We start from the raw sequence: 92,656 nt of genomic DNA on the forward strand, positions 1-92,656 counted from the left end.
CCGCGTCTCCTCGGCGGCATAATGCTCGGCGTCGGAGCGGGCGGCGAGATAGCCGCCGAGCCCCATCGCGATCGCGCCGGCGACGACCTCGGCGAGGCCGGCCGTGACGATCACGTCGGTCTTGGCGACCGCCGCCGAAAGACCGGCGGCGAGCGCGAAGGGCACGGTGAGCCCGTCGGCCATGCCGATCACGACGTCGCGGACGACCTCCGACGAAGTGAAGTGCTTTTCGATGTGCGGCGTTGCCGGCATGGCGGCCTCCGATGGCGTGATCGACGGAGGCCTTTTAGCAGGCCCGGATGACAGGGCCTATCACCGCAGTCCCGGCACCATCCGCCGCAGGGTGCGATCGTGCAGCCAGTAATGGTGCAGCAAGGCAGCGCCTGCGTGCAGGCCGATCAGGATCATCAGGCCATTGGCCAGCGCCTCGTGCATCTCCTTCATGTCGTGGGCGAAGCCGCGGTCGCCGACCCAGGGTGAGGCGATCTCGAACAGGCCGAACACCGGCAAGCCGTAGCCGCGGGCAAACTGGGTGACGATGCCGAGGACCGGAATGGCGAACATGATGCCATAGATCAGCAGATGCGTGATCTCGCCGACATGAACCGTCCACGGGCCGAGTTTGGTCGCTGCAGGCGCCGGCGGCGGATCGGCCAGACGCCAGGCCAGGCGCGCCAGCGCGAAGCCCAGCATCGCCAGCCCGAGCGAGACGTGCATGAACAGGCCCGTGTCATGAGAGGGACGCGGCAGCATGTCGCCGAGATGGCCTGAAATCCAGGCCGCCGGCACCAGCACGGCGACGATCCAGTGCAGTGCGATCGCGACGGAGCCATACGTCTTGGCGGAGTTTCGAATACGCATGATCAGCTTCCTTCGGCCATTTGGCCCCGCTGCCGGCAAGCCGGAGCGCGGGGTGGTAGGACCGGAGGAGATAGCTGACCGGGGGCGTCGCGCCGCTGACGCGGGATGTCAGCCTGCTGTCAGAATGGACGGCGCCGGGGTGGCCTGGGACGTCGCAGGCTGCGGCCAGCGGAGTGCCGAGACGATGGCCGGCGCGATCGTGATCCTGGCGCCGCCGAGCTGGGAACGGCCGATCTGCAGCCGCCAGCCATAGGCTTCGAGCACGTCCTGCACGATCGCGAGCCCCAGCCCGCTGCCCGGCCCCTGCTCGTCGAGGCGGCCGCCGCGCTCGAGCACGCGGCCGATCTTCGCGTCCGGAATGCCCGGACCGTCGTCCTCGACAGTGACGATCAGAGGGGTCGCACTGGCGACGATGCGAACCGTGCTCGCCGCATGACGCGCGGCGTTCTCCAAGAGATTGCCGAGCACCTCGGCGAGATCCGTCCGATCCATGCCGACGCGCAGGCTTGGGGGCACCTGGCCATCGAAGCTGACATGGGCGGCCGCCGGCGTGCGGCCGAGCGTCCCGAGCAGCGCATTCACCAGGGGCGCCAGCTCGGTCGCGGCCTCCGGCCCGCCGCGGGCCTTGCCGCGCAGCCGCGCCAGCGCCAGCTCGCGATCGACCTGCCGGCTCATCGCCTCGGCGACATCCTCGACATTGCGCGCCAGCTCGAGCTGGCCGAGCTCCCTCAACCGCGCGGCGTCGGCCGCGAGTGCGGCGAGCGGCGTCTTGAAGCCGTGGGCGAGATCGGCCGCACGGCTGCGCGAGCGCATGATCTCGCGGCTCTGCGCATCAAGCAGCGCGTTGACCTCGTCGACCAGCGGCGCCACCTCGGTCGGCACGTCCACGGGAAGATGCTGGCGCCGACCGCTGCGGATCTCGGCGACGCCACGGCGCAGCACGCCGAGCGGACGCAGGCCAAGCGTGACCTGAACCGACGTGCCGACGGCGAGGATGACGGCCAGCACGGCGAGCGCGATCGATAGATCCTTGGCGAAGGTCCGCACCGCGCTGGTGGCGCCGTCGAGGTCGTAGGCCACGGCCGCGCGCACGCGGATCTGGCTTTCCGGATTCATCAGGATGCCGCGCTCGGCGACCAGCACGTGTTCGCCATCCGGCCCGGCGAGCTCATGCTGATGCACGTCGCTCGGTCCGGGCTCGTCGATCGGCAGCGGCAGGATGGTGTCCCACAGCGAGCGCGAGCGCAGCAACTGGCCGTGATCGTCCGAGATCTGCCAGTACAGCCCCGACAGCGGGACCACGAAGCGCGGATCGGCTGGCGGCCGCGCGACCACGATGCGCCCTTCCGCATCGACCTCGAGGCCGTTCAGCAATTGGCGCAGGTGAATGTCGAGATCGGAGGCGAGCGTCCGCGCGACGTGGCGCTTGAACAGCACGACCATGCCGAAGCCGGCGACGCCGAGCGCGACCAGCAGCGCGATGGTGCCCGCCGCCACCAGCCGCAGCCGCAGCGAGCCGAGCCTCATTCCGCCGTCTCCGGGATCATGTAGCCGAAGCCGCGGCGGGTCTCGATGATCTCGGCGCCGAGCTTCTTGCGGACGCGCCGGATCAGCACCTCGAGCGCGTTGGAGTCGTGCTCGTGGCCGAGGCCGTAGACGTTCTCCTCCAGCTCATGCTGCGGCACGACGCGGCCGCTCTGCCGCAGCAGATAGGCGATCAGCCGGTATTCGAGCTGCGACAGCGTCACCGGCACGCCGGACAGGCTGACCTTCATCTGGCGCTCGTCGAGCGCCAGATCGCCGGACGAGAGCACCGGCGCCGCATGGCCGGCGGAGCGCCTCACGATCGCGCGCAGCCGCGCCAACAGCTCTTCATTGCGAAACGGCTTCGGCAGGTAGTCATCGGCGCCGGCGTCGATGCCATCGACCCGCTCCGCCCAGCTCGCGCGCGCGGTCAGGATCAGCACCGGCACGTGCCGCCCGGCGCCGCGCCAGCGCTTCAGCACCGACAACCCGTCCATGCCGGGGAGGCCGAGATCGAGGATCACGGCGCCATAGTCCTCGGTGTCGCCGAGAAACCAGGCCTGCTCGCCGTTGTCGGACGTTTCGACCAGATAGCCCGCCGCCTGAAGCGTCCGGGCCAGGTCGGACGCCAGCCGCGGATCATCCTCGACCAGCAGCACTCGCATCTATTTTTCCTCGATCCGTTCGATCTCGCCGCTGCGCGCATCGACATAGACCTCGCGCACGCGGCCATCGCGGCCGATCACCCGAAACTCATAGCGCCAGCGGCCCCGCTGGCGGTCGACATCGATTCCCATCACGTCGCCGGCGACCCGGCCGCGCAATCGCGGCAGGATCTCCGATAGCGGCAGGACGTCGCCCGCCTCGACGGCGCGACGCACGGCGTCACGGCGCTCGCGATCGTCCTCGCGCGCCACCGTCGCCGCGGATGCCGCCGTCGAGATCAGCATCGCAAATACCGTGATGCGCATGAACCGTCCGATTTGAGGCAAATGCATGATCTTCCCGGGGCCTGACGCTCTGATCTTCAAAGCTCGTCGTGATTTGTTGCGCTCTCGCCACTGTGTTCGAATTGCGGAGGTCGACTTGCGGGGGTCGACTTGCGGAGCGTTCGCAAATGCTAAGGAGCTGGTGCGGATTTTAGTTTGAACTTCCGATGTCGGAATTGCGCTCAGGCCGATGCGGGGGTGGGAAATTCCAAGGGATCGGCATCCTGCCCGAGACAAGCTGACGTCTCGCTGACTCAACCTGACAGGATGCTGTCACGCTCGTTGCGACATCATCGCGTCCGGACGGAGCGAGCCGGGGGCGCGGTGAGTTCGGAGACGAGAATGCGTAAGACGATGACATTGGCAGCCGTGCTGGCGGGGCTGGGCGGCCTCTTGGCCATGTCACAAGCCAGCCGGAACGCAGCGCCCACGCTGGTGCCGGTGGCCCGTGCCGTTGACGGCGGTCTTGGAGCTGATCTTGGAGTTGGTCTTGGAGCTGGTCTTGGAGCCTACCCGCATCTTGCGGCGCTGCATGCGCGGGCCGAAGGCGAGCCGCTGAGCTACGAGCCGGCCCGCCGGGAGCGCGAAGGCGACGACGACGATCAGGACGAGTCGCGGCGGTGAGGCAAACCGGCTCTGCCGAAGCACTGACCGGAGCTAAGCCGGCAGTCCCGCTTCGTACCAGCGACGCGTCGCCCTGACGATGCGCACGACCGAGAGCATCACGGGGACTTCGACGAGAACCCCGACGACGGTCGCGAGCGCAGCCCCCGAGTCGAGCCCGAACAGGCTGATCGCGGCGGCAACCGCCAGTTCGAAGAAATTGCTGGCGCCGATCAAGGCGGCCGGAGCCGCGACGCACCAGGCCACGCCGAGCCGGCGGCTCAGCCAATAGGCGATCCCCGCGTTCAGATAGACCTGGATCAGGATCGGCACGGCCAGGATCGCGATGACGACCGGCTGCTTCAGGATCTGCTCGCCCTGGAAGCCGAACAGCAGCACGAGCGTACCGAGCAGCGCCACGAGCGAGACCGGTTGCAGTACCCGCAAGGTGCGCTCCAATGCCCCGTCCGTGCTACGCAGCAACGCCCGGCGCCAGAGTTGCGAGACGATGACCGGCACGACGATATAGAGCAGCACCGACAGCAGCAGGGTGGTCCAGGGCACCGAGATCGAGGCGACGCCGAGCAGCAGGCCCACCAGCGGCGCAAACAGGAACACCATGATGACGTCGTTGAGCGCGACCTGGCTCAGCGTGTAGTGCGGTTCGCCGTCGCACAGATTCGACCAGACGAACACCATCGCCGTGCACGGCGCCGCCGCCAGCAGGATCAGACCGGCCACGTAGGACGACAACTGGCCTGCGGGAAGCATCGGCGCGAACACGTGGCCGATGAAAACGCTGCCGAGCAGAGCCATCGAAAACGGCTTGATCGCCCAGTTCACGACCAGGGTGACGCCGATGCCCCGCCAATGCTCCTTCACGTTGCCGAGCGCCGCGAAATCGATCTTCAGCAGCATCGGAATGATCATCAGCCAGATCAGAGCCGCGACCGGCAGATTGACCCGCGCCACCTCCGCCGACGCGACAGCCGCGAACAGCCCCGGCATCAGATGGCCGAGACCGATGCCGACGATGATGCAGAGCAGGACCCAGACCGTCAGATAGCGCTCGAAGATCGTCATCGGATCAGGCCACGTCGGAGCGGAACGACGTTGCGCCCTCGCCCGTCCCGATCTCGCGCAGCCGCGTGCCCAGCGACATCGAATCGATGCGACCGAGCGGCAGATTGATGAAGGCGTCGATCCGGTTCTTCAGATAGCGGAAGGCGGTCGTGAACGCCGCGAGCTTCGCCAGCTCCGTGCCTTCGGCCGCCGCCGGATCCTCGATGCCCCAATGCGCAGTCATCGGCTGCCCCGGCCAGATCGGACACGCCTCGCCGGCGGCGTTGTCGCAGACCGTGAAGACGAAATCTATCGCCGGCGCGCCGGCGGCGGCGAACTCACTCCAGCTCTTCGAGCGCAGATCGTCGGTCGGATAGTCCATGCGCGCGAGCGTCTCGAGCGCCAACGGATGCACCGCGCCCTTCGGCGTGCTGCCGGCGGAAAAAGCGTGGAAGCGGCCCGCGCCGTCCTTGCGCAGGATCGACTCGGCCAGCACCGAGCGTGCCGAATTTCCGGTGCAGAGGAACAATACATTGTAGATGCGGTCAGACACGGCTCTTCTCCTTGCGCTTCGGCGGACAGCACGGGGTGAGACTTGCGATGACGGGCGCGCAGACCTCCGGCCGGCCGCCGCAGCAGTCCTGCAGCAGAAACAGCGCGACCTTCTGAAACTGCTTGAGATCGGCCCGGTAGACGATCGAGCGGCTGTGCCTGATCGAACTGACGAGGCCGGCGCGCGCCAGCACGGACAGATGCGCCGACAGCGTGTTCTGCGGCACCTCCAGCAGACGTGCGAGCTCGCCGGCCGGCAGACCGTCGGGCTCGTGCTGCACCAGGGTGCGAAAGGCCTGCAGGCGCGTCGGCTGCGCCAGCGCCGCCAAGGCCAGAACGGCTTGCTCGTTTTCCATATATCCAGAACTATCGATATGATGATCCGGCGTCAAGGCTGACGAGTTCGAATGGTCAGTGTCGACGATCGGGAGACGCGGCGCCCGAAGGCTCACCGCAAGCGCAGGCGGGTGCCATCGACGGTGAGCTCGCCGTCCCGTTCCATGCGTGCCAGCGCACGATAGAGCGCCTCATGGGTGACGCCGAGCTCGGCGGCCCAGTCCTTCTTCGACCGGCCGAGCTCGACCTCGACGCCCTCCCCCTCGGTCTCGATGAAATGCACGATCCGCTCGCGCGCCGTCTTCAGGCTGAGCCGCTCCGACTGCGCCCGGACCTTGCGCAACTCGCGGGCGAGATGATCGCACCATCGGTCCCCGATCTCGGGACGACGCAACGCTTCGGCGAAGGCCTTGCGGTCGATCGCGAGCAGCGCTGAGTCCTGTGTCGCGACGGCGTCGCAATGATACGTTGACTGATCGAGGCTGGCCTCGGCGAGAAAGCCCCGGCGGGCCCGCTGCAGGACGATGTCGTCGCCGGCGCGCGAGCGGCGCACCAGCCTCACCTCGCCGGTCAGCACGAAGAACATCGCCCGCGGCCGATCCCCCCGGCAGAACACCGTGCCCTGGCGCGGCACCTGGATGCGCCGGGTCTGCAACCGCGCGGCCGCGGGCAGCGCGGCGAGCAACGGCGACAGCCGTGCAAGAGCGCGCCAGTCGAGCGACGGGCGCGTGCCCTCGGGCGAGAGATGGAAGGTCCTCGGCATATGATCAGGATCATATGCGCCGCCCGGCTGCGCGGTCTAGGGAAGACGCCACCGCGTTCGCCCGAATGGGAGGTCCTCATGCGCCTGCGTCTCGCCGCCATCACGCTGGCCCTTGTTGCGTCCGCCGGCATCGCCACGGCGCAGCACCACGGCCATCACGACCACGGCAGCCATGGGGCGCTTCCGCCAGACCAGCGCGAGCGGGTGGCGTTTCCGCCCGATCTCGCCGAGCACACCCTCGCCAACATGCGCGACCATCTGCTGGCGCTGCAGCAGATCAACGACGCGCTTGCGGCGGGCGAGCCGGACAAGGCCGGCCAGATCGCCGAGCAACGCCTGGGCATGAGCTCGCTGCGGCTGCACGGCGCCGCCGAGGTCGCCGGGTTCATGCCCCAGGGCATGCAGGAGGCCGGCACCGCCATGCACAAAGCGGCGAGCCGCTTCGCCATCGAAGCGCAGAATGCGGGTGTGACCGGCGACCTCAAGCCGGCGCTGAAGGCGCTCGGCCAGACGATGGCGGCCTGCGTCGGCTGCCATGCCGGCTACCGGCTGCGATAGCGCGCCGGACAACCGACCGCGCGCGGCGCGCACTCATGGATATTTCCAATATTCTAGAAATATCGTTTGACTCCGGCGGGCCGCATGCCGCATCCTCCTCACCATGAAGCTCGATGACGCCGCTGCCCGCCTGGAAGCCCTCGGCAACACCACGCGCCTGAAGATCTACCGCGCGCTGGTGCGCGCCGGGCATGCCGGGATGCCGGTCGGCCGGCTGCAGGAGCGGCTGAAGGTCCCGGCCTCCACGCTGTCGCACCACGTCAAGACGCTGGTCGCGGTCGGGCTGATCTCGCAAATGCGCGAGGGCACGACGCTGGTCTGCCATGCCGAATATGACGTGATGCGCTCCCTGCTCGGCTTTCTCGTCTCAGAATGCTGCGTCGAGGAGCGCGACTGCGGCACCGCGAGGCCGGCGGCCTGATGATTTCGCCCTTTAATTCGATTATTCTAGAAGTATAGGAGGACGTACATGACGGACGCCAAGACGGTCGCTATCATCGGCGCCGGCCCGGTCGGGCTGGCGGCAGCGGCCCATGCGCTGGCGCGCGGCCTGACCCCGGTCGTGCTGGAAGCGGGTCCGGAAGCCGCGCACGCGGTGCGGCAATGGCAGCACGTCCAGTTGTTCTCGCCGTGGAAGTACAACATCGATAGCGCGGCGGCGCGGCTGCTCGCTGCGACGGGGTGGAATTCGCCCGAGCCCGAGGTCTATCCGACCGGGCGCGAGCTGATCGAATCCTATCTCGCGCCGCTGGCGACGCGCACTGCGCTGCGCGACGTCGTCAGGACCTCGCATCGCGTCACCGCGATCAGCCGGGCCGGCTTCGACAAGGCCACGTCGAAGGGACGCGCCGATGCGCCGTTCGAGATCCGCATCCACAACGGCAAGGGCGAGGCGGCGCTGCAGGCCGACGCCGTTATCGATGTCTCCGGTGCCTGGTTCTCGCCCAACCCTGCCGGCCATAGCGGACTGCCCGCGCTCGGCGAAGCCGCGCATGCGGCGCGCATCGCCTACGCGATGCCGGACGTCCGAGGCGCGCAGCGCAGCCGTTATGCTGGCAGGACGGTCGCGGTGCTCGGCGCCGGCCACTCGGCGATCGGCACCCTGATCGACCTGGCCGCATTGGCCGAGGTCGCGCCGGGCACGCAGGCGATCTGGCTGTTGCGCGGCGACGATCCCGCGAAGGCGTTCGGCGGCGGCAGCGCCGACCAGCTCGCCGCGCGCGGCGAACTCGGCCTGGCCTTCGCCGCGCTGGTACGTTCGGGCCGCATCCGGCTCGAGCCCGGCTTCGGCGTCACGGGGATCACCGATGAGGACGGCCGGTTGCGGATCGCCGCGGACGGCGACCGCCGCATCACCGCCGACGAGCTTATCGTCGCCACCGGCTTCCGCCCCGATCTGTCGCTGCTCGCGGAGCTGCGCCTGCGGCTCGATCCCGCGATCGAGGCTCCTGTTGCGCTCGCGCCATTGATCGATCCGAACGAGCATTCCTGCGGCACGGTGCGGCCGCATGGCGCGCGCGAGCTGGCGCAGGCCGACGAGCCCGGGTTCTATCTCGCCGGCATGAAGAGCTATGGCCGCGCGCCGAACTTCCTGATGATGACGGGCTATGAGCAGGTCCGTTCGATCACCGCCGACATCGCCGGGGACAAGGCCGCCGCGCATCGTGTCGAGTTGAAACTGCCGGAGACCGGCGTCTGCACCCGCGGCGGAGTGGAGAGCATTGCAGCCCTGCCCGGCTGCTGTGGCGGACCGGCGCCATCGGGCGTAGACAGTTGCTGTGCCGATGACGCCAAAGCCAAGCTGGCTGGCCGCAGCGGCTGCGGCTGCTCATGACGCCGAGCCAAGGAGAGGTCGACGGGAATGCAGGCAAGACGGCTGGGCGTGGTCATCGCTCTCGGCACCGCCCAGACGCTGGCCTGGGGATCGAGCTACTATCTTCCCGCCATCCTCGCCGACCCGATCGCCAGGGATCTCGGCCTGTCCAACAACTGGTTCTTCGCCGCCTTTTCCGCCTCGCTGATCATCTCCGGCCTGTTGGGTCCGCGCATCGGCCGCCAGATCGACCGCGTCGGCGGCCGCCAGGTGCTGTGCGCCTCCAACATCGTGCTGGCGATCGGGCTCGCACTGCTCGGCCTGTCGCATTCGCTGTGGGTGATGGCGCTGGCGTGGCTGTGGCTCGGCGTCGGCATGGGGCTCGGCCTCTATGACGCCGCGTTCGGCGCGCTCGGGCGCATCTACGGCAAGGACGCGCGCGGCGCGATCACCGGCATCACCCTGATCGCGGGCTTCGCCTCCACCGTCGGCTGGCCGCTGAGCACATGGGGGCTCGCGACGATCGGCTGGCGCGAGACCTGCTTCGCCTGGGCGATCGCGCATCTCGTCATCGGCCTGCCGCTCAATTTGTCGCTGCCGCGGGCGACCGTGATGGCGCCCGGCGATATCCCGACGGGCAAGCCCAACATCCCGCTCGACCGCCCGATGGTGCTGATCGCGTTCGCGATGGCGGCGGCCTGGACCGTGACCGCGGCGATGGCGGTGCATCTGCCGCGGCTGATGCAGGCGTTCGGCGCGACGCCCGCGCAAGCCTTGTTCGCCGGCATGATGATCGGGCCGGCGCAGGTCGCGGCGCGCGTGTTCGAGGCCGGCTTCCTCAGCCGCTTCCATCCGCTCGCCTCGGCGCGGCTCGCCTGCATCACCCATCCGATCGGCGCCGTGACGATCGGGCTGTTCGGCGGGGGCGCCGCGGCGGCGTTCGCGCTGCTGCACGGCTCCGGCAACGGCATCCTGACGATCGCTCGCGGCACCCTGCCGCTCGCCATCTTCGGCCCCGTCAACTACGCCTACCGGCTCGGCCTGATCGGGGCCCCGTCGCGGATCTGCCAGGCCTTCGCGCCGCTGCTGTTCGGCCTGCTGATCGATGGGCTCGGCCGCGGCGTACTGATCGTGTCGGCGAGCCTCAGCCTGTCGGCGCTCGCCGCCCTGATGCTGCTGCCGGCCGAGCGCGCCGAGACGGCGGTGCCGCTCGACACCACCGACAAGGCGGCTTGAGCCGGTAGCCCTTTCTTAACCAGCTTTCTGCGCCCACCGCTCACCGTGCCGCTGCGGACGGGCATCCATGAGCGCATATACGGAAAGTTGAAGGTTGGATTGAAGGATACCCGTGGTCATACGGGGGTCATTCACGACACGATGGCATTGCAGCGCAAACACATGCTTCGCGTCGGGGCGGTGGCCGCCTGCGTCGGGATCTTCCTGGCCGGCGCCGATTTCGCCGTGACCGCGCTGATCGGCAACCAGACCGCGCGGCAGCTCAGCGAGCTCAGCAAGGTGGCGCTGCGCCGCTCCGAGGCGGCCATCGACTCGGCCGGATCGATCCTGAACCGCCTGATCGCGAAAGGTCCGATGGACTGCAGCGCCGTCGCGCTGCAGGCGCTGCGCCTTCACGTCTATCAAGGCACCATCATCAAGGACATCCGCACCGTCGACCGCGACGGCGCGGTCGAGTGTGCGGCCTATTCCGAAACGCTCGAATTCGACAATGGCTGGGCGCGGCGCGACGAGATGTTCAAGTCCGCCGACGGCGAGCTGCGGCTGTTCCGCGTCGAGCAGTTCACCGGCGCCGCGTTCGGCGTGATGCGCGACATCGACGCGCAACGGTCTCTGGCTGCGATCCTGCGCATCGATGGCAACCTGCTGGACGTGATGCCGGTCGGCCTGCGCGCCGAGAGCAACGTCACCCTGACCCTGCCCGATGGCGAGCAGGTGGCCGGCTATCATCCCGATGCATCCGCCAAGTCTCCGGCGCAGACCGTCGCGTTCACCACCGTGTCCGACCGCTATCCGCTGCAGGCCACGATCCATGTGCGGCCGCAGAGCCTGAGCACCCGCGGCGACCTCGCTTATCTCCTGACCATGCTCGCCGCCGGCACGCTGGGCGGCATGTTCGGCCTGCTGCTGGCGAGCTATCTCAGCCGGCCGGTGGACCCGGTCGCCGAGCTCGACCGCGCGCTCGCGGCCAACGAGTTCAAGCCCTACGTACAGCCGACCTTCCGACTGAAGACCGGCGACATCGTCGGCTGCGAGATCCTGGCACGCTGGGAGAAGCCGGACGGCCGGCTGATCCCGCCGATGAGCTTCATCCCGCTCGCCGAGACCACCGGCCGCATCGAGAAGCTGACCTGGCAGCTTCTCAAGACCGCCTTGCGCGAACTGCAGCCGGAGATGAAGCAGGACAAGCTGTTCAAGCTGTCCGTCAACATCACCCCGCGCCATCTGCTCGGCGACCGCTTCATCGACGATCTGCGCAAGACGGTCGCGTCGTCGTCGGTCTCTACCCGCCAGGTCGTGCTCGAGGTCACCGAGCGCGAGGAGCTCGCCGATCTCGCCAAGGCGACTGATGTCGTAAGGGAGCTCAGCGAACTCGGCTTCCGCGTCGCGCTCGACGACGTCGGCATCGGCCATAGTGGCCTGTCCTATATCCAGCGGCTCGGCGCGCGCATCCTGAAGATCGACAAGTTCTTCGTTGACGCGATCACCCGCGACCAGTCCGCCATCGTGGTGGTGCAGATGCTGGTGGCGCTGGCGCGCGAGCTCGACATGTCCGTGGTCGCCGAGGGCATCGAGCATCAGGAGCAGGTCGATGCGCTGATCGCCTGCGGCGTCGAGGAAGGCCAGGGCTACCTGGTCGCGCCGCCGCTGTCGCTCGGCCGCTTCAAGCAGTTCCTCGACGTGCGCCGGGCCTCGGCCGTTCCCGGCCAGGCCGGCGAGCCGGAACTGGCCGCGTGACGGCGAGCCCGCGCGCGTCGGGCACGCGCCTCACTGCCGGGTCATCTGTCCGCGGATCTCGCCGCCCGGATTCGCCTGGGTGTGGACGTTGGCGTACCATTTGCCGGCCAGCAGATCGGCCGCCTGCGCATCGGTGATCACGGCGGAGCCCGTGATCGGCGGCTCCGGGCTCTTGAACGGCAGCACGATGCCGGCATTCTTGCCGGGCTCGCTGGGACCGTGGAAATGCGCGCCGATCGGCGGCCCGCTGAGGCCGGAGAAGGTGACCTTCCAGCTCAGCGTCTTGGTTGCGGTGTCGAAGCTCGCTTCGGCCGCGCCCGACGCGGCGGACGCGTTCGGCGGCACCTCGTTGGCGGCCTTGAGCTCGGACTTCAAGACGACGGTTTCGGCGCGAGCCATCGGCGCGGCCGCGACGCAGACGACGGCGAGCAACGCCAAATGAACGAATGTCCGTCCCATGATTTTCCTCCTAATTCGTTATGTGCAGTTTCAGTGTTCGAGACCCCACGGGCAAGCTGATATTCCGTGGAACGCATTAACACCCCAGGCATGAGCAGCGGCCCCGGCCGCGTTGATTGAACAATCCCGACCCCTGTGCCAAACAGGACGGGAACACAAAGGCCTCGAAAGAAAGCCATGGCGGATCGAATGGTTGCTTCCAGGACGGCGCGCGGCAAGGTGGGGCGGCCTCCGCTCGAACGTGCCGGCGAGGTCGAGGAGCGCATTCTCGACGCGGCAAAGACGGTGTTCCTCGCAAACGGCTTCGAAGGCGCGAGCGTCGACGAAATCGCGCAGACCGCGCGCGCCGGCAAGCCGACCATCTACGCGCGATTTCCCAGCAAGGCCGCGCTGTTCGCGGCCGTCATCGGCCGCCAGGCCGCGCGCAACACGCAGTATGAGAACCTGGTGCCGCAGGGCCGCACCTTCCGCGCCCGGCTGATCAGCCTCGGGCTCACCTTGATCGAGCGCGCCTTCGTCGAGGACACGATCGGCCTGATGCGCACCGCGATTGCGGAAAGTCCGCGCTTTCCCGAGCTGACGCTCGAGATCCAGGACACGGCGCGCAAGCGCGCCACCTGCAATGTGAGCCACGCGATCGGCGAGCTCGCGCGCGCCGAAGGTCTCGCCGGCAAGGGCGCGTTCTCGGCCGACCGCATCGAGGACAGCGCACGGATCTTCCTCGATCTCGTCGTGTTCGCCGTGCTGATCCGCAGCCTGCTCGGCGAGGACATGCGCGCCCTGAAGAAGGAAGCCCAGGCGCATGTCGAGAAGCGCGTCGACTTCTTCCTCGCCGCGACGACGTGATCCTAAATCTTTCTGTCCTTGCGCAGCTCCGGAAAGATCGTCTCGTCCTGCAGGATCACGTCCGCGGTGCGCTGATAGTGCGCCGTGAGCAGCGCAACCGCGCGTTCGGTGTCGGCGTCGAGCACGGCGTTCACGATGTCGGCGTGCTCGTCGCCGACGGGGCGTGACGGAAACGCCTTGCGGATCGACAGCCGGCGGTAGCGATAGAGCTGGTCGGCAAGCTGGCCGCAGAACGCGATCAGCGACTGCGAGCCGCAGTTCGAGATCAGGACCCGATGATAGATCCGGTGCAGCCTCTCCCACTCCGGATTGTCCTCGAACGTTGTCGCGCTGAGCGAGCGCGGCGCGCGGCTGAGCCGATGCTGCGCCAGCACCAGTTGCTCTTCCCAATCGGGCGTCGCCGCCGCCATCGACTCGCGCAGCGCCAGCGCCTCGACCCAGCAGCGCGTCTTGGTCAGCTCGGCGAGCTCGGCGCGGCTGATGTCCTTGACGTAGAAGCCGCGCTGCTCGCGCACCTCGACCAGTCCGTCGGCAGTCAGGCGGTTGAGCGCCTCGCGCAGCGGTGTCTGCCCGGTCTGATAGGTCTCGGTCAAAAACCGCATCTGCAGCTTGCGCGACGGCGCCAGCCGGCCGGACAGCAGGTCCTCGCGCAGCCGGTCATACACATGACTCGCCTGCGTCGACGGGCCCTGCCCCTCGGCCTCCAAAACCGCATCCACGCCCGATCTCCTCTGAATCAGACGACATGTATAGAGCGAGGCTGCAGAACATAAAATTTATAAATTCTGATTGATTTCGATTTTTTATGTAATAAAAGGGACGAGCCGGTTTCGCCGGCCAGGGACAGAAACGTCGCGCGTCCTCATCCGGGCATCGCGCAGGAGGACACGCTCATGACCCGGTTTCCGGTCGCGGCTCTGCGCAGCGTCGATCTGGGCACGCCAGATCTCGCGCGTTCGGAAGCGTTCTATCGACAGACCTGGGGGCTGGAGCGCGTCGCGGAGGCCCACGGCATCGTCTACCTCCGCGCGACCGGCAGCGACCATCATGTCGTGGCGCTGCACCAGAGCGAACGCACCGAGCTGCAGGCGGTGACTTTCCGCCTCGCCGAGTCCAGCGATTTCGATGCCGTCAGCCGCAACGCCATCCATGAAGGCGCGACGCTGATCGCAGCGCCAGCGCCGAACCCCGGCCCCGACGGCGGCGTGATCATGAGCCTGCGCGGCCCCGAGGGCGGCGTGCTGCGCTTCGTGCACGGCGACATTAGGCACGACGCCAGGCCGCCGCGGCCCGAGCTCCCGGAGCGGCTCGCCCACGTCAATCTCAACAGCACCGATGTCGATCGTTCGGCGGCCTTCTACGAGAAGGCGCTCGGCTTCCGCCTGACCGACCGCTCCGCGGCGATGGCCTTCGTTCGCTGCAATTCGGACCACCATGCCGTCGTGATCGCTGCGGCGAAGGTCAACGGGCTCAACCATGTCGCCTTCCTGATGCCGACCTGGGAAGGCGTGATGCGCGGTGCGGGCCGCATGATCGATGCCGGCCATCCGATCGCGTGGGGCGTCGGACGCCACGGCCCCGGCGACAATGTCTTCGCCTACTTCATCGATCCCGTCGGGACCGTGATCGAATACACCGCCGAGGTGCTGCAGGTCGACGACGACTACGTCGTGCGCGGGCCGGAGCATTGGGTCTGGCCGCCCGGCCGCACCGATCAATGGGGCATCGCTCCGCCCAAGGCCGAGCACGTCAAGTCCGCGCAGCTCGCGGTCGGCTACGCCGCCTGACTCGTTTTCCAACTCCAGAGTTTCCAGATCCATGTCCGCCACGTCAGATCACAAGCATTTCGAGGCCGTGATCGTCGGCTTCGGTCCGACCGGCGCCATCGCCGCGAGCCTGCTCGGCATGCAGGGCATCAAAACGCTCGCGATCGACCGCGCTGTCGAGATCTACGACAAGCCGCGCGCGATCGCGCTCGATCACGGGATCATGCGGCTGTTCGACAATCTCGGTATCGCCGAACAAGTCAGCCGGTACGTCGCGCCGTTCCCGGCGTCCGAGCATTTCGGCGCCCAAGGGCAGTTGATCCGCCGCATCGACATGGTCGGCGAGCCCTATCCCCTCGGCTACACGCCGAGCATGGTGTTTACCCAGCCGCCGGTCGAGCAGGTGATGCGCGATCGTGCTCGCCGCTGTCCTTCCGTCACGGTCGAGCTCGGCACGACCCTCGTCACGATCCGGCAGGATGCGACGGCGGCGGCCGTCGTGCTGCAGCGGGCGGACGGTACAGTTCGCGAGGTCACCGCCGACTACGTGATCGGCTGTGACGGCGCCTCCAGCACCGTGCGCCAGCAGCTCGACATCAGCTTCGACGATCTCGACTTCGACGAGCCGTGGCTGGTGGTCGATCTTCTCGTAAATGACGGCGGTGTCGGCAAGCTTCCGGCCACCGCGGCCCAATTCTGCGATCCCGCGCGTCCGACCACCTACATCATCGGCCCCGGCAACCATCGCCGCTTCGAGATCATGCTGCGAGCGGGGGAAGACCGCCACGCGATGGAGCAGCCGGAGCAGGTCTGGCGTTTGCTCTCACCCTGGCTCAGGCCCGAGGACGCAACGCTGTGGCGCGCGGCAAGCTATCGCTTCCATGCGCTGGTCGCACGCCGCTGGCGCCAGGGGCGCGTCCTGCTCGCCGGCGACGCCGCGCATCAGCAGCCGCCCTTCATCGGCCAGGGCATGTGCCAGGGCCTGCGCGATGCAGCCAATCTGTGCTGGAAGCTCGCGCGCGTGTTGCGCGGCCAATCGACCGCGGCGCTGCTCGACAGCTACGAGATCGAGCGCAGCACGCATGTGCGCGAGCTGACCACGCGCATCAAGGCGATCGGCCGCGTCATCTGCGAGCAGGATCCGGAGGCCGCAGCGGCACGCGACGCGCGTATCCTTGCCGAAGGCGGCGGCGCGCCGCGCACCATCACCCGGCAGGAGATCGTGCCGCCGCTGACGCAGGGACTGCTCGCGACCAAGGCAAATGCGGCCAACGGCACGCTGTTTCCGCAGCCCTGGATCGCCGGTGATGGCGGGCGTGCCCTGCTCGATACCGTCGCCGGCACCGGATGGCGGCTGGTCCTCGACGGGCGGGGTGCGCTGAACTCGAGCGCGATCGACGCTGCGACCCGCGACGCCGGGATCAGTGTGATCGCCATCGGCGGTCACGGCCTGCACGAGGAGAGCGCCGTCGTCGCACGCTGGTTCGAACGCCACGGCTGCGGCGCCGCGCTGGTGCGACCCGACCATTATGTCTACGGCGTCGCGACGGACGCGCCAGAGCTCGCCGCGCTGCTGAGCGAGCTGAACGAACGACTGCACTCATCATAACAAGAGACTATCAAACGGGGAAACGCCATGACGACAACATCGGACACCGCCAGACCCAATGTGGGAGGACGCGCGATCGCCGTCCTCATCATGCTGTTCCTGTTCCAGACGCTGAACTTCTTCGACAAGCTGGTATTCGGCCTCTCGGCCGTGCCGATGATGAAGGAGCTGGGCTTGAGCCCGAAGGAGTTCGGGCTGATCGGCAGCAGCTTCTTCCTGCTGTTCTCGCTGTCGGGCATGGCGGTCGGCATGTTCGTCGTCGGACGCTTCCCGGTGAAATGGCTGCTCCTGATCATGGCCGGCGTCTGGTCGGCGACGCAGATCCCGATCTTCTTCTCCGGGTCGATCGCCGTGCTGGTGATCTGCCGCATCATCCTCGGCGCCGGCGAAGGGCCTGGGCTGCCGACCGCGCTGCACGCCTGCTACAACTGGTTTCCCGCCGACCGGCGCAGCGTGCCGAGCGCCGTGGTGCTGCAGGGCATCAGCGTCGGCCTCTTGGCCGGCGGTCCGATCCTGACCTATGTCATCGTGAGCTATGGCTGGCGCACCGGCTTCCTGTTCTGCGGCCTGCTCGGGCTGGCCTGGATGCTCGGCTGGTTCTTCATCGGCGGCGAAGGACCCTACTCCGCCCATGCGCCGGAGGCTGCGGCGGCCAAGGACAAGGCGTTGCCGGCGCGCGTGCTGTGGGCCGATCCGACCGTGATCGGCGTCATCATCATGTCGACCGCGTCGTACTGGATCGTCGGCATGTCCGCGACCTGGCTGCCGCCCTATCTGCAGCTCGGGCTCGGCTACAAGCAGGTCGATGTCGGCTGGATCATCTCAGGGATCTATCTGTTCCAGTCGCCGCTGCTGCTCGGCGGCTCCTGGCTGACGCAAGTTCTGCAGCGCAAAGGCTTCAGCTTGCGTGCCTGCCTCGGCCACGCCTCCGGTCTCGCGCTGCTCGCCGCCGGCTGCGCACTGCTGTTGAGCATCGTCACCTCGGGCCCGCTGCAGCTCGCCTGTATCGCGATCGCCTTCGCCGCACCGAGCCTCACCACGATCTTCGGCCCCGTCGCGCTCGGCGCCGTGGCGCCGGCGATCCAGCGCGGCCGGCTCATCGTCGTGATCTATTCCGGCAACGCGGCATCCGCGCTGGTGTCGAATGCGCTCACCGGCTGGATCGTCGGCGAGGCCGGCGGCAACGCGCCGCTTGGTTACGCCCACGCCATGACCTTCACCGCCGGCGTGCTGATCGTTGGCGCCATCTCGGCCTTCGCGCTGATCTTCCCGGAGCGCACCATCGCGCGCTTCGCGAAATCGGCGCAAGAACCGGCTTCTCCCTCCGCCGTAGCGGCGGTTTCGACCTGAGGACATCGGATGAGATTTGCAAGCTTCACCATCGACAATGCGCCGACCTGGGGACTGGTCGAGGGCACTGACATCGCCGATCTCGGTGCTATCCTGCGCGACCGCTTCCCGGATCTGAAATCGGCGATCGCAGCGGACGCGCTGAAGGAAGCGGCTGCAGCGGCCTCGGGCGCAAGGCGGTATCCGCTCTCGGCCATCAGCTTCCTGCCGGTGATTCCGAACCCGGACAAGATCCTCTGCATCGGCCTGAACTACGAGACGCACCGCAAGGAGACCGGCCGCTCCGAGGTCGAGAACCCCACGGTGTTCGGCCGCTTCGCCAACAGCCAGACCGGGCATCTCACCGACATCATCCGCCCGCGCGTCTCGACCGATCTCGATTTCGAGGGCGAACTCGCCATCGTCATCGGCAAGCCCGGCCGCTACATCCCGCGCAGCGAGGCTTGGCAGCACATCGCCGGCTATGCCTGTTACAACGAGGGCAGCGTGCGCGACTTCCAGCGCCACACCCACCAGTTCACGCCGGGGAAGAATTTTCCCGCGACCGGCGCGTTCGGCCCGTGGCTGGTCACGCCGGACGAGATCGACGATCTCGGTCCGCTGCGGCTGCAGACCCGACTGAACGGCGAGGTGGTGCAGGACGCCACGATCAGCCAGATGATCTTCGATATCCCGCGCCAGATCGAATACTGCTCGTCGTTCACCCGGCTCGAGCCGGGCGACGTGATCGCCACGGGGACGCCGGGCGGCGTGGGGTCGCGCCGAACACCGCCGCTGTGGATGAAGCCGGGCGACGTGGTGGAGGTCGAGATCGACCGCATCGGGCTGTTGCGGAACGGCATCGCCGACGAGGCGGTGTAAGCGCCCCTGATGTTCTTGACCGTCATTCCGGGGCAGCCCGTCAGGGCTGAACCCGGAATCTCGAGATTCCGGGTTCGATGCTTGCCATCGCCCCGGAATGACAGCCGAACAACAGTGCCTACTCAATGCGCCATCGCCGGCCCGCCGCCGAGCCTGACCTTGCGGAGCGTCAGCGCCAGCGGAATCGCCGACAGCGAGATCAGCATCAGCGCCCAGTAGACGTCGACATAAGCGAGCAGCGACGACTGCATCTGCACGGTCTGGCCGATCCAGGCGAGCGCCTGCTGCTGCGCCTGGACCAGCGAGCTGCCATGCGCGGTGAAGTAATTGGTCACCTGGTGCAGCGTGTCCTGATAGGCCGGATTGGATGGAATCGCATTCTCCACCAGCCGGCTCTGGTGGAACTGCCCTCGATGCGCCAGGATGTTGGCGGCCAGCGACACGCCGATCGAGCCGCCGGTGTTGCGCGCGGCGTTGATCAGCGCCGAGGCCTGGTCGGTCTTCTCAGGCGGAATGCCGTTGTAGGACGCGGTCGTGATCGACAGGAAGATCAGCGGCAGGCCAATTCCGATCAGCATGCGGGATTCGGCGAAGAACCAGAAATCCACATTGGCGTAGACCCGGGTGAGGTCGTACATCGCGAACGCCACGACGGCCGCGCCCGTCATGATCATGTATTTCGGCTGCACCTTGCCCGAGAGGCGTCCGACGACGAACATCATCGCCATCGTGACGAGGCCGCCCGGCGACAGCACGAGGCCGGCCCAGGTGGCGGTGTAGCCGAAATCCTGCTGCACCATCTGCGGCAGCATCTGCGTGGTGCCGAGCAGGATCGCGCCGGTCGCCAACATCACCAGGAAGCTGGCGCCGAACTGGCGCGACGCCAGCATGCGGACATCGACCGTCGGATTTTTCTGGTTCATCTCCCACGGGATCATGGCGATGAAGGCCGCGACGCAGACCGCGGCGGTCACCATGATGAATCGCGAGTCGAACCAGTCGTCCTCCAGGCCCCGGTCCAGCATCAGTTCGAGCGCGCCGAGAAATGTCGCGACCAGCACGAAGCCGACCACGTCAAAGCCATGCGCCTGCTTGCGCCGCTCGGCCGTGACCTCTTCAGGCTCCTTGAGGATGAGCCCGATCAGGATCATCGCGGCGACGCCGACGGGGCCGTTGATCAGGAAGCACCAGTGCCAGGAGACGTTGTCGGAGAGATAGCCGCCGAGCGTCGGACCGACGACGGGCGCGACCACGACGGCGACGCCGAACAGCGCGAACGCCTGGCCGCGCTTTTCCGGCGGGAAGGAGTCGGCGAGGATCGATTGCGCCACCGGCACCATGCCGCCGCCGCCGAGGCCCTGCATGATCCGGAACAGCAGCAGCACCTGCAAATTCCAGGCGAAGCCGCACAGCACCGAGCTCAAGGTGAACAGGCCGAGGCACAGCAGGAAGAAGGTCTTGCGGCCGAAGCGCTTGGCGAGATAGCTCGAGGCGGTCAGGATGATCGCGTTGGACACGAGATAGGTCGTCACCACCCAGGAGGATTCGTCCTGGCTGACGCCCATGCCGCCGGCGATATAGGGCAGTGCGACGTTGGCGATGGTGGTGTCCAGCACCTCCATGAAGGTCGCGAGCGCCACCAGCACCGCGATGATCCACGGACTGCCTGCGGATCGCGACGCGGCGAGAGGAGCAGCCTCACTCATGGCCGACCTCTCTCACAGCACGGCCTTCAGCCGCTCATAGAGCGACGGCTTGGGATCGACGCGAACGGTCGGCACCACCGACATGCCCGGGCCGAGCGCGACGTCCGTCGGCGGATCGTCCATGTCGATCTTGACCGGCACGCGCTGCACGATCTTGACGTAGTTGCCGGTCGCATTCTGCGGCGGCAGCAGCGAGAATGCCGGGCCCGAGCCGGACTGCACGCTCGCGACGTGGCCGCGGATCTCGCGCTCCGGATAGGCATCGATCTCGAGGGTCACGGGCTGGCCGGGTCGCATCTCGTCGAGCTGGGTTTCCTTGAAATTGGCGGTCACCCAGACGTCATCGGGCACGAACATCGAAAGCGCCGTCCCTTGTGCCGCGAACTGACCATCGGCGGCGCTGAGATTGACAATGCGGCCGGACTGCGCCGCGGTCACGGTCGTGTACGACAGATTGAGCTGGGCCTGGTCGCGCTGGGCCTGCGCCTGAGCGAGATTGGCGTCGGCGCTCTCGTGCTGCGCCTTCAGCGACTCCAACTGGCGTTGCGCGACCGAGAGGTTGGCCTGCGCCGAGGTCAGCGCCGCCTTCTGCTGCTGGAGCTGCGATGTGTATTGCTGCTCGCTCTGCACCGTGCCGGAGCCGGTGCGGGCGAGGTCCTGATAGCGCTTGGCCTGCTGCTCTGCGAAGGTCAGCCCGGCCTGGGCCTGCTCGACCTGGGCCTGGCCCGCGGTGATCTGCGCCTGCTGCACGTCGATCTGCGCATCGATGTTGCGGATCGCCGCCTGCGCCGACTTCACCTGCGCATCGGCCTGCGCCAGCGCGGTCTTGTAGTCGCGATCGTCGATGCGCGCGATCACGTCGCCGGCCTTGACGTGCTGGTTGTCGGTGACCGGAACGGCGGTGATGTAGCCGGAGACTTTCGGCGCAATAGAGAACTGGCGGGCCGCGATGAAGGCGTCGTCGGTGGTCTCATAGTGACCGGCCGCATCGTAGTAGACGTAGCCGCCGGCGCCGACGGCGAGCAGCAGCACGAGACCCAGCGCTGCCCCAAGCGGATGCCGCCGGATCAGGCTCCTCCGGGACCTCTCCTGGCGCTGCCCGTGCTCCGTCGGCGACGGGCCGGGCTCCGCCGCCGGCATCTTGGCCTCGACCTGCTGCCGAGGCTCGCCGGAGGCCCGCCCGCGCCATTGCTGCACGGCCCGATCGCGGGCCGAGACCGCCGGATCGTCGTTGGCCGCCGATGGGACCTCGGCCGATGACAGAGCTTGCTGTGTCATCACGTCTCCTTGAATAGAACGGAACCGTTTCGTTTCTAGAATTGGGGGTGAGGCAGGTGGGACGCAATGGCGAGCCGCGATGCGGACGGCTAAACTTTTCGTCATTGAAGGCCGCCGGCGCGCGTTCCGCTGCGCCTTCACCGCGGTCCGCCGTCAGCAACGTCAACTGCGTTCCGCCGCCGCGGTTGCAGTCTCACGTCATCGCGATGGCTCGATGAACTCGGGCAAATACAACACGCGCACACGGCTGCCGCCGACGGCGCCGGCACCGCACGTCCGGCCGGCGCGGCACCGGCCCCTGACGGCGTTCTCAGCGCGCCGGCTCCGGCCCGGCGAGACTCACGCCAAGCGCCAGCGCGGCAATGACCGGCGGCACGACGAAGCACCAGCTGCCCAGCCGCACGAACAGCAGCGCGGCGGCGCCGCAGCCGAGCGCAAAGGCGAGCACGTTGATGGCCATCTGCATGAGCCGCGCCGGCGGCGGCGCCTGGCCCTTGTCACCGACATAGATCCTGTCGGCGAGATCGATCATCACCTGCGTCGTGGTGCCGGTCATCAGGGTCGAAGGCGGCGAACTCGGCAGATGGATCCGGTGCACGGCATTCTGGATCGCCATCGCCGCGACCAGCACCATGCCGGTGATGATCGCCTCGCGGCTGTCGCCGTCATGGAACGGGCCGAAATGGATGGCGAGCACGGCGCCGAGGACGAGCAGCACCAGCTTGACGCCGATCAGGATCTCGAAAGCGCGTGACCACCGCCGGGACAGCAAGGTCCCGGTCAGCCGCGTCGCGATCACGACCACGCAGAACACCGGCAGCGCCAGCAGCTTGGCGGTCGCGCCCGAGGTCCCGAGCGCCAGCGCCGCGCCAAACGTCACGAAGTTGCCGGTGACATGCGCCGTGAACAGGCCCTGCAGCGCCAGGAAGCCGGCGGTGTCGACATAGCCGGCATTGACGCTGAGCAGCAGCGGCACCACGTTGCGGGACTCGAATTGCGACATGTCGTCCTACTTTCATTGCTCAGAGCGCGTATTTCAATTCGATGCCGATGTAGTCGGAGTCATGGCCGCCGGCGCGGCGCAGCGTCTCGCCGATCTCATAGTGCACGGCTTCCAACGCTCCGGTGAGGTTGGCGTTGAAGCGATAGTCGGCGCGCAACTGCGCATAGACGCCGGACCACGAGCTGCCCTGCCCCGCGGTGCCGGCGACCGCGACATTGGGCTGGACGTAGATCGCGTCCGCATCGGTCACGCGCCATTGCAGGCCGATCGCGGCCATGAATGACAGCGCGGCGGTCGGCTTCACCGTCAGCGACGGCTTGAGATGGATCAGGTTGGTGTAGCCGGTGAAGCCGGCCAGCGTGAAGTAATAGCCGTTCGGGAACAGCGGATTGAACGTCTCGACCCTGTTGTCGCCGGGATGGCGGTCGCCGGAGGCGCCGTCGAGCTGAAGGCCGATGCGCGGCTGCCAGGCGAGGTCGGCGAAGGTGTAGCCGGCGCGGGCGCCGGCGCCCCAGGCGCGGATCTGCTTCGCCCCGACCGAGCCCGCCTGCCCCATCGCCTCGAGATCCCAGTCGAAGCCCGCGAGCTTGCCGGCGAAGCGGATGTCCAGCACGTGGCGCTGCTCGAGGCCGGCTGCGTCGAGGAAACGCGCATTGTCGCGCTGATAGTAGGAATAATACGACGACAACTCGTTGGTGCCGAGCACCTGGCGCTCGACGCGGAAGGTGTGGAACAGGAACGATCCGTTCGACGTGTCGTCGAACGGACGCACCAGATTATATTGCACCGGCTGGCTGACGAAGCCGATGAAGCGCCATGGGCCGCTTTCCCAGTCGGCCCACAGCGCATCGAAGGACTGGCGCACGTTCGGTCCGTCGCGCGACGACACGAAGCGCTGCAGGTCGAAGTCGAAATCCTGCCGCCCGACCCGGGCCTTGAACGTGCCGCTGTCCGTCGTATTGACATAGGCGAGGAAGGCGAGCCGGAGGTCGAGCGGGTCCTGGTCGACGGACGTGATCTTGGCCTTGCCGAAGGCACGGTCGTCCTCCAGCTGGACGAACAACTGCCAGTTCTCGTTGAGATGTGCGTCGGCATGGATCTGCAGCCGTTGCAGGACATGCTGATCGGGTCGCGTTCCACCGATGCCGAAGCTCGCGGCATCCAGGCTCTCGAACCGCTCGCGCAGGTTCATGCCGAACGAGACGTAGCTCTGCGGATGGTCCTGCTGCAGCGGGATGTACTTGATCGGATCTGATGGCGCCGCGCGCAGCGCCGGATCGGCCAGCACCGACCAGTCCTCCTGCCAGCGGTTGGTGCGGATCGCCGGACGCGAGGCGTTGTCCTCGGCGAAAGCTGGCGTGGCTGCACACAGCGCGCTGAGCAGCGTACTCGCGACCAGGGTCTTTCTCAGGAGCCACGCCATCCATGACCTCTCAGGAATCGCCGCAGCATCCTACTTCAATGGCGCATGAATCTCCGCGACATAGCCGCCGGGAAACTGCACCACCGCCTGCTCGCGCCTGTCCGAGTTGAACGGCTCGACCAGCACAGTGGCGCCCGCTGCTTTTGCCTTGTCCAGGGTCGCCTTGAGATCAGTCACCTCGTAGCCGGTCGTCTCGCGTCCGAACGGATACGGCAGATGGCCGTCGGTGACGAGCACGGTCATGCCGCCGAACACCGACGCGATGCGGATGCGCCGATAGTGATCATTCGGACGGCCGATCTCGACGCCCGGCGCCCTGGTGTCATCGGAGATGACCTTGCCCTTGGAGAAGCGCAGGAAGGCGCGCGTGAAGGTCTCGGCGCGGTCGGCTGACACATAGACGCGATTCTCCGGAACGGTGTCGAACGCCGGATAGGACGGCTTGGTCGTGTGCCAGTACAGCTGCATGTTGACGCCGCCCGGCCATTGGATCACGGCATCACGTCCGATCGGATCGGGGAATGGCGCGACCAGCACGTCGGCGCCGGCGGCCTTGGCCGCCTCGATCGCCGCGTCCAGATCGGTGACCAGATAGCCGGTGCGTTCGGCCCCGAACGGATACGGAATTCCGGTCTTGAAGCCGAACAGCGAGACCGTGCCGACTGGCGTCTGCAACAGCTGCGAGGTCGTGCTGCTCGGAGCAGGCGTCACCGTCGCAACCACCTGCTTGGTGCTCTGGCCGCCGAAGGTGGCGAGGAAGCTGGTGGCGAACTTCTCGACGTCGTCCGGCGCGACATAGACATGCGTGGTGTCGTATTGCGCGCCCACGCCGATCAGCGGCGCCGCGTCCTTGGCGAACGCGGGCGCGGCGAGCAGCGTGGTGGCGATGACGGCGCCGAGCAGATGACAGGAACGGACCATGACGACCTCGAATGAGCAGATGTGGATCAAGCGCGGTGCGTGCGCCAGGAGATGATCGAGACGAGCACGAGGCCGGCGATCAGGCCGAGATGCTCGAAGAAGGCGTTCAGCGCCATGAACCGGTCATGGCCGGACATGTGCCAGAAATCATTGGCGGCGAGCATCGCAACGAGCGTGAGCACGCCGAGCGCGCCGGCGCCGAGCCAGACGAACCGGTTCGCGATGACGAGCACCGAGCCGATCAGCTCGACGGCGATCGCGGCCGCCGCCCACGGCTCCGCTGGCTGCAGGCCGAAATGCGCCTGCTCGGCAATCGCGCTTGGGAAGTCCATGAACTTCTGGACGCCGCCGATCAGATAGGCTGAAACCAGCGCGACCCGCGCCGCGTGCCACAGCCAGCGCCAGTCGAGCACCGCGGCGATCGGCCGTGGCGTGTCGGACATCCCCGCCATCTCAGACCGCCCAGCAGGCGCAGCCGAGCGCACCCCAGAAGCTCTTGAGATCGGAGACCGGCAGGCTGGAGGACCATGCCCGCGCGTGGTCATGGCCATGCACGCCGCATGCGCTGGCGCAGCCGCACATCTGCATCGCCTGGGCGCGGACGCCGCCGTGATCGTCCTTCTCCAGCCAGGCGCCGTAGCCGCCGAAGCGGCGCACCGGCGACCACTCCGGCATGGCCGGCGGCGGAGCGGCGTCGTCCAGCGGCTTGAACGCGGCGGCGGCGTAGACGATGCGGCCGCCGACCATGGTGAGGTCGCTGGTGATATCGGCGATCTCAGCCTCCGCACAGGAGAAGAAGTCGCGATCCGGCACGATCAAATCGGCGAACTGCCCGACCGCAATGCGGCCCTTCCTGCCTTCTTCGTTGGAGAACCAGGTGACGTTCTCGGTCCACATCCTGAGCGCGGTCTCGCGATCGAGGCAGTTGCGCTGCGGATACAGCCGCAGGCCACCGACGGTGCGGCCGGTCACCAGCCACGACAGCGACACCCAGGGGTTATAGGAAGCGACGCGGGTCGCGTCGGTGCCGGCGGAGATCTTGACGCCCTTGTCGAGGATCTTCTTCACCGGCGGCGTCGCCTCGGCCGCGCCGAAGCCGTAGCGCTCGACGAAGTACTCGCCCTGATAGGCCATGCGGTGCTGCACGGCGATGCCGCCGCCGAGCGCCGCGATGCGGTCGATCGATTGGTCCGAGATCGTTTCGGCATGGTCGAAGAACCAGTGCAGACCCTCGAGCGGCGTATCCTGGTTGACCGTCTCGAACACGTCGAGCGCGCGCGAGATGGTCTCGTCATAGGTCGCGTGCAGCCGCCACGGCCACTTGTTCTGGACCAGGATGCGCACGACCTCCTCGAGCTCGCCTTCCATCTCGGCCGGCATGTCCGGCCGCGGTACGCGAAAATCCTCGAAATCGGCGGCAGAGAACACCAGCATCTCGCCGGCGCCGTTGTGGCGGAAATAGTCGTTGCCCTGCTTGTAGGTCGAGCTCTGCGTCCAGCGCAGGAAGTCGTCTCTCTCGCCCTTTGGCTTCTGGGTAAACAGATTGTAGGCGAGCCGGATCGTGAGCTGGCCGTCATCGGCCAGCTTCTGGATCACGGCGTAGTCGTCCGGATAGTTCTGGAAGCCGCCGCCGGCATCGATCGCACCGGTGACGCCGAGCCGGTTCAGCTCGCGCATGAAGTGCCGCGTCGAGTTGAGCTGATAGTCGAACGGCAGCTTTGGACCCTTGGCCAGCGTCGCGTAGAGAATCGCCGCATTCGGCTTGGCGAGCAGCAAGCCGGTCGGATTGCCCTGTGCGTCACGCGCGATCTCGCCGCCCGGCGGCTGCGGCGTATCCTTGTCGTAGCCGACGGCACGCAGCGCGGCGCCGTTCAGGATGGCGCGGTCGTACAGATGCAGCAGGAACACGGGCGTGTCGGGCGCGACGGCGTTGAGCTCGTCAATCGTCGGCAGGCGCTTTTCGGTGAACTGATGCTCGGTGAAGCCGCCGACCACGCGCACCCATTGCGGCGGCGGTGTGATGGCGACCTGGGCCTTGAGCATCGCCATCGCGTCCGCGAGCGAGCGCACGCCGTCCCAGCGCAGCTCCATGTTGAAGTTGAGCCCGCCGCGGATGATGTGCAGGTGATTGTCGATCAGCCCCGGCAGCACGCGACGGCCCTTGAGATCGATGATCTTCGTTCGGGGACCGGCGAGCTTCATCACGTCCTGCTCGTGGCCGACCGCGGTGAAGGCGCCGTCCTTGATCGCCACCGCGCTCGCCGTGGGATTGGACCGATCGAGCGTCGTGAACAGGCCGTGATGGAGGATGAGATCGGGGTAATCGCTCATGAGGCCTTCTCATTCTGCACAGTAGAATTGGTCGTCTCTGCCCGGCCGTGGTGGCCAGGCAGCAGGCCGAAGATGTGCGTGGCGCAGGCCGCCTTCTGCCACGCGGCAGCAAGCGTGGTCCCGTTCAGGAGCTGCCTGCCCACGGGGATCACCTGCTCTCCGATGAGGATGCCGAGAAGGCCGACCAGCGCCACCAATGGCGGCGCCGGCGAGCGGACCTGAAGCAGGCTGTAGATCACGCCGACCAGCAGCCCTGCCCCGAGCGAAAACAGATAGATCTTCATCGTTCGTCCCGGGACTACTTGGCCCCGCCCTCCGAGGCGTGCTCTCCAAGCGCCCATTTGGAGAAGCGGATCTGGATGCCGTAGGGCGAATGCGCCTTCAGGATCTCCATCATGCCGTCATAGGTCTCGGCACGCGCCCAGTCCTGCTGCAGCTCGAAGGCGAACTGGCACGAGGTGATCGGCACCGCGCCGGCCTGCACCGCGCGGTCCATCGCCCTGTTGTGCGCCTCGAGCGACAGGTCGCCGCAGGCATCGGCCGGGATGTAGATCTCATAGCCTTCGCGCAGCATGTCGAGCGTCGGGAACAGCACACAGGCCTCGGTCCAGAGTCCCGCGATGATGAACTTCTTGCGACCGGTGGCAGCGACCTGCTTGCGGAAGCCGGCATCGAGCCAGGAGTTCATCGCCGTGCGGTCGACGATGTCGTGCTCTGGAAACAGCTCGGTCACCTCTGGCATGAAGGGACCGGAGAACGAGTCCTTGGCGACCGTGGTGAGCACGGTCGGAATCTTGAACAGCTTGGCCGCCTTGGCGACGATCTGGATGTTGTTGAACACGCCGAGGCGGTCATGAGACTGCACGCCCTGATACATCGCGGGCTGATAGTCGATCAGCGCCACGGCGCAGTTCTGCGGGGTCAGCATTTCGAGCTTGGACACGAGGTTCTCCTTGAAGGGTCGAATCGATCAGGTGAGAGAAGCTCGCGGCGCCAGCGTGGTTGGCGCGAAACGCCGCCACGAGAAGACACCGAAAGCAATGAACAGAGCGAGCGTGACGAGCTGAGCTGCGGCGAACGGCGGCTCGCTCTGCGTCGGCGCCAGGACATTGAGCACGCCGATCTTCTGGAACGACTGCACGATCGCGACGAAGACGTTGAGATAGAGCGAGAGCAGCGCGGTGACGACGTAGACCCGTCGCCACCATCCCGACAGCGCGAACGCATAGAGTGCGGCGCTGGCCGCAATCAACAGCGCGAGCACGATGATGCCGATGATGCGCGGCGGGTCGAGACCGAACGGCGGCAACGGAAAGCCGGTCACGCCGGTGAGGAAGGTCGTGACCAGGAACAGCGCCGCCCAGGCCGCCAGATGGCGGCCTGCCATCATGCCGGCGAGCATGACGAGCCCGGTCGCGATTCCGATCAGGCTCAGCACCACGTGGATCTGAAGAAACAGGGCCGTCGGAATTCCCCAGGTCATGCAAGCCTCCTCTGATCAGCCCTTGATGAAGGACAGCAGGTCGGCGTTGATGGTCTCCGCCTCCGTGGTCGGCATGCCGTGCGGAAAGCCCTTGTAGGTCTTCAGCACGCCGTTCTTCAGTAGCCTGGCCGACAGCGGCGCGGAATCCGCGTAAGGCACGATCTGGTCGTCCTCGCTATGCATGACCAGCACCGGCAAGGTGATCTTCTTGAGATCCTCGGTGAAGTCGGTCTGCGAGAAGGCGACGACGCCGTCGTAGTGCGCCTTGGCGCTGCCCATCATGCCCTGCCGCCACCAGTTCTGGATCACGGCCTCGGACGGCTTGGCGCCGGGCTTGTTGTAGCCGTAGAACGGCCCAGCGGCGACGTCGCGATAGAATTCCGCGCGGCGCGTGGCGACCTGGGTCTGAAAGTCGTCGAACACCGACTTCGGCAGCCCGCCCGGATTGGCCGCGGTCTGCAGCATCAGCGGCGGCACCGCGGCGATGATGGCAGCCTTGGCCGCGCGGCTCTCGCCATGGCGCGCGAGGTAATGCACCACCTCGCCGCCGCCCGTGGAATGGCCGACATGGATCGCGCGCTTGAGATCGAGATGCGCGGTCAAGGCCGCGAGATCGTCGGCATAGTGGTCCATGTCGTGACCGTCGGCGACCTGGGCCGAACGACCATGGCCGCGGCGATCATGGGCGATGACGCGAAAGCCGTGATTGAGGAAAAACAGCATCTGCGCATCCCAATCATCCGCTGACAGCGGCCAGCCATGGCTGAACACGATCGGCTGGCCGGAGCCCCAATCCTTGTAGTAAATCTCTGTGCCGTCATTGGTTTTCAGAACGGGCATGATTTTCTCCTGCGCGCCAGCCATGCGGTCGCACCAACGAATTTCGTGTCGCGATCGCCAATACCCGGTGCTATGCAATCTCATGTGCATCTGCACAATGACCCGAGGAGGCCAAAGCACTGGCCCCAGAAGGCCAAGGGATGGCTCAGCAGATTCGAACCACATCGTCGTCCTGGATGCGCGGCGTCGCGACGACGCTGAACGAGCAAGGTCTGGATGCGGCTGCGCTGTTCGCCGACGTAGGCCTCTCGATCGACGATCTCGACGATTGCGATCGCCGCTGGCCGACCGAGGCGCTGAGCCGGTTGTGGATGCTGGCGGCCGAGCGTTCGGGCAATCCGGACATCGGGCTGGCAAAGCTCGATGCGCCGCGACCTGACAACTATGGCGTCGCCGGCTATGCCATGATGTCGAGCCCCACGCTCCTCGCCGGGCTGACGCGACTGATCCGCTACATGTGCCTGGTGAGCGACGCGGTGACCATCACGCTCGAGCAGGGCAATGGCGGCCGTTGGGTGCGGACCGACGTGTTCGGCGGTGAATGCCCGATTCCGCGGCAGCGCTATGACTACGGCGTCGTCAATCTGCTCAATCTATGCCGGTGGATGCTGGATCGTCCGCTGACGCCGCTCGCCACGCGTTTCTCGCATGCGGTGCCGCTGTCGATCGCGTGCTACAACAGGGCGTTCCAATCCCCACTCGAATTCGATGCGCCATTCAACGGCTTCCTGGTGTCGGATCAGGATCTCGCCTGCAAGCTGACGACCTCGGCGCCCGAGCTTTCGGCAATCCACGATCGGATCGCCGACGAGGCGCTGGAGCGTCTGGTCAAGGCCGACACTGCGTATCGCGCCCGCGCAGCGATCGTCAGGCTGCTGCCCGACGGCAGCCCGCTGCGCTCGGCCATCGCAGCCGAGCTGGGCTTGAGCGACCGAACCTTCCAGCGCCGGCTGGCGGACGAAGGCCTCTCCTTCAGCGATCTCGTCGACGATGTCAGGCGCGAGCTCGCCCAGCGCCATCTCGCCGATTTCCGCATGACGCTCACCGACATCGGCTATCTGCTCGGCTATGCCGACCAGAGCACCTTCTTCCGCGCATCCAATCGGTGGTTCGGCGAATCACCGGGCGAATACCGCTCGCGGCTGATGGAGGGCGTGCGGCGGGAAGTCGCTGTCGCGCGCGGACCATGATCCGCCGGCGGGAGACGCCTTCAGGCGCGTTCTTCAGAACATCCCGTTGGGATTGGCCGACTGCTCGGGAACGGGCTGAACCGAATCCCAATGCTCCTCGATCTTGCCGTCCTTGAGACGGAAGATGTCGACGATGGCGTTGCCGCGTGTGCCGGGCTCGCGGACGGCGTGAACGCGCAGCACGACGAAGTCGCCGTCGACATGCACCTGCGTGATCCTGCTGTGCGACTGTGGAAATTTGGCCTTCAGAAATTCGATGAACTTGCGAAATCCCTCCGGGCCGTCCTCGGCATTCGGATTGTGCTGGATGTAGGTGCCGAGATATTTCGACGCCGCCTCGAAATCCTTGCGATTGAGGCCCTGCTCATAGAAGTCGAGCACGATCTCCTTGTTGCGCTCCTCCTGGGCCGAATAGGCCCGCTGAGCCAGCACCGGTGTTACGACCGTGGCGAACAGCACCGCGGCCACCGCGGCGAAACGCGTCATCATTCCGTCATCTCCCCCGGGGCGCAGACATGATGCCCACTCCAGCTATTTCGGCTGTCGCCAGCTAAGCGGACTTCCCACGGGAAGTGACCTCAAAGATGAGTGACCTCAATAATAGCGGTGGAGATGATGCACCGGGCCGTGGCCGTGTCCGACCGTGAAGCGATCGGCAGCCGCGATCGCGCCGGAGATGAAGGCCTTGGCGTTGCCTACGGCCGCCTCGAGGCTCTCCCCCTTCGCCAGCCCTGCGGCCACGGCCGACGACAGCGAACACCCCGTGCCGTGGGTGTTCTTCGTGTCGATGCGCGGCGACGGCAATGGGATGCTGGTTGCTGATGTGATCAGGTAATCGGTGCTGTCGGCGCCCTGCCCGTGGCCGCCCTTGATCAGCACGGCCGGACAGCCGAGCGCGAGCAGCCGGCGGCCTTGCGCCGCGATCGCCTCGTCCGAGGTCGCGACCGGCTCGTCCAGCAGCGCGGCCGCCTCGGGCAGGTTCGGCGTGATCAGCGACGCCCGCGGGATCAGCCCGCGGCGCAACGCGTCGATCGCATCCTCCGGCAACAGCCGCGCGCCCGAGGTTGCGACCATCACCGGATCGAGCACCACGTGCCGCGGCCGCCAGCGCGCGAGGCTTGCCGCAATGGCGTCGGCAATCGGCGCCTGCGCCACCATGCCGATCTTGACCGCGCCGACGGCGAGGTCATCGAACACCGCATCGATCTGCGCGGCGACGAAATCGGGCGGCACCAGATGCACGCCGGTCACGCCCCTGGTGTTCTGGGCGGTCAGCGCCGTCAGCACCGAGGCGCCATAGACGCCGAGCGCCGCGAAGGTCTTGAGGTCGGCCTGGATACCGGCTCCCCCGGAGGAATCCGAACCGGCGATGGTGAGTGCGACGGGGGTGCTCATGCCCCCTTCCTAGCGCGGGCCGGCCGCGCCCGGCAAGCAGGCCGGCCCACCGGAGAAAGCGTATCGACTTCGTCGGAAAACGCTATATTGAGGCGAAAGATGCCTTCCGGAGACAGCCCGCAATGGTTCCCTTCTTCGTCCAGATCAAGTGCAAGCTTGGCCAGTCCTACACGGTCGCCAATGCGCTGGCGGAAGCCGAGATCGCCTCCGAGATCTACTCGACGGCGGGAAATTACGACCTGCTGGTGAAGTTCTACGTCGACAATGCCACCGACATCGGCCACTTCGTGAATGAGAAGGTCCAGATCCTGCCCGGCATTCAGGACACCCACACCATCATCACGTTCAAGGCCTTCGGCGCCACCTGACGAGGCGCTTTCTCACCCGGCGCGGCCTGCCCGTCGGGCGCCTGCCTCAACACCTGCCTCACGACAAAGGCGCCCGTCGTGACCGACGGGCGCCGAGGTCCTGAAAATGGGTCAAGCATGGTTTCGTCATGAAAGACGGTGGCGGCCGGAGACCGTTGTCCGCCAATTCGCACCAGTGGGCCGGAAAGCCGGACCTTTCGATCGTGAGGGGCAATGGGGGGACCGTCGAACGGCCCGGCTTTCCCTTCGGCAACTTGGCGACAGGCGTTCTATAGCGGGTACGCGGAGCACCGGGTCAAGGCGGGCGGCCGATCCGATACGGTCGATCAAGAAGTTGAGACGAAAACTCAAGAATGACTGCGGCGCCGCGTGAAGAGTGAGATCAAAGCCGTTTCGTCCCTGCTGCCGAGCTACGGCTTTTGCGCCGAGCAGATGGACACCGAGGCGAACATTGCGGCGTGGCGCGAGGCCACGTCGACGTTCTTCGAGGTCGACCAGCTCGCGGCCGGCGAGGCCGCTCCGTTCAGCGCGGACGTGCTGTCCTATGCGCTCGGCTCCGTGCTGCTGGGATCGGCCCGTGCGAGCGGCCAGCGGTTCCGGCGATCGGCCGAAACCGTCGCCCGCAGCGGCGTGGATCACATCATCCTGCAGCTCTACGTGAACGGCAGCTATGAGGGCGTCGCGGGCGCCTCGCCGATCCGGGTCGAGGCCGGCGACCTCTGCGTGCTCGATCTCGCCCAGACACTCGAAACGCGCGCGACACCGTTCGAGAACGTCACGTTGGTGGTGCCGCGTCCGATGTTCGATGCGCGCCTGCTGCAGGTCGACGACCTGCACGGCCTGGTGCTGCCGCGCAGCGGCGCGCTGGCGCCGCTGTTGGCGCGGCATTTCGGCGCGCTGCTCGACTGTGCGCCGCGCATGAGTTTCGACGAGTGCCAGGCCGCGGTCGAGGGCACGATCGCGCTGATCTCGGCGTGCCTGCGCGGCGAGCTCGAACGCCGCGATGCCGACCGCAGCGTGACGCCGGACGCCTCGCTGCTCCGCGTCCGCCAATATATCGAAGCGCGGCTGTCGAGCCCTGAACTCAGCGCCGACGCGGTGGCGCTGCATTTCGGGATGTCTCGCGCGTCGCTCTATCGCCTGTTCGCGCCGATCGGCGGCATCGCCGACTACATCCGCAGCCGCCGCCTGCACCGCGCATTCTTCGATCTCGCCGGGACGGGATCGCGGACGCAGCGCATCAGCGAGGTCGCGCGGCGCTGGCAGCTCGGGACCGATGCGCATTTCACGCGGCTGTTCAAGGCCGCCTACGGCATCACGCCGAGCGCCGCGCGCGAGGCCGCCATGCTGGGCTCGCCACGCCTGCCGGTCGACGCGGACGCCGAAACCGCCTCGCCGCTCAGCCGTTGGATGCGAGGGATAGCAGCGCCCCGGACCGGGGAATGAGCGCGACGACGGCCGCCGAGTGCGGGTCGTCGTCCTCGGATGCGTCGTCCTCAGATGCGTCTTCGGCCGGCTGCGGCTCGTCGGCATCGGACGCAGCGCGCGCGATCTCCAGATGCTGCTCGAGCTGCTCGACCGGCATCGGCCGGCCCAGCAGATAGCCCTGCGCAAAGTTGACGCCGAGCGCGCGAAGTTGCACCAGCTGCTCTTCGGTCTCGACGCCTTCGGCGGTGATCTGGATGCCAAGCCCCCGCGCCAGCGTCACGACCGAGGAGATGACGGCGGCACTTTCGTCGCGCACGCTCAGATTGGCGACGAAGGACTTGTCGATCTTGATCTTGTTGAACGGGAACGCCGTCAGCGAACGCAGCGACGAATAGCCGGTGCCGAAATCGTCGAGCGCCAGCGAGATGCCGAGGCCCTTCAGCCGGTCGATGAAGCTCTCGTTCTCGGCCGCGCGCTCCAGCAGCACCGACTCCGTGATCTCGATCTCGAGACGCTTCGGATCGAGGCCGGACCTCGCGAGCGCCGACTGGATGACGTCGAACAGTTCGGCCTGCTTGAACTGGACGGGCGACAGGTTCACGGCGATCTTGACGTCGTCCGGCCATGCGGTGGCGTCGTCGCAGGCGCGCCCGATGATCCATTCGCCGAGCGGCACGATCAGGCCGGTCGACTCCGCAAGCGGGATGAACTTGTCCGGCGGCACCAGCCCCTTGACCGGATGACGCCAGCGCACCAGCGCCTCGACGCCGCGGCGCTCGCGTGTCTCGGCGTCGTAGAACGGCTGATAGTGCACCTCGAACTGGCACTGCGCGATGGCGTCGCGCAGATCACCCTCGAGCGTGTTGCGCGCCTCGAGCTCGGCCGACATCGCATCGTCATAGAGCGTGTAGCAGCTGCGGCCGGCGGATTTCGAGCGATAGAGCGCGAGGTCGGCCTTCTTGAGCAGGTGCTCCTGGTCGCGGCCGTGCTGGGGCGCGAGCGAGATGCCGATGCTGGTGCCGATCTCGACCCGTTGCCCGCCGAGCTGGAACGGCTCGGCGATCAGCTTGGTGATGCGCTGCGCAAGCTCGATCGCGGCGGCGCGCTGGTCGGCGGATCCGGCCTGGATCAGGGCGAACTCGTCGCCGCCGAGCCGGGCCAGCACGTCCTCGTCGCGCAGCTGCGATCTCAGCCGCTGAGCGACCTGCACCAGCAGTTCGTCGCCGGCGCCATGGCCGAGCGAGTCGTTGACGTTCTTGAAGCGGTCGAGGTCGAGCAGGAAGACGGTGAAGCGGCCGCTCTTCTCGTCGTTGATGCGCTCCATTTCCTCGAGGAAGAAGGCGCGGTTCGCAAGGCCCGTCAGCGCGTCGGTCTGCGCCAGCTCGAGCACGCGGCGATTGGCGAGCGCGAGCTGCAGGGCGTTGCGGCTCGACAGCGCGAGATACACGGCGAGGAAGATCGTCGTCGCCATACCGGCCGCGTACAGCGCCAGCGCGCGGTTGTGGCTCGCCATCAGGCTGCCACCGGCGGGCGCCGCCTGGAACACCCAGTCGGCGTCGCCGATGCGCAAGGTCGTCGACCAGATGCTGGGGTCCGCGGGCCAGCGCTGCGGGTCCACGCCGGAGGCGTTGATCACGCGCTCGGGCGGCAGAAGGTTGATCGCGAGCGCCGGGCTGTTGGGATTGTTCGCGCGCACCGACTGCAACAGCGTCGGCAGGTCGAACACGCCGATGATGAAGCCGCTGAGATTGCGGCGGCGGTCGGCGACCGTCGTGCGCGACGTCCCCTTGGCGTAGACGGGGATGCCGATCATCACGGCGTTGTTGCGCTCGTTCTGATTGATCAGGTTCTGACGCGTGCGCAATGCGCCGATCACGTCGTAGTCGCGCGACTGCTCCAGCACGGCGCGATGGTCGGGAATGCTCCAATAATCGAGACCGTAGACCGGCGAGGTCTTCGCCTCGGTGGAGAAGTAGACCGGATAATATTCGTCGCTCTCCGGCGCGACCGTGCCGTCGGGATAGGACTTGATGCGAAAGGCGGGAACACCATCGGTGATCGCCGCCGCCTCGTATTCGCCGCGCTCCTTGCGCTTGATCCGCGGCAGCCACGCCAAGCGCAGCATGCCGCGATGCGCCTCGAACAGGCGCGCGCTGAAGGTCTGGTACTCGCTGCGGGTGATGTCGTCGTTGGCGGATTCGAAGCGGGTGCGCAGCGCGGTCAGCCGGCTGACATATTCGTTGACACCGTTCTGGACCAGGATCGCCTGAGCTTCGGCCACGCCTTCGAAATCTGTCCGCGCCAGCCGGTTTTCCCAGCGTCCCACGGCAACCGTCCCGACGACCGACAGCACGACGCCGACGCATGCCGCGATGATCGCAGGACGATAAAGCCGGTATCGCGATAGCGACGCGCGCAGCCTCTCGCGCCCGCTACCGCTGCGAGCATCATCCTTTTCCTGCAGCGTCGGTGCGCTGTACTCTTCAACCTGCAATATGGCCCCCGCCAAACGGCTGCCCCTCACCACGATGCGGCCGATGCTGGCCGCGGTAAGTTAAGGACGGTCAAAGATGATCCGTCGTGGCGTACCAGAAACCGGGCTTGGTTAACGGCTGACTGTTGAGGGCCGCCCAAAACGCGATCAAGCGCGGGCCACGTCTTTAGCGAGGTCTTCATTCAACACGCCTAGACTGAGTTGTCATCAAGCGTACTCGTGCATCGAAGATCGCAATGAACTGGTTTTCAAGCCTTCGGATCTCCATCGTTCTCATCCTGATCGCCGGCGTGCTCCCGCCCGGGTCTGCGCGCGCCGACGAGCTCGGCGTCACCAACGACTCCATCATGTTCGGCCAGGTGGCGGCGCTGGAGGGCCCGTCGGCCGCGCTGGGCCAGGCGGCGCGCCAGGGACTGCTGGCGGCCTTCAACGAGCTCAACGCCAAGGGCGGTGTCTACGGCCGCAGGCTCAAGCTGGCGAGCCGCAATGACGGCTACGACCCCGATCGTTCGGTCGTCGAGACCATCAAGCTGATCTACGAGGACAAGGTGTTCGCGCTGATCGGCGCCGTCGGCACCCCGACCGCGATGGCCACCGCGCCGATCGCGGCGTCGAACGACGTCCCCTTCATCGGGCCGATCTCGGGCGCCGAATTCCTGCGGGCGCCCGAATTCCAGAACGTCGTGAACATCCGCGCAAGCTACGCGGCCGAGGCCGAAGCCACGATCAAGCATCTCACCGAAGAGCTTCACCTCACCCGCATCGCCATCTTCTATCAGGATGACTCGTTCGGCCGCGACGTGCTGGCCGGCGTGAAGACGCATCTCGATCGCCGCGGCCTCGAGCTCGCGGCCGAAGGCACGTTCGAGCGCAACACGCGCGCGGTCGGCGCGGCGCTCAAGGTCATCCGGCGCGCGGAGCCGGAAGCGGTGATCCTGGTCGGCACCTACGGCCCGTGCGCCGAGTTCATCAAGATGGCGCATCGCAGCGGCTTCAACCCGACGTTCTCGGCGGTGTCCTTTGTCGGCGGCAATGCCCTTGCAAAGGAGCTCGGTCCGGAGGGACGCGGCGTCATCGTCTCCGAGGTGGTCCCGTTTCCGTGGGACACCGACCTCCGCGTCGTCGCCGACTACCAGGCCGCGATGAAGACGCTCGATCCGAGCCAGACGCCGGATTTCATCGGGCTCGAGGGCTACATCACCGGCCGCCTGGTGGCCCGCGCCCTGGCGATGACCGGGCCGAACCCGACACGCGCCGAGCTGCTCCGCATCATCAACGAGGTCGGCCAGTTCGACATCGGCGGACTGGTGGTCAGCTTCGGCAACGCGCGCAAGGAGAATCCACCGCCGGTATCGCTGACGGTGATCCAGAGCGACGGCAGCTTCAAGCCGATCTGACCTGCGTGCGCGCGCTCGCCGAACTGATCAGCTTGCCGGCTTCTTCGGCTTCGGCGGGCCTTCCACCGGCGGCAGCGATTTCAGATAGACCGCCATCGCCTTGCGATCCTCGGGCGTGAGCTGCGAGGTGTTGCGGATCACCCGCGCCATCGAGCCGCCGGCGCTGTCGCCGTCGGGCAGCTGTCCGGTCTCGAGGAAATAGCTGATGTCGCTCTCGCTCCAGTCCGCCAGGCCCTTCTGGGTGATGTTCGGCACGAAGCCCTGACCTTCCGGATCCGGCCCACCCGCCAGACGCTGCGCCGAAACGATGCCGCCGAGCGCGTTGCGCGGGCTGTGGCACTCGGCGCAATGGCCGAGCGTATTGACCAGATAGGCGCCGCGATTCCACTCCGCCGGGCGCGCGGCGTTGGCGGCAAACGGCCTGTCGTCGAAGAACAGCAGCTTCCAGACCCCAACGGTGCGACGGACGTTGAACGGGAATGGCATGTCGTGCGCGCGCGAGGCGCCGGCGACCGGCGGCAGCGTCTTCATGTAGGCGAAGAGATCGCGGACGTCGTCGATCTTCGCCGCCGCGTAGGAGGGATAGGGAAACGCCGGGTAGTAGTGGCTGCCGTCCGGCGACACGCCCCTCACCACCGCATTGACGAACTCGGCCTCGCTCCAGCGCCCGATACCGTCAGTGGGGTCGGGCGAGATGTTGGGCGCATAGAAGGTGCCGAACGGCGAGCTCAGCGGCAGACCGCCGCCGAGCTTCAGTCGATCCGGCTGGTTCGGCACCGCGTGACAGGACGCGCAGCCACCGATGTTGAACATTTCCTGCCCGTTGGCGAGATCCGGCGCGCGCGTCGCCGCTGCGAGCGTGATCGTCGACGGTTGGGTCAGCCACCAGAACACCGCCAGGCCGGCGGCGCCGAGCACGCAGAGAGCAAGCAGGAGGCGGCGTAGCATGGTGGCTCCGTCACAGCAGGAGGATATCGTCGGCCCGGCGATCATCACCGGAGCTCGGCGGCGCCGTGATACGTCAGGACGCCCGCGCGGCGCAAACAAACGGGGGCGGACGCCATGTCGCGTCCGCCCCCGTTGATGGCTGGTCAGATCAACTGTTCTTGAGACGGAAGGTCTCGTGACAACCGCCACATTCCTTGCCGATGCCCGGCGCGGTCGCCTTCAGGCTGTCGAGATCCTTGATCTTGGCCTTGGCCTCGGTGACGACCTTGCCGAAGCTCTCGATCCTGGCCTTGAAGCCGGCCTGGTCTTCCCAGATCTTCGGCGACGGACCGTAATCGCCTTCGAACTTGGCGCCCTTCAGGCTCGCCGGATACATCGTCGGCAGCTTCTTGGCGGTCTCCTCGAGCTGCGCCAGAGCGGCATTGACGGCGGCCTGATCATACGGCTTCTCGCCCTTGACCATCGCGATCAGGACACCGCCGAGGTTCTTGGCGTTGGCCTTCATCGTGTCCTGGCTATGCTTGACCAGATCCTGCTGTGCCATCACGGCGCCGGCCCCTAGCAGCAAAGCTGCGACAGCCACGACAGTCCGCTTCATCAATTCGCTCCTTTGTTGTCACAATCCCGTCCAGCCCACCTGGACGGGTCGCTTGGGTGGTCAACCCCTCAGCCGGCGGGTTATTCCGGAATTGAGGCGGATATCGGAGGAGATCCGGGGGGGAGAGTACTCAGAGACTATGACGGCGATGCTGCTCCCGGATCGCGATCCAGACGCGCTCCGGGGTCGCAGGCATGTCGATGTGATCGATCTTGTACTCGCGCCAGAGGGCTTCGACGATCGCGTTGACGACGGCCGGACAGGAGCCGATCGCGCCCGCTTCGCCGGCGCCCTTGACGCCCATCGGGTTGGTCTTGCAGGGCACGTTGTGGGTCTCGAAGGTAAAGGACGGCGCGTCGGCGGCGCGCGGCAGTGCGTAGTCCATGAAGCTGCCGGTGACGAGCTGAGCGTCGGAGTTGCTGTAGACCACCTGCTCCATCAGTGCCTGACCGATGCCCTGCACCGCACCGCCATGCACCTGGCCGGCCAGCAGCAGCGGATTCAGCGTCACGCCGAAATCGTCGACGATGACGTAGTTGACGATCTTGATGATGCCGGTCGCCGGATCGATCTCGACCTCGGCCACATGCGTGCCGTTCGGATAGGTGCCATCGGCGCTGGCGAAGGCGGCGCTGCCGTTGAGCTTGGCGGGATCTGTGCCCGGACGCTTGGCGAGATCGGCGAACGAGATCGCGCGGTCGGTGCCGGCGACGCGGATCACGCCGTCGGCGATCTCGAGATCGCCGAGGCCGGCTTCGAGTGCTTCCGCCGCGATCTGCTTGAGCTTGTCGCCGAGCTCATGGGTGGCCCGCTGCACGCTGACGCCGCCGGAGGGAATCGAGGCCGAGCCGCCGGTGCCGAGGCCGGTCGCGATTTGGGCCGTGTCGCCCTGATGGATGTGGACGCGCTCCGGCGGCAGGCCGAACTGCTCGGCGACGATCTGGGCATAGGCGGTCTGGTGGCCCTGCCCGCTCGACTGCGTGCCGATCAGGATCGTCACGTCGCCGTTGGGATCGAGCCGCACATTCGCGGTCTCCTCGCCCATGGTGCCGCAGACCTCGACATAGCTCGCGAGCCCAATGCCGCGGATCAGCCCGTGCTTCTTCGCAGCCTTGGCGCGCTTCGGAAACTCCTTCCACTGCGCGATCTCCATCGCGCGCTTGAGGTGCGCGTTGAAGTCGCCGGAATCATAGACCTTGCCGGTCGCGGTCTTGTAGGGCAGCGCGCGCGGCGGAATGAAGTTCTTGCGCCTGATCGCATCGACGCTCATGTCGAGCTTGCGCGCGCAGGCATCGACCAGGCGCTCGATGACGTACGCTGCCTCGGGGCGGCCCGCGCCGCGATAGGCGTCGACCGGAACGGTGTGGGTGAAGATCGTGCGCACCCGGCAGTGGAACGCCTGGATGTCGTAGAGGCCCGGCAGCATGCCGGCGCCGCCGTGCGGGATGTAGGGCGCGAAGGTCGAGAGATAGGCGCCCATGTCGCCCATCAGGTCGACGTCCATGGCGAGGAACTTGCCGTCCTCGGCCAGCGCCATCTTTGCCGTGGTGACGTTGTCGCGCCCCTGCGCGTCGCCCATGAAATGCTCGGAGCGGTCGGCGGCCCAGCGCACCGACTTGCGCAGCCGCTGCGCGGCGACCGCGAGCAGCGCATACTCCCGGTAGGGAAACAATTTTGTGCCGAAGCCGCCGCCGACGTCGGGGCAGATCACCCGCATCTTCTCGGTCGGGATCTTCAGCACGTTCTGGCAGAGGATGTCGCGCAGCCGGTGGCTGCCCTGGCTGCCCGCCGTCAGGGTCAGATGATCGCGCTTGGTGTCGTATTCGCAGACCGCGGCGCGCGTCTCCATGAAGCTCGCCACCACGCGCGGATTGACGATGCGGATCTCGGCCACCGCATGCGCTTTCGCGAAGGCCGCCTCGGTCGCGGACTTGTCACCGATCGAAACGTCGAACAGCACGTTGCCCTTGTGTTCGGCCCACACCTGCGGCGCATCCGGCTTGATCGCGTTCACGACGCCGGTCACGGCCGGCAGCGTCGTCCACTCGACCTTGATCGCCTCCAGCGCGTCGCGCGCGTGATCCAGCGTATCGGCGACGACGAAGGCGATGGCATCGCCGACGTGGCGCACCTCGTTCTTGGCGAGGATCGGATAAGGCGGCGCGGTGAACGGATCGGTCTCGAGATTGAACAGGCAGGGCAGTCCACCGAGCTCCGCGGTGTCGGCGGCGGTCAGGATCAGCGCCACGCCCGGCAAGAGCCGCGCCTGGGTGACATCGAGGGTGAATTTGGCATGGGCATGCGGCGAGCGCAGCACCAGCGCATGCAAGGCGGCAGCCGGCGCCAGATCATCGGTATAGCGGCCCTTGCCGCGAATCAGCGCGTCGTCCTCTTTCCGGAGAACGCTTTGTCCGACGCCGAACTTGATAGGAGCTGCCATCTGGTTTCACTTCCCGCTTGCATTGTCGCGACTATTGGACGGCATATTGCAGCGGAACGAAGACTCGCGCAAACGCCATATGGCCGCCCCTGGACCACGCGCGGTCAACTCTCCGCAGGCATGCCACCAGCTCGATGCTGCAGCGCAAACGTCAGCGCCGCACCAGCGCCTTGAGCCAGCGCGGGCCGAACAGCACCAGAATGGCGCCGGCATAAATGACGGCCCCCACCACGATCAACAGGCCGAGAACGACTTCGTCCTGCAAGCGGCCGAGCGAAGCGAGATGGGCCGATGCCACCAACGCCGTCGCCCACAGCGCCGCCGCGAGCACCACGCCGGTTCCGGCAAATTTCAGCAGCGACATGGTGAGCCGCCGATCGAACCGCAGATAGCCCTCGTGCACGGCGAAGCCGAGCACGAGCAGCAGGTTGATCCAGGCGCCGACGGCCGTCGCCAGCGCGAGGCCGACCTGGGCGAGCGAGCCCATCAGCAGCACCTTCAGCACGACGTTGGCGGTCAGCCCGGTGAGCGAGGCCTTCACCGGCGTGGCGGTGTCCTTGCGCGCGTAGAAGGTCGAGACCGCGCTGCGGATCATCACGAACGGAATGAGGCCGACGGCATAGGCGGCGAGCGTCGCCCCCGCCGCCGCCGCATCGCCCTTGGTGAAGGCGCCGCGGGCGAACATCGCCCGCGTGATGACGTCGGGCACCGCGAGGAAGGCGGCGACGAACGGCGCCGAGAACAGCAAGGTGAACTCGAAGGCGCGGCGCTGCTGCTCCATGGCCCCTTCATGATCGTTCGCCGTCAGCCGCCGCGACATTTCCGGCAGCAGCACGGTGCCGATGGCGATGCCAATCACGCCGATCGGCAACTGGTTGAGACGGTCGGCATAATACAGCGCCGAGATCGCGCCGGCGGGGAGGAAGGTCGCGATGATGGTGTCGGCGAACATCGCGACCTGCGTGCCCATCGAGCCGAGCGTCGCCGGCCCCAGCGCCTTGAAGAAGGCGCGGATGTCGTCGTCGAGCTTGAGCGGCGCAAAGCGCGGCAGGCCACCGTGGCGGGCGAGGTCCCCGGCGAGCAGGAAATATTGCAGGAAGCCAGAGATCAGCACGCCCCAGGCCGCGGCATGACCGACGCCGGGGAAGAACGCCGCCAGCGCCAGGGTCGCCATCATCGCAAGATTGAGGAAGATCGACGCCGCCGCCGCGCTGGCGAAACGCTGCATCACGTTGAGCATGCCGCCATACAGCGTCACCAGCGTGATCAACAGCAGATACGGAAAGGTGATGCGGGTCAGCGTGATCGCAAGCTCGCGCTGCGCAGGATCGTCGGTGAAGCCGGGCGCCAGGATTGTCATCGCCTGCGGCATGAACACCCACGCGAGGACCAGCAGCACGATTTGCGAGGCCAGCAGCAGGGTGAAGATGCGGTCGGCAAACAGGCTCGCCGAGGCCGGCCCCTTCTCGCCATGGACATGCGCATAGGCCGGCACGAAGGCCGCGTTGAACGCCCCCTCGGCGAAGATCGCCCGGAAATGATTCGGCAGCCGGAACGCGATGAAGAACGCGTCGGCGACGGGCCCGGCGCCGAGGATCGCCGCCAGCATGATGTCGCGGGCAAAGCCGGTGAGGCGCGACAGCAGCGTATAGCCGCCGACGGTGAAGATACGTCCGAGCATGGGGGCTTCTAGAGCATTGGGGGGCGGGTTTGAAGCGGAGAACGCGGGCGATGCCTGCTTGGGGCTAAAATGTGGCGACAGGCTCGCTGTCACCTCGCCCTGCTTGCGGGGAGAGGTCGGATGGCATCGAAGATGACATCGGGGTGAGGGGGACTCTCGACGGGCGCGGTCTGCGAAGCAGCCCTCACCCTATCCCCTCCAGCCGTTCCGAGTGGTATTCACAGAGATGAACGACACGGCCAACGTCCTCGGTGCCGGCTGAGAGAGCACCATGCCCCACGTCAGAGCCAAAGCCCCCAACGGCGACGGCATCGTGATCGTGCCGGAGGCCGACTACGACCGGATGATCGAGGAGCTCGAAAACCTCCGCGACAGCCTGATGGCCCGGTGCACGCTCCGCGAGAGCGAGAGCGGCGAGGAGGAGATGCTGACCTCGGCCGAGGCCGACGAACTCCTGGCCGCAAAAACTCCCCTCGCCTTCTGGCGCAAGAAACGCGATCTGACCCAGGCCGCCCTCGCCGATGCCGCCGGCATCTCCCAGGCGTTCCTGTCCGAGATCGAGAGCGGCCAGAAGCCCGGCACTGCCGCAACATTGAAGAAGATCGCCAAGGCGGATCACAGTCGATGATTTGATCTAGGTCATGTACTCATAAATGGATTCCGTTAGCTGGCGAACGGTGATTCACTCCCCTTAAGTGATTTTTTTTGGGGGGGGGGTGGACATGGCGCGGTTTGACCTGAGCGATCGAGAATGGTCTTTGATCAAGCCCTTGCTGCCGAATAAGCCATGCGGTGGCGGTCGGGTCGACGACCGGCGGGTTCTCCACGGCATCTTCTATGTGCTGCGGACAGGCTCGCCCTGGCGAGATCTTCCGGAACGCTATGGTCCTTACACGACGGTCTATAACCGCTTTAACCGCTAGGCCAAGGCAGGCGTTTGGGTCCAGATTTTCGAGGTGCTGGCAGCTCGCTCGCCGCAGTCGATGGCGCTGATCGACAGTTCCATCGTCCGCGCCCATCAGCACGCCGCTGGGGGTAAAAAGGGGGCGAGGATCACGCCATTGGCCGCTCTCGTGGAGGACTGAGCACCAAGATCAATGCGGTCGTCGACGAGAACGGATTGCTGGTCCGGCTGACGCTAACCTCGGGGCAGGCCCACGATCTGCGTGCCGCGCCATTTCTGCTCCAAGGGCTAAAATGTCGTGATGTCGTGGCCGACCGCGGTTACGACGCCGACGCCCTCCTGCACATGATCAGAGCTGGCGGAGCTAGGGCTTATATTCCTTCCACCAGCCAGCGAGTAGTCCAACGTTCCGTCAGCCGACGCATCTATGGCCAGCGCAATCTCGTTGAGCGGTTCTTCTGCAAGCTTAAGCATTTCAGGCGCATCGCTACCCGCTTCGATAAGCTCGCACGCAACTTCCTCGCCGCGGTAGCTCTTGCCTCAGCACGCCTCTGGACAAGTGTTTATGAGTCCACGCCCTAGCCCGTAGGGCGGGATTAGCGCAGCGTAATCCGCCGCGCCCAGCGCAAAACTTCCAACGACATTGCATGTTCGTCCAGATCGTCTGGCGAGAGTATATGGACGTTGCCCATGCAAGCATTTGGCGAGCGAAATCGAGCCCAGCATGACGGCGGATTACGCTCCGCTAATTCGTGACGCAGTCGTACTGATACTACTGAGTACCGCCCCACGCTCGCGAAAGCATCGGGGACGGAGTTTAAAGCGGCGAACGCGCAGAAATTCCGCTTAGGGCCGAAGTGCGGCGGTTCGAGTTGCACTCTTGTGTCTTCGAAATCTGCCAGGATGTGCGAACGGGCGGTTCTGACCAACCGCCCGTCGCTGGATCTGAGCCCGATTGTGCTCAAAGGCCCTTTTGGAGCCTGTCGGGGAGCGTGGGACAGGTCCGGTGTCTTCCTTCAACCCGAACAGTTGCACGGGCTTCGAGTCCGCACCTTGCAAGGAAGGGAGCCGGATGATGGCACAGAATGATCTCGTTGTCGCGGTATCGATGTCGCCAAGGATAAGGTCGATGCTGGTACCCGAGCGCTTGGGTCCAAGCAGATGTTCGAAAGGACGGATGAAGGCCGGCGCGACTTCGTGGCGTGGCTGCGCCGGAACAAGATCGGCAAAGTCGTGATGGCGGCCAGCGGCGGCTATGGGAGTGGGCCAAGCTGGCGCGGGGCCGCCAAAGTCGACGTTCGTATCGTCGACCCAAAGCGGGTGCGGAGCTTCGCTCGATCGGCCGGGCGCCTGGCCAAGAACGACAGCATCGATGCGGACACGATCGCCTGGTTCGCCGAGACCTTCAATGAAGCTGCGGGTCAGGCCTACGATGCGGCCCGAGAAAAGCTTCAGCAGATGGTCAATACGCGCCAGGCAACGAAGGACATACTGGTTGGACTGACGAACCAGGGCGAGCATGAATTGCCTGTGGAAGTGCAGCGTCTGCACACGCGATTAGCCAAGGTGATCAGCACCGAGTTGAGCAAGCTCGAGGCCGAGATATCCGCCTTGATCGACAACACTGGCCTCCCGAAGCTGAGGTCAAGTTTACGCTGCTGCGGATAGCACGGCGTGGACGACGGTGGCTCCTCCACTGGTGTGGAGGGCGGGACGCAACGCACAGCTCCGGCACAACGCGCCGCGAGACCGTGACCGCGCGTCTGAGATTGGGCGTCCTGTGATGCGCCTGATGGGATGAGTGACCGATCGATGCAGCGCCCGTTGCTGGCATTCGCCGTCTCCCCCCTCCCCACCGCATTAACCAGCTGCTAACCATGTCGCGGGCAAGATCTGCCGCGCCGCGCTACGCAGCTGCGGCCGCTCGAATCGTCGCCGTCTTTGGCCGCACGGAGAAACAGCCTTGAGCACCGTAGGTTCGCGCGCCTTCCAGAAAGCCCGACAGGAGAAAAAGCAGAAGAAGCTCGCCGAGACGCTGGCACTGGCGTACAGGGCCTTCCAGGCCGGACGCCAGGCGGAGGCGCAGGCGCTGTGTGCGAAGCTACTGCAAGAGCTTCCGGACTATTTCGACGCCATACATCTGCTCGGCGTCTCACTGGTATCCTCGTCCCGATTCGCCGAAGCGACCGTGTTCCTAACCCAGGCCGTCGCGCTTGAGCCCAACTCGGCGGATGCGCACTCCAATCTCGGCTGGGCGCTGGTCAATTGCGAACGCTATGAAGAAGCGCGCGCCGCGCTGGAGCGATCGCTGGCGCTGAGGCCGAATGCGCCGATCACCCTGCGCAATCTCGCGATCGCCCTGCTGCGTCTGGGGCAGGGCGAGGCGTCGCTCGCCGCCGCGGCGCGTGCCCTCGCGCTCAAGCCGGACGACGTCGACGCCTGGTGCAATCGCAGCGTCGCTGAGCTGATGCTGCGGCGCTGGGACGCCGCCGCCGCCAGCGCCGAGCGCGCGCTGACGTTCAACCCCAGCCATTTCGAAGCCACCGTCAATAGAGGGCTCGCCCATCTCGAGCTGCATCATTTCGAGCTGGCGGAAGCGAGCTTCAATGCAGCGCTTGCCGCTCGACCCGCCCATGCCGAGTTGCTAGCGCATCGCGGCCGATTATACATGATCTCCGGGCGCACGGCCGAGGCCGAAGCCGACTTCGATCGCGCGATCTCGCTCGATCCGGACCTGCAGGTAGGCTGGCAGGGTAAGGCGCAGATCTGGCTGCTCAACGGCAACGTCGCCCAGGCGATGGCGGCCTGCAAGCGTGTGCTCGACACAAATCAGACAGCCCAGGCCGCGCTGACCCTACTCGGCGCCTGCCATGGACGGCTCGGGGACGTCACGAGTGCGATCGCACTGTTCGATCAGGCGCTGGCGGTGCAACCGGACTACGAAGAGGCGATCACAAAGAAGATCTTTTATCTCGATTTCCTGCCCGGCGCCGATTTCGCCGCGCATCAGGCCGCGCGCCGCTATTGGTGGGACATGGTGGGGTCCAGGCTGCCGCGTCGTCAGCTTGCGGCCCGCTCGCTTGACCCCGACCGACGTCTCGTCATCGGCTACGTCTCAGGCGACTTCCGCACCCATTCGGCCGCCTTCGCCTTCTTTCCGGTGCTGCGCGCCCACGAAAAGACGCAGGTCCAAATCAACTGCTATTCCACCTCGCGGTCGCGCGACCGCCTGACCGATGCGTTCCAAGACATCGCCGACGTCTGGGTCGATGCCGCCACTCTGTCCGACGACGAGTTCGCCGATCGCATCCAGGCCGATGACGTTGACATCCTGGTCGATCTCTCCGGCTATACGTTGGGCAACCGGCTGACGGTGTTTGCGCGCAAGCCGGCGCCGATCCAGGCCACCGGCTGGGGCAACGGAACCGGGACGGGCATGCAGACGATGGACGTGCTGTTCGCCGATCCGGTCACAATCCCTCCCGAGGTCCGCCCCCTTTTCGCCGAGCGCATCTACGACCTGCCCTCGCTCAACACGACCGATCCGATCACCGACATTCCGCTGTCGCCGGCGCCGCTGCTGCAAAACGGCCACGTGACGTTCGGCGTATTCAACCGCATCGACAAGATCTCCGACGCCGCGATCACACTGTGGTCGCGACTGCTGCGCGAGATCGAAGGCGCGAAGATGGTGGTAAAGCATCTGGCTCTCGACGATGCGCTGGTGCGCAACGGTCTAATGGCTCGGTTCGCGGCCCAGGGCATGCCGGAGGAGCGCGTAGTCTGCATGGGCGCGAGCGACCGGCGCAGCCACCTCGGCGCCTTTTCCGGGATCGACATCTCGCTCGATCCGTTTCCGCAGAACGGCGGCGCGAGCACCTGGGAGTCACTCTACATGGGCGTCCCGGTGGTCGCCAAGCTTGGCACCAGCGCCTCATCGCGGCTCGCCGCTGGCATCATCCATGCCGTCGGCCTCGACGACTGGATCGCCGCAGATGACAACGACTACGTCCGCATTGCCAAGACCTACGCAGCCCAGCCGGAGCGGATGGCCAGACTGCGTGCCGAGCTGCCAAATCGGATCGCGCGCTCGCCGGCCGGTAACGTCGCTAACTATACACGGTGCGTCGAGGCCGCGTATCGGCAGCTCTGGCGGGACTATTGCGCGAGGTCCGGCGGATGACGCTCACGGCCTCCCAGAGGACGGACGCACATCGAGCTGCGCCTGTGAGGCACACAATCTGTGCAATGACGAGCGGTATAACTACTTACCATGCCGGTTTGACACTGCCGAGCGCGGTGATGCCGCGGTCCTGCTATTTGCACGTGCGGCCCGCCGCAATCTAGCAGTCCGCTGAAATACCCGCATGAGGCCGACGGTTTGACTTTTGAAGTCTGAGCCGACGGGGGCGTTGCGAGGATCGCAAGACCGTCCGCCCGCGAGGGACGGTGTTATGCGGCGATCAGCTTGGGTATCCGAACGAGGTTATAGCCGATCAGGTTGAGCAGGAAGTCGCCAAGCACGCGTTCGCGACCACGGTGCTTGGTTTTGCGCATGGTTCCGTGCTGCTTGCCCCATTCGAAGATGCATTCGACCATGGCCCGGCATGTCTGAGACATGCCGTAACCGGCGTACCGGGTGGCGCGATCGTCGATGGCACTCTGGCGCCCAGTTGGGATTGCCACAGTTGTATTGGGCGACGTGCGGTGTGACATTCATCTTCCGCAGCCTGGCGACGTGCTCGGCGGTGTCATAGGCCTTGTTCTCGCCCACGGTGATGCGTCGGCCATCCTTGTTGGCTTTGGATTTGAGCATGGCTTCCGACGCGGAGCGTTCGGCGGTTCCGTTGGCATGGGTGACACGCCCATCGACCGCCAGGCCGTTCCGGTTCTCCATGGTGACGTGGCCCATGTAGCAGAGTCGGGCTTCCTTGCCCTGCGCCTTCCGATACAGTCGGCTGTCGGGATCGGTCACGCTGGCATGGGTGTCGTTCTTGCGCTTCTGGCCGTGGAAGTTCGTACCATCGTCGCCGTCGTCCGAGCCATCCTTCGGCCGGAAACTCTTATGCGAGGCCCAGGCCTCGATCAGCGTGCCGTCCACCGAGAAGTGCTCGCCGACAACAGCGGCTTCACCTCGGGATGGTTCAGCAGCTTCGCCATGAACTTGGCGAACACCTCGCCGTTTTCAAGCCGGGTACGGTTCTTCGTGAATGTCGTCGGGTCCCACACCCGATCGTCCGGCGCCAACCCCACGAACCAGCGGTAGAGCAGATTGTAATCCAACTGCTCCATGAGCTGACGCTCAGAGCGGATGCCGTAGAAAACTTGCAGCAGCAGAGCGCTGAGCAATTGCTCGGGCGGGATCGAGGGGCGGCCTTCCTTCGAGTAGAGCGCGCCCAATGCACGGTTCAGGTCGCGAAGAACGTCTCGCACCAGCTCCCGGATCTTGCGCAGCGGATGATCCTTTGGAACACGCGCCTCCGGCGAAATGTACGAAAACAGCCCGCCCTGATGCTCGAACTTGCCTCGCATCCGCGCCTCCGAGACTCGCTAAGATCGGTGAATCACAAAAATCCGACAAAAACGATAGTTTTTCAGCGGACTGCTAGTACCCACTTTCCCTGGCACGTTAGTCATGATTCAACATCGGCATGGTACCCGAAGCAAGAGAAGATAGACCGCCCATTCACGCCCCATAGGGACAGGATTGTCGTTTCGGACCATCAGCGGGGCAGATCAGCTGCCTGCGAGCCCGCAAGCTAGCGAAGACCTCAGCCCGCCACAGCGCCGCGGACGACGTCGATGATGCGAACCTGCGTCGGCTCGTCGAGATAGGCGTGCATCGGCAGGCTGATGACGTCGGCGGAGAGCTGCTCGCTGACCGGCAGGCCGCCATCGACGCTCGGGAAGATGCGGTACGCCGTCTGCTGATGCATCGACTTCGGATAGTAGATCGCGGTCGGAATGCCCTGCGCCTTCAGCGCGGCGGCGAAGGTGTCGCGGTCGACGCCCTTGGGCAGGCGGATGGTGTATTGCGCCCAGACCGAGGTGCAGCCGTCAACGAGGCGCGGCACCTTCACGACGTCGGCCAGCGCCGCCGTGTAGCGCTCAGCGACAACATTGCGCGCGGCGATCTCGTCGTCGAAGATCCTGAGCTTCTCGAGCAGCACCGCGGCCTGGATGGTGTCGAGCCGCGCGGTGAGGCCGAGGCGGACGTTGTCGTATTTGTCGCTGCCGCCGCCATGGGCGCGCACGCTGCGCAGCCGCTCCAAGAGGCCAGCATCGTCGGTGAGGATGGCGCCGCCGTCGCCGAAGCAGCCGAGCGGCTTGGCCGGATAGAAGCTGGTGGCGGTCGCGAGCCCGAAGGTGCCGATGCGGCGGCCCTTGTAGCTGGCGCCAAAACCTTGGGCGGCGTCGTCGAGCACGAACAGCCCTTCGTCCCCAGCGATCGCGGCGACCGCATCATGGTCCGCGCTCTGCCCGAACAGATCGACCGGAATCACAGCCTTCGGCTTGAGGCCGAGCCGCTTCGCGGTGGCGATGCCGCGGCGGAGCGAGGCCGGATCGATGTTGAAGGTGTCCTCCAGCACGTCGACGAACACAGGCGTGGCGCCGGTCAGCGCCACCGCTTCGCCGGTGGCGCAGAAGGTGAAGGACGGACACAGCACCGCGTCGCCCGGGCCGATACCCTGGGCCATCAGCACCATCAGCAGCGCATCGGTGCCGCTGGAGCAGCTCACGGCGTATTTGGCGCCGCAGAATTCAGCCAGCTCCTTCTCGAGCTGGATGATTTCGGGGCCGCCGAGAAACTGGCAATGCGCGAGCACGCGGGCGACGGCGTCATCGAGCGACTTGCCGAGCCGCTGGCGCTGCGCGGCGGTGTCGATGAACGGAATGGGCTGATGACGCAGGTGCTGGTTCATGAGCTCTGACACATGTTCGCAAACGTAAATGAGGATGAAGCGAAGGCCGGGCCGGCTAGCCGGCCGCGCGCAGCTTGGTGGCGGCGGCCTCGGCCGGACGATGGCTCGAGGTTTCCAGGCACTGCGTGGCGATCGCCAGACTCGCGACGCCCTCGTCGCCGGTGACGGCGGGCGACGTGCCCGAGCGCACCGCATGCAGGAATGCAATCAGCTCGGCGCGCAGCGGCTCGTCATGGCCGACCGGGAGATGCCGCATCGAGTAGCTGCCGTCCGGCTTGAAGCCGAAGCATTCGGTGACCTGGCGCGTCAGCAGGTCGCCCATGATGTACTTGCCGCGCGTCGCCACGGTGACGTTGCGCGCCTTGAACGGCGTCAGCCAGTTGGTGTTGATGTGGGCCAGCACGCCCGAGGCGGTGCGGAACTGCAGAAGCGCGATGTCCTCGCGCTCGGCCACCGCGCTGGAGAGTTGCGGCTGCACCTCGATGATGTCGGACTCGGTGAACCAGCGGATGAGATCGATGTCATGCACGGCGAGGTCGATGACGACGCCGACATTGGACATGCGCGGCGGGAACGGGCCGACGCGGGTGATCGCGATCGACAGGATGTCCTCGCCCGCGATCGCCTTCTTGATCGCGGCAACCGCCGGATTGAAGCGCTCGACATGGCCGATCATCAGGGTGACGCCGGCGCGGTGCGCGGCCGAGACGATCTCCTTGCCTTCCTCGACCGTGGAGGCGATCGGCTTCTCGACGAGCAGATGCACCTTGCGGGCGATGCAGGCGAGCGCGAGCTCGTGATGCAGATGGGTCGGCGCGGCGATCGTCACGGCGTCGACGCCCTCGGCGACGAGCTCATCGAGCGTCTCGAAGGTCGGGCAGCTCGCAAGCTCGGTGACGCGGCTGCGATGCGCCGGCAGCGGATCGACGACGCCGACGAGGTGCACGTCGGGCAGACCGGCGAGCACGCGGGCATGATTGCTGCCCATCACGCCGGCTCCAATCACGCCGACTCGCAGCGCCTGCCTCAGCTCGGCCTTGTGGCCCGCCCCCTTGGAACTCATGTCATCGACCCCATCAATGTCCCCGGATTGCGACGTCACGGATTGGCCGCAACGGTTAACGAACGGCAAATCACCGGTCGAAGCTCTCCTAGCATGCCGCTTGAAGCGAGGCGAATGCGGAAACCTTTTTCAGGACACGATTTGATTCAGAAAGTTACATCGGGTGCGGACGAAAAGCGCTGTCTTTTGAACGGCGTGCACGATGCCCTTCACGTGTGGCGAGCGCCCTGCTCACGCGTCACGACAGGCCGCGAAGGTAACCGTCGATGCGTCTTCACGCCTGCGTGTTGGCTACGGCAGGAGGTAACACGGTGGATCCCGCCGGCGAAGGAGATCACGTCACATCGCGGGAGAACACCCATGACCCTCAGCCTCGCTTCGCTCCGCTACGCCTCATCCTTCGCCGTGCTGCTCGCCTCGCTTGCCCCGTGGTCGCCGTCGGCGGCCGCGGTGGATCGCCTTGTCGTCATCGAGCTCTTCACCTCGCAGGGCTGCTCCTCCTGCCCGCCTGCAAATGCCTATCTGAACGAGCTGGTGCGGCAGCGCCGCGACGTGCTGCCGCTCGCCTTTCACGTCACCTATTGGGACCGGCTGGGCTGGAAGGATCCATTCTCGTTGCCGGCCGCCACCGACCGCCAGGCCCGCTACGGCAGCCGCTTCGGCGACGGCTCCTACACGCCGGAGATCGTCGTCGACGGGGTGACGGGTCATGTCGGCTCGAACAGGGCCGAGGTGGGAGCCGCGATCGATCGCGCCAGGGGCGCGAGCGCGACGGCGGCGCGGCTCAAGCTCGCGCGCAATGGCGACAGGCTCACGGTCGAGGTCGGCGGCGGTGAAGGACGCGGACGCCTCCTCCTGGTCGGCTTCGATCATCGGCACGAAACGGCGATCCGCCGCGGCGAGAATGGCGGCCGCACGCTGGAGGAGCTCAACGTGGTGCGCTCGGTGCGTCCGCTCGGGGATTGGAGCGGCACCGCGCTGCGCCTCACCGAGCCGATGCCGGAGGGCGAGGATGCCGCCGTGATTCTCGAAGCGGCGGACGGGCGCATCGTCGGCGCGGCGCGCTGGTAGTTGCGGAACGGTCAGGCGGAGGTGCAGTACCGGCGCCAGAACTGACGGTACCCCTCCTCGACCTTGCGCGTGTAGGTCTCGACATTGCCGGCGGCGGAGCTCAGGATCATCTGTGGGAGCTCCGCACGCAGCTTCGCCAGGCCCTCCGGATCGCCGGCATGACGGTGTGCGATGGCGAGGTAGCCTTCATCGTCCTCGGCGGCCCAGTCGCCGAGGCCGACCGCGGTCACGACCGCACCGCCGGCGCGCGCCGACGGCGTCGACCCGAGCTTGGTGATGACGGGCACGCCCATGTGCAGCGACTCCCAGGTGCTGGCACCACCGTTCTGCGGGAAGGGGTCCAGCGACATGTCGATCGCAGCGAATTCCGCCAGATGCTCGTTGCGCGCGCTGGAGCCGAGACAACGGACGCGCTCCGCGGCGATGCCATGGCTGACGAAGCGACCGATCAAGGTGTCCCGCAGATAGGCGTCATCGAGCGCACCGTTCTTGATGATGATCCTCGCGCTCGGCATCTCCTGCAACAGCCTCGACCACACGGCCAGCGCGGCGTCGGAGATCTTGTCGATGCGGTTGAAGACGCCAAAGGTCACGTAACCGTTCCGCAGCATCGGCAGCGGCGTTTGGGCGACGCCGACGATCGCATCCATCGTCACCATGCACGGCAGATCGTAGATCTGCTCGGCGAAGAGGTGCCGGACCGCCGGCGGAATCGAGACAGGGTCGGCCAGCACGTAGTCCATCGTTGGCAGTCCAGTGCCGGTCGGATGCCCCCAGGCGCTCGCCTGGATCGGAGCCGGGCGCCGCGCAAAAACCGCAAGACGATTGCCGGCCGAGTGGCCGGAGAGATCGACCAGAATATCGACATTGTCGGCCTCGATCCGGTCGGCCAGTTCGTCGTCCGCCAGCTGGCAGGCATCGACCCAGCCGTCGGCGAAGGACATGAACTGCTCCGTCACGCCATCGCGCAGCGGCGAGCTGGAATAGCAGATGACCCGAAAGGCCTTGTGGTCATGCAGGCGGAGCACCGGCATGAACGAGAGCGCCGCCGAATGGCTCCGGAAGTCTGACGACACGTAACCGACGATGATCAGCCGCTCGGGATCGAGGTTGCGGTCCTTGAGATGACGGCGGGGCAGCGCGGCGCCGATCCGGTCCCACCATTCGCGTCGGGCCGCCTGCTGCATGGCGAAGTCAGCCTCGGCAATGAAATCGAGCGCGAAGATCTTCTTGAGGATAGCGTCCTCGAATGTCGGATTGATCTCGAGCGCGCGGTCGAAATGCTGCATGGCGCCGGCCGTGTCGCCCTGCTTCGCCAAGCACGTGCCGAGCCAGATCAGCGCCACCTCCGACGCCGGATTCTGCTCCAGCACCCGCTTGCAGGCGAGCATCGCCGGAGCGATCCGCTCGGTGAGCACGCAGACATGCGCCTTGCCGAGCAGCGCCGCCTCGAGCCCGGGGTCGGTCGCCAGCGCGGCATCGAAATCGGCCTCGGCCTCGGCGAACCGTCCCATCTGCACATAGAGGCGGCCACGCTGCGCGATGACGGCCGCCGTGCCCGGCTTCATGGCAAGCGCGACGTTGAAGGCGGCGAGCGCCTGCTCGAGGTGCCGCAGATTGATGCTGACCAATCCCTTGCCGAAGGTCGCCTGCATGTGCCGCGGCGCCAGCGCCAAGGCGCGGTCGAAGCTCTGTCTGGCCTCCTCGTTGCGCAGCAGGAGCAGTTGCGCCATGCCGCGATTGCAGTAGGCGTCGGCGAAGTCGGGCTTCAGCGCGATGGCGCGGTCATGCACCTCGATCGCCTGCGCGAACAGCTGCATGTTCATCAGGGTGTTGCCGAGGCTCGTCAGCGCGGTGGCGAAATTGGGCTTGAGCGCGACGGCGCGCTCCTGCACCGCGCGCGCCTCCTCGTAGCGCTTCATGCTGAACAGCACGAGGCCGAGATTGGCCAGGGCCTCGGCATTGCGCGGCTCCACCGCGACGGCGCGGGTCAGGGCCTGCTCGGCGAGGTCGAGCCGACCGCTATCGAGCGCCGAGGCGCCGAGAAGGTGAAGAGCGTCGAAATGATCGGGCACGAGGGCCAGCGCCTGACCGCAGATGGCCTGGGCATCGGCATGCCGGCCCGCCCTGTAGGCCTCGACGGCCTTCGGCAGCAGGCCGTCGGCCTGCTTGCGGTTCTTCTTCTGCAGGCGCGCGTTCTGGAACGCGCGCGATCCGATCGTGCTTTGCAAGGAAGCTCTCCGGCGTACGACGTCCGGGGCTATCTAGCACGGCTCGCGTGATTCGCGGCGAGACCCCGCCCTACTCGCGACGGTAATCGTCCTCGATGCGGATGATGTCGTCCTCGCCGAGATAGGACCCGGTCTGGACCTCGATCAGTTCCAGCAGGATCTTGCCCGGGTTCTCCAGCCGGTGCACCGCGCCCATCGGAATGTAGATCGATTCGTTCTCGTGCACGGTCTTGACCGTCTCGTTGATGGTGACCCGCGCCGCGCCGCGCACTACGATCCAGTGCTCGGAGCGGTGATAGTGCTTCTGCAGCGACAGCCGCTGGCCGGGCTTGACGATGATGCGCTTGACCTGGTGACGCTCGCCATTGTCGACCGACTGATAGCTGCCCCAGGGCCGATGCACCTTGATGTGCGCCTCGGTCACTTCGGGCGCGACGGTCTTGAGCTTGGCGACCAGCCGCTTCAACCCGTTGGCATCGCGCTGGCGCGACACCAGCACGGCATCCTGCGCCGCCACCACGACGAGATCGTCGACGCCCTCGAGCGCGACCAGCGCCTTGTCGGTGACCACGTTGCAGTTGCGGGAATCCTCGAACACGGCGGTGCCGCGCGCGGCATTGCCCTGCCCGTCCTTGTCGGACAGTTCCCAGACCGCATGCCAGGAGCCGACATCGGACCAACCGCACGACACCGCCACCACGGCGGCACGTTCGGTCTTTTCCATCACGGCATAGTCGATCGAGATCGGCTTGGCCGCCGCGAAGGCATCGGAGTCCAGGATGATGAAGCTGAGGTCGCGGCCGGCCTTGGAGACAGCGTCGATCACCGTCTGCACGCTGCCCGCATCGAACTTGCGGTATTCATCGAGCAGGACCGATGCGCGGAACATGAAGTTGCCGCTGTTCCAGAGATAGCCTTCGCGAATGTAGCGCTCGGCGGTCGGCTGATCCGGCTTCTCGACGAACTTCGCGACGGCCCGCACTTCCCCGGATACCGATGCACCCGGGCTGATATAGCCATATTCGGTGGCCGCGCGCTCCGGATTGACGCCGAAGGTGACGATGCGGCCGGCCTCGGCGGCAGCGAGCCCCTGCCGGCACGCCGCGAGGAAGGCCGCAGTGTCGCGGACGACGTGATCGGCCGCGAGTGCCAGCACGACAGCGTCCTGATGGCGCGACTGGGCGAACGCAGCTCCGGCTGCGATGGCCGGGCCAGAATCACGCCGCAGCGGCTCCAGCAGGACGTCGGCCTCGATGCCGATCTCGGCCAGTTGCTCGAGCACCATGAAGCGATAGGCCAGGTTGGTGATGATGATCGGCCGTTCGAACAAGTCGGCATCGGAGACGCGCAGCAGCGTGTCCTGGAACGTGGAACGGGCGCCGAACAGCGGCAGGAACTGCTTTGGGCGAACCTCCCGCGAGGCCGGCCACAGCCGAGTCCCGGCGCCGCCGCACATGATGAGAGGAATGATGCGTCCGGTCATGAATCAACCCGTTAAATTCGGTGATAGTCGCGGTACCATTTCGCAAAACGTCCGATGCCGTCGGCGGTCGACGTCGCCGGCCGGAAGCCGATGTCGCGTTCGAGGTCGCTGACATCAGCATAGGTCGCCTCGACGTCGCCGGGCTGCATCGGCAGCATTTCCCTGATGGCCGGCCGCCCAAATTCCTTCTCCAACAACGTTATCACGTCCATCAGCTGTTCGGGATGATTGTTGCCGATATTGTAAATCCGCCATGGCGCCCGGCTGCTCGACGGATCGGGCCTGTTTCCATCCCAATCCGGGTTTCCCTGGGGCGGGCGGCCGATCAGGCGGACGATGGCCTGCACGATGTCATCGACATAGGTAAAATCACGCCGCATCCGGCCATGATTGAACAGCTTGACCGGCCGTCCGGCGAGGATGGCCGTGGCGAAGATGAACATCGCCATGTCGGGCCGGCCCCAGGGACCGTAGACGGTGAAGAAGCGCAGACCGGTCGCCGGCAGCCGGTACAGATGGCTGTAGGAATGCGCCATCAGCTCGTTCGCCTTCTTGCTCGCCGCATAGAGGCTGATCGGATGATCGACATTGTCCTTGACCGAGAACGGCAACTTGGTGTTGGCGCCATAGACCGACGAGGACGAGGCAAACAGCAGGTGCTCGCAGCCGTGATGGCGGCAGCCTTCGAGGACGTTGATGAAGCCTTCGAGATTGGCGTCGACATAGGCGTGCGGATTTTCCAGCGAGTAGCGCACGCCGGCCTGAGCGGCGAGATGCACCACGATGGGAAAGCGATGCTGGGCGAACAGCGCCTTGATGCCGGCGCGGTCGACGAGATCGAGCTTGTGGAAGGTGAAGCCGGGCTGCCTCTTGAGAATGTCGAGGCGCGCTTCCTTCAGCTTCGGATCGTAATAGGCGTTGATGTTGTCGATGCCGACCACCTGCCGTCCCTCGGCGAGCAGCCGCTGCGATAGGTGAAATCCGATGAAGCCGGCGGCGCCGGTCACGAGGATGGGATGATCTGCCATGGTCGCTCCGTCAGGGTCGCCACAGTTCGATGGCGGCGGGTTTGCTCGCGCGGTCGAGCTTCATCTTCACGTCGAGCACGAGGCCGCTCTCCTCGCGCAGCAGGCCCTGCACGAGAGCCCAGCCTCCGGCGAGATACTGATCGTGCGACACGGCCAACACCACCGCGTCGGCTGGGCGCAGCGCCTCGATCGCCGTCAGGCCGATGCCATACTCCTCGTGCACCGCCGCTGCATCGGCGAGGGGATCGGCGATCTGCACCTCGACGCCGAACGACTGCAATTCGCTGATGATGTCGATCACCCGCGAATTGCGGATGTCCGGCACGTTCTCCTTGAACGTCATGCCGAGAATGGTGACTACGCCCCCCCGGCCCTTCCGCCGCAGCAATCCGCGGATGCATTCGCGCGCGATGCGCCGGCCCATCTCGTCATTGATGCGGCGGCCCGCCAGGATCACCTCGGGATGGTAGCCCGCCTTCTCGGCGCGGTAGGTGAGGTAATAGGGATCGACGCCGATGCAGTGGCCGCCGACCAGGCCGGGGGTGAACGGCAGGAAGTTCCACTTGGTCGCGGCAGCCGCGAGCACGTCGCCGGTATCGATCTCCAGTGCCTGGAAGATCAGCGACAGCTCGTTCATGAAGGCGATGTTGAGATCGCGCTGGGTGTTCTCGATCACCTTGGCCGCCTCGGCGACCTTGATCGAGGGCGCGCGATGGATGCCGGCGGTGACGACCGAGCCGTAGACGGCGGCGACGATCGCGAGCGTCTGCGGATTCTGTGCCGAGACCACCTTGGTGATGGTCTCGAAGCGATGCGTCTTGTCGCCGGGATTGATGCGCTCCGGCGAATAGCCGACGTTGAAATCCGTCCCCGCCTTCAGCCCCGAGCAGCTCTCCAGTAACGGGACGCAGTCTTCTTCCACGGCACCCGGGTACACGGTCGACTCATAGACGACGATGTCACCGCGTTTCAGAACGGCTCCCACCGTGCGCGTCGCGGCCAACATGGCGCCGAGATCGGGCCGCCGCGCGTTGTCGATCGGGGTCGGAACGGTGACGATGAAAAAATCGGCAGTCGCGATATCGTCCGGCTCGCTGGTGAAGCGCAGGCCCGGCCGGCGCAGATCGGCCGCATCGACCTCGCAGGTCCGGTCCCTTGCGTCCTTCAGCTCCGCGACCCGGACCGCATCGATATCGAATCCGATCGTGGGCCAGCCTGTCCGCGCGAACGCAGCCGCGACCGGCAGGCCGACATAGCCAAGGCCTATCACCGCAATCTTCCGGCCATGAGACATAAATTGATATTCCGGTCGTTTCGGAGGCCATTGACGCCACCCCTGCGACTGTTTAGCCACCGGGGCATCAGGACCGCAAGGGGCGGCTAAGGCTCCCCTCGACCGGGGTCCGGCCTTGCCAGGACGGGAGTTGCGCGTATCGCACTCGGCTTGGACCGTTTCAACCAAGAGCGAAGCCAGCCTGGCATGCGTGCGTTTTTGATTCTTCTCCTCCGGATCGTGGTGTCGCTGGCCCTGCTGTATCTCGCTTTGCGCGGGATCAACTTTGCGGCGATCCGCGAGCGGCTCAGCCAGATCAACATCGGCTGGATCGGGCTGGCGGTAGCCATCACGCTGGTGCAGATCTTCATCGGCGCCCTGCGGTGGCGCGAGATCTCCGCGCTGTGCGGCGCGCCGCTGACGGACATGCAGGCGTTCCGCTACAACATGATCGGCGCCTTCTTCAATCAGACCCTGCCGTCCTCGATCGGCGGCGATGCCGTGCGTCTCTGGCTGATCGGGCGCACCGGCGCCGGCTGGCGCGCGGCCAGCTACTCGATCCTGACCGACCGCGCCGTCGGCTTCATTGCGCTGGCGCTGATCATCGTCGCGAGCCTGCCGTGGAGCTATGGCATGATCGCTGACGAGCACGGGCGGCTGGCCCTGGTGCTGGTCGACGCCGCCGCGCTGGCGGCCGGCGTCGGCTTCCTCACCATCGGCCATCTGCCGGCCAAATGGATGAAGGCGTGGTGGCCGACGCGCCACGTCTATGCCTGCTCGGTGATCGCGAACAAGGTGATCTTCGGCCGGAGCACGGCTGCAAAGATTGCCGCGCTGTCGCTGTCGATTCACGTGCTCGCCGTCGTCATCGCCTGGTGCGCGGTGCGCTCCATCGCGGCGCCCGCGGCGTTCGAACAACTGTTCCTGCTGACTCCGCCGATCATGCTGATCACGATGCTGCCGATCTCGATCGCCGGCTGGGGCGTTCGCGAGGCGACGATGATGGTCGCGTTCGGCTATGCCGGGCTCGCTCCGGCCGACGGCACGGTGGTCTCGATCCTGTTTGGTACGGTCTATTTCATCATCGGAGGCATGGGCGGCGTGGTGTGGATTTTCAGCGCCGAGAAGGGCGCAGGCCGACTGGCCGTGCCGGCAATCGCGGAAGACTGAACTATTAGGGACGGGCCCACGCGTCGTACCACGCCTCGGCCATCAGGACGTTCCACAGCCAGTAGGAATGGTTGTGGCGCCGGCTGAGATGCTCGTCGAACATGCGTGTCACCCGGATCGGATCGAACAGGCCCTGCCGCTTGAGGCGAGCCGGTGACAGCAGGTCTGCGGCCCATGATTTCAGCGGGCCGCGCAGCCACGTATCGAGCGGAATGCTGAATCCGGTTTTCGGCCGATCGATCATCTCCGCCGGCACGTGCCGGTACAGCACCTGACGCACCAGCCATTTGCCGCGCCCATCACGGACCTTCATCCGAGGAGGAACCCTCGTTGAGAACTCAACGACGTCCTTGTCGAGGAAAGGCACGCGTGTCTCCAGCGCCACCGCCATCGCCGCACGATCCAACTTCTGCAGGATGTCATCGCTTAGATAGCTCAGGGCATCGGCGAGCGTCATGCGATCGAGCGGATCGAGCTGAGCAGTCAGCTGCATCTCATTCTCTGCCCAGCTCGGACGCTCCGCGCCTCCCATCACCGTTGCGGCCGGATCCTGGTCGATCGAGCTCAGCGTCCGATACAGCGCATCAAGGCCATCGGCGGCAATGATGCGCCCGAGCTTGGCGACCTGGTCGCCGGCATGGCGGACCTTCCATCGGGCCGGCAACACGGGCTGTAGGGCGTTGAGAATCGTATCGGCCGGCTCCGGCGCTAATGCACCAAGCGCGGCACCGATCGCACGCCGCAACGGCATCGGCAGGAGGCCGAGACGCGCCTGCAGCCCCCCGCCCCAGACATGGCGGTTATAGCCACCGAACAATTCGTCACCTGCATCGCCCGACAGCGCGACGGTGACATGCTGGCGCGCCAGCTGCGCCACCAGATGGGTCGGAATCTGTGAGGAGTCGGCGAACGGCTCGTCATAGATGCGCGGCAGCTTGGGTACGACGTCCATGGCGGTGCGGGCATCGACATAGAGCTCGGTATGATCAGTGCCAAGATGTTGGGCGACCCTACGCGCGTCCTCGGCCTCGTTGTATCCGCCCTCGGCAAAGCCGATGCTGAAGGTGCGGACCGGCCGGCTGGCCTGCGCCTGCATCAGCGCGACGATGGTCGAGGAATCCACGCCGCCGGACAGGAACGCACCGAGCGGCACGTCGGACAGGCACTGCCGTTTCACGGCTTTGGATAGAAGCTGCTCCAGCCGTTCGATGGCCTCGCTCTCACCGCTGATCCGGTCGCCCTGCGCAGCAACGACATGGTGGCGCAGCGACCAGTAAAGCTGCGGCTCGAACCAGGTCCCGGGCGCAGCATCGGCAGGGAAGCCGACGTACGAGGCCGGCGGCAGCTTGCGTATCCCCGTCCAGATCGTGGCCGGCGCGGGCACGCAGGAGAAGCGCATGAATGCCGTCAGCGCCGCGCGATCTAGCGCTGGTGCCCATGACGGATGCGCCGCCAGCGCCTTCAGTTCCGACCCGAACACCAGATCGGCGCCGCTCCAGCCATAGAACAGCGGCTTCTCGCCAAAGCGATCGCGCGCCAGGATCAGGCATCGTGCCCCGGCGTCCCACAGCGCAAAGGCGAACATGCCGACCAGGCGCTCGAGCGCGGGCTGGACGCCCCATTGCCGGATGGCGGCAAGCAGCGTTTCGGTGTCGGAATGGCCGCGCCAGTTCGGCGCAACGCCGCACGCCTCCAAGTCGTCCCGAATCTCGAGATGGTTGTAGATCTCGCCGTTGAAGGTGATGGTGTAGCGCCCGCACGAGCTGCGCATGGGCTGGGCGCCGGCCTCGGAGAGATCGAGGATCGATAGCCGCCGATGACCGAAGGCGATGCCGGCCTCCGCAAGGATAGATAGTCCCCACGCGTCCGGCCCCCGATGAGCCAGCGCTTCGGTCATCCGCCCGGCACAACCACCAAGTACACTTTCATTGGCGCCGCGAGGGCGAAAAAGGCCCACTATGCCGCACATAAATCGGCTCTTTCGGGCACGCGCAAGCCGCGGATCCTCGATAAGGACTTCTTTAATAGCCCCGATCCGCCGACAAATCCGACGGCTGCGCTGAGCGGGCAGGACTTCACACTACAGACCCTTCTTGCCGGTGCAGAGCGCGGCAATGTAATTGGCCATCTTATGAAAACCAGTGTGGATGACCTCGTCGTTCATACTAAACATGAACACGTTGTGGAAGTAATCCTCCAGCAGACGCCGCAGATCCGGACCGGTCTTGCAATTAATGTGACCGATCCTTGACTGAGCGGATGCATAGGGCTGGCTCTCAATGGACGGCATGCCGATAATCGCCGCTCCGTTGGAATCCAACGAAGCGAAGGCATTAGATAGGAATAGGCGCTCCTTGGCGGGCTCGATATGTTCGAGCACGTCGAGCGCGTAAACGGCATCGTAGTCCCCAGGAACGGGCCCATCGAGCATGTCGTGAACGAAAGCTTCGAACTGCCAGCGCGGCGCCATGCGCTTCTTTGCGTCCTCGATAAACACCGGATCGAAATCGATCGCGGTCATCTTGCCGACCTCGGCCTGCACGATGCGGGTCCCAAAGGCGTCGCCGCAACCGATTTCCAGCACCTTCTCGCGTCCCGAGAACATCTTGGACACGAACTTATAGCGGGACAACCGAAACACGAGGTGCTTCGGGTCCTCGTGCCAGCTCTGGCTGCCACGTAGCCCGAGCGTCTCGTATCCCCGCTCGGACGCAGCTTCGACCATGACCTGATACTGGGTTTCCTTGGTCCTCTTGTCCTCCATGAGCGTACCCTTCCCCAACGCTGATCCGATCATTGCCATCTTAGATCCTCACATCCCCGTCCTCGCCTACGACCCGGGTCTCGGGACACAACACAATGAAATGGCCACCCTTGCTGAGGTATTCCTGGTTGGTCTCAATGATCTTCTTCGAGTGCACCCAGGCCAGGATGATCGTGTAGTCCGGCATCCGCTTCACGAGCTCCGCCGTGGGCACAACCAGATTGCCGTCCCCGGAGGCGTAGCGTCCAACCTTCTGCGGATGATCATCCACGATGTAGTCGATCTTACCGGAAAGCCCCATCTGGATGATCAATGTCGGGCCGCTACGCGCCGCGCCATAGCCGGCGATGGTGGCGCCCTGCGCTTTTAGCTTGGCAACGAGCTCGGCTGTGCGGGTCCGCAGTTCCTTCACCTTTGCACCGAAGGCGTGCAGCGTTTCGAGCTTGTCCAGCCTGCGCTCGGTCTCAAGGGCGACGAGCTCGCGGACGGAGTCCTGAACTGGGCGTGCGCTGCCCTTTAGCTGAACGGTGCCGATCAGCGAACCGTGCTGAATGGCTGCACGCTCCACCGCGATCAACTGCAGCCCGTGACGGTCGAGGAACGAGATCAGGGGCTTGACCGAATGATGGCTCAGATGTTCGTGGAACAAGGTCGCGATCAGCATGCCGTCGACGATATCGAGCAAATACTGAGCCTCGAAGAAGAACAGACCGTCGGGCGCCAGCATTTCCCGCACGCAGTCGACCATCTCGCCCAAATCGTCGGCATGTGCGAAGACGTTGAACGCACAGATGATGTGGGCGGGACCGTGCTCCTCGCGGATCTTCCTGGCGAGATCCCTGGTCATCAGCGAGGTGATGGTCGGAATACCGGCATCATTGGCGCGTTTGGACGCATCTGTCGCCGGATCAATGCCGAGCACACGGTAGCCGGCGGCCTTGAACGGCTTCAATAGCGAGCCGTCATTGCTGCCGATGTCGACGACCAAGGCACCGACCGGCGCGGCCGCCGCCCTCACGGCTCTGGCAGCGACGTTCTGGAAGTGCTCCGGCATGCCTTTGGCATCGCCCGAGAAATAGGTGTAAGAATCCCACAGGGTCTTGGGATCGATGATGTCGACCTGTTGGACGTGGCCGCAATCCCCGCACATGAAGACATCGACGGGGTAGCGCGGCGCGCTGGCCGCCATAGCCCGATCGTAGGAGTAGTTCTCCGACAGCGGGATCGGCGAGAGCTCGACCACCCGCTCCACATTGCGGGACCCACACAGCCGGCATGTCTGGCGTCTTGTCACGGTCATCGCATTCAAGCCTTCTGTGCCCGGTAGTCAGTGATGAGGTCCTCGACCAGTGCGTCGAGCGGTTGCGGCGTGACGCCGCACAACTTGGTTGTGCGCTGCATGCCAAGCCCGCTATAGGTCGGCTTGAATGCAATATGGATGCCTTTTGCGGTCGCCGTCGTCGGCCGGATCATGTCGGGGTCGACACCGAGCCGTCGGGCGAGCTTAGCAGCAAAATCGACGTAGTTCACGTTCTCCGCGCCGGAGAGATGCAGGTTCCCGGCGACGCGCTGTTGGCCGATTTGCGCCAAGGCCTCACCCACGAATCGCACCGACATCGGCGCAAAGACCAGATCGGAAAAAGGCTCGATTGGCTGGCCCTTTTCCCAAGCCGAGAACCACGCTGGCAGAGGCGACACGCCCGCATTCATGATCTTGGTGAGACGAATGATATTGAGGCGATCCAGCGCACCCAGCCGCTCCGCGGCACGACGCACGACGATCTCGCTGTCGGACTTCTGCTTCGCGTAGGCGATGCCCGGTTGATGCGGGTCATCCTCCTTCGGCCATGGCAGCTCGCCACCGAAGACGGAATTGGTCGAGATGTAGGTCACGAACAGGCCTTGCTCCAACAGCGAAGCCACCGTGCGCGGGATCAGCTCGACGTTGATGATCCGAGCCATCGGATCCTTTTCGCAGCGACCATAGTTGGTCGCGGCCGCGATCAGGAAGGCATATTGCACACCAGGCGGAGCGATGAACGGCGCCTCGCTCTCGAAATCGAGCAGCACACGCTCCGGACCGACCGTATCCGGCCGCCGTGTGGTCTCAAGGGCGGTGTGCCCGCGCTGGCGCAACGTTCTGACAACACTGCCGCCGACGAGACTGTCGCCCCCGACAACCAGAAATGCTTGCTGATTGCTCATTATATCGCCTCGCCGCGGCTTTTCCCAGCAGCTGTCGAAAGATCGTGCTTCATCTCCGGCAAAATCCCTTTTCTCATCGGGCCTGTCACTTAGACGCGATCAGCGTTCCGGCTCCGCCTGGATAGCGACAACATCGCGCTACTGCAATAATCTGGGCAACGAGCCGACGCCGCCCCTCGCATCAAAATGTTGTATAACATCATCACAGTGGCCCACACACACCAGCAGTTCACGGCGACAACGACCATAGGCAACTTCTGAATGGATGAGGGCCGAAGAAAACGAAAAAAGAGCCTTTCGATTAATCTCAGCTTCCGTTTGAAACGACCGCCGACGAAACGTCCTTCCACTCGGTAGCCGATCCAGTTCGCAGGTAGGACCTCCTGAGTGTATCGCGAAAGCTCGCTAGAGAAATTGCTTCGTTCGAGCTCGGAGTTCTGGTGCTCGATGAATACTGCCAATTGGCCCCCGTGTGCCAAATGTCTATCGGCGATTTCGAGCCACTTCCTGAGCTGACGGATGTTCGCTCGATAGATGTGAATCAGGATACGGTCGTAGGCCTTGTGCGGACCTTCCTCGCCCACCGAGTTCGGCATCTGCTGGATGTCAATCGGGAGCCGCCCCGGAAGATAACGCGCCAGTGAGCTGTCAGCAGGACAGATCAGCAGGACTCGCCGCGGCTTCACCTGGATGACGTTCGCTACCCAATCGAGCACCAGGCACGAATCGAGCCAGAGGTGATTCCAGATACGAACATCCGGAAGTCGTCCGGTATATACCTGCGCCACGCGCAGCATCGCGTGATAACGTCCGACCAGATCCGTTCTCTTCCGAACCTGCACATTCCGCTTTTCGGGATCGAGAACCTCCGGAGGCCACGTCCATTTGCCAGACAGCGAGAACTTCAGGGAAGCCCAGGCCTCCAGGCCAGACGACCAGTACTCATGCCCCTCATGTGGCACAGCATTCGGCGTCATCCTCGACGCGACATCGGCCATGAACTCTCGAGCAAGCGCCTTGACTTCCGGCAACGCTTCCCCACCGGGGCCGCTGCGGAAAACGAGATCGACCTGCGCACAACGCCGATGTTCGCTGGTAGTCCAACGCGACAGTTCGGTTGCGATGCTGCCGACGCTCTTAATGCCGCAGCGAAGCAGCGCCTGCTCCTGCGCTTGCGGCTGCAGCTCCAACATGAAGAAATCGTCCGAATCGTCCATGAAGCCGATCTTGCCCGACGGAACCAGCTCCGGGACAAAGCCATAGTCGCAATAGGAATTCACGGGCGGCATCGGCACCTCGGGCTTGATAGCCAGCATAAAGATGAGGTGGTACCGAGCCAGCAGGGTCGCCTCATCAACCTGCCAATACATCTGGTTGTGGGTTTCGCAACTGACGAACTGCTGGGTCACGGTCTTCGCTACAGCCGTCGGATGCAAGTTCTCGAACGCGAGTCGCACCATCGAGCGCGGTGGGACGGCCAGGCAGTGCCCTTCGTCAGAAAGCGAGCTCGCCAGAATTGGCAGTGTCGGCTCCGCGGACGCACGTAAGGACGGCGCCATGATGCACGGATACCCCTCTCCTAGCTTGGATATGGTCGCGCGCAACGAACCGTCGGCCAGCACGAAGTCGGAGTTCATGAAAATAAAGTGCGTATTAGTTTGTTCTGGCCCGCTATCCATGATGCCGCGCGCGTAAGCGAGTGTCAGGGTCACACCATAGATACCGGTCGTGATCAGATCATCGATGAGAATGAACCGAACTGGACATAGAGCCCGCACCCTTTCCATGATCGCGAGTTCGAAGAAATGAGCCTGCCCCTCGGTTGAAGTCAGAATCAACATTTCAAGCTCGGTCTGGCCGGCAACATAGGGCAGATTTCCCGGCGCAAGATAGGACGGCAGTGAAAGCCTGACGAACTCGTCAATGTACCGAGTTCCCCAGATCACCGTCAGAAACTTGACTTTCATCGCTGCCCTTCAGTCCGGTCGCGTACCAACAGATCGTCACAATTAGCCGATGTGGGCGCCAAAGACTCCACTTTGCGAGATCGAAGGCAATTCCAGCCCACCCGCCGCGGTTGTAGTCCAAGCAGAAATCCGCAGCAAACTCTAGCCAGAAAGTGGCACAAATCTACCCGAATCAACATGCCGCAAAATTGGGCCGTGCGGAAGTAGCGCCGGAGCTGGTTAGCCTATGTTATGATACCCGCGATAGCAAATCCCGATGCCGGCAGCGGTTCTAACTCCGCAGCGACCGCGATCCAGAACTGGTGCGGTCAGCCGACTGCGCAGTGAGAATCCGTTTGGACAAGGACAGCAGCAAACTGCTACAGTGCGCGGGAAACCTCGCTTGGTGGCGGCGCATCCGAAAATTGTTCAGCGTCGTCATGACTGCAAGCAGGCCCCAGGCAAGCGCGGCTCCCGCCGTCATCGGCAGCCGCCGCAGGGAAACCGGCCATAAAAAGCGGTAAACTCCACGTTCGGCGCAGCGAAGGACGTATTTTATTTCACCGCCTGCGAATCGGGCGCGACAGTGGTAGTTGATCCAGTCCTTCGGCAATAACTGGTCGGCAAAGTACGGCAGTTCGCCAGAAAGATTCCCTCCATCGAGTTCCGGATAGCGATGCTCGACGAAGACCGACAGAACACCGTCCGGACCCAACCGTTTTTCAGCCGCCCGCAAGGTGTTCGCCATTCCGGCGACTCCCTCGCGGAGAACATGAATGAGAATGTCGTCGTATATAGCCTGCAGCTCGGGCACGGACGGTGTTGCGTCGCGAGTAACTCCGGAAATTAGCGCGGCCTCAGAGCAAACATCGATCGGGAAGTATAGTGGCAGCGCAGCGGCCAAAGGGCTGGCCGTACTACAGACGAGGAGCGTACGCGATCTCGATCGCGCCTGGACCTCGGCAATCCAAACCCGCAGCAAACACGAATCCAGCCACTGATAATGCCAAATCGGGACGTCAGGGAGACTGCGGCTCTGTCTCCTCATCCAGCCAATAAATTGGCTGTAGAGCCGAAGGATGGCGGATTTCAGGTCTCCCGCCTTGCCTACCGAGCTGTCTCGGCTGTCCAATTCCGGCGGCATTACGACAGTCTGGTGAGCAACGGCGAATCTCAACGATGCCCAATACTGAACGCCGGCGAGCCAATACGGATGGTTAACGTGGTCGATTGGTTCACGCGTCATCTTCGATTTCAGCTCGGTCATGAACTGCTCTGCGCGTGCGCGAGCCCGATCCAGTTCCGGGCCGGGATCTCCGGAATGAAAGACAACATCTACTTCGGCGAAGCGCCGGTGTTCGGCTGTGGTCCACTGACAGAGCTCGGCCGCGATTGTGTCCACGCTGGCTTGACCGCCCTTAACAAGGTTACGCTCGGAACTCGATGATTGCAGCTCGGCAACGAAGAATTCGTCGGAGTTACCGAGCAACGTGAATCTCCGCGACGGGACCAGTTCAGGCATGAAGCCATAGTCGCTGTACGAGTTCAGCGGCGTCAGCGGTACCTCGGGCTTGACCGCCATCATGAAGATCAGGTGATGGCGACAAAGCAATGTCTCGTCGTCCACCTGCCAGTAGATCTGGGTATGGCTGGTACAGGTGATGAGGCCCTGGGTGATGGTCTTGGCTGTCACGGTCAGATGCAGGTTGTCGAGGACGATGCGGACCAGATCGCGCGGTTTGAGCGTCAGCTCAAATCCGTCCGGCGAGAGCGCCTTTACTAGAGATGGCAGAGCGGTCTCCGCGACTGCGCGCAAGGATGGCGTCTTCACGCAAGGATGCCCCTCGGCGATCTTGCTAACGAGTGTTCGCAGCGATCCGTCTGCCAGCACGAAGTCCGAGTTCATGAACACGAAGCAGGTGTTGGTCTGTTCGCTGCCGCTGTCCATGATGCCGCGCGCATAGGCTGCCGTCAGAGTCACGCCGTACGCGCCGCCGGCGATCAGATCATCGATCGGAATGTAGCGAACAGAGCAAAGCGCCTTCAGCCGGGCCATGATCGGCTGCTTCTCGAAATGCGCCCGCCCTTCGGCAGACGTTAGAACGACGACTTCCAACTCGTTCGCCTCGGCCACCCAAGGCAGATTTTGGGGCGACAAATAGGAAGGGAGCGAGACGCGGGCGAACTCGTCGATATACCGAGCCCCCCATATCACCGTCAGAAATTTGACTTTCATTCCGTAAAAGCGCCTCGAAAAGCCTTCGTGCGACGGACTTGACACGCCTTCCGCTTGGCACGCGCAGCGAACGCCCGCCCTCGCTCGGTCACGGCAGCCAGGACCAACGCTCCATTTTCCAGGCAAGGTAAAGCAGAAACGCCGGTCAAACTCTAGCAAAACTCCGCATCGCGACGTTGCAGTGGACCCAAAAGTCCTTTATGCGGGCGGGCTAAAGCTCCGACCACCGCACGGCCCGGGTATCCTTCCGGGACCGCGCCATCGCCGGGGAGCTGTGGACAAGTCAGCGCATTTCTGGACGAATGCATGGACCAGCCGGACCACCGATTGCGCGAAGTTTCGCCCGAGGTGCTGTACTCGGATGGCGGTTTCCTCGGTGTCGACGACAGAATCGTGCAGCTATTGAAGAACAAGGCGGCGAAATCGCCCCGGCGGCGCTGCCGCCTTTGTTTTCACGCATCGTCGGACGATCTGCAACAGGAGATGCTGATCGTCATGCACCGCTCCTCCTATGTGCGCCCTCACCGTCACCTGCGCCGTTCCGAAACGTTGGCGGTCATTGAAGGAAACTGCGAGACGCTCCTGTTCGACGAAGATGGACAGCTGACGGAACGCCTGCCGATGTCGGCCGCGGCCGAGGGCGGCCGCTTCTTCTACAAGATGCCGCCGGGCATCTTCCACACCTTGATATTCCGCTCGGAATGGCTGGTGTTCCTGGAAACCACGATCGGTCCATTCGATCCGACCTCCAGCGAAGCGGCGAGCTGGGCTCCGCCGGAAACCGACCCGGCGGCCGGGCATTCGTACCTCGCCGGTCTTGAATCGGCTGGTGCCAGCCGGTAGTGGCCGCTGTTTACTCATGCCGCCAAGTCGGGCATCTAGCTACGGTCGTTAGAAGTCTCTGAAGAGGAATCGCGCACATGGCGTGTTTGGTTTGCGGTGCTCAGGAGGTCAAGCAGGCGCTGGACCTGGGAAGCCACCCGGTGGCGTCGTTCTTCCTGCCGGAGAGGGAGACGCCGGAACATGCCGTCGAACTGGTGCTCGGCCAATGTGCCACCTGCGGCACCATCCAGCTGATGAAACCTGTGTCGCATGAGGCGCTGATTCCGCCGTACGACTGGCTGTTCGCGCGCGAGCCGGAAGAGCATCTTGACCAGGCGGTCGAGCAGATCGTGGCGCTTCCCGGGGTGGCAACGGACAGCGTGATCGGGGCGCTGACATCGAAGGATGACACCACGATCGACCGGTTTCGCCGCAACGGGTTCGAACGAACCTGGCGGGTCACGCTCGACGGCGATCTTGGCCTCACCAACCCCGCCTGCGGCATCGAGACGGTCCAGAAACTGACCACACCTGAGCGCATGGCCGCGATCGCAGACAGGCGCGGTGCTGCCGATGTCTTGATCGTCCGCCACATTCTCGAACATGCCGAAAACCTGCATGATTTCGTCGGCGGCATCGCGGCGCTGGTCAAGCCCGGCGGCATCGTCATGGTGGAAATTCCGGACTGTACCAACAGCCTGCGGCTGCACGACTACTGCATGCCCTGGGAGGAGCATTCGCTCTACTTCACGCCCGAGACCTTCGCGCCGGTCCTGACCATGGGTGGCTTTGAGCCCATCCGCATGGATGTGTTCCCCCTGCCCTTCGAGAATTCTATCGTGCAGTTGGCGCGCAAGGTCGGCCTCCCCGGCCCGGTCAAGCGAGATCAACCGCCCGATGCGAGCCAGTTGCAGCTGCTCGAAAGCTACGCCGCCGATTTCGAGCCCACGCGTCGCGAACTGCGCGCGAAGCTCGCCAAGTTCCGCGCCGAGCAAGGCCCGATCGCCTTGTTCGGTGCCGGCCATCTCGTCTGCGCCTTCGCCAACTTCCTGGGCGTTGCCGACCTGATCGACTTCGTGGCCGACGACACGCCGCAGAAGATCGGCAAATATCTGCCCGGCGCGCGCCTGCCGATCCTCCCCTCCGCGGCGCTGGCTGAACGCGGCATCAAGCTGTGCCTGCTGGCTCTCTCGGTCAGCAGCGAGGACCGGGTGATCGAGCGCAACAGCGCTGTGAGCGCGGCCGGCGGCAAGTTCGCCTCGATCTTGCGGGCGAGCCCGCGCTCAATCTTCTCGCTGGCGCTCTGATCCGCTTGAAGCGACGTTCGTGTCAGCGCCGCGCGTGCCGCGCGCGGCGGAACCAGGCCGTCATGGCGAGCGCCCACAGCGACATCGGCCGCTCCTGCAGGACGAACCAGGCGAGAGCGATCATGCGTCCGGCGGCTCCGTCCAAAGCTGCGGCGAAATTGAGCGCGATCGGGCCGAGCGGCCCGCGCGCCAGTTGCAGGAGCGTGGCTTTCCGCATCGGCTGCGCGGAAATGGCGATGCGCGCTAATCCGAAGCGCCAGCGCCGCTCGAACAGCTTCGGATACCAGATTGGGAACGCCGGATCGGCCTTCATTCGCGCGATCGACTGGTTCATCACCTCGAAGCTGCGCGAGAGATCCGCCGCTTCCGAGCGCGAATAGCCCGACGGACTGATTTTCCAGGTCATGCCGACCGTTGGGCTAAAGCAGAAGCCATGCCGCAGGGCCAATTGCTTGAATAGAAGGCCGTCCGCAAATGACCGCAGCACGGGATCGAACCCGCCGGCATCGATGATGGCCGCACGTCGCACCACTGCCGTCCCGGCAAGCAGCCAATTGTCGGCGTAGCGCAGCAAGGCCGCGACCTCGCCCGGCCCGAGATAGGCCGCCTCGTAAGCCGGCACGATCGGCGGCCTGGGCTGCGCGCTGTCGGGGCGCGTCACGTCGACGGCGAGCCCTTCGGTACAGGCCAGCACCGCATCGGGATGGCGCTCCAGAGCGGACAGAGTGGCCTTGAACAGCCCCGGATGCGTGAAATCGTCGGCAGCGCCAAAATTGATGAAGATGCCGCGAGCAGCCTGCAAGCCGCGGTTCAGCGCCGCGACCGTGCCCTGGTTCTTCTCCTGCGCCAGAACCCGCAGGGTCGGAAACTCCGACGCCAGCGCGGACAGCCTCGCCAGGCTGTCATCGGTCGAGCCGTCGTCGATGACGATGATCTCGTCCGGCGCCGGCTCCTGTTGCGCAAAGGCGCGGATAGCATCGCCGACCAGCGAACCATGATTATAGTTCGGAATGACGACCGAGAGCCGCACCGAATCCGTTGACGGACGCTCGATGGCGGTGATCGGTGGTTCTGCCTGCGGCGAGTTGGTGGCGCTCATTCGAAGAAGATGAACTCGTGGTCGCCGGTGTAGCCGGAGCGCTTGAATTCGAAGGCCCATTCCTCGGGGGTGTGGAAGATGCGGCAGGTGAGCTGCCAGTACATCAGGTTCACCTTCTCGCGCTCGTTGCGATAGCCCTCGACGCAGAGATACTTGGCGCCGCGGCTGACGCGCTCCATCTCGCGCAGGGCGGCATCGAGATCGTAGTTGTAGAGGTTGTGCAGCGTGTTGATCGAGATGACCAGATCGAAGTGCTTGTCGGGGTAGGGCAGCTTGGCCGCGGTGCCGACCTGGCAGAACGGCTTCACGCTCTCCATCGTGTGCTCGATGCCGTAGGAGGAGACGTCGATGCCGGCGACCTCGAGATCCGGGATGGCTTCGCGGAAATCGTGTAGGATGAAGCCCTTGCCGGAACCGACGTCGAGCACGCGCATGCCGGGCTTGATGCCGTAAGTCGCGATCATCGCATCGGCGACCTTGCGCCAGCGGCCGTCATATTTGTAGCCGCCATAGCCGGTCTCGCGGCTGCCGTCCCAGTAGTCGTAGTCGTACTTGATCGCCATCTCCGCGACATCGGCCTTGTCGCGCTGGGTGACGCGCGCGAGATAGTCGCGCTTGGTCGATTTGTGGACGAGACTGACGAACTCGCGATAGGCCATGAAGATCTCCGGGCGTTACGATGTCGGTTAGTCGGATGTGGCGCCGATCAGGTCGAGCTTGGCGTCGGCCTTGGCGAGCTGCGCGGCGCAGCACTGCGCCCAGGCGCCGGTGTCGGCAAAGGCGCGCCGGGTGGCGCCGAGCGGCAGGAAGTCGTTCAGGATGATGCAGGTCCACTTGACCTGGTAGGCGTCGATCAGCAGCCGGCAGCGCGCGACGCTGGCCGCGTCCAGTCCGAGGCCATCCGTGAGCCGGTCGATGAAATGCTCGTGCACCGCCAGCGGCACCGGCACCTCCGGCTGGCAGAAGAAGTCGGAGACGAGCTTGGCCGGGTCGTCGCGGCCGGCATATTCGAAATCGAGGAAGGTGAGCTTATCAGCGTCGTCGATCAGCGCGTTGTGGAAGCCAAAATCCGACGGCGACAGGCAGACCTGGTCGGCGGGGATGGCGGCCTCCAAGGCAAGCCCTTCGGCCGCGGCGCCGCGCAGAATGGTCGCCTTCACCTCGGCCCAGGCCGGCTGCAGCCGTGCGGTCACGAACTGTCGGGCGTCGGCCACATGGGGCACGTCGCCATCAAGCGTCGCCAGCCGCGCCACCCGGCGCTCGACGGTGGCGAGGTGCTCGGCGAGGGAGAAGCAGGCCTCGGATCCGGCCGCCAGCGCCGGGCGGGGCGGAGCATTCACGGCGAGCACGAAGTCGATCGCGGCATCGACGTGAACTGGCGCCAGCTCCGCGACCGTCAGCTTGCGTCCCTCGACGAAGCTGTACAGTCCAGCCTGTTCGGCGCGGTCGCAGGCCAGGGGCTCCGGCACGACACGGACCCCGTGCGACCAGGCATGGCTGACAAAACTCCATTCGGCGCCGAGCCGGTCGCGGGTGTCGCGAGCGTCGGTGAAGTAGCGCTTGAGGACCAGCGGGCCGTCGGCCGTGTCGAGACGGAAGACCTGGTTGTTGCGGCCGCCGGCCAGCCGCGTCAGTCCCGTAGGGCTGGCCTTGCCGGCCTGCGCGGCGAGGCGCTGGGCGAGCGCCAGCAGGGCGGCGTCGGCGTTGGCCTCAGCCGCGGTCACGGACGACATCCGCCGCGATCTCGGCCCACGAGGCGCGGCGCTCGTAAGGGACGGCCGTGGTCGCGAACTGGTTCTCCGGGTCGAACAGCACCTTGCGCATCCCTTGCGGGAATCCGGTCATGCCCAGGATCTCCGGCAGGTCGTCGACAAAGACCTCGCAGGCCAGCGCATGCGCACGGGCGACCTTCTCGTCCTTGGTCAGCTCGAAGAACACCCGGTCCGGCGCGATCTGGCCGGGGGCTGACCCCATCAGTCCGCGGTCGGTCAGGAAGCCGCGCGCCGCGGCATGCATGTCGTGCTTCGGGCCGAGAATCGGATGCCTGGTCTTATGACTGACGATGAACAGGTCATGTCCGGCGCGGCGGGCCGCGGCGACGAACTCCGCGAAGCCAGGGTAGGGCGACACCAGGTCCATCCGGGCACCGTAGACATAGCCCTGGAGCTCGGTGAAGTCGTCCTTGCGCCCGGAGCCGTTGAGATGGTCGCGGACGCTGTTCTTGTCGCGGCCGAGGTCGGCCGGGATCAGGCCGCGCTCGAGCGCGGCCGCATGAAACACGCCGTCATAGCAGGCGATCGTGTTGTCGAAGTCGATCCCGATCCGCATGGCCTGGACTTAACGCAGCGACATGTCGATCAGCGGACGGCCGACCTTGCCGGCGGCCAGATCCTGCAGCGCCTGGTCGGCCTGGGCGAGGCTGTAGGGCTTCGACAAGAGATCCCGCACCGGGAAGCGGCCGGAGCTCAGCAGCCGGCCGTAGCGGCCGTAGTCGCGATCCGGAACGCTGTCGCCGCCCCAGGTGCCGAGCAGGCTCTTGCCCTGGTTGAAGACGCCGGGATTCAGCGTGAGCGCCGCGCCATGCTTGGCGTTGCCGATCACGACCGCGCGGCCGCCCTGCTGACGGGTGGAATTGATCGCCTGCTCCATCACGGCCGGAATGCCGGAGGATTCGACCGCGAGATCAACGCCCTGCGGCACGATCTTCTTGATCTCGGCCAGCACGTCGCCGGATGCATCGATGACATGAGTTGCGCCGTAGATCTGGGCAAGCGCACGGCGGGTCGGGTTCGGGTCGATGCCGATCACCGGCATCGCGCCGGCCAGCGCGGCGGCCATCAGCGCGTTCAGGCCGATGCCACCGGTGCCGAACACGGCGACGGCGTCGCCGGGCTGCACCTTGAGCACGTTGTAGACCGCGCCCATGCCGGTCGGCGCAGCGCAGCCGAGCAGCACCGCGACATCCATCGGCAGGTCCGGCGGCAGCAGGGTCAGGCGGTTCTCGCTGACGACAGCGTGGCGCTGGAAGGTGGTGACGCCGCCGGCGTTGACCTTCTTGCCATCCCAGTCATACACGGCGCCGCCAGCCTCGATGCCCGTGCCTTTGATCCAGGACAGCACGACCTTGTCGCCGACCTTGACCTTGGTGACGGCGCTGCCGGCCTCGATCACCGTGCCGGTGCCCTCGTGGCCGAGGCAATGCGGCACCCATTTGTCCTCGCCCTTGTCGCCGCGCCACTCCATCACCTGGGTGCCGCAGGCGCCGGAATAGGCGATCTCGACCAGCACCTGGCCCGGCTTGAGGGCGGGGGTCTCGATCTCGGCCAGCACGAGCGGCTGGCCGGTCTGGACCAGGAGGGCAGCTTGGGTCTTCATGTGATGTCTCAGCTCAACGCGTGGATGATCTTGTCCGCGATCTGGTGGCCGGTCAGTCCCAGCACCTCGCGGGCATATTCCTGCTCACCGGACTTCTTGAAGAAGGCGTCCGGCGTGCCGAAGCGCAGGAATTTCTGGTGCTTCGTCTCGGTATCGGCGAGCCATTCGGAGACGGCGGAGCCGAAGCCGCCGATCAACGAATGCTCCTCGATGGTCGCGACCAGCTTGAAGCGGCTGAAAGCCTGCTTGAGCTTGTCCTCATCCAGCGGCTTCACGGTGTGGAAGCTGACGACCTCGGCGGAGATGCCCTTCTCCTTCAATCTGTGTGCGGCTTCAATGACTTCCGGCAGCATGTTGCCGGTCGAGAGCAGGCAGACGTCGGAGCCTTCCTCGATCGTGATCGCCTTGCCGATCTTGAAATCCGCGAGGGGGCCCTTGTGAACGACGGGCTCACCCTTCTTGCCCATGCGGATGTAGACCGGGCGGTCCTGCTGCATCGCCGCGCGCAAGGCGCCGCGCACCTCGAAGGCATCGCCCGGGCAGATCACGACCATGTTCGGGATCGAGCGCAGGAACGAGATGTCCTCGCAGGCGTGGTGGGTCGGGCCGAGGCCGGAATAGGCGAGGCCGGCGCCGACCGCGACGATCGTCACGGGGGCTTCGTGATAGCAGACGTCGGTGCGGATCTGCTCCAGGCAGCGCGTCGTCACGAACGGGGTGATCGTATAGGCGACCGGGCGCAGGCCGTTCATGGCCATGCCGGCGGCGACGCCCATCATGTTGGCTTCCGCAACGCCGCAGTTGAAGAAGCGGCTCGGATGCTTGTCCTTGAACTTGTCGAACAGGCGGTTGCCGATGTCGCCCGAGAGCATGACGACGCGGCTGTCCTCGTTACCGAGCTTGGTCAGTTCGTCAGCGAACGCGTTTCTCATGACAGGCCGAGCTCCTTGAACGCCTTCGTCACTTCGTCTGCGGTGGGGGCGCGATAATGCCAGTTGTTGTCGTCTTCCATGAACGACACGCCCTTGCCCTTTACGGTGTGTGCGATCAGCGCCACCGGCTTGCCCGAGCCGTTCGGGATGTTCTGCATCGCTTCCGCCAGCGCGCCGACGTCATGGCCGTCGATCTCGTGCGCGTCCCAGCCGAAGGCGGCCCATTTGTCGCGCAGCGGTGCCAGCATCAGGGTTTCGTTGGAGCGCGCGGTCGCCTGCCACTTGTTGTAGTCGACGACGACGCAGACGTTCTCCAGCTTCTGGGCGGCGGCGAACATCGCGGCCTCCCAAACCGAGCCCTCATTGTTCTCGCCGTCCGAGAGAAGGGCGAACACGCGAAAACTCTCGCCTTTGATTCGACCGGCGAGCGCCATGCCGCAGCCGAGCGGCAGCCCGTGGCCGAGCGAGCCGGTGGCCGCCTCGACGCCGGGCAGCAGGTTCGCCGGCGGATGCTCGGCGAGCCGGCCGCCGTCCTGGCAGTAGGTGTCGAGCTCCTCGATCGGGAAGTAGCCCTTCATCGCCAGCGTGGCGAACAGCGCTGCGGCGGCGTGGCCCTTGGAGAGGATGAAGCGGTCGCGCAGCGGATCGGTCGGGTTCTTCGGGTCGATGTTGAGCACATGCCAATAGGCCGCGGTCATCGCATCGGCGCAGGACAGCGACGAGGCCAGGTGTGCGGCCTGGGCCTTGTGCGACATCTCGATGATCTTGCCGCGCAGCTTCGCCGCCTGCGCCTTCAGGGCGGCTGCGTCAGGCTTGGCCGCTGTGCTCCGGACTGCCACGTTCATCGTGCTCTCCAGTCGCGCTTCACCGGGAAGCGCAGGGGTCGATCAGGGTTTATGTTCGTACTTGGTCGGCAGTTTGGCCATGACATCCTCGAAGCGTCGCGCCCAGGCGATGACGTCGTCGATGCCCTGTTCCAGCGAGAACGTGTCGCGCCAGCCGAGCTCGGTGCGCAGCTTGAAGCTGTCGAGCGTGTAGGCGGTGTCCTTGCCCGGCCGCTCAGGGCCGATCTCGACGCAATCCTCGAACGACTTGCCGAGACGGGCCAGGATCATCTCGACCAAAGTGCGGATCGAGACCAGCTCGTAGCCGGAGATGTGATAGGTTTCGCCGAGCCTGCCGCTGCGGCCGATCTTCACGGTCGCATCCGACACGTCGGTCATGTGGATGAAGACGCGGACCGATTTGCCGCCGCCGTCGAGCCGCAGCTTCTGCCCGGTCATCGCGGCCACGATGGTGCGCGGCACGATGCGGTACAGCTGCTGACCCGGACCGTACACGTTGGCGGCGCGCGTGAAGACTACCGGGAACTGGTAGTTGGCGAAATAGGTCCGCAAGCTCATGTCGCCGGCGGCGCGCGACACCGCGTAGGGCGTCGACGGGTTGAAGGCTGCGTCCTCGCGCACCCAGCCCTCGGTCGAACCGTAGACCTCCGGCGTCGTGACGTGGACGTAGCGGTCGAGGCCGTCATAGTTGCGCAGGATATCGTGCAGGCGGACGGCGGAGACGACGTTGGTCATCATCCAGTGGTCCGGGTACAGCCAGCTCTCGCCGACCATGCTCTGCGCAGCGAAGTTCACGACGTGGGTCGGCCGCTCGGCCGCCAGCAGCGCCTTCAGCGCATCAAGATCGTGGTTGAGGTCGACGCGCTGGAAGCGGACCTTGCCGGCCCGCTTCTGCCATTTGTACGGCAGGAAGGCGTCATGCGGCTCGTCCGAGCGGCTGGTCGCGATCACGTCGTGACCGGCCGCAGCCAGGAAGTCGACGAAGGTTGCGCCCGAAAACGAGTTCGAGCCGAGGATCAGGTACTTTTCGTTCGCAGCCATCGTCCTTGCCCGTCAGACCTCGCGCGTCGTGATGATGTCGCCGCGCTGGGCGTACAGCCACTGCATGATCATGTGGCCGATCACCATCTGCGCGTCCTCGGCGATCTGCATGTCGTCGACCGCGAAGTGGATCGGCACGTCGGCGAGCGCCTTGGCCTTGCCGCCGGTGAAGCCGAGCACGGCATAGCTGGTCATGCCGATCTTCTTGCCCTCTTCGAGCGCCTTCAGGATGTTCGGCGAGTTGCCGGAGCCGGAGAAGGTGATCAGCACGTCGCCCTTGCGCGCAAGCACCGCGAGTTGCAGCGAGAACACCTGGTCATAGCCTTCGTCGTTGGCGAGGCAGGTGATCACGGACGGGTTCGACGACAGCGAGTGCACGCGCAGGCCTGAGCCCGGCGTCTTCGACAGCGCGTAGAGGAAATCGTTGGCGAGGTGGTTGGCGTTGCCGCCACTGCCGCCATTGCCGCAGAAGAACACCTGCCGTCCGGTCTGCCAGCAGTCGCGCAGATCATAGGCGAGCTTCTCGACCGGGCTCCAGTCGAAATCCTTCAGCACGGTGCTGAAGCGGCTGGTGTAGTCGGCGAACAGGCTGCCGGGGGTCTTGAAGGCCAGGACGTTCATTTCACGACCTCCTTCTCCATCCATTTCAGATTGTACCAGCGGTCGTCGTTCTTGAGCTGGCCTTGCGAGTACATGCCGATGATTTCCTTGATCGCGTCCTCCACCGTCTTCTTCGGCCGGAAGCCGGTCGCGAGCAGGCGATCGGAGTTGACGCGATAGCTGCGCGGGTCGTTCGAGGGCGTCACGATGACCTCGGCCGGCACGTGCTTGGTGACGAGCCTGGCGATGTCGAGGATCGAGATGTTCTCGAAGCCGGCATTGTAGATCCCGGTGTGCTCAGGATGATCGAGCAGGAAGAGATAGAGATCGGTGATGTCGTCGATGTGAATGTTCGGGCGAGTCTGGTCGCCGCCGAACACGGTGATGCGGCCGTTCATCAGCGCCTGCATCGTCAGCATGTTGACGGAGACGTCGAGCCGCTGGCGCGGAGAGTAGCCGCAGACGGTCGCGGGGCGCACGATCTGCACCACCATGTCGTCCTTGTAGGACAGCACGATGCGCTCGCCGCACATCTTAGTCTTGTTGTACTCGGAGATCGGCAGCAGCTCGAGATCCTCGGTGACCTGCTCCTCTTCCTTGACGCCGTAGACGCTGCCGGAGGAGGCGTAGATGAATCGCTTGATGCCGTGGCGATAGGCGCGATCGGCGAGCTGCATCGTGGCGAGGCAGGAGATCTCCCAGGTCAGCTTCGGGTCGAGATCGCCGCAGGGATCATTGGCGACGCTGGAGAGATGAATGATGGCGTCGACCCCGGTCAGGTCGATGGCGTCGGGATTGCGGACGTCGCCCTGGACGACGGTGAGATCCGGATGCGGCTCGAGGAAGTTGCCGAACCACATGATGTCGAATGCAACGACCTTGTGGCCGGCCTTCAAGAGCTTCGGCACGAGCACGCTGCCCTTGTAGCCGCACGCTCCAGTCACGAATATCTTCATCTGAGCAATCCCCGTGGCTCGCCTGTTGCTCACCCGATCTGGCCTTGGGCGCATCTGTCGACTATGGCAGGAAAACGCGATCGGCCCCAGCGACGACAGCCGCCCTCAACCGCCCCCACTATGGCGCGGCTTGTGCTTAAACTCCAAATGCGCCCGGCGCAAGCTTTCCGGGTTGCCGATATCCCGGTGATAACCTGCAGTTTCCACGCATAAAATTCGTCCCAAATAGTTCGGGATGATCTCGGTGGAGAGATCGACGACGGCTTTTCCGAGTGCTGCAATATCGTCGATCACCTCGGGTTCGAAAATATAGACCGCGCCATTGGCGAGGTTCCCAGGCGGGTTCGGGACTTTTTCGTGAAAGGCGATCACCCTGTTCTGGCAGTCCAATTCCAGAATGCCGCAAGAGCTCGGGTCGTCGGTCCGGAACGCGAGCATCGACATGATGCAGCCGGCCGGCCGTTTGTCGTGCGCCGCGATCAGGCCTGCCACGTCAAAGTCGGTCAGGTTGTCGGCGTGGGCGACCAGAAACGGACGGCTCCCGAACCATTCCCGGTTGGCAATCACGGTGCCGCCGGTCCCGAGCAACTTATCCTCGTGAACAAGATCGATGCGGGAGCGCCAGGGCGACTGCGCCACGTGGGCGCGGACCTGATCCGCAAGCCAATGGGTATTGAGCAACGCGCGTTCGATGCCGCCCTCGAAGACCAGATCGAGCCAATAGTCGAGCAGCGGACGATCGTGCACCGTAACCAGGCATTTTGGCGTGGTGTTCGTCAAAGGTCGCAACCGGCTGCCGATTCCGGCCGCAAGAAGGAGCGCGCGCATCAGAGCATCCGTCACTCGTGGCTGAAGCCAGCCTCGTCGATTTCGCGCACCAGCTCTGCCGTCGTCAACGGCAGGTTGCCGACGCGGGAAACCTGGAGGGCGGCCGCCAGCGATCCGAGATAGGAGGCCTGCCAGATATCGGCGCCCGCGCGCAGGCCCATCGAGCAGGCCATGAAGAAGCTGTCGCCGGCACCGGACACGTCCTTCGGGGATGGATTGAACGCCGGCAGGCGGTCCGAGGTGAAGGTGCCGTCCGCCATGGTGTTGATCAGCGCGCCCTCGGCGCCGAGCGTGATCACGAGGTTCTTGGTGCGGGCCCGTTCGACCAGCCGCTCGCTGATGACGGCGAGACCCGAAATGAAGTCGTTCAGTGCGACGCGCGCCTCGCGCTCGGTCGGCGTCAGCAGGGTCATGCCCTTGAAGCGGGAGACGTCGCCGGTCTGCGACGACACCTGGCTGTCGGCCGCCATCATCACGCCCTGGGCGCGGGCGCGATCGGCGATCGCGTCGACCAGATCCTGCGGCAGGCAGCCGTAGTTGAAGCAGGAGAACAGCAGCAGATCGCAGGTCTTCAAGGCGCGCTCGACCGAGGTCAGCATCTGCCGCTGCAGGTCGGCATCCGACGCGTGCTGGCGCAGGTGATTGACCCGCAGCAGCGTCTTGTTGAGCGCGCGAAAACGCTGCTTGCGCGTGGTCGGCCGGCTCTGGTCGGTGAAGGCGTTGAAGTTGACGCCATGCTGTTCGAGCGTGTTGCGGGCGAACCGCGCCGCTTCGTCGTCGCCGACCAGGGTGAAGAATTTCACATCGGCGCCAAGCCCGTGCGCATGCGCCGCAACCGCACCCGCGCCGCCGACGAAGGTGCGGGTCATCAGCGGCGTCACGACGATGGTCGGGTCCTCCTGGGACATGCCGACCGCATCGCAGGTGACATATTCGTCGACGATCAGGTCGCCGATGACGGCGACCCGCATGCCGGAGAGCTTGCGGAGCAGATCCTTCAGATTCGCGATCTCGAAGCCGTGGCGCCTGGGAAATTCCTGCGGCTTGCGGACCGTGGAGATGTCGATGTTGGCGTCGCGTTCCAGCAGCGACAGCGACGCAAAGCGCAATTCACCGGACGAGAAGATCAGCCGCCCGCCATAGGCGTCCACGGCCTCCTGCTCGGGATTGGCGCGATCCTCGAACTCCTTGCCCTTTACGACAACGGACGGCTGGAGCTGGCGGATGAATGTCATCGCCTCGGTCGTCAAGCGCACGACATGATGCACAAACGAGATCGAGCGCACGTTTTCAAGGCGCATTTCCTGCGCCAACGTCACGCCGGGTGCAGAATCGGGATTGACCCCCACAATGAGAACATCGGCCTGCTCGGCAGCGAACTTCAAAAGCCGCAAATGTCCTGGGTGCACGACGTTGAAGTTACCGGACACAAAGGCAAGGGTCTGCCCAGACTCACAGGCCGCCCGAATCGCCTGGCTAGCCTGTTCAACCTGGTCCGTATCAATCAACTGAGTCAAGAAACCGTCTCCACCGGCCGACGCAACCCGCACGGCGCCAAGTCCCTGCGGCGCCAGCGCGCTGCTGTCAACATCGCATAGCCCAACTCAGCAGCAGATAGAAGCACCAAACACCACTGCTCGCCATACGAGCGTCCGAATTTCTCGTAGGGCAGCGAAAGATTTGGAGTTAATGAGCTGAAAGCGAGATCTTTTCTTGCCTCAACTCGACGGAACAGGAGCCCGCCCGATCCAAGCGTCACCGGATCCACAAAGATCAAAGCGGTGCCCGTCCAATACGGGTCAGTGATCCAACCGCCGAGTCGGTGCGCCCGGCAGCATGACCTAACCGATCACGGGACAGCCTGTAGACGCCTCGTGGCAATGCGACCTTGCACCTGAATCCCCTTCCGTGAGTGCGCACTTTTGTTGCACCGAACCGCCGGCAGAACTGCAAGTCGCCCCCGCATCGACTGTCAACTTCGCCGATCCATTGGGCGAGGTTTCGATGTCGGGCTCAACCCGATTCTCCCCGCTGCCCTTCGATTTAGATCAGCGCTCGAAAGACAAAAGAAATCAGTCTTTTCAAGGCTCCTGAACCCTGGTTGCCCCTCCATGAGAAATGGCCTATAGACCCCCCGCACGATAAAGGGCAAAAAGCGCGGTGGGCATGACGACGGCAGGTTTGGACCGACCAATTGACAAGCCCATTGCGGAACGCGATATTCGTCGGGTGACTTATTTCGGCGCTGGGCGATCGCAGAGTTCGGCAGCGCTCGATGATCTGCTGGCCGGATTTCGACTCTGGCATCTGTGGATTTCGCTGGCCTCGTTGGACGTCAAGCAACGCTATCGCCGCGCTGTTCTCGGGCCGTTTTGGATCACGATCAGTATGTCCATCCTGGTGCTGACGCTCGGCACTGTTTACGCGGGGCTGTTCAAGCAGGATGTTCGCTCATTTCTTCCGTACGTGGCGGCCGGCTTCATCGTTTGGAACTTCTGCACCGGCGTTATTAACGACAGTACGACGGCGTTCGTACAGGCCGAAGGGCTGATCAAACAAGGGGGCCTGCCGATCTCCCTACACATCTTCCGCACGATCTTCCGGAACTTCATCATCAATGCGCACAATATTGTGGTAATGTTGTTTCTTTACGTCTGGCAGCCGTCGCTGTTGAACTGGCATCTGCTGTTGATCATTCCCGGACTTGCCCTGATGCTATTGAACTTCGCCTGGGGAGCGATCGTGATCGCGGTGTTGTGCACCCGCTTCCGCGATTTGCCGCCGATCATCGGAAACATCTTGCAGATCCTGTTCTTTGTCACGCCGGTCATGTACCGGCCCGAAACGTTGCCGTCGCATCTAAGTCTGTTCGTTCAGCTCAACCCATTCTACTACTTGATGGAGGCGGTGCGGTCACCGCTGCTCGGGAGCTTTCCTCCCGGTCATGCCTACCTCGCTCTCATCCTGATTTTCGTCATGGGATCACTGCTGACGTTCCGTTTCTATGCGCGGACGCGAGGCCGTATCGCTTACTGGCTCTAGGACAGTTTCATGTTGAGACCCGGCAGTTCTGCGCGCTTTCCGAGTTCTGTGACGTTCGAGCACGTCTCCATCGAGTTTCCGATCTATTCGGCGCATGGGCGTTCGGTCAAGCGCTCCATGTTGCAATACACGACCGGCGGCCGGATTGGCGTTGGGTCCGATCAGCGCATCGTCGTGTCATCGGTCAATGATGTGTCGCTGATGGCCGAGCACGGCGAACGGATCGGGTTGATTGGTCACAACGGCGCGGGAAAGTCGACCATGCTGCGCGCCGTATCGGGCGTTTACGAGCCGGTCCGCGGTTCTATCACTGTCTGCGGCCGGGTTGCCTCGCTGATCGATCTAACGTTGGGAATGGATTTGGAAGCCAGCGGCTACGAAAACATTCGGATCCGGTGCATGCTGCTCGGGTTGAGTTCCGAGGAAATCGCCCATCAGATCGACGGCATTGCCGAAGTGACCGAGCTAGGTGATTTCCTGGAAATGCCCATCCGCACCTACTCCAGCGGCATGATGCTACGACTCGCCTTCGCGATATCGACTTCGATTACCCCCGACATTCTGCTGATGGACGAATGGATCGGAGCCGGCGACGCCTCGTTCATGAAGAAGGCTCAGGCACGCCTGCAGGACCTGCTAGGCCGAACTGGTATTCTGTTTATTGCGTCGCATTCCGAAGAGATTGTGAAGAACAATTGCACCCGGGCGATCTGGCTGGAGAAGGGCGCGATTCGCGTGGACGGTACTCCGGCCGAAGTGTGGCGCGAATATCAAGAGTGGAGTACACGATGAATTGTTGCTCGCATTCGGCTGCAGCAGCTATCGTCAAAAAAAAGCAGCCGTAGCAAGAAGCTTCAGAAATTCGCCCTGATCTCGCGGCGACGCACCAACAGCAGAAGTTCTGAACCATCCGCATTTTTAGTATTCCGATCCCGAAACTTGCAACAAGTCTGGCGCAAAGCGGGAATTCGGAATCTGAGCATCAGGCTCAATTGGCCCCAAGGGCATTATGACGACCGCCTCTCCTCGCAGCATATCAACCGATGCGGGTAGCGTCTCTTGGTCCAATTAACCACTTGTTGTGACAGGATCGCATTTTGAAGTCCCCAGGTCCCGCCTCATCCTTCACAACTCCGGGGCTCGGTTTGCCGGTCGTTCCCCGCCATGTGGCTGCCCTTGACGGCGTCCGTTTCGTCGCGGCCTGTGCCGTGATGGTTTCGCACGCCACTTACCAGATCCATCCGCCGGGCGATTGGGACAACATGACGCTTGCCGTTTGGATGCTGACGCATCTGGCAAATGTCGGGATGACATTGTTCTTTGTCCTCAGCGGCTTCGTTATTCACTGGAACTACCGGCATAGCGTGCAGCGGCCAGGTGGCTTACGAGATTTTTTCGTTGCGCGCTGGTCCAGACTGTATCCGCTGTTCCTGATCGTCTTCGTGGTCGGATTTCTGTATGAGCTTGCAGCAAAGCAAGACACCACGCCGCTGGCGAGATCGACACCTTTTTTCCTGACCTTCACCACCACCTGGTGGTTTTGGCGAGTCGATGACACACGGTATATCTTTAGTGCGCTCTCCAATCCGCTTCTGGGGGTGATGTGGTCCCTCGCGACCGAGGCGCTCTTCTATGTTGCCTATCCATTCATTGCGCCTGCCGCAAACAGGCTGAGCAGATGGGGTGCCGTGACGGCGCTACTCGGAATCGGTGCCATCGGCGCGGTTATGGCGCTGGGATTCGTGAAATATAGCGATCTGATCCTCAATTTGGGCGTCACCTACGCGAAGGTCGATCAGTCAAGCGGATCATCCTTCCTGTTCTGGCTGGGTTATCATTCGCCCCTGATGAGGCTGCCGTCCTTCCTTATCGGCGTCGCGGCAGCTCAGTTGGTTCTTCTGGGAGGGCGCCCGCCTCGGGTATGGGCGGATGTTATTTTTGCGCTATGCGTGATCGGGATCGTGGCTCTTGAACAGATTCGATCGCTGTTCGCCATGGTCGACACATCGGCATGCGTGATCCTGTTCGCGGGCATATGTCTCGCGGCCTCGACCGACAAATCTTGGGCCGCGCGACTCATGAGCCTACCGCTCATGGTTTGGGGCGGGCAGGCAAGCTATTCGCTTTACCTGCTGCATGACCCGGTCATTTGGGCGATCTCGCGATCGACGGCGCATTTGGGATTTCCGCTGCCCGTCCTCTGGGTGATCGTGGGTGTAGCCTCTGCCGTCCTGGTATCGAGAGCTTGCTTCGTTTGGTTCGAAAGGCCCGCTCAGTCTCTGTTCAGGTCGTTCGGACGTATGCTGTTGCGAGTCCCGGACCCGAAGTTCTCGTAAGCGACCGGAAATCGTTGGCTGCGTTCGCCAGGTGAATGCTCTGCTCGTCTCGCGCTTGTGCGGCTACCTTAAGGAGGTCGACCGGCGATCCTCGTCGACGTTGGGCCTAAGCTGGGCACGGTGATAAATGCCGATTGACACCTTTTTGTCGGACTGCCAGGGAAATGCAGGATGGCGATCCACATCAGCCCACCGTCTTCTCAACCATGCGCTGTTCACCTTCCGTTTCGCTCGGAAAACCGGAAAACCTGGTGATCTTGACCGTTAGGCGGATAGGAAAAGCTACCAGCGATTAGCCATGAATCGCGATCGGATCCGGTTGATGCGCAACGTGCCGAGAATAGCTATTGGCCTCCGTATTTTGCCAGAGTCGGAGACTTACCTTGAAAGATATCTCTGAAATCACATCTGGTACGGCTGGACATGACTGGCTCGAGATCAAGGCAGCCGTCCTTAGGCTCGAACTTGAGAGACGTCAGGATCTAACTTTCGTCAAATCCGCCCTGTTCCTGAACACCGTATTATTCTGCCTGAATGTGATGTTTTTGGCGTTTTGGTGGCCGATCATCCTTTGGATAGTGGCAATCGTTGTCGGACTGGCTTGGACGATTTTCTTGACGACATTCGCTGTTGATGCGGCTTGGCGGTTCTGCCGAAAGAGCAGCTCCTAGGTGCTGTACTCAAACCCCTTGCGGGTGACGGGGCGGAGTGATTCGAGGCTTCCCCAAAGAGGAGGTCCCGATGGCTCGCTTCGACCTTTCAGACACGGAGTGGACAATCATTGCGCCGCTGTTGCCTGGAGCGGAGGGCAAGAAGAACGGCCGGCCGCGGCCGGATGACCGCAAGGTGCTCAACGGCATCTTCTTCGTCTTGCGCACTGGCACGCCGTGGCGCGATCTGCCTGAGCGCTATGGCCCTTACACAACAGCCTACAATCAATCGCTTTAATCGATGGGCCAAGAAGGGCATCTGGCTGCAGATATTTGAGGCCTTGGCAGCGAAGTCTCCACAGTCATTGCAGTTAATCGACTCCTCGATCATCCGCGCTCACCAGCACGCCGCCGGTGGTAAAAAGGGGGCCCGGATAACGCCATCGGCCGTTCTCGTGGAGGACTGAGCACCAAAATCAACGCCATCGTCGATCAGGCCGGCATGCCGGTGCGCATTATGCTGTCGCAGGGCCAGTCATCGGACAAGACCGTGGCGCCGCCCCTCATCGAAGCGGTCGAGCCAGGGCGCGATCTGGTCGCCGATCGCGGTTACGATGCCCGAGCCGTCATCGATCTGGTCGAAAGCCGTGGCGGGCGCGCTCACATCCGCACGCATCCGGTGAAGACCACAGGCGGAGCGGCCCGCGCGGATGGACGATTGATCGGAGCGATCAGGGAGCGGCAGGGATAGCGGTGTGCTTCCAGCTCCAGGGCAGCAGGTCGGTGATCCTGCTGGCCGGATGATCGGGCAGCCTGGCGAGGACGTCGGCAAGCCATGCTTGCGGGTCGACGTCGTTGAGCCTGGCGGTCTGGACCAGGGTGTAGATGGCAGCGGCACGGCGGCCGCCATCGTCGGAGCCGGCGAAGGTCCAGTTCTTGCGGCCGACAGCCACGGCGCGCAGCTCGCGTTCGGCCGCGTTGTTGGTCATGCACAGCCGGCCATCGTCGATGAATCGCGTGAACACCTCCCAGCGCTTGAGGCTGTAGTCGATCGCCTTGGCGGTCTCGCTCTTGCCGGAGAGCTTGGCGCGGCGCTCGCGCAGGAAGGTGTGAAGCTCATCGACGAGCGAGCGACTGCGCGCATGGCGCGCGGCTTTGCGCTCGTGCTGCGGCAGGCCATTGATCTCGCGCTCGATCGCAAACAGCGCATCGATCTGCTTGATGGCCTCGATCGCGATCGGCGCCTTCTTCAGCCGCGCGATCTCGAACAGCTTGCGCCGTGCATGCGCCCAGCAGCCGACCTCGGTGATCGGCCCCGGCTTGCGCGAGGCCTCGTAGAGCCGATTGAAGCCGGCATAGGCATCGGCCTGCATGGGTCCGGCATAGGTCGCAAGATGCGCCTCTGGATGGGTGCCGGAGCGGTCGGGCGAATAAAAGAACACGGCGGCCGGCGGCGCGTGGCCGGCGAAAGGACGATCGTCGCGGACATAGATCCACACGCGCCCGGTGCGCGTCTTGCCCTTGGCCAGAACCGGCACGGTGGTGTCGTCGGCATGGATGCGCTCGGCAGCGAGGACATGCGCCTTGATCGCCTCGACCAGCGGCATCAAGGTCGCAGCCGCCGCGCCGACCCAGTCCGCGAGTGTGGAGACATCGAGCGCGATGCCCTCATGCGCATACGTCGTGCTCTGCCGGTTGAGCGGCAAATGCAGCCCGTATTTGGCGAACAGGATGTGCGCCAACAGGCGCGGCCCGGCACGTCCCCGAGAGATCGGATGGAACGGCGCTGGCGGCTGGCTGATCGCCTCGCAGGCGCGGCACGAGAACTTCTCGCGCACATGCTGGATCACCTTCCACTGCCGCGGCACGAGCTCCAGCGTCTCCGTCATGTCCTCGCCGATCTTGCACAACCTGTCGCCACCGCAGCAGGCGCAATTGGTCGGGGCCGGATGAACGATGCGCTCCCGCGGCAGGTGCTCGGGCAACGGCCGCCGTGCCGGGCGCCGGCGCTCGAAAGGACGGACATCGACCTTGGCAGCCTTGGCCCGCTCGGCTGCCAGATGCGCCTCGGCTTCGGCCTCCGACGCATCCTCCTCGAGATCGGCGAGTTCAAGCTCGAGCTGTTCGAGCCCCGAGGCGCGCTCCGACGACGGCCCATATTGCTCGTGCTTGAGCTTGGCGATCGTGAACTTCATCTGCTCGATCAGCAGCGTGCGGGCTCGGACTTCGGCTTCGAGATTGCGCGCCTTGGCTTCCGCCGCGAGCTGCGCCGCCTGGCCGGCGAGCACCAACGCCTTCAGCGTCGCGACATCATCGGGGAGCGAATCGGCTGTGATCATCGACAGGGATGGAATCACAGCTCCGCCCGGCACGCATCAGTGCCGTGACGTTCGAGCGCTCAACCAACAGCTTCCGGGCGCCACGTCCGCTGCGGATGCCGCCAGTCGATGCCTTCGAGCAGATAGCCGAGCTGGGCCGGCGTGATCGTCACCGCGCCGTCCACCGCCTGTGGCCAGATGAAGCGGCCGCGCTCCAGCCGCTTGGCGAACAGGCACATGCCCTGGCCGTCGTGCCACAGCACCTTGATCAGCCCGCCGCTGCGGCCGCGGAACACGAACAGGTGAATCCAGCAAGGTGGCTGAACAGCCGCTCGGCTTTGCGGTCGGGTGCGTAGACGTAGGCGATGCCGGGGGGATCGAGCCCACCCCAGGGCCTGTCGTCCGCGGCATAGGCCCAGAGCTGACCGGTCTTGGTGCGGCCCCGACCGGGATCGAGCACCGGCACCGTCGTCTCGTCGGCGAACAGCTTGGACCTTGATCGAAGCCCCGCGAGAAGACGCTCATGCAGCGGGCGAAGATGGAAGGCCGCGTGCCCGACCCAGTCCGCGAGCGTCGAGCGGTCGAGATGGATGCCCTGGCGGGCATGGATCTGGGCCTGTCGGTAGAGCGGCAGGTGATCCGCATATTTGGACACCAGCACATGGGCGACGGTTGCTTCGGTCGGCAGCCCGCCCTCGATCAATCGGGCCGGAGCCTCGGCCTGCATGACGCCATCTTCGCAGGCTCGGCAGGCGTATCTGGGACGGCGGGTGATGATCACGCGGAACTGCGCCGGCACCAAGTCCAGCCGCTCGCTCTTGTCCTCACCGATCTGGTGCAGGTCACCCTTGCAGCACGGACAGCTCTTGTCGTCGAGGTCGACAACGATCTCGACCCGCGGCAAATGTGCCGGCAGTGCGCCGCGATTGTTGCGGCGCTTACGTGCGCGCACCGCTCGGCCTTCCGCCGCGGTCTCGTCCAGGCCAGCCTCTCTGAAGGCCTCGTCCTGCTGGACATCCTCAAGACCCAGCAGCATCTGCTCTTCAGGAAGCGTCTCGGCCTTCCGGCCAAAACGATGGCGTTGCAGCTCCTTGATGATCTGACGCAGCCGCTGGCTCTCGTGCCGCTCGGCCAGCAGCATTGCCTTCAACGTCTCGGGATCATCAGGAAGGTTATCCCTCACCGGTAAATCAGAGCATATTCGCCCCCGCCTGGCGACGTGCTCGATGCCCCTGATTCACTTCGCCGCAGCGATGCCAACGATTATCCGGCTTGGGTCGGCGCTACGGTCTGCCGCGCCTCGTGGACCAGCCGCCAGTCCAGGCCTTCGAGCAGTGCCGACAACTGCGCCGCGGACAGGCGCATCACGCCGTCCTCGATCTTCGGCCAGCGGAACGCTCCTTGCTCCAGGCGCTTTGCGAACAGGCACAAACCCGTTCCATCCCAGAAGATCAGCTTGATCCGATCCGCCCGCTTGGCGCGGAACACATAGACAGTGCCTGTGAACGGATCTGCGTTCATGTGCTCGCGCACCAACGCAGCAAGCCCTCCATTCCCTTGCGGAAGTCGACCGGCCTCGTCGCCACCACCACCCGGATTGTTCCGGACGGGCCGATCACCGGTTCGCCTTCAGCGCACGGACGATGGCCGCAATCATCGCCGCATCCGCACCGCGGCCGGCCCTGATCGTGACCCCGTCGACCTCGAGCGTGATCCCTCCGACATCAAAATCGGCTCAGGACGCCGCGCTCCGTTGTCGGTCAGATGCCGACGTTCCAGCGGCGATCACTGCAGGCACGAACTCAACTTCGCTCCCCCGGCTGTCAGCCGCATCTCTCAATTGCCGGCGCCAGCCAAATACCTGCTGTGGCAACAATCCATGGCGCCGCGCCACCGCGCAGACCGGCTCGCCCACTGTCTCTGCAACAAATCCGGGCCTTGTCTTCGTCGCTCCAGCGACGGCGCCGACCTCTGCCCGTGAACACTTCGAGCCGACGCACCGGCTCCGTGATAGCATTACGCTCAGTATCCATTCTAAGCTTTACGATCCAAAACGGACCGCAGACCTGGCAGACCAAGCCGTCAGCTGAAAGGTGGGGGCAGAACGACGCTTACCGTGAAGATCGGGATTGGCTGCAATCGTCACAGCGGCGAAGCCGGGCACGGCAGTCTCCTTTCCGCACAGCTGCTGGCGCCAGCGAAACACCTGGCTGGAATGCACGCCAAACGCGCGCGCCACGCCCAGGATCGTCGCACCCGGCTGCAACGCTGCAGCGACGATGCGCTCCTTGTCGGCCCGCGACCAATGCCGCCGTCGCCGCTCCGACGTGATCACTTCCACTTCCGCTTTGGCCATAGG

At 65.0% G+C, this 92,656-nt stretch carries 86 protein-coding genes and 3 pseudogenes (1 of these 89 only partly in view); 29 read left to right on the top strand and 60 right to left on the bottom strand.

The window, feature by feature from the left end; all coding sequences use genetic code 11:
- The 5 genes from QX041_RS27145 to QX041_RS27165 all read right to left on the bottom strand — a co-directional run.
- Positions 1–252: the 5' end (the start) of a VIT1/CCC1 transporter family protein gene (locus tag QX041_RS27145; RefSeq protein WP_316167140.1), read on the bottom strand. Its footprint begins 444 nt before the window's first position; only the first 252 of its 696 coding nucleotides appear in the window; the start codon lies at positions 250–252; its stop codon lies off the left edge, out of view.
- 60 nt (positions 253–312) lie between these two features.
- Positions 313–861 carry a cytochrome b gene (locus tag QX041_RS27150; RefSeq protein ID WP_316167141.1) on the bottom strand — a complete coding sequence of 183 codons (549 nt, stop codon included), beginning with the start codon at positions 859–861 and terminating at the stop codon, positions 313–315.
- A 108-nt stretch (positions 862–969) separates the two neighbouring features.
- The gene (locus QX041_RS27155) at positions 970–2,388 is read right to left on the bottom strand and encodes a sensor histidine kinase (RefSeq protein WP_315712714.1); all 1,419 of its coding nucleotides are present in this window, start codon (positions 2,386–2,388) and stop codon (positions 970–972) included.
- Positions 2,385–3,050, bottom strand: a complete 666-nt coding sequence (locus QX041_RS27160; protein WP_315712715.1) for a response regulator transcription factor — start codon at positions 3,048–3,050, stop codon at positions 2,385–2,387. The genes QX041_RS27155 and QX041_RS27160 overlap by 4 nt, the downstream gene beginning before the upstream one ends.
- Positions 3,051–3,356, bottom strand: coding sequence for a PepSY domain-containing protein (locus QX041_RS27165; protein ID WP_315712717.1), 306 nt, complete (start codon positions 3,354–3,356; stop codon positions 3,051–3,053).
- A gap of 360 nt (positions 3,357–3,716) precedes the next feature.
- Between QX041_RS27165 and QX041_RS27170 the strand changes: the two genes are divergently transcribed.
- Positions 3,717–3,998 carry a hypothetical protein gene (locus QX041_RS27170; protein ID WP_316167143.1) on the top strand — a complete coding sequence of 94 codons (282 nt, stop codon included), beginning with the start codon at positions 3,717–3,719 and terminating at the stop codon, positions 3,996–3,998.
- Positions 3,999–4,031: 33 nt separating this feature from the next.
- Here QX041_RS27170 and arsB read toward each other — a convergent pair whose 3' ends face one another.
- From arsB to QX041_RS27190, 4 genes are all read right to left on the bottom strand, one after another.
- Positions 4,032–5,060 carry an ACR3 family arsenite efflux transporter gene (gene arsB, locus QX041_RS27175; protein ID WP_315712719.1) on the bottom strand — a complete coding sequence of 343 codons (1,029 nt, stop codon included), beginning with the start codon at positions 5,058–5,060 and terminating at the stop codon, positions 4,032–4,034.
- Between the two features lie 4 nt (positions 5,061–5,064).
- The gene (locus QX041_RS27180; protein ID WP_315753184.1) at positions 5,065–5,592 is read right to left on the bottom strand and encodes an arsenate reductase ArsC; all 528 of its coding nucleotides are present in this window, start codon (positions 5,590–5,592) and stop codon (positions 5,065–5,067) included.
- Complete coding sequence (locus tag QX041_RS27185) at positions 5,585–5,947, bottom strand: metalloregulator ArsR/SmtB family transcription factor (protein WP_316167144.1); 363 nt, start codon at positions 5,945–5,947, stop codon at positions 5,585–5,587. Before QX041_RS27185 ends, QX041_RS27180 begins: the two co-directional genes overlap by 8 nt.
- Positions 5,948–6,039: 92 nt before the next feature.
- Positions 6,040–6,690, bottom strand: a complete 651-nt coding sequence (locus QX041_RS27190) for a Crp/Fnr family transcriptional regulator (RefSeq protein WP_316167145.1) — start codon at positions 6,688–6,690, stop codon at positions 6,040–6,042.
- 78 nt (positions 6,691–6,768) lie between these two features.
- On the opposite strand from QX041_RS27190, the gene QX041_RS27195 reads away from it, so the two are divergent.
- The 5 genes from QX041_RS27195 to QX041_RS27215 all read left to right on the top strand — a co-directional run bounded on the left by QX041_RS27195 (position 6,769) and on the right by QX041_RS27215 (position 12,034).
- Positions 6,769–7,248 (top strand): hypothetical protein, encoded by a 480-nt coding sequence (locus QX041_RS27195; protein WP_316167147.1) that lies wholly within the window; start codon positions 6,769–6,771, stop codon positions 7,246–7,248.
- Between the two features lie 103 nt (positions 7,249–7,351).
- On the top strand, positions 7,352–7,669 hold the full coding sequence (locus QX041_RS27200; RefSeq protein ID WP_315712726.1) for a metalloregulator ArsR/SmtB family transcription factor: 318 nt from the start codon (positions 7,352–7,354) through the stop codon (positions 7,667–7,669).
- Positions 7,670–7,717: 48 nt separating this feature from the next.
- Complete coding sequence (locus tag QX041_RS27205) at positions 7,718–9,082, top strand: NAD(P)-binding domain-containing protein (protein WP_315753187.1); 1,365 nt, start codon at positions 7,718–7,720, stop codon at positions 9,080–9,082.
- 27 nt (positions 9,083–9,109) lie between these two features.
- Positions 9,110–10,297: an MFS transporter gene (locus QX041_RS27210; protein WP_316167148.1), complete on the top strand. Its 1,188-nt coding sequence runs from the start codon at positions 9,110–9,112 to the stop codon at positions 10,295–10,297.
- Between the two features lie 162 nt (positions 10,298–10,459).
- Complete coding sequence (locus QX041_RS27215) at positions 10,460–12,034, top strand: EAL domain-containing protein (RefSeq protein ID WP_315828182.1); 1,575 nt, start codon at positions 10,460–10,462, stop codon at positions 12,032–12,034.
- Positions 12,035–12,064: 30 nt separating this feature from the next.
- Here the strand turns inward: QX041_RS27215 and QX041_RS27220 are convergent, their stop codons facing one another.
- The gene (locus QX041_RS27220; protein WP_315828183.1) at positions 12,065–12,493 is read right to left on the bottom strand and encodes a CHRD domain-containing protein; all 429 of its coding nucleotides are present in this window, start codon (positions 12,491–12,493) and stop codon (positions 12,065–12,067) included.
- Positions 12,494–12,682: 189 nt separating this feature from the next.
- Between QX041_RS27220 and QX041_RS27225 the strand changes: the two genes are divergently transcribed.
- Positions 12,683–13,339 (top strand): TetR/AcrR family transcriptional regulator, encoded by a 657-nt coding sequence (locus QX041_RS27225; RefSeq protein ID WP_315753189.1) that lies wholly within the window; start codon positions 12,683–12,685, stop codon positions 13,337–13,339.
- A 2-nt stretch (positions 13,340–13,341) separates the two neighbouring features.
- Here QX041_RS27225 and QX041_RS27230 read toward each other — a convergent pair whose 3' ends face one another.
- On the bottom strand, positions 13,342–14,058 hold the full coding sequence (locus QX041_RS27230) for a GntR family transcriptional regulator (protein ID WP_315828184.1): 717 nt from the start codon (positions 14,056–14,058) through the stop codon (positions 13,342–13,344).
- Between the two features lie 174 nt (positions 14,059–14,232).
- On the opposite strand from QX041_RS27230, the gene QX041_RS27235 reads away from it, so the two are divergent.
- Genes QX041_RS27235 through QX041_RS27250 form a run of 4 tightly spaced genes read left to right on the top strand, consistent with a single transcriptional unit; the run spans position 14,233 to position 18,925 of the window.
- On the top strand, positions 14,233–15,126 hold the full coding sequence (locus QX041_RS27235) for a VOC family protein (RefSeq protein WP_316167149.1): 894 nt from the start codon (positions 14,233–14,235) through the stop codon (positions 15,124–15,126).
- Between the two features lie 31 nt (positions 15,127–15,157).
- Positions 15,158–16,714 carry a bifunctional 3-(3-hydroxy-phenyl)propionate/3-hydroxycinnamic acid hydroxylase gene (locus QX041_RS27240; RefSeq protein ID WP_316167150.1) on the top strand — a complete coding sequence of 519 codons (1,557 nt, stop codon included), beginning with the start codon at positions 15,158–15,160 and terminating at the stop codon, positions 16,712–16,714.
- 27 nt (positions 16,715–16,741) lie between these two features.
- The gene (locus QX041_RS27245) at positions 16,742–18,064 is read left to right on the top strand and encodes an MFS transporter (protein WP_316167151.1); all 1,323 of its coding nucleotides are present in this window, start codon (positions 16,742–16,744) and stop codon (positions 18,062–18,064) included.
- A gap of 9 nt (positions 18,065–18,073) precedes the next feature.
- Complete coding sequence (locus QX041_RS27250) at positions 18,074–18,925, top strand: fumarylacetoacetate hydrolase family protein (protein ID WP_316167153.1); 852 nt, start codon at positions 18,074–18,076, stop codon at positions 18,923–18,925.
- A 122-nt stretch (positions 18,926–19,047) separates the two neighbouring features.
- On the opposite strand, the gene QX041_RS27255 is transcribed toward QX041_RS27250, so the two are convergent.
- The 11 genes from QX041_RS27255 to QX041_RS27305 form a co-directional block, all read right to left on the bottom strand.
- Complete coding sequence (locus QX041_RS27255) at positions 19,048–20,631, bottom strand: DHA2 family efflux MFS transporter permease subunit (RefSeq protein ID WP_316167155.1); 1,584 nt, start codon at positions 20,629–20,631, stop codon at positions 19,048–19,050.
- Between the two features lie 12 nt (positions 20,632–20,643).
- Positions 20,644–21,771, bottom strand: coding sequence for an HlyD family secretion protein (locus QX041_RS27260; protein WP_410051893.1), 1,128 nt, complete (start codon positions 21,769–21,771; stop codon positions 20,644–20,646).
- A 448-nt stretch (positions 21,772–22,219) separates the two neighbouring features.
- Positions 22,220–22,912 (bottom strand): YoaK family protein, encoded by a 693-nt coding sequence (locus tag QX041_RS27265; protein WP_316167159.1) that lies wholly within the window; start codon positions 22,910–22,912, stop codon positions 22,220–22,222.
- A 19-nt stretch (positions 22,913–22,931) separates the two neighbouring features.
- A complete protein-coding gene (locus QX041_RS27270; RefSeq protein ID WP_316167160.1) occupies positions 22,932–24,335 on the bottom strand; it encodes an alginate export family protein in 1,404 nt (467 codons plus the stop codon).
- 30 nt (positions 24,336–24,365) lie between these two features.
- Positions 24,366–25,256, bottom strand: coding sequence for a glyoxalase (locus QX041_RS27275; protein ID WP_316167162.1), 891 nt, complete (start codon positions 25,254–25,256; stop codon positions 24,366–24,368).
- 26 nt (positions 25,257–25,282) lie between these two features.
- Complete coding sequence (locus QX041_RS27280; protein WP_316167163.1) at positions 25,283–25,708, bottom strand: DoxX family protein; 426 nt, start codon at positions 25,706–25,708, stop codon at positions 25,283–25,285.
- Position 25,709: 1 nt separating this feature from the next.
- Entirely contained in the window at positions 25,710–27,587 is a 1,878-nt protein-coding gene (locus QX041_RS27285) for an amidohydrolase (RefSeq protein WP_316167164.1), read from the bottom strand.
- Positions 27,584–27,871 (bottom strand): XapX domain-containing protein, encoded by a 288-nt coding sequence (locus QX041_RS27290; protein ID WP_316167166.1) that lies wholly within the window; start codon positions 27,869–27,871, stop codon positions 27,584–27,586. Before QX041_RS27290 ends, QX041_RS27285 begins: the two co-directional genes overlap by 4 nt.
- A 14-nt stretch (positions 27,872–27,885) precedes the next feature.
- Positions 27,886–28,530 (bottom strand): hydrolase, encoded by a 645-nt coding sequence (locus QX041_RS27295; RefSeq protein ID WP_315712755.1) that lies wholly within the window; start codon positions 28,528–28,530, stop codon positions 27,886–27,888.
- 27 nt (positions 28,531–28,557) lie between these two features.
- Positions 28,558–29,070 (bottom strand): hypothetical protein, encoded by a 513-nt coding sequence (locus QX041_RS27300; RefSeq protein WP_316167167.1) that lies wholly within the window; start codon positions 29,068–29,070, stop codon positions 28,558–28,560.
- A 15-nt stretch (positions 29,071–29,085) separates the two neighbouring features.
- The gene (locus QX041_RS27305) at positions 29,086–29,910 is read right to left on the bottom strand and encodes an alpha/beta hydrolase (protein WP_316167168.1); all 825 of its coding nucleotides are present in this window, start codon (positions 29,908–29,910) and stop codon (positions 29,086–29,088) included.
- Positions 29,911–30,050: 140 nt separating this feature from the next.
- Here QX041_RS27305 and QX041_RS27310 point away from each other — a divergent pair, with 140 nt between their 5' ends.
- Positions 30,051–31,100 (top strand): AraC family transcriptional regulator, encoded by a 1,050-nt coding sequence (locus tag QX041_RS27310; protein ID WP_315753204.1) that lies wholly within the window; start codon positions 30,051–30,053, stop codon positions 31,098–31,100.
- Between the two features lie 33 nt (positions 31,101–31,133).
- Here the strand turns inward: QX041_RS27310 and QX041_RS27315 are convergent, their stop codons facing one another.
- On the bottom strand, positions 31,134–31,589 hold the full coding sequence (locus QX041_RS27315; protein ID WP_410051888.1) for an ester cyclase: 456 nt from the start codon (positions 31,587–31,589) through the stop codon (positions 31,134–31,136).
- 105 nt (positions 31,590–31,694) lie between these two features.
- A complete protein-coding gene (gene thiD, locus QX041_RS27320) occupies positions 31,695–32,495 on the bottom strand; it encodes a bifunctional hydroxymethylpyrimidine kinase/phosphomethylpyrimidine kinase (protein WP_315753205.1) in 801 nt (266 codons plus the stop codon).
- A gap of 122 nt (positions 32,496–32,617) precedes the next feature.
- On the opposite strand from thiD, the gene QX041_RS27325 reads away from it, so the two are divergent.
- Together QX041_RS27325 and QX041_RS27330 are read left to right on the top strand one after the other, a co-directional pair.
- A complete protein-coding gene (locus tag QX041_RS27325) occupies positions 32,618–32,863 on the top strand; it encodes an Lrp/AsnC ligand binding domain-containing protein (protein WP_315712762.1) in 246 nt (81 codons plus the stop codon).
- 381 nt (positions 32,864–33,244) lie between these two features.
- Positions 33,245–34,309 carry a helix-turn-helix domain-containing protein gene (locus QX041_RS27330; protein WP_316167244.1) on the top strand — a complete coding sequence of 355 codons (1,065 nt, stop codon included), beginning with the start codon at positions 33,245–33,247 and terminating at the stop codon, positions 34,307–34,309.
- Here QX041_RS27330 and QX041_RS27335 read toward each other — a convergent pair.
- The gene (locus QX041_RS27335) at positions 34,263–36,785 is read right to left on the bottom strand and encodes an EAL domain-containing protein (RefSeq protein WP_315712764.1); all 2,523 of its coding nucleotides are present in this window, start codon (positions 36,783–36,785) and stop codon (positions 34,263–34,265) included. The genes QX041_RS27330 and QX041_RS27335 overlap by 47 nt on opposite strands.
- A 236-nt stretch (positions 36,786–37,021) precedes the next feature.
- Here QX041_RS27335 and QX041_RS27340 point away from each other — a divergent pair, with 236 nt between their 5' ends.
- Complete coding sequence (locus QX041_RS27340) at positions 37,022–38,182, top strand: ABC transporter substrate-binding protein (RefSeq protein WP_316167169.1); 1,161 nt, start codon at positions 37,022–37,024, stop codon at positions 38,180–38,182.
- Between the two features lie 27 nt (positions 38,183–38,209).
- Here QX041_RS27340 and QX041_RS27345 read toward each other — a convergent pair whose 3' ends face one another.
- The 4 genes from QX041_RS27345 to murJ all read right to left on the bottom strand — a co-directional run bounded on the left by QX041_RS27345 (position 38,210) and on the right by murJ (position 43,849).
- The gene (locus QX041_RS27345; protein ID WP_316167170.1) at positions 38,210–39,130 is read right to left on the bottom strand and encodes a cytochrome c; all 921 of its coding nucleotides are present in this window, start codon (positions 39,128–39,130) and stop codon (positions 38,210–38,212) included.
- Between the two features lie 148 nt (positions 39,131–39,278).
- On the bottom strand, positions 39,279–39,728 hold the full coding sequence (locus QX041_RS27350; protein WP_316167171.1) for a cytochrome c: 450 nt from the start codon (positions 39,726–39,728) through the stop codon (positions 39,279–39,281).
- Between the two features lie 130 nt (positions 39,729–39,858).
- A complete protein-coding gene (locus tag QX041_RS27355) occupies positions 39,859–42,168 on the bottom strand; it encodes a xanthine dehydrogenase family protein molybdopterin-binding subunit (RefSeq protein ID WP_316167172.1) in 2,310 nt (769 codons plus the stop codon).
- Between the two features lie 151 nt (positions 42,169–42,319).
- Positions 42,320–43,849, bottom strand: coding sequence for a murein biosynthesis integral membrane protein MurJ (murJ, locus tag QX041_RS27360; protein ID WP_316167174.1), 1,530 nt, complete (start codon positions 43,847–43,849; stop codon positions 42,320–42,322).
- A 271-nt stretch (positions 43,850–44,120) separates the two neighbouring features.
- On the opposite strand from murJ, the gene QX041_RS27365 reads away from it, so the two are divergent.
- The 4 genes and pseudogenes from QX041_RS27365 to QX041_RS27380 all read left to right on the top strand — a co-directional run bounded on the left by QX041_RS27365 (position 44,121) and on the right by QX041_RS27380 (position 48,936).
- On the top strand, positions 44,121–44,477 hold the full coding sequence (locus tag QX041_RS27365) for a helix-turn-helix transcriptional regulator (RefSeq protein ID WP_316167175.1): 357 nt from the start codon (positions 44,121–44,123) through the stop codon (positions 44,475–44,477).
- Between the two features lie 94 nt (positions 44,478–44,571).
- Positions 44,572–45,335, top strand: a pseudogene (locus QX041_RS27370) (IS5 family transposase).
- A 522-nt stretch (positions 45,336–45,857) separates the two neighbouring features.
- Positions 45,858–46,421: a transposase gene (locus QX041_RS27375; RefSeq protein WP_410051894.1), complete on the top strand. Its 564-nt coding sequence runs from the start codon at positions 45,858–45,860 to the stop codon at positions 46,419–46,421.
- Positions 46,422–46,716: 295 nt separating this feature from the next.
- Entirely contained in the window at positions 46,717–48,936 is a 2,220-nt protein-coding gene (locus QX041_RS27380; RefSeq protein ID WP_316167179.1) for a tetratricopeptide repeat protein, read from the top strand.
- A 269-nt stretch (positions 48,937–49,205) separates the two neighbouring features.
- On the opposite strand, the pseudogene QX041_RS27385 reads toward QX041_RS27380, so the two are convergent.
- The 3 genes and pseudogenes from QX041_RS27385 to QX041_RS27395 form a co-directional block, all read right to left on the bottom strand.
- Positions 49,206–50,285 (bottom strand): annotated as a pseudogene (locus QX041_RS27385) (IS5 family transposase).
- Between the two features lie 239 nt (positions 50,286–50,524).
- Positions 50,525–51,676, bottom strand: coding sequence for a DegT/DnrJ/EryC1/StrS family aminotransferase (locus tag QX041_RS27390; RefSeq protein ID WP_316167181.1), 1,152 nt, complete (start codon positions 51,674–51,676; stop codon positions 50,525–50,527).
- Between the two features lie 55 nt (positions 51,677–51,731).
- On the bottom strand, positions 51,732–52,739 hold the full coding sequence (locus QX041_RS27395) for a Gfo/Idh/MocA family oxidoreductase (protein WP_316167183.1): 1,008 nt from the start codon (positions 52,737–52,739) through the stop codon (positions 51,732–51,734).
- Between the two features lie 360 nt (positions 52,740–53,099).
- Here QX041_RS27395 and QX041_RS27400 point away from each other — a divergent pair, with 360 nt between their 5' ends.
- Positions 53,100–53,810: a DUF1223 domain-containing protein gene (locus QX041_RS27400; protein WP_316167184.1), complete on the top strand. Its 711-nt coding sequence runs from the start codon at positions 53,100–53,102 to the stop codon at positions 53,808–53,810.
- An 11-nt stretch (positions 53,811–53,821) separates the two neighbouring features.
- On the opposite strand, the gene QX041_RS27405 is transcribed toward QX041_RS27400, so the two are convergent.
- The 4 genes from QX041_RS27405 to QX041_RS27420 form a co-directional block, all read right to left on the bottom strand.
- Positions 53,822–56,041 carry a tetratricopeptide repeat protein gene (locus tag QX041_RS27405; RefSeq protein ID WP_316167186.1) on the bottom strand — a complete coding sequence of 740 codons (2,220 nt, stop codon included), beginning with the start codon at positions 56,039–56,041 and terminating at the stop codon, positions 53,822–53,824.
- A 70-nt stretch (positions 56,042–56,111) separates the two neighbouring features.
- Positions 56,112–57,524 carry a mannose-1-phosphate guanylyltransferase/mannose-6-phosphate isomerase gene (locus QX041_RS27410; RefSeq protein WP_316167188.1) on the bottom strand — a complete coding sequence of 471 codons (1,413 nt, stop codon included), beginning with the start codon at positions 57,522–57,524 and terminating at the stop codon, positions 56,112–56,114.
- An 11-nt stretch (positions 57,525–57,535) separates the two neighbouring features.
- Entirely contained in the window at positions 57,536–58,552 is a 1,017-nt protein-coding gene (locus QX041_RS27415; protein WP_316167190.1) for an NAD-dependent epimerase, read from the bottom strand.
- A gap of 10 nt (positions 58,553–58,562) precedes the next feature.
- Entirely contained in the window at positions 58,563–59,846 is a 1,284-nt protein-coding gene (locus tag QX041_RS27420; RefSeq protein ID WP_316167192.1) for a nucleotide sugar dehydrogenase, read from the bottom strand.
- 186 nt (positions 59,847–60,032) lie between these two features.
- Between QX041_RS27420 and QX041_RS27425 the strand changes: the two genes are divergently transcribed.
- The gene (locus QX041_RS27425) at positions 60,033–60,995 is read left to right on the top strand and encodes a lysylphosphatidylglycerol synthase transmembrane domain-containing protein (RefSeq protein WP_316167194.1); all 963 of its coding nucleotides are present in this window, start codon (positions 60,033–60,035) and stop codon (positions 60,993–60,995) included.
- A 4-nt stretch (positions 60,996–60,999) separates the two neighbouring features.
- Here the strand turns inward: QX041_RS27425 and asnB are convergent, their stop codons facing one another.
- The 6 genes from asnB to QX041_RS27455 form a co-directional block, all read right to left on the bottom strand.
- Positions 61,000–62,964 (bottom strand): asparagine synthase (glutamine-hydrolyzing), encoded by a 1,965-nt coding sequence (gene asnB / locus QX041_RS27430; RefSeq protein ID WP_316167196.1) that lies wholly within the window; start codon positions 62,962–62,964, stop codon positions 61,000–61,002.
- A 111-nt stretch (positions 62,965–63,075) separates the two neighbouring features.
- Positions 63,076–63,798, bottom strand: coding sequence for a class I SAM-dependent methyltransferase (locus QX041_RS27435; RefSeq protein ID WP_315758401.1), 723 nt, complete (start codon positions 63,796–63,798; stop codon positions 63,076–63,078).
- Position 63,799: 1 nt separating this feature from the next.
- Positions 63,800–65,059: a class I SAM-dependent methyltransferase gene (locus QX041_RS27440; protein ID WP_316167245.1), complete on the bottom strand. Its 1,260-nt coding sequence runs from the start codon at positions 65,057–65,059 to the stop codon at positions 63,800–63,802.
- 5 nt (positions 65,060–65,064) lie between these two features.
- Positions 65,065–65,964, bottom strand: coding sequence for a sugar nucleotide-binding protein (locus tag QX041_RS27445; protein ID WP_315758402.1), 900 nt, complete (start codon positions 65,962–65,964; stop codon positions 65,065–65,067).
- 89 nt (positions 65,965–66,053) lie between these two features.
- A complete protein-coding gene (locus QX041_RS27450; protein ID WP_316167197.1) occupies positions 66,054–67,931 on the bottom strand; it encodes a hypothetical protein in 1,878 nt (625 codons plus the stop codon).
- Positions 67,932–68,202: 271 nt separating this feature from the next.
- Positions 68,203–70,146, bottom strand: coding sequence for a hypothetical protein (locus QX041_RS27455; protein WP_316167200.1), 1,944 nt, complete (start codon positions 70,144–70,146; stop codon positions 68,203–68,205).
- Between the two features lie 306 nt (positions 70,147–70,452).
- Here QX041_RS27455 and QX041_RS27460 point away from each other — a divergent pair, with 306 nt between their 5' ends.
- Positions 70,453–70,989 carry a WbuC family cupin fold metalloprotein gene (locus QX041_RS27460; protein WP_316167201.1) on the top strand — a complete coding sequence of 179 codons (537 nt, stop codon included), beginning with the start codon at positions 70,453–70,455 and terminating at the stop codon, positions 70,987–70,989.
- A 77-nt stretch (positions 70,990–71,066) separates the two neighbouring features.
- Positions 71,067–72,275 carry a methyltransferase domain-containing protein gene (locus tag QX041_RS27465; protein WP_316167203.1) on the top strand — a complete coding sequence of 403 codons (1,209 nt, stop codon included), beginning with the start codon at positions 71,067–71,069 and terminating at the stop codon, positions 72,273–72,275.
- 22 nt (positions 72,276–72,297) lie between these two features.
- Here QX041_RS27465 and QX041_RS27470 read toward each other — a convergent pair whose 3' ends face one another.
- From QX041_RS27470 to QX041_RS27525, 12 genes are all read right to left on the bottom strand, one after another.
- Positions 72,298–73,374, bottom strand: coding sequence for a glycosyltransferase family A protein (locus QX041_RS27470; protein WP_316167204.1), 1,077 nt, complete (start codon positions 73,372–73,374; stop codon positions 72,298–72,300).
- Positions 73,371–74,033: a class I SAM-dependent methyltransferase gene (locus tag QX041_RS27475; RefSeq protein ID WP_315712807.1), complete on the bottom strand. Its 663-nt coding sequence runs from the start codon at positions 74,031–74,033 to the stop codon at positions 73,371–73,373. Before QX041_RS27475 ends, QX041_RS27470 begins: the two co-directional genes overlap by 4 nt.
- Positions 74,034–74,060: 27 nt before the next feature.
- Positions 74,061–75,098: an aminoglycoside phosphotransferase family protein gene (locus QX041_RS27480; RefSeq protein ID WP_316167205.1), complete on the bottom strand. Its 1,038-nt coding sequence runs from the start codon at positions 75,096–75,098 to the stop codon at positions 74,061–74,063.
- Positions 75,085–75,702 (bottom strand): hypothetical protein, encoded by a 618-nt coding sequence (locus QX041_RS27485; protein ID WP_316167207.1) that lies wholly within the window; start codon positions 75,700–75,702, stop codon positions 75,085–75,087. Before QX041_RS27485 ends, QX041_RS27480 begins: the two co-directional genes overlap by 14 nt.
- Before the next feature lie 9 nt (positions 75,703–75,711).
- On the bottom strand, positions 75,712–76,749 hold the full coding sequence (locus QX041_RS27490) for a zinc-binding dehydrogenase (RefSeq protein WP_315753230.1): 1,038 nt from the start codon (positions 76,747–76,749) through the stop codon (positions 75,712–75,714).
- Between the two features lie 8 nt (positions 76,750–76,757).
- A complete protein-coding gene (locus QX041_RS27495; RefSeq protein WP_316167208.1) occupies positions 76,758–77,681 on the bottom strand; it encodes a transketolase family protein in 924 nt (307 codons plus the stop codon).
- Positions 77,678–78,526 (bottom strand): transketolase, encoded by an 849-nt coding sequence (locus tag QX041_RS27500; RefSeq protein WP_315712801.1) that lies wholly within the window; start codon positions 78,524–78,526, stop codon positions 77,678–77,680. Before QX041_RS27500 ends, QX041_RS27495 begins: the two co-directional genes overlap by 4 nt.
- A 42-nt stretch (positions 78,527–78,568) precedes the next feature.
- On the bottom strand, positions 78,569–79,567 hold the full coding sequence (locus QX041_RS27505; RefSeq protein ID WP_316167210.1) for an NAD-dependent epimerase/dehydratase family protein: 999 nt from the start codon (positions 79,565–79,567) through the stop codon (positions 78,569–78,571).
- 12 nt (positions 79,568–79,579) lie between these two features.
- On the bottom strand, positions 79,580–80,188 hold the full coding sequence (locus tag QX041_RS27510; protein WP_006608947.1) for an SIS domain-containing protein: 609 nt from the start codon (positions 80,186–80,188) through the stop codon (positions 79,580–79,582).
- Positions 80,185–81,123 carry an SDR family oxidoreductase gene (locus tag QX041_RS27515; RefSeq protein ID WP_315712796.1) on the bottom strand — a complete coding sequence of 313 codons (939 nt, stop codon included), beginning with the start codon at positions 81,121–81,123 and terminating at the stop codon, positions 80,185–80,187. The genes QX041_RS27510 and QX041_RS27515 overlap by 4 nt, the downstream gene beginning before the upstream one ends.
- A gap of 105 nt (positions 81,124–81,228) precedes the next feature.
- Positions 81,229–81,951 carry a nucleotidyltransferase family protein gene (locus QX041_RS27520; protein ID WP_316167213.1) on the bottom strand — a complete coding sequence of 241 codons (723 nt, stop codon included), beginning with the start codon at positions 81,949–81,951 and terminating at the stop codon, positions 81,229–81,231.
- An 11-nt stretch (positions 81,952–81,962) separates the two neighbouring features.
- The gene (locus tag QX041_RS27525; RefSeq protein ID WP_316167214.1) at positions 81,963–83,468 is read right to left on the bottom strand and encodes a PfkB family carbohydrate kinase; all 1,506 of its coding nucleotides are present in this window, start codon (positions 83,466–83,468) and stop codon (positions 81,963–81,965) included.
- 649 nt (positions 83,469–84,117) lie between these two features.
- Here QX041_RS27525 and QX041_RS27530 point away from each other — a divergent pair.
- The 6 genes from QX041_RS27530 (at position 84,118) to QX041_RS27555 (ending at position 88,730) form a co-directional block, all read left to right on the top strand.
- Complete coding sequence (locus tag QX041_RS27530; protein ID WP_316167215.1) at positions 84,118–84,993, top strand: ABC transporter permease; 876 nt, start codon at positions 84,118–84,120, stop codon at positions 84,991–84,993.
- A 9-nt stretch (positions 84,994–85,002) separates the two neighbouring features.
- Positions 85,003–85,785: an ABC transporter ATP-binding protein gene (locus tag QX041_RS27535; protein ID WP_316167216.1), complete on the top strand. Its 783-nt coding sequence runs from the start codon at positions 85,003–85,005 to the stop codon at positions 85,783–85,785.
- 353 nt (positions 85,786–86,138) lie between these two features.
- Positions 86,139–87,329 (top strand): acyltransferase, encoded by a 1,191-nt coding sequence (locus tag QX041_RS27540; protein WP_316167217.1) that lies wholly within the window; start codon positions 86,139–86,141, stop codon positions 87,327–87,329.
- A gap of 383 nt (positions 87,330–87,712) precedes the next feature.
- A complete protein-coding gene (locus QX041_RS27545) occupies positions 87,713–88,000 on the top strand; it encodes a hypothetical protein (protein ID WP_316167218.1) in 288 nt (95 codons plus the stop codon).
- 70 nt (positions 88,001–88,070) lie between these two features.
- Positions 88,071–88,277 (top strand): transposase, encoded by a 207-nt coding sequence (locus QX041_RS27550; RefSeq protein ID WP_316167219.1) that lies wholly within the window; start codon positions 88,071–88,073, stop codon positions 88,275–88,277.
- Positions 88,278–88,421: 144 nt separating this feature from the next.
- The gene (locus QX041_RS27555; protein WP_316167246.1) at positions 88,422–88,730 is read left to right on the top strand and encodes a transposase; all 309 of its coding nucleotides are present in this window, start codon (positions 88,422–88,424) and stop codon (positions 88,728–88,730) included.
- Here QX041_RS27555 and tnpC (QX041_RS27560) read toward each other — a convergent pair.
- From tnpC (QX041_RS27560) to QX041_RS27585, 6 genes and pseudogenes are all read right to left on the bottom strand, one after another.
- Complete coding sequence (gene tnpC, locus QX041_RS27560) at positions 88,711–90,318, bottom strand: IS66 family transposase (RefSeq protein WP_316167220.1); 1,608 nt, start codon at positions 90,316–90,318, stop codon at positions 88,711–88,713. The two genes, QX041_RS27555 and tnpC (QX041_RS27560), sit on opposite strands and share 20 nt — an antisense overlap.
- Before the next feature lie 59 nt (positions 90,319–90,377).
- Positions 90,378–90,593, bottom strand: a complete 216-nt coding sequence (gene tnpB, locus QX041_RS27565; RefSeq protein ID WP_410051889.1) for an IS66 family insertion sequence element accessory protein TnpB — start codon at positions 90,591–90,593, stop codon at positions 90,378–90,380.
- A gap of 5 nt (positions 90,594–90,598) precedes the next feature.
- Positions 90,599–91,438, bottom strand: a pseudogene (gene tnpC, locus QX041_RS27570) (IS66 family transposase); the annotation flags it as partial.
- Between the two features lie 122 nt (positions 91,439–91,560).
- Complete coding sequence (tnpB, locus tag QX041_RS27575; protein ID WP_410051895.1) at positions 91,561–91,830, bottom strand: IS66 family insertion sequence element accessory protein TnpB; 270 nt, start codon at positions 91,828–91,830, stop codon at positions 91,561–91,563.
- 202 nt (positions 91,831–92,032) lie between these two features.
- Positions 92,033–92,314, bottom strand: coding sequence for a transposase (locus QX041_RS34420; RefSeq protein ID WP_410051890.1), 282 nt, complete (start codon positions 92,312–92,314; stop codon positions 92,033–92,035).
- A 24-nt stretch (positions 92,315–92,338) separates the two neighbouring features.
- Positions 92,339–92,656 (bottom strand): transposase (locus QX041_RS27585; protein WP_316167221.1); only part of this gene is annotated, 318 nt, incomplete at its 5' end.

The sequence above is a fragment of the Bradyrhizobium sp. SZCCHNRI2009 genome (assembly GCF_032485115.1).
GTDB lineage: Bacteria > Pseudomonadota > Alphaproteobacteria > Rhizobiales > Xanthobacteraceae > Bradyrhizobium.

Bases quoted from the DNA above. Each gene is read 5' to 3' on its own strand.
- QX041_RS27340 (WP_316167169.1), top strand. From the start codon at position 37,022: ATGAACTGGTTTTCAAGCCTTCGGATCTCCATCGTTCTCATCCTGATC.
- QX041_RS27240 (WP_316167150.1), top strand. From the start codon at position 15,158: ATGTCCGCCACGTCAGATCACAAGCATTTCGAGGCCGTGATCGTCGGC.
- asnB (WP_316167196.1), bottom strand. From the start codon at position 62,964: ATGTGCGGCATAGTGGGCCTTTTTCGCCCTCGCGGCGCCAATGAAAGT.
- QX041_RS27300 (WP_316167167.1), bottom strand. From the start codon at position 29,070: ATGACCTGGGGAATTCCGACGGCCCTGTTTCTTCAGATCCACGTGGTG.
- QX041_RS27485 (WP_316167207.1), bottom strand. From the start codon at position 75,702: ATGCGGATCGGGATCGACTTCGACAACACGATCGCCTGCTATGACGGC.
- QX041_RS27420 (WP_316167192.1), bottom strand. From the start codon at position 59,846: ATGTCTCATGGCCGGAAGATTGCGGTGATAGGCCTTGGCTATGTCGGC.
- QX041_RS27195 (WP_316167147.1), top strand. From the start codon at position 6,769: ATGCGCCTGCGTCTCGCCGCCATCACGCTGGCCCTTGTTGCGTCCGCC.
- QX041_RS27265 (WP_316167159.1), bottom strand. From the start codon at position 22,912: ATGTCGCAATTCGAGTCCCGCAACGTGGTGCCGCTGCTGCTCAGCGTC.
- QX041_RS27345 (WP_316167170.1), bottom strand. From the start codon at position 39,130: ATGCTACGCCGCCTCCTGCTTGCTCTCTGCGTGCTCGGCGCCGCCGGC.
- QX041_RS27410 (WP_316167188.1), bottom strand. From the start codon at position 57,524: ATGACCGGACGCATCATTCCTCTCATCATGTGCGGCGGCGCCGGGACT.
- QX041_RS27455 (WP_316167200.1), bottom strand. From the start codon at position 70,146: ATGAAAGTCAAATTTCTGACGGTGATATGGGGGGCTCGGTATATCGAC.
- QX041_RS27215 (WP_315828182.1), top strand. From the start codon at position 10,460: ATGCTTCGCGTCGGGGCGGTGGCCGCCTGCGTCGGGATCTTCCTGGCC.
- QX041_RS27155 (WP_315712714.1), bottom strand. From the start codon at position 2,388: ATGAGGCTCGGCTCGCTGCGGCTGCGGCTGGTGGCGGCGGGCACCATC.
- QX041_RS27350 (WP_316167171.1), bottom strand. From the start codon at position 39,728: ATGAAGCGGACTGTCGTGGCTGTCGCAGCTTTGCTGCTAGGGGCCGGC.
- arsB (WP_315712719.1), bottom strand. From the start codon at position 5,060: ATGACGATCTTCGAGCGCTATCTGACGGTCTGGGTCCTGCTCTGCATC.
- thiD (WP_315753205.1), bottom strand. From the start codon at position 32,495: ATGAGCACCCCCGTCGCACTCACCATCGCCGGTTCGGATTCCTCCGGG.
- QX041_RS27520 (WP_316167213.1), bottom strand. From the start codon at position 81,951: ATGCGCGCGCTCCTTCTTGCGGCCGGAATCGGCAGCCGGTTGCGACCT.
- QX041_RS27170 (WP_316167143.1), top strand. From the start codon at position 3,717: ATGCGTAAGACGATGACATTGGCAGCCGTGCTGGCGGGGCTGGGCGGC.
- QX041_RS27200 (WP_315712726.1), top strand. From the start codon at position 7,352: ATGAAGCTCGATGACGCCGCTGCCCGCCTGGAAGCCCTCGGCAACACC.
- QX041_RS27270 (WP_316167160.1), bottom strand. From the start codon at position 24,335: ATGGCGTGGCTCCTGAGAAAGACCCTGGTCGCGAGTACGCTGCTCAGC.
- QX041_RS27280 (WP_316167163.1), bottom strand. From the start codon at position 25,708: ATGGCGGGGATGTCCGACACGCCACGGCCGATCGCCGCGGTGCTCGAC.
- QX041_RS27235 (WP_316167149.1), top strand. From the start codon at position 14,233: ATGACCCGGTTTCCGGTCGCGGCTCTGCGCAGCGTCGATCTGGGCACG.
- QX041_RS34420 (WP_410051890.1), bottom strand. From the start codon at position 92,314: ATGCTATCACGGAGCCGGTGCGTCGGCTCGAAGTGTTCACGGGCAGAG.
- QX041_RS27535 (WP_316167216.1), top strand. From the start codon at position 85,003: ATGTTGAGACCCGGCAGTTCTGCGCGCTTTCCGAGTTCTGTGACGTTC.
- QX041_RS27445 (WP_315758402.1), bottom strand. From the start codon at position 65,964: ATGAGCAATCAGCAAGCATTTCTGGTTGTCGGGGGCGACAGTCTCGTC.
- QX041_RS27435 (WP_315758401.1), bottom strand. From the start codon at position 63,798: ATGGCAATGATCGGATCAGCGTTGGGGAAGGGTACGCTCATGGAGGAC.
- QX041_RS27530 (WP_316167215.1), top strand. From the start codon at position 84,118: ATGACGACGGCAGGTTTGGACCGACCAATTGACAAGCCCATTGCGGAA.
- QX041_RS27305 (WP_316167168.1), bottom strand. From the start codon at position 29,910: ATGCCCGTTCTGAAAACCAATGACGGCACAGAGATTTACTACAAGGAT.
- QX041_RS27395 (WP_316167183.1), bottom strand. From the start codon at position 52,739: ATGAGTTCCAAGGGGGCGGGCCACAAGGCCGAGCTGAGGCAGGCGCTG.
- QX041_RS27310 (WP_315753204.1), top strand. From the start codon at position 30,051: ATGGCTCAGCAGATTCGAACCACATCGTCGTCCTGGATGCGCGGCGTC.
- QX041_RS27510 (WP_006608947.1), bottom strand. From the start codon at position 80,188: ATGAACGTCCTGGCCTTCAAGACCCCCGGCAGCCTGTTCGCCGACTAC.
- QX041_RS27495 (WP_316167208.1), bottom strand. From the start codon at position 77,681: ATGAGAAACGCGTTCGCTGACGAACTGACCAAGCTCGGTAACGAGGAC.
- QX041_RS27415 (WP_316167190.1), bottom strand. From the start codon at position 58,552: ATGGCAGATCATCCCATCCTCGTGACCGGCGCCGCCGGCTTCATCGGA.
- QX041_RS27450 (WP_316167197.1), bottom strand. From the start codon at position 67,931: ATGAAAGTCAAGTTTCTGACGGTGATCTGGGGAACTCGGTACATTGAC.
- QX041_RS27355 (WP_316167172.1), bottom strand. From the start codon at position 42,168: ATGGCAGCTCCTATCAAGTTCGGCGTCGGACAAAGCGTTCTCCGGAAA.
- QX041_RS27150 (WP_316167141.1), bottom strand. From the start codon at position 861: ATGCGTATTCGAAACTCCGCCAAGACGTATGGCTCCGTCGCGATCGCA.
- QX041_RS27465 (WP_316167203.1), top strand. From the start codon at position 71,067: ATGGCGTGTTTGGTTTGCGGTGCTCAGGAGGTCAAGCAGGCGCTGGAC.
- murJ (WP_316167174.1), bottom strand. From the start codon at position 43,849: ATGCTCGGACGTATCTTCACCGTCGGCGGCTATACGCTGCTGTCGCGC.
- QX041_RS27550 (WP_316167219.1), top strand. From the start codon at position 88,071: ATGGCTCGCTTCGACCTTTCAGACACGGAGTGGACAATCATTGCGCCG.
- QX041_RS27225 (WP_315753189.1), top strand. From the start codon at position 12,683: ATGGTTGCTTCCAGGACGGCGCGCGGCAAGGTGGGGCGGCCTCCGCTC.
- QX041_RS27470 (WP_316167204.1), bottom strand. From the start codon at position 73,374: ATGAGCGCCACCAACTCGCCGCAGGCAGAACCACCGATCACCGCCATC.
- QX041_RS27260 (WP_410051893.1), bottom strand. From the start codon at position 21,771: ATGCCGGCGGCGGAGCCCGGCCCGTCGCCGACGGAGCACGGGCAGCGC.
- tnpC (WP_316167220.1), bottom strand. From the start codon at position 90,318: ATGATCACAGCCGATTCGCTCCCCGATGATGTCGCGACGCTGAAGGCG.
- QX041_RS27315 (WP_410051888.1), bottom strand. From the start codon at position 31,589: ATGATGACGCGTTTCGCCGCGGTGGCCGCGGTGCTGTTCGCCACGGTC.
- QX041_RS27515 (WP_315712796.1), bottom strand. From the start codon at position 81,123: ATGAAGATATTCGTGACTGGAGCGTGCGGCTACAAGGGCAGCGTGCTC.
- QX041_RS27245 (WP_316167151.1), top strand. From the start codon at position 16,742: ATGACGACAACATCGGACACCGCCAGACCCAATGTGGGAGGACGCGCG.
- QX041_RS27440 (WP_316167245.1), bottom strand. From the start codon at position 65,059: ATGACCGTGACAAGACGCCAGACATGCCGGCTGTGTGGGTCCCGCAAT.
- QX041_RS27210 (WP_316167148.1), top strand. From the start codon at position 9,110: ATGCAGGCAAGACGGCTGGGCGTGGTCATCGCTCTCGGCACCGCCCAG.
- QX041_RS27290 (WP_316167166.1), bottom strand. From the start codon at position 27,871: ATGAAGATCTATCTGTTTTCGCTCGGGGCAGGGCTGCTGGTCGGCGTG.
- QX041_RS27165 (WP_315712717.1), bottom strand. From the start codon at position 3,356: ATGCGCATCACGGTATTTGCGATGCTGATCTCGACGGCGGCATCCGCG.
- QX041_RS27500 (WP_315712801.1), bottom strand. From the start codon at position 78,526: ATGAACGTGGCAGTCCGGAGCACAGCGGCCAAGCCTGACGCAGCCGCC.
- QX041_RS27505 (WP_316167210.1), bottom strand. From the start codon at position 79,567: ATGGCTGCGAACGAAAAGTACCTGATCCTCGGCTCGAACTCGTTTTCG.
- QX041_RS27425 (WP_316167194.1), top strand. From the start codon at position 60,033: ATGCGTGCGTTTTTGATTCTTCTCCTCCGGATCGTGGTGTCGCTGGCC.
- QX041_RS27185 (WP_316167144.1), bottom strand. From the start codon at position 5,947: ATGGAAAACGAGCAAGCCGTTCTGGCCTTGGCGGCGCTGGCGCAGCCG.
- QX041_RS27220 (WP_315828183.1), bottom strand. From the start codon at position 12,493: ATGGGACGGACATTCGTTCATTTGGCGTTGCTCGCCGTCGTCTGCGTC.
- QX041_RS27160 (WP_315712715.1), bottom strand. From the start codon at position 3,050: ATGCGAGTGCTGCTGGTCGAGGATGATCCGCGGCTGGCGTCCGACCTG.
- QX041_RS27205 (WP_315753187.1), top strand. From the start codon at position 7,718: ATGACGGACGCCAAGACGGTCGCTATCATCGGCGCCGGCCCGGTCGGG.
- QX041_RS27460 (WP_316167201.1), top strand. From the start codon at position 70,453: ATGGACCAGCCGGACCACCGATTGCGCGAAGTTTCGCCCGAGGTGCTG.
- QX041_RS27255 (WP_316167155.1), bottom strand. From the start codon at position 20,631: ATGAGTGAGGCTGCTCCTCTCGCCGCGTCGCGATCCGCAGGCAGTCCG.
- QX041_RS27275 (WP_316167162.1), bottom strand. From the start codon at position 25,256: ATGGTCCGTTCCTGTCATCTGCTCGGCGCCGTCATCGCCACCACGCTG.
- QX041_RS27250 (WP_316167153.1), top strand. From the start codon at position 18,074: ATGAGATTTGCAAGCTTCACCATCGACAATGCGCCGACCTGGGGACTG.
- QX041_RS27285 (WP_316167164.1), bottom strand. From the start codon at position 27,587: ATGAGCGATTACCCCGATCTCATCCTCCATCACGGCCTGTTCACGACG.
- QX041_RS27475 (WP_315712807.1), bottom strand. From the start codon at position 74,033: ATGGCCTATCGCGAGTTCGTCAGTCTCGTCCACAAATCGACCAAGCGC.
- QX041_RS27365 (WP_316167175.1), top strand. From the start codon at position 44,121: ATGCCCCACGTCAGAGCCAAAGCCCCCAACGGCGACGGCATCGTGATC.
- QX041_RS27490 (WP_315753230.1), bottom strand. From the start codon at position 76,749: ATGAAGACCCAAGCTGCCCTCCTGGTCCAGACCGGCCAGCCGCTCGTG.
- QX041_RS27190 (WP_316167145.1), bottom strand. From the start codon at position 6,690: ATGCCGAGGACCTTCCATCTCTCGCCCGAGGGCACGCGCCCGTCGCTC.
- QX041_RS27400 (WP_316167184.1), top strand. From the start codon at position 53,100: ATGACCCTCAGCCTCGCTTCGCTCCGCTACGCCTCATCCTTCGCCGTG.
- QX041_RS27390 (WP_316167181.1), bottom strand. From the start codon at position 51,676: ATGAACCAGCACCTGCGTCATCAGCCCATTCCGTTCATCGACACCGCC.
- QX041_RS27325 (WP_315712762.1), top strand. From the start codon at position 32,618: ATGGTTCCCTTCTTCGTCCAGATCAAGTGCAAGCTTGGCCAGTCCTAC.